We start from the raw sequence: 114,613 nt of genomic DNA on the forward strand, positions 1-114,613 counted from the left end.
CAATGCCAATGCTCGTGACGTGGCGACTGTAAGACGGGAGGTAAGATTCATCAGGGCGTTTGACTCATGAAGACGGGCGCGTGGGACGCCGTGAGCGTCAGCAGATATTGGCTAACAGCGGAAGGAAGATAGAAGGCTAGGGGCGAGCTGTAGGCAGGTTACTGGTTTCGACAGCCGTCGACGGTCATAGATCCATTGCCGCCGCTGAATACCCTTGGTCGCGATGCTTCGTTGGCGGTTGCTGTCCATCCATCGCTTAAGCGTCGTTTGCGCGCTTGCGTGCATGAAGGCTGCGCGTCACTCCTTCAACCCCTGGGCTCTCAAGCGCTTGTAAAGTGTATTCCGGCTCACTCCCAGACTTCGGGCCAGGTGCGAAATATTTCCGCCACAAGCCTCGTACTGGCTCGCCAGGTCATCATCGCTGGCGGTCAATAAGTCCGCCTGCACCGGTTGGCCATGCACCGATTTCCTGGCGTTCTCGTCCAGTAAATCCTCGAAAAAATCATCCGGCAGATGCTCCGGTTGAATCGGCTGGTCGTCGGCCATGGCCAGGGCAATCTGCAGCACGCTGCTCAGTTGGCGCAGGTTGCCCGGCCAGGGGTGACGTTCGAACAGTTCCATCACCTCGGCGCTGGGCCTGGCCCATTGCTGGGGTTCGCGGTGATGTTCCCAGATACGTTGCACCATGGCGGCTTTGTCGGTGCGTTCGCGCAGTGGCGGCAGTTCCAGGTTGAGGCCGCTGATGCGGTAATAGAGATCCTGGCGGAACAGACCGGTGTCGACGTCGTGGCGCAGGGAGCGGTTGGTGGCGGAGATCAGGCGGATATCCACCGGGTAGAGTTCGCTGCTGCCCAGCGGTTGCACGCAGCGTTCCTGCAATACCCGCAGCAAGCGGGCCTGCACGCGCAGCGGCATGTCGCCGATTTCATCGAGAAACAGCGTGCCTTTATCGGCCTTGCGGATCAGGCCGACGCTGCCTTTCTGATTGGCGCCGGTGAAGGCGCCTTTCTCGTAACCGAACAGTTCTGACTCCACCAGCTCGGCAGGAATGGCGGCGCAGTTGACCGCGATCAGCGCCTGATTGGCGCGCGAGCTGGCGTGGTGCAGGGCTTTGACGAACACCTCTTTGCCGACGCCGGTTTCGCCGTGGACCAGGATCGGAATGTCTTTTTCCAGCAGGCGTTCGGCCTGGCGCACGGCTTTATCGACACGCGGGTCGCCGAGGTTGATCGAGGCCAGGGTAAAGCCTTTGTCACTGACTTCGGGCTCGACGGCCTGGCGGAAATCGCGCGCCTGGATCGGTGCTGGCTGCTGCGGGCGTTTGACTTGGGCGTGGAAGCGGAAACGGCCGCCGGCGCGCAGGTTGAAGGGCAGGGCTTCGGGTTGGTTGAGCAAATGCTGCAGGGGCGCATCGAACAGGCTCTCGATATTTACCCGTGCCAGGCCGACGCCGAGCAGGCTGTCGGCGCGGCGGTTGGCCGAGACCACCTGGCCTTGCTCATCGAAGATCAGCAGCCCGGCCCAGGGGCTGTCGAGGTTGTCCAGGCTGGTATTGAAGCTGAGCTGGAAGTAGCGCTGCTGGAACAGGTTGAGGATCAGGCGATTTTCCACCGACTGGCTCATCATCTTGACCATGCCCAGGGTGTGGGCGGGCGGCAGGTAGCTGTCGCTGGAGACGTCCAGCACCGCGATCATCTGCCGCTGCTCGTCGAAGATCGGCGAGGCCGAGCCGGTCATGAAGCGGTTGGCCTTGAGGAAGTGTTCGTCGTGCTGGATATGCACCGGCTGGGCGCAGCTCAGGGCGGTGCCTATGGCGTTGGTACCGGTGTAGCGCTCCAGCCAGCTGGCACCGGCGACGAAGCCGGGCGCGCGACTGGGTTCGATGAAGCGTTGGTCGCCCCAGGACTGCAGCACCTGGCCCTGCTTGTCGGCGAGCATGATCAGGCAATTGGAATTGGCCAGGATGTTGCCGTAGTAGGGCAGCACTTCCTTATGGGTGGTGTGCACCAGGGCGTGCTGGCTTTGCAGCAGGGCAGAGACTTCGCCGGGGCTGGGCTGAGTGAAGATGGGCGTGCTCTGGTGAGTCAGGCCGAAGTCGCGGCAACGCGACCAGGAGTCCTGAATGATGGTCTCGTGGGGTAGGGCACTGGCAGCTTCAGCCATGACGAAGGTCTCATTGTGGGTCTTGTTTTTATCGGCGCCCGGTCTTCGCCGAGGTGCACCCAGTGTCGCCTATGGCTGTTCAAAGTCAACGCTTCGGCTGTTCAGTTGTTCATGGTCAACTGTGCAAAATTGTTCATTTACGAAAATTGCGCGAACTGGGTTTCTTTTAAAATCATAGATAAATCAGTTGATTAGGTTATTTTTTAGGTGATTGGCACGGAACTCGCTTTGTTACTGGGCAGCTAGAACGCAAATAACAAGAAAATAGGACGGCCCATGTCACTTACGCTTGAGCATGTCACGCGTATCGTCGATCAGCAGGTGCACATCGACGACGCCTGCCTGAGTTTCGAACCCGGTTCCTTCAATGTGTTGCTCGGCCGCACCCTGTCCGGCAAGACCAGCCTGATGCGCTTGATGGCTGGCCTGGACAAGCCAAGCAGCGGGCGCATCCTGATGAATGGCGCGGACATGACCAATGTCTCGGTGCGCCAGCGCAACGTCTCCATGGTCTACCAGCAGTTCATCAACTATCCGACCCTGACGGTGTTCGAGAACATCGCTTCGCCACTGCGTCAGGCCGGGGTCAGCAAGGCCGAGATCCTCGAAAAAGTGCATGCCACGGCGAAGATGCTGCGCATCGAGGCCTTGCTCCAGCGTCATCCGCTGGAGCTGTCCGGCGGCCAGCAACAGCGCACGGCCATGGCTCGCGCCCTGGTCAAGGATGCTTCGCTGATTCTGTTCGACGAGCCGCTGGTCAACCTCGACTACAAGCTGCGTGAAGAGCTGCGCCAGGAAATGCGCGAGCTGTTCGAGGCCCGCCATACCATCGCCATCTACGCCACTACCGAGCCGAACGAGGCCTTGGCCCTGGGCGGCACCACCACCATCCTGCACGAGGGGCGCGTGGTGCAGAGCGGCAAGACCGCCGAGGTCTATCACCAGCCGCAGCAGGTGCTGGCCGCCGAGTTGTTCTCCGAACCGGCGATCAACCTGATGCCGGGGCGCATCAGCGCCGCCGAGGTGAGCTTTGCCGACGCCGTGCATTTTCCGCTCAACTCCGATCTGAAAAGCATCGCCGAGGGCGAGTATCGCTTCGGCGTGCGTCCCAGCCATATCGGCCTGGTGCCATCCAACGACGACGACCTGGAGCTGGCGGTGACGGTCGAGTTGGCGGAAATCAGCGGCTCGGAAACCTTCCTGCATGTGCGCAACGAGCAGTTCGTGCTGGTGCTGCACCTGCCAGGCGTGCACGAGTACGACGTTGATACGCCGATCCTCATCTATATCCCGACCCACAAACTGTTCGTCTTTGAGGCCGATGGCCGCTTGATCCAGGCACCGAGCCGCCGTTTAGCGAGGAGCGCCTGATGGCCGAGATACGCTTGCACAACCTGGCCCATAGTTACAGCCGCGCCCCTAATGGTAATGGGGATTACGCGATCCGCGAGATGAACCATGTTTGGGCGCAGGGCGGTGCTTACGCCTTGCTCGGGCCATCCGGCTGCGGCAAGTCGACCCTGCTCAATATCATTTCCGGGTTGCTCAGCCCCTCCCATGGCGAGGTGCAGTTCGACGGCAAGGTGGTCAACCACCTGCACCCTGAACAGCGCAATATTGCCCAGGTTTTCCAGTTTCCGGTGGTCTACGACACCATGACGGTGTTCGATAACCTGGCGTTTCCGCTGCGCAATCAGGGCATGAACGAGGCCAGGATCCTGGCCAAGGTCAACGAGATCGCCGAGGTGCTGGAGCTGCATCCACTGCTGCGCAAACGAGCCAGCAACCTCACCGCCGACGAGAAGCAGAAGGTCTCCATGGGCCGCGGTCTGGTGCGCGACGATGTGTCGGCGATTCTGTTCGACGAGCCGCTGACGGTGATCGACCCGCACCTGAAGTGGAAGCTGCGGCGCAAGCTCAAGCAGATCCACGAGCAGTTCAATATCACCATGGTCTACGTCACCCACGATCAGCTGGAGGCCTCGACCTTCGCCGACAAGATCGCGGTGATGTACGGCGGCCAGATCGTCCAGTTCGGCACCCCGCGCGAGCTGTTCGAACGGCCCAGCCACACCTTCGTCGGCTACTTCATCGGCAGCCCGGGAATGAACCTGATCGAGGTCGAGCGCTGCGAGGGCGGAGTGCGTTTCGCCGATACCGTCCTGCCTCTGTCGGCGGCGCTCAACCAGCGCCTGGACGAGTTGCAGTGGACCAGCCTGAAAGTCGGCATCCGCCCCGAGTTCGTCCACGTCTGGGAAGGCCCCAGCGAGGACGCCCTGTGCGGCGAGGTGGTGCATCTCGAAGACCTGGGTACCTATAAGATCCTCACCCTGCGCCTGGACGGGCAACTGCTCAAGGTGCGCCTGCAGGAGGACCAGCCGGTGCCGCAACAGCAGGTCTACCTGAGTTTCCCGGCGCAGTGGCTGATGCTCTATGCCGACGAATACCTGGTGCAAGTGCTGCCGACGCAAGCTCAGTCGCAGTCATCGGAGGTGCAGCCATGAAGGTGCAGAACAACAAGGCCTGGTGGCTGGTATTGCCGGTGTTTCTGCTGGTGGCGTTCAGCGCCATTGTGCCGATGATGACGGTGGTCAACTACTCGGTGCAGGACATCTTCGACCATTCGACGCGCTATTTTGTCGGGGTCGACTGGTACAAACAGGTGCTGCAGGACCCGCGTTTGCACGATTCGTTGCTGCGCCAGTTCATCTTTTCCGGTTGCGTGCTGTTGATCGAAATTCCCCTGGGCATTGCCATCGCCCTGTGCATGCCGACCAAGGGACGCATGGCCTCGCTGGTGCTGATCGTCATGGCGATTCCCTTGCTGATTCCGTGGAACGTGGTCGGCACCATCTGGCAGATCTTCGGCCGCGCCGACATCGGCCTGATGGGCTGGGCGCTGAACAGTCTGGGTATCAGCTACAACTACGCCTCCAATACGGGAGATGCTTGGGTCACGGTGCTGATCATGGACGTCTGGCACTGGACCTCATTGGTAGCGCTGCTTTGCTACTCCGGGCTGCGCGCGATACCCGATGTGTACTACCAGGCGGCGCGCATCGACCGCGCTTCGGCCTGGGCGGTGTTCCGCCACATTCAGCTGCCCAAGCTGAAAAGCGTGCTGCTGATCGCGGTGATGCTGCGCTTCATGGACAGTTTCATGATCTACACCGAGCCCTTCGTGCTCACCGGCGGCGGGCCGGGCAACGCCACCACCTTCCTCAGCCAGACCCTGACGCAGATGGCCATCGGCCAATTCGACCTGGGCCCGGCGGCGGCGTTCTCCCTGGTGTACTTCCTGATCATTCTGCTGGTGTCCTGGCTGTTCTATACCGCCATGACCCATAACGACAAGACGCGCTGAGGCCGACCATGACCCTACGTAAAAAAGTGGTGCTGGGGCTCTATATCCTGTTCCTGCTGGTGCCCATCTATTGGCTGCTGAACATGTCGTTCAAGAGCAACACCGAGATCCTCGGTGGCCTGAGCATGTGGCCGAGCACCTTCACCCTGGCCAACTACAAGGTGATCTTCACCGACCCGAGCTGGTATGAGGGCTACCTCAACTCGCTGTACTACGTGACCTTGAACACGCTGATTTCCCTGACGGTGGCGCTGCCGGCGGCCTATGCCTTCTCGCGTTATCGCTTCCTCGGCGACAAGCACCTGTTCTTCTGGCTGCTGACCAACCGCATGGCGCCGCCGGCGGTGTTCCTGCTGCCATTCTTCCAGCTGTATTCCTCGATCGGCCTGTTCGATACCCATATCGCCGTGGCCCTGGCGCACTGCCTGTTCAATGTGCCGCTGGCAGTGTGGATTCTCGAGGGCTTCATGTCCGGGGTGCCGAAGGAGATCGACGAAACCGCCTATATCGACGGCTACAGCTTCCCGAAATTCTTCGTGAAGATTTTCATCCCGCTGATCGGCTCGGGCATCGGTGTCACCGCGTTCTTCTGCTTCATGTTCTCCTGGGTCGAGCTGCTGCTGGCGCGCACCCTGACTTCGGTCAACGCCAAACCCATAGCCGCGGTGATGACCCGCACCGTCTCGGCTTCCGGTATCGATTGGGGAGTGCTGGCGGCTGCCGGCGTGTTGACAATCCTGCCGGGCATGCTGGTGATCTGGTTCGTCCGCAACCACGTGGCCAAGGGCTTCGCCCTGGGCCGGGTTTAAGGAGCAAAGATTATGGATTGGATGGCTTGGACTCTGCCTACCGCGCTGTTCTTCGGCGCTATCGCGACGATTCTGGCGGGTATGACCGTTTGGGAACTGCGCTCCCCCTGTATTGAGCGCAAAGGCTTCTTGCCGATCAGCACCACCCGTGGTGATCGGCTGTTTATCGGTCTGCTGGGAAGCGCCTACCTGCATCTGCTGGTGGTGGGCACGACCGATTGGAGTGTCTGGGTAGCCTCGGTGCTGTCCCTGTTCTGGCTGTTTGCAGTGATGCGTTGGGGCTAAGCCGGGTGCTTTTGGCCGCGCCCGCTGGCGGGTTGCAGCCATACCGACTTACCTCGCCTAAAACCCTGAGATGGAGGTCTCTCTATGTTCGACAATAACAACAAAACTCGACATAGCATGGCGCTGGCTGCCTTGCTGACGTTGTCCGGATTGAGCGGCGCGGCCTGGGCCGATGCCTATGAAGAGGCGGCAAAGAAATGGATCGCCGATGAGTTCGCGCCCTCGACCCTGACCGCCGAGCAACAGCTCGCAGAGCTGAAGTGGTTCATCAAGGCGGCGGAGCCGTTCCGCGGCATGGATATCAGTGTCGCATCGGAAACTATCGCCACCCACGAGTACGAGTCCAAGGTGCTGGCCAAGGCCTTCAGCGAAATCACCGGGATCAAGCTCAAGCACGACCTGATGCAAGAAGGCGACGTGGTCGAGAAGCTGCAAACCCAGATGCAGTCGGACAAGAACATCTATGACGGTTATATCAACGACTCGGATCTGATCGGTACCCACTTTCGCTACGGCAAGGTCGTGCCGCTGACCGACATGATGGCCGGCGACGGCAAGGACTACACCTCGCCGACCCTGGACCTGGAAGATTTCATCGGTCTGGACTTCACCACCGGGCCGGATGGCAAGCTGTATCAGCTGCCCGACCAGCAGTTCGCCAACCTCTATTGGTTCCGCGCCGACTGGTTCGAACGTCCGGAACTCAAGGCCAGGTTCAAGGAACTCTACGGCTACGAGCTGGGCGTGCCGGTCAACTGGTCGGCCTATGAGGACATCGCCGAATTCTTCTCGGAGAAGGTCAAGGAAATCGATGGCCAGCGCATCTATGGCCATATGGATTACGGCAAGAAGGATCCGTCCCTGGGATGGCGCTTTACCGATGCCTGGTTCTCCATGGCCGGCGCTGGCGACAAGGGCCTGCCCAACGGTCTGCCGGTGGACGAGTGGGGTATCCGGGTCGAGGGTTGCCAGCCGGTCGGCTCCAGCGTCGCCCGCGGCGGTGCCACCAATGGCCCGGCGGCGGTCTACGCGACCACCAAATATGTCGACTGGATGCGCCAATATGCGCCGCCGGAAGCCCAGGGCATGACCTTCTCAGAGTCCGGCCCGGTGCCGGCGCAAGGCAGCATCGCCCAGCAGATCTTCTGGTACACCGCCTTTACCGCGGATATGACCAAGCCCGGCCTGCCGGTGGTCAACGAGGACGGCACGCCGAAATGGCGCATGGCGCCGTCGCCGAAAGGCCCGTACTGGGAGGAGGGCATGAAGTTGGGTTATCAGGACGCCGGCTCCTGGACCTTCCTCAAGTCCACGCCTGACAAACAGCGCCTGGCGGCCTGGCTGTATGCCCAGTTCGTCACCTCGAAGACGGTGTCGCTAAAGAAGACCCTGGTCGGCCTGACGCCGATCCGCGAGTCGGATATCAACTCGCAGGCGATGACCGATATCGCGCCGAAGCTGGGCGGTCTGGTCGAGTTCTATCGCAGCCCGGCACGGGAGCAGTGGACACCGACCGGCACCAACGTACCGGACTACCCGCGTTTGGCGCAGCTGTGGTGGCAGTTCATTGCCGAAGCCGCCAGTGGCGACAAGTCGCCGCAAGAGGCGCTGGACGGTCTGGCGGCGGCCCAGGACACCATGCTCGGTCGCCTTGAGCGCGCCGGCGTGCTGGGTGAGTGCGGTCCCAAGTTGAACGAGGCGAAAGACCCGCAGTACTGGCTGGATCAGCCGGGCGCACCCAAGCCGAAACTGGCCAACGAAAAGCCCAAGGGCGAAACCATCAATTACAACGAGCTGCTCAAGTCCTGGGAACAGGCGCGTGAATGATCGTTAACCGGTCATAAAAAACGGCACCCTCGGGTGCCGTTTTTTATGACTGTCGAGTACGCTATTTGTGCAGGTGCTCGGCTGCGTGCAGGGTGTTTTCCAGCAGGCAGGCACGGGTCATGGGGCCAACGCCGCCCGGTACCGGAGTGATCCAGCCGGCCCGGGGCAGGGCGGCGTCATACTCCACGTCGCCGATCAGTTTGCCGTCCGCCTGGCGGTTGATCCCAACATCGATGACGATGGCGCCTGGTTTGACCCACTCGCCCTTGACCAGACCCGGTTTGCCGGCGGCGACAACCACTATGTCGGCCTGTGCCACATGGCTGGCCAGGTCCTTGGTGAAACGATGGGTGATGGTGACGGTGCAACCGGCCAGCAGCAGTTCCATGGCCATGGGGCGGCCGACGATGTTGGATGCCCCGACTACCACGGCATGCAAGCCATACAAATCCACCCCGGTGCTGTGCAGCAGGGTCATGATGCCTTTCGGTGTGCAGGGCCGCAGCAGCGGCATGCGCTGGGCCAGGCGGCCGATGTTGTAGGGATGAAAGCCGTCGACATCTTTATCCGGGCGGATGTGCTCAAGCAATAAAGACGCATCCAGGCTTTCCGGCAGCGGCAGCTGCACCAGGATGCCATCAATGCTCGGGTCATCGTTCAATCGTTCGATCAGCGCCAGAAGCTCGTCCTGGCTGGTGCTGGCGGAAAGGTCATAGGCCTGGGAAACGAAGCCGACTTCCTCGCAGTCCTTGCGCTTGTGCGAGACGTAGACCTGAGAGGCAGGATCGCTGCCGACCAGAATCACCGCGAGGCCAGGTGCTCGCAGACCTTGCTGGCGCCTTTCGGCAACCCGCTTGGCGATCTGCTGGCGGAGGCTGGCGGCGATCGCTTTGCCATCGATCAGTTGTGCGGTCATTGCGCTTGGTTAACCATTGGAAAGGATTGAAAAAGGAGGCGCATTCTCGCATGGCGAAACCCCGGGGCAAAGGCGCGCGCAAGGGTTTTCGCGTAACTCCTTTATATAACTGAATTTTTTTAGCGTTGCCTGTTGACGAGCTGTTGGTGCCTCTATAACATTCGCCCCGCTTGTCGAGCACAGCCAGTCGCTGGGTAAGACGGCAAACGCAGGGGCCGCAAGGTTTCTGCTGCAGCCGAAAGCTTTAAATCTGCTCTTGCAGATGGATAGGCGCCCGTAGCTCAGCTGGATAGAGCATCCGCCTTCTAAGCGGATGGTCGCAGGTTCGAGTCCTGCCGGGCGTGCCATTTGGCAGCTTTGGCACAGGTAAATGCAATATGGTGGGCGTAGCTCAGTTGGTAGAGCGCAGGATTGTGACTCCTGTTGTCGTGGGTTCGATCCCCATCGTCCACCCCATATTAAAAGGCGCCAGGTCAAAAGCCTGGCGTTTTTGTTTGAAAGCCTTACCACGCGGACGTGGTGGAATTGGTAGACACACTGGATTTAGGTTCCAGCGCCGCAAGGTGTGAGAGTTCGAGTCTCTCCGTCCGCACCATCTTTTAGCTCCCTCCCGTTTGCCGCTAGCATCTAGGGTGACTTCTGCAAATTGACCCTCTAGAATGTATGCCCTTGATTCGGGGCCGGTAAACGGCCGGCCTATGTCTGTGCAACGAGGAATACCCATGCAAGTTTCTGTTGAAAGCACTTCTGCTCTTGAGCGTCGCATGACCGTCGGCGTTCCCGTCGAGCGCATCGAGACTGAAGTCAACAAGCGTCTGCAGCAGACTGCCCGCAAGGCTAAAGTTGCCGGCTTCCGTCCTGGCAAGGTGCCAATGAGCGTCATTCGCCAGCGCTACGAAGATGCCGCTCGCCAGGAAGCCCTGGGCGACCTGATTCAGTCTACCTTCTACGAAGCCGTGGTCGAGCAGAAGCTCAATCCGGCGGGTTCTCCGGCCGTCGAGCCGAAAACCTTCGAGAAGGGCAAGGACCTGGAGTACGTTGCGACCTTCGAAGTCTTCCCGGAATTCCAGGTGTCTGGTCTCGAGACCATTGCCATCGAGCGCCTTCAGGCCGATGTGGCCGATGCCGATCTGGACAACATGCTGGAAATTCTGCGCAAGCAGAACACCCGCTTCGAAGTGGTCGAGCGGGCCGCCGAAGATGGCGATCAGCTGAATATCGATTTCGCTGGTCAGATCGACGGTGAAGCCTTCGCTGGTGGCTCGGCCACCGGTTCTCAGCTGGTGCTGGGCTCCGGGCGCATGATCCCCGGTTTTGAAGATGCCCTGGTCGGTGCCAAGGCCGGCGATGTGCGGGTCATCAATCCGGTGTTCCCGGAGGACTACCAGAACCTCGATCTGGCCGGCAAAACTGCCGAGTTCACTGTTACCGTGAACAGTGTTTCGGCCCCCCAGCTGCCTGAGCTCAACGATGAGTTCTTCGCCCAGTTCGGTGTCAAGGAAGGCGGCCTGGAAGGCTTCCGCGCTGAAGTGCGCAAGAACATGGAGCGCGAGCTGCGCCAGGCCATCAAGTCCAAGGTGAAGAGCCAGGTGATGGACGGTCTGCTGGCTGCCAATCCGATCGAAGTGCCCAAGTCCCTGGTCGGCAACGAAGTCAATCGTCTGCGTGTGCAGGCTGTGCAGCAGTTCGGTGGCAACATCAAACCCGAGCAACTGCCGGCGGAGTTGTTCGAAGAGCAGGCCAAGCGTCGTGTGGTGCTGGGCCTGATCGTGGCCGAAGTGGTCAAGCAGTTCGAGCTCAAGCCTGACGACACCCGCGTGCGCGAAATGATTCAGGAAATGGCCTCGGCTTACCAAGAGCCTGAGCAGGTTGTGGCCTGGTACTACAAAAACGACCAGCAAATGAACGAAGTCCGTTCGGTTGTGCTGGAAGAACAAGTTGTAGATACTGTTTTGCAGAAGGCTAATGTGACCGATAAATCGGTCTCTTACGAAGAAGCTGTCAAGCCGGTGGAAGCTCCGCAAGCCGCCTGATTTCTTTACCTCGTTCGAGCACACCATAAGCCAGCCACCGTGCTGGCTTATGCGTATTTGATACATGACTGTTTAGGGAGCGAGTGCAAGAAATGTCCCGCAATCCTTTTATGCAACAAATGCCAGACATTCAGGCCGCTGGCGGCTTGGTGCCCATGGTCATCGAACAAACGGCCCGCGGTGAGCGCGCCTACGACATCTACTCGCGCCTGCTCAAGGAGCGTGTGATCTTCCTGATCGGCCCGGTCGAAGACTACATGGCCAATCTGGTAGCCGCGCAGCTGTTGTTCCTTGAAGCAGAGAACCCGGACAAGGACATTCATCTGTATATCAACTCGCCAGGTGGTTCAGTGACCGCTGGCATGTCGATCTACGACACCATGCAGTTCATTCGCCCGGATGTGTCGACTATCTGCATCGGTCAGGCGTGCAGCATGGGCGCCCTGCTGCTGACCGCTGGTGCTGCCGGCAAGCGGTTCTGTCTGCCGCACTCGCGGATGATGATTCATCAGCCGCTGGGTGGCTTCCAGGGGCAGGCGTCGGATATCGAGATTCATGCCCGTGAAATCCTGACCATCCGTGATCGCCTGAACAATGTGCTGGCTGGTCACACCGGTCAGCCGTTGGATGTGATTGCCCGCGATACCGATCGCGACAACTTCATGAGCGGTGAAACGGCAGTTGCCTATGGCCTTATCGACAAGGTTCTTGATAAACGCCTGGCTTCCAGCTAATTGACGCCGATTGTGCGCGGCCGACATGCAGTCGGTCGCATTGCGGGCTTGAAAATGCTCGCATTTGCCTCCATCTTGTTTTTCAAGCCTACCGTATTGGATTGATCGAATGACTGACACCCGCAATGGCGAGGACAACGGCAAGCTGCTTTATTGCTCCTTCTGCGGCAAAAGCCAGCATGAAGTGCGCAAGTTGATTGCCGGCCCCTCGGTCTTTATCTGCGACGAGTGCGTCGACCTGTGCAACGACATCATCCGCGAGGAGGTGCAGGAAGCTCAGGCCGAAAGCAGCGCGCACAAGCTGCCTGCGCCAAAGGAAATCAGCACCATCCTCGATCAGTATGTGATTGGTCAGGAGCGGGCGAAGAAGGTCCTGGCGGTGGCGGTGTACAACCACTACAAGCGTCTTAACCAGCGCGAAAAGAAGGACGATGTCGAGCTGGGCAAGAGCAATATCCTGCTCATCGGTCCAACCGGTTCGGGTAAAACCCTGCTGGCCGAAACCCTGGCGCGTTTGCTTAATGTCCCGTTCACCATCGCTGATGCCACCACACTGACCGAAGCCGGTTATGTGGGGGAAGATGTCGAAAACATTATCCAGAAGCTGCTGCAAAAGTGCGATTACGATGTGGAAAAAGCCCAGATGGGCATTGTCTATATCGACGAAATCGACAAGATATCGCGCAAGTCCGACAACCCTTCCATTACCCGTGACGTGTCGGGTGAGGGTGTGCAGCAGGCGCTGTTGAAATTGATCGAGGGCACAGTGGCCTCGGTTCCTCCGCAGGGAGGGCGCAAGCACCCGCAACAGGAATTTTTGCAGGTCGATACGCGCAATATCCTGTTTATTTGCGGTGGTGCTTTCTCCGGATTGGAAAAAGTTATCCAGGGCCGCTCGACCAAGGGTGGTATCGGCTTCAATGCCGAGGTTCGCAGCAAGGATCTGGGCAAGAAGATTGGTGAGTCGCTGCGTGCAGTCGAGCCGGACGATCTGGTCAAGTTTGGCTTGATTCCGGAATTCGTGGGTCGCTTGCCGGTTATCGCAACCCTCGACGAATTGGATGAAGCTGCGCTTATGCAGATTCTGACCGAGCCGAAGAATGCCCTGACCAAGCAATACGCCAAGCTTTTCGAGATGGAAGGTGTCGATCTTGAGTTCCGTCCTGACGCCCTGCGCTCCGTAGCGCGCAAGGCGTTGGAACGCAAGACCGGAGCTCGTGGTCTGCGCTCGATCCTCGAGGGGATTCTGCTCGACACCATGTACGAGATTCCTTCCCAGACGGAGGTCAGCAAGGTGGTTATCGACGAGAGTGTTGTCGATGGTTCATCCAAGCCCCTGTTGATTTACGAGAACAGCGAGCCGGCTGCCAAGGCTGCTCCTGACGCCTGAGTCCGCCTGTTACATGTTGAAAGCAAGGGGCCTGCGGGCCCCTTTGCTTTTGCAGCCGAAACGCTTGTTTTTTGCTGGGGCTAGCCCCATCTTAGGGTGAAGGGTTATCCCATCTATCTAAGGCCTGACAGGCCGCTGTAGAGCCAAAAATCATGAAGACAACCATCGAATTGCCTCTCCTTCCGCTACGCGATGTCGTGGTCTATCCGCACATGGTCATCCCGTTGTTCGTCGGACGCGAGAAATCCATCGAGGCCCTGGAGGCCGCGATGACCGGTGAGAAGCAGATTCTGCTGCTCGCCCAGAAAAATCCTGCAGACGATGATCCCGGCGAAGACGGGCTCTACCGAGTTGGTACCGTTGCGACGGTATTGCAGTTGCTGAAGCTGCCCGATGGCACTGTCAAGGTGCTGGTCGAGGGCGAGCAACGCGGAGCCGTCGAACGATTTATCGAAGTGGATGGGCATTGCCGCGCCGACGTGCAGTTGATCGACGAGGTCGATGCGCCAGGACGCGAGTCCGAGGTGTTTGTCCGCAGTCTGCTCAGCCAATTCGAACAATACGTGCAGTTGGGCAAGAAGGTTCCGCCGGAGGTGCTGTCCTCGCTCAACGGTATCGATGAACCGAGCCGCCTGGTTGACACCATGGCTGCGCACATGGCGTTGAAAATCGAGCAGAAACAGGAAATCCTGGAAATCACCGATTTGTCGGCGCGGGTCGAGCATGTGCTTGCCTTGCTGGATGCCGAGATTGATCTGTTGCAGGTCGAAAAGCGCATTCGTGGCCGGGTCAAGAAGCAGATGGAGCGCAGTCAGCGCGAGTACTACCTGAACGAACAAATGAAGGCCATTCAGAAAGAACTCGGTGACAGCGAGGAAGGTCTCAATGAGCTGGATGAGCTGAAAAAGCGCATCGAGAATGGTGGGCTGAGCAAAGAGGCCTATGACAAGGCTCAGACCGAGCTGAACAAGCTCAAGCAAATGTCGCCGATGTCGGCAGAAGCCACGGTAGTGCGCTCCTACATCGACTGGCTGGTGAATGTACCGTGGACTGCGCGGAGCAAGGTGCGCCTGGATCTGGCGCGTGCCGAAGCGATCCTGGATGCCGATCACTACGGGCTCGATGAGGTCAAGGATCGTATCCTCGAGTACCTCGCCGTGCAGAAGCGCGTGAAGAAGATCAAGGGGCCGGTGCTCTGCCTGGTCGGACCGCCGGGTGTGGGCAAGACCTCGCTGGCAGAGTCCATCGCTCACGCCACCAACCGCAAGTTCGTGCGCATGGCGCTTGGCGGTGTGCGTGACGAGGCCGAGATCCGTGGCCACCGGCGCACCTACATCGGCTCGATGCCGGGTCGTATGATCCAGAAAATGACCAAGGTCGGTGTACGTAATCCGCTGTTCCTGCTCGATGAAATCGACAAGATGGGCCAGGACATGCGCGGCGATCCGGCTTCCGCGCTGCTCGAGGTGCTCGATCCTGAGCAGAACCACAATTTCAATGACCATTATCTGGAGGTCGACTACGACCTTTCCGATGTGATGTTCCTCTGTACCGCCAACTCGATGAATATTCCGGCAGCGTTGCTTGATCGAATGGAGGTGATCCGTCTGCCCGGCTATACGGAAGACGAGAAGATCAACATCGCCATCAAGTACCTGGCGCCCAAGCAGGTTCAGGCCAATGGCCTGAAAAAGGGCGAGCTTGCTTTCGAGCGAGACGCCATTCGCGACATCATTCGCTACTACACCCGAGAAGCGGGTGTGCGCAGCCTTGAGCGGCAGATTGCCAAGGTTTGCCGCAAGGCGGTGAAAGAGCACAGCCTTGAAAAGCGTTTTGAGGTGCTGGTGACCGCGGACTCGCTGGAGCATTTCCTTGGTGTGCACAAGCATCGTTATGGCTTGGCAGAACTGCAAGATCAGATCGGGCAGGTGACCGGGCTGGCCTGGACTCAGGTGGGTGGCGAGTTGCTGACCATCGAAGCCGCAGTGGTGCCGGGCAAAGGGCAGTTGATCAAGACCGGTTCGTTGGGCGATGTGATGCTCGAATCCATTACCGCGGCACAGACCGTGGTGCGCAGTCGGGCGAAGAGCCTGGGGATCCCTCTGGACTTCTACGAGAAGCGCGACATCCATATCCATATGCCGGAGGGGGCAACCCCGAAAGACGGCCCCAGCGCAGGCGTGGGGATGTGTACGGCGCTGGTCTCGGCCCTGACTCAGATTCCGGTGCGCGCAGATGTGGCAATGACCGGGGAAATCACCCTGCGTGGCCAAGTGTTGGCCATCGGCGGCTTGAAAGAGAAACTTCTGGCTGCGCATCGGGGTGGAATCAAAACCGTGATCATTCCGGAAGAGAATGTGCGCGATTTGAAAGAGATTCCGGAGAACATTAAGCAGGACTTGCAGATTAAACCGGTTAAATGGATTGACGAAGTCCTGCAAATTGCGCTGCAATACGCGCCGGAGCCCTTGCCTGATGCGGCTCCGGAGCTGGTTGCAAAGGATGACAAGCGCGAGACTGATTCCAAGGGGCGAATTAGCACACATTAGCCGAGAGGCTTCCTTGACACAATTTTAGAGCCCTTGTTATAAAGCGGCTCTTATTGTGTCGGAAGACCATCCTGCACTCGTTTTGCTTACACAAAAAATCAAGAAACAAAACTCATCAGAAATTAAGGGGACTTAGAGTGAACAAGTCGGAACTGATCGATGCCATCGCTGCATCTGCTGATATCCCGAAAGCTGTCGCTGGCCGTGCGCTGGATGCAGTGATTGAATCTGTCACTGGCGCTCTGCAGGCTGGTGATTCCGTTGTACTGGTTGGTTTCGGTACTTTTGCTGTCAAAGAGCGCGCTGCGCGTACTGGTCGCAATCCACAAACTGGCAAGCCGATCAGCATTGCTGCTGCCAAGATTCCAGGTTTCAAAGCCGGTAAGGCCCTGAAAGACGCCGTCAACTAAGCGTCTTTCAGGCTTTACCCCAAGTCAGCTTAATCGCTGACCTGGTCGCGGAGCGGTAGTTCAGTCGGTTAGAATACCGGCCTGTCACGCCGGGGGTCGCGGGTTCGAGCCCCGTCCGCTCCGCCAGTTACGAGAAGGCGCATCCTCGGATGCGCCTTTCTTCTATCCGGATTTTACCCACACTGCACGACTGCTTTTTTTGTACAGTCGTTCTGGGGGAAGCATGCTGCAGAATATCAGGGACAATTCACAGGGTTGGATTGCCAAAACCATCATCGGTCTCATCGTGGTACTGCTCGCGCTGACCGGTGTCGAAGCCATTTTCACCGGCACCAGCAATAGCCAGAACGCGGCTGAAGTCAACGGCGAAAAAATCACGATCAACGACCTCGGTCAAGCCGTCGAGATGCAGCGACGTCAGTTGTTGCAGCAGCTTGGGCGTGATTTCGATGCGTCTTTGCTGGACGAGAAGTTGCTGCGCGAAGCGGCACTCAAGGGTCTGATCGAGCGCACTTTATTGCTGCAGGGCGCGACCGATGCCAAATTCGCCTTTTCCCCGCAGGCACTCGATCAGTTGATTCTGCAAACGCCCGAGTTCCTGGTCGATGGCAAATTCGATTCCGCTCGTTTCGATCAGGTCATCCGTCAGCTCGGCTATACGCGCATGCAGTTCCGTCAGATGCTCGAGCAGGAAATGCTGATCGGCCAGTTGCGCGCGGGCCTTTCCGGCAGTGCCTTCGTGACCGATGAGGAAGTAACTGCTTTCGCGCGGCTGGAAAAGCAGACCCGTGATTTCGCGACCCTGACCCTGAAGGCCGATAACGACGCGGTTCAGCTCAGCGATGACGACATCAAGGCCTACTATGATGCACAGGCCAGTCAGTTCATGACGCCTGAGCAGGTCGTGCTGGAATATATCGAACTGAACAAGGATGCCTTCTTCGATCAGGTCGAAGTCAGCGATGAAGACCTGCAAAGCGCTTATGAAAACGAAATTGCCAATCTGGCCGAGCAGCGTCAGGCCGCGCATATCCTGGTCGAGGTAAGCGACTCGCTCAGCGATGAGCAGGCCAAGGCCAAGATTGACGAGGCGCAGAAACGCTTGCAGCAAGGCGAAGATTTTGCCGCGCTGGCCAAGGAGCTTTCCGACGATCCGGGTTCCGCTACCAATGGCGGCGACCTCGGTTACGCCGGGCCGGGCGTCTACGACCCAGCCTTTGAAGAGGCCCTGTATGCCCTTAACGAAGGTCAGGTATCCGCACCGGTACGCAGCGAGTTCGGCTGGCACCTGATCAAGCTGCTGGCTGTTCAGGCGCCCGAGGTGCCGAGTTTTGCCAGCCTGCGAGACAAACTGGTGCGTGATCTGAAAACAGGCAAGCTCGAGCAGCGTTTCGTCGAGGTCAGCAAGCAACTTGAAGATGCCGCGTTCGAAGCCTCTGACCTGGTGCAGCCCGCGCAGGAGCTGGGGCTTGAGATCAAAATAAGCGAAGCCTTCGGTCGTGAAGGTGGTGAGGGGCTGGCCGCTAATCGTCAGGTGATTCAGGCTGCATTCAGCGACGAGGTCCTAGAGGACGGCAGTAACAGCAGCGTCATCGAACTCGACCCGAATACCGCCGTGGTGTTGCGTGTAAAGGAGCACAAGAAGCCTGAGCAGCTGGCTCTCGAGCAGGTTGAAGGGAGTATTCGTGAGCAGTTGACCCGGGTGCGTGCCAGTGAAGCCGCCAAGGCTGAGGGTGAGGCACTTCAGGCCGCCTTGAGCGATGGCAAGACGCCGGTTGAGCAGGCTGAGTCGGGGCAGGTCTGGGAAGTGGTTGAAGCGGCTACACGCAGTCAGGAGGGGATTGAGCCGGCTGTACTGCAGGCGTTGTTCCGCATGCCCAAGCCGGCTGCCGCTGGCCAGTCGACGTTTGCCGGAGTCAGTCTGAGCAATGGTGATTTTGTGGTGGTGCGCCTGAATGGCGTGAGCGAGCCTGAAGCGCCATTGACGGATGAAGAAAAGACCATGTATAGCCGTTTCCTTGCCTCGCGCAGTGGTCAGCAGGACTTCGCGGCATTTCGCAAGCAATTGGAAGCCAGGGCGGATATCGAGCGTTTCTGATAGCTGTCGAGTATAAAAAAGGCCGCTATAAGCGGCCTTTTTTATTATTCACGGGGCGGCGATCAATCTTCCATTGCACCCATGGCGGTGGTGTTGAAACCACCGTCGACGTACATGATTTCGCCGCTGACGCCCGAGGCCAGGTCGGAGCAGAGGAAGGCGCCGGCGTTGCCGACTTCGTCGATGGTCACGTTGCGGCGCAGCGGGGTCTGCTTCTCGTTGGCGGCGAGCATCTTGCGGAAGCTCTTGATCCCTGAGGCCGCGAGAGTGCGGATCGGCCCGGCGGAGATGGCATTGACCCGCGTGCCTTCCGGGCCGAGGCTGCCGGCCAGGTAGCGTACACCAGCCTCCAGGCTGGCCTTGGCCATGCCCATGACGTTGTAGTTGGGCATGGTGCGTTCGGCACCCAGGTAGGAGAGGGTGAGCAGGCTGCCGTTGCGGCCTTTCATCATCTCGCGGCCGGCCTTGGCCAGGGCGACGAAGCTGTAGGCACTGATGTCGTGAGCGATGCGAAAGCCATCACGAGTGGTGACGTCAGTGAAGTCGCCATTGAGTTGATCGCCGGGGGCGAAACCGACCGAGTGAACGATGCAGTCCAGGCCATCCCATTGCTTGCCCAGGGCTTCGAATGCTGCAGCGATTTCTTCATCGCTGGCGACGTCGCAGGGAAAGCACAGCTCGGGACCGGAGCCCCAACCAGCGGCGAACTCTTCGACGCGACCCTTGAGTTTTTCGTTCTGATAGGTGAAGGCCAGTTCGGCACCCTCGCGGTGCATGGCCGCGGCGATGCCCGAGGCGATGGACAGTTTGCTGGCAACGCCAACGATCAGTACGCGCTTACCGCTTAGAAAACCCATGTGTGTTCTTCCTCTTCCTGCTTTAAGGATTTAGTCAGCAGCGCCCGGAGCCAATAAGGCGGCTTCCAGCAACTGCTGGGTATAAATATGCTGTGGCGCGGCAAAAATCGCGGCTGCCGAGCCTTGTTCGACCGCTTGACCCTCCTTGACCACTATCAGGTGGTGGCTGATAGCGCGGACCACCGCCAAATCGTGGCTGATGAACAGGTAAGTCAGGTTGTACTTGGCCTGCAATGAACGCAGCAACTCCACTACTTGGCGCTGAACGGTACGGTCGAGCGCCGAAGTCGGCTCGTCCAACAGTATCAGCGCCGGTTTCAGCACCAGTGCGCGGGCAATGGCAATCCGCTGCCGTTGTCCTCCGGAAAACTCGTGGGGGTAGCGGTGCCGGGTATCCGGATCCAGGTCTACCTCCAAGAGTGCGTCGATGATTGCCTGTTCCTGTTCCGCCTCTGTGCCCATACGATGAATGCGCAGGCCCTCGCCGACAATCATCCCCACTGTCATTCGCGGGCTCAGGCTGCCGAAGGGGTCCTGAAAGACCACTTGCATCTGTCGGCGCAGCGGACGAACCTGTTGCTGGGTCAAGCCATCCAGTGCCTGGCCTTGAAAGCGAATGGCACCCTGACTGCCGATCAGCCGCAGGATTGCCAGACCCAGGGTGGACTTGCCGGAACCGCTTTCGCCAACGATACCCAGGGTTTGGCCCTGAGGCAGGCTGAAATTGATCCCGTCCACCGCTTTCACATAGTCGACGGTACGGCGCAGCAGTCCCTTCTTGATCGGGAACCAGACGCGCAGATCGTCGACTTCCAGCAGCGGCTTGCCGGCAGGGTTGGCCACCGGCTCGCCACTAGGCTCGGCACCGAGCAGCTCCTGGGTATAGGGATGCTGCGGCGCATGGAACAGCTGTTCACACGACGCTTGTTCGACGATCTTTCCCTGCTGCATGACACATACACGATGGGCGATTCGCCTGACCAGGTTGAGATCGTGGCTGATCAGCAGCAGCGCCATGCCCATGCGCGCCTGCAGATCCTTGAGCAGTTCGAGGATTTTCAGCTGCACGGTGACATCCAGCGCGGTGGTCGGCTCGTCGGCGATCAGCAGCTCCGGTTCGTTGGCCAGGGCCATGGCGATCATCACGCGCTGGCGTTGGCCGCCGGAGAGTTCATGGGGGTAGGCCTTGAGGCGCTTGTGCGGCTCGGGGATGCCAACCAGCTCGAGCAGTTCCAGGGTTCGTGCGGTTGCCGCTTTGCCGGTCAGCCCTTTATGCAGGGCCAGTACCTCATTGATCTGCTTTTCGATGTTGTGCAGCGGGTTAAGCGAGGTCATGGGCTCTTGAAACACCATGGCGATACGGTTGCCACGGATTTTGCGCAGTTTGTTCTCGCTGAGCTTGAGCAGGTCTTGTCCTGCATAGTGGATGCTGCCGCTCGGATGCTGGGCCAAAGGGTAGGGCAGCAGGCGCAGGATGGAGTGGGCGGTGACCGATTTGCCTGAGCCACTTTCACCGACCAGGGCCAGGGTCTCGCCGCGGTGGATCGTGAAGTTGACGCCTTCGACCACTCGTTGCCTGGAGTCGCCATTGACGAATTCGACGGCCAGGTCGCGTACTTCGATAAGGGTATCGGAACGGGTCATCTTATTTCCTCGGATCGAAGGCATCGCGTGCCGCTTCGCCGATAAACACCAGGAGGCTGAGCATCAGCGCCAGCACGCTAAAGGCGCTGATACCGAGCCAGGGCGCCTGCAGGTTGGATTTGCCCTGGGCGACCAGTTCGCCCAGTGAAGGCGCGCCCGGCGGCAGGCCGAAGCCGAGGAAGTCCAGCGCGGTCAGGGTGCCGATGGCGCCGGTGAGAATAAAGGGCATGAAGGTCATGGTCGAGACCATGGCGTTGGGCAGGATATGGCGAAACATGATGGCCCCGTTTTCCATGCCCAGGGCGCGGGCGGCGCGCACGTACTCCAGGTTGCGGCCGCGGAGGAACTCGGCGCGCACCACATCGACCAGGCTCATCCAGGAGAACAGCAGCATGATGCCCAGCAGCCACCAGAAATTAGGCTGGACGAAGCTGGCGAGAATGATCAGCAGGTAGAGCACCGGCAGGCCCGACCAGATTTCCAGAAAACGCTGCCCGACCAGGTCGACCCAGCCGCCGTAGAAGCCCTGCAGGGCGCCCGCGAATACCCCGATTATCGAGCTGAGTACGGTCAGGATCAGGGCGAACAGCACCGAAATGCGGAAGCCGTAGATTACCCGGGCCATGACGTCGCGGCCCTGGTCATCGGTACCCAGCCAGTTGTCGCGCGATGGCGGTGCCGGTGCTGGCACTTGCAGCTCGTAATTGATGCTGGAGTAGCCGAAGGGGATCACCGGCCAGAGCATCCAGCCGTCTTTCTGTTCGATCAGCTCCTGGATGTAGGGGCTCTTGTAGTTGGCTTGCAGGGGGAATTCGCCGCCGAAGACGGTTTCCGGATAGCGTTTGAGCACCGGGAAATACCATTCGCCGTCATAGCGCACGGCCAGCGGTTTGTCGTTGGCGATCAGTTCGGCGCCCAGGCTCAGGCCGAACAGGGCGAGGAAGATCCACAGCGACCACCAGCCGCGTTTGTGCGCCTTGAACAGTTCGAAGCGTCGTCGATTGAGGGGGGAGAGCGTCATCTCAACCCTCCCGGCTTTCGAAGTCGATGCGCGGATCGACCAGGGTGTAGGTGATGTCACCGATCAATTTCACGACCAGCCCCAACAAAGTGAAGATAAACAGGGTGCCGAAGACCACCGGATAATCGCGGTTGATCGCCGCCTCGAAACTCATCAGGCCAAGACCGTCGAGGGAGAAAATCACCTCGATCAACAGCGAACCGGTGAAGAACAGGCCGATAAAGGCTGCCGGGAAGCCGGCGATGATGATCAGCATGGCATTGCGGAATACATGGCCATAAAGCACGCCGTTGTTGGTCAGACCCTTGGCCCTGGCGGTGACCACATACTGCTTGTTGATTTCGTCGAGGAAGCTGTTCTTGGTCAGCAGGGTCAGAGTGGCGAAGTTGCCGATCACCAGGGCGGTCACGGGCAGGGCCAGGTGCCAGAAGTAGTCGAGGATCTTGCCGCTGAGGCTGAGTTCGTCGAAGTTGTTCGACGTCAGACCGCGCAGCGGAAACCAATCGAAGTAGCTGCCGCCGGCGAAAACCACGATCAGCAGAATGGCGAAGAGGAACGCGGGGATCGCGTAGCCGACGATGATCGCCGAGCTGGTCCAGACATCGAAGGAGCTGCCATGGCGGGTGGCCTTGGCGATGCCCAGCGGAATCGAGACCAGGTACATGATCAGGGTGCTCCACAGCCCGAGCGAGATCGACACTGGCATCTTTTCGATGATCAGGTCGATCACCTCGGCGTCGCGGAAGAAACTTTGGCCGAAATCGAACCGTGCATAGTTTTTCAGCATGATCCAGAAGCGCTCGGGGGCCGGCTTATCGAAGCCGTACAGTTGTTCGATCTCGGCGATCAGCTCCGGGTCGAGGCCCTGGGCACCGCGATAGTTGGAGCCGGCGACCGCCACTTCGGCGCCGCCGCCCGCGATCCGGCTGGTGGCGCCTTCGAAGCCCTCCAGCTTGGCGATCATCTGTTCCACCGGCCCGCCCGGTGCGGCCTGGATGATGATGAAGTTGATCAGCAGAATGCCGAACAGGGTGGGGATGATCAGCAACAGGCGACGAAAGATATACGCCAGCATCTTATTGCTCCGTGCTCGCGGCTGTGGCGTTGTCCGTGGCGGCGGGTTCCTGTTGCGGGCGAGCCCACCAGGTATTCAGGCCGACGTCGTATTGGGGGGTGACTTTCGGGTGTTCGAAGCGGTTCCAGTAGGCCACGCGCCAGGTCTTGATGTGCCAGTTGGGGATGACGTAATGGCCCCACAACAGCACCCGGTCGAGGGCCCGGGTGTGGGCGACCAGGCTTTGTCGTGAATCGGCGTTGATCAGGCCTTCTACCAGTTGGTCGATGGCCGGGTCTTTCAGGCCGATGAAGTTGCGGCTGCCGGGGTTGTCGGCGCTGCTGGAATGCCAGTATTCGCGCTGCTCGTTGCCCGGCGAGTTGGACTGGCCAAAGCCGCCGACGATCAGGTCGAAATCCCGCGAGCGCAGGCGGTTGATGTACTGCGACACGTCGACCCGGCGAATCACCAGGTCGATGCCGAGATCGGCCATGTTGCGCTTGAGCGGCAGCAGCACGCGCTCGAACTCGGTCTGGGCGAGGAGGAACTCGAAACTGACCGGCGCGCCTTCGGCGTCGAGCATCTGGTCGCCTTCGATGCGCCAGCCGGCTTCCTGCAGCAGTTGATAGGCGCGTCTCTGCTGTTCGCGGATGATGCCGCTGCCGTCGGTGACGGGCACGCGGAATTCATCGGTGAACACCTGTGCCGGGATTTGCTCGCGCAGTGGTTCGAGAATCTTCAGCTCGTCGTCGCTGGGCAAACCGCTGGAGGCCAGCTCGGAGTTGTCGAAGTAGCTGCGGGTGCGGGTGTAGGCACCATTGAACAGCTGACGGTTGGCCCATTCGAAATCGAACAGCAGGCCCAGCGCCTCGCGCACCCGTTTGTCCTGGAACAGTGGCCGGCGGCTGTTGAAGATGAAGCCCTGCATGCCGGTGGGGTTATGGTTGTCGATCTCTTCCTTGATCAGTTGGCCATTGGCCACGGCCGGGGTGTCGTAGGCGGTGGCCCAGTTTTTCGCGCTGCTTTCCAGCCAGTAGTCGAATTGCCCGGCTTTCAGGGCTTCGAGGGCCACGGTGTTGTCGCGGTAGTAGTCGAATCGCATGTTGTCGAAGTTGTAGAAGCCGCGGTTGACCGGCAGATCCTCGCCCCACCAGTCCTTGACCCGCTCATAGCGGATCGAGCGTCCGGCTTTGACCTCGGCAACCTGATAGGGGCCGCTGCCGAGCGGAATCTCCAGATTGCTCTTGCTGAAGTTCCGCTTGGTGGGCAGTACCTGCAGTTGTTTGAGCGCGGGCAGCAGTGCCTCGGCGCTGCCTTTTTTCACCTCGAGGCGCAGGGTTCGCTTGTCTGGCGCGCTATAACCGGTGATCGATGCCAGGGGTTTGAACGCCTCGCTTGGCGAATCGGCTGCCGCTTGCAGGTTGAGTCGCAGCAGTTCGGCGTCGGGTTTCTCGTCGCGGACCAGGCGGGCATCCTCGTGGATGCGCAGGCTGATGCTGGCCTTATCGGGCGCTACGACGATGTCGACAATGCCCTCGTTGCCCAGCAGCGGTTGCTGCGCTGCGTCGCGCTCATCCAGTTCGCTCCACCAGTGCTTGGGTAGTACCGGCAGTTGTCCGAGAATCAGCGGCAGTTCACGGTTGCCCGCATGCTTGAAGATGAAGCGTACCTGGCGGGGACCTTCGACTTCGGCTCGATCGACATCGGCATAGTAGCCGCGGTAAGTAGGCGCGCCATGGGTCATCAGGGCTTCGAAGGTGAACTTGACGTCCTCGGCGGTTACCGCCCGGCCGTCGTTGAAACGGGCCTCGGGGCGCAGGTAGAAGCGCACCCAGCTGTTGTCCGGGGCTTTCTCGATTTTTTCCGCGAGCAGGGCGTACTCGGTAAAGGGTTCATCGAGGCTGTGGCGAGTCAGGGTGTCGTAAATCAGGCCGATATCATCGGCCGCCACACCTTTGTTGATGAAGGGATTGAGGCTGTCGAAACCGCCGAAGCCGGCCTGGCGCAAGGTGCCGCCTTTGGGCGCATCGGGGTTCACGTAGTCGAAATGCTGGAAATTGGCCGGGTATTTAGGCGGTTCGTCATACAGGGTCAGGGCGTGCTTGCCTGCGGCCTGGGCCAAGCCGGCCAGGGCGAGCAGTGCGATGCTGCTGCCATGCAGTAGAAATGAGCGCAGAGACGGCGTCATCGGGCATTCTCCGTGGGTTTCAGCCACCAGGTGCGCAGGCCCAGGGTATAGGGCGGCGTGGTGACGAAGGCAAACCGGTTGCGGTAGGCCAGGCGGTGATAGTTGATGTACCAATTGGGGATGCTGTAGTGCTGCCACAGCAGCACCCGGTCGAGTGCGCGGGTGGCGGCGATCTGTTCATCGCGGGTTTGCGCCGACAATAGTTTGTCGAGCAGGGCATCGACCACCGGATGGTTCACCCCGGCGTAGTTCTTGCCTCCTTTGACCTTTGCCTGGCTGGAGTGGAAGTACAGCCATTGCTCCAGGCCCGGGCTGAGGGTTTGTGGCAGGGTCAGCAGAATCATGTCGAAGTCGAATTGATCCAGGCGTTGTTTGTACTGCGCGCGATCGACGGTACGCAGGTTGGCCTGGATGCCGATGCTGGCCAGGTTTTCGGTGAACGGCTGGAGGATGCGCTCGAGGTTCGGGTTGACCAGCAGAATCTCGAACTGCAGCGGTTGGCCCTTGGCGTTGAGCAGATACTGGCCGGACGGTTTCCAGCCAGCCTCGGCCAATAGACCGAGGGCGCGGCGCAAGGTTTCCCGGGGGATACCGCGACCATCGGTTTGCGGCATTGCAAAGGGTTCACTGAACAAGCGTTTCGGCAGTTGCTTGCGATAGGGCGACAGCATCAGCCATTCGGCGCCTTCGGGTGTGCCGGTGGCGGAGAACTCGCTGTTGGGGTAATAGCTTTTGGCGCGCACATAGGCGCTGTTGAACAGTGCACGGTTGGTCCACTCGAAATCGAACATCAGCCCCAGGGCTTCACGTACCTTGCGCTCGGCGAAAGTCGCCCGCCTGCTGTTGATGAACAAGGCCTGGGTCTGCGTGGGAATCTGGTGCGGGATCTCGGCACGAATCACCTCGCCACGCGCCACCGCCGGGAAGCGATAGCCGTTGGCCCAGTTTTTCGCCTGGTGCTCGATATAGAAGTCGAACTCACCGGCCTTGAACGCTTCGAAGGCCACATGGGTATCGCGGTAGAACTCCACCTCGACCCGATCGAGGTTGTATTTGCCGCGATTGACCGGCAGTTTCTCCCCCCACCAATTCTTCACCCGTTCGAAGGTCAGGCTGCGCCCCGGGCTGACCTCGGTGATGCGGTAGGGGCCGCTGCCCAGCGGCGGCTCGAAGGTGGTGGCCTTGAAGTCGCGGTCTTTCCAGTAATGCTGCGGCAGTACCGGCAATTCGCCCAGGCGCAGGATCAGCAGCGGGTTGCCCGAGCGTTTGAACACAAAGCGGATGCGGTGGCGATTGAGGATGTCGACCCGCTTCACTTCCTGCAGGCTGGTACGGTACTGCGGGTGTCCCTCTTTGAGCAGCAGCCGATAGGAAAACGCCACGTCATAGGCGGTGATCGGCTTGCCGTCATGGAAGCGCGCTTGCGGGCGCAGGTTGAACACCACCCAGCTGCGATCTTCGCTGTACTCGACCGACTTGGCGATGAGGCCGTAGCTGGAGGTCGGCTCATCGCCGGAAGGGTCGTAATAGCCGGTGCCGGCCATCAGCGGTTCGTTGAGTCCGGTGACGCCGTACTGGAGGAAGTTGGCGGTGGAAATCGGGCTGGTGCCCTTGAAGGTGTAGGCATTGAGGGTGTCGAAGGTGCCCATACCCATGAACCGCATCGTACCGCCCTTAGGGGCGTCGGGATTGACCCAGTCGAAATGGGTAAAGTTGGCCGGGTATTTAAGGGCACCAAACTGCGCATAGCCGTGGCTTTCGCTGACGGCCGCCCACACGGGAGAGACGATGACCAAGCTGAGGATTAGCGAGAGGAGGGGACGTATCAAGTGAAAGATCCGATCCGGAGCGGCTTTTGGGCTTCTTGTCCGGTACAGTAACAGCTTGTATCCGCAGGAAAAAGGCCGAGTCTATTGGCAGGGTATGCGGACATTATTACTCTCTTTCGATTAATCACAACGAGGCCTTGAACTTGGATATGCGTAGCCATGGTCTGCAGGCATGGATTGATCGTCTGAACCAGGCCGAATTGCCGGCCCTGGCCGCAGTGGTGCAGGATCTGCAACGCCTGGCGCAACAAGAAGACGCCTCTGTGCAGCAACTGGCGGACGTCCTGCTGCGCGATGCTTCGCTGACGTCCAAGGTGCTGCGTGTCGGCAATAGTGCTTACTACAACCCTTCGCAAGAAACCATCAAGACCATCTCGCGGGCCATCGTCCTGATTGGCTTCGACAATGTACGCCTGATCAGCCTCTCCGTGAGCCTTATCGATGGCTTGCTCACCCGTGCTCCGCGCGAGCAGCTGCAGGAGCTGCTCGCGCGGTCGTTTCATGCTGCCGTGCAGGCACGCAATATTGCCGGCTACGTGCTGTCAAGACATGAGGAGGAGGTCTTCATCGCAGCCTTGCTCCATGACTTGGGTGAACTGGCCTTTTGGGGCTGTGGCGGTGAGCAGGCGGACGAGTTGGCCAGCGCCTTGGCCCAGCCGGGTGTCGATGTCGAGGAAGCGGTGCGTGCGGTGCTTGGTACCAGTTTCCGTCAATTGACCCACGGTTTGGTGAAAGGCTGGAACATCGGCGAGATTGCCAGCTTGGCGCATAACAGCATCAACCATAACGATCCGGCGGTGCGCGCGGTCAGTCTGGGTGCACGGATCAGCGAGGTGGCTCTCGACGGTTGGGACTCGCCGGCGATGGAGGCGTTGGTCAATGAGATGGCGACATTCGTCGGGGTCAGTCCGCAAGAGGCCATGCAGCAAGTGCTTGCCAGTGCCGATGAAGCGGTCAAGGTAGCCGCGACCTTTGGCGCCAGCCAGCTCTGCCGTCTGATTCCCAATACCGATCCCGAACAAATCCGCCTGCAGCAGGAGCAGCGCAAGGCTCGCCTGTTGCAACCCAATCTGCAACTTCTGCAGCAAACCTTGCAGGATCTGGGCTTGATGGCGTCTCGCCGTAGCGATCTCGGCTTGATTCTCGATACCCTGCTCAAAGGCCTGCATCAGGGCGCAGGGCTGGAGCGGGTGATGTTGGTGGTACTGGCCGACGGGCAGCGTTGTTTTCGGGCCAAACGGGTGGTCGGCGAAGGGACCGAGGGGTGGATGAACGATTTCCTGCTGCCGGTCGAGCCGCGCGAGCAGCCGCACATCTTCAGCTATGTGTTGCGCAATAAAGAAGCCTTGTGGATGGGCGTACCTGCCAGCTACAGCCTCAACGAACTGGTGACCCAGCCGATACGGCAGCGCCTGGGGCAGGGCATGTTCTTTATCGCCCCGCTATTGGCCGGCAATCGTGAGATTGGCGTGATCTATGCCGATAACCGGGTATCCGGGCGCGCCTTGAAGCATGAGCAGTTTGTCGCCTTTCAGCGCTTTACCCAGCTCACCCGGCGTTGCCTGGAGGCGCTGAGCCCGCGGGCTTGAGCGCGGTTAACGCGCTAGGCGCAGGGTCAGGGTCTGCCCGGGCTTGATGGCGCTGCCGGCGCGCGGATTCCAGCGTTGCAGGTGCTGCATCTCGACCTTGAAGCGCTTGGCGATGGCATACAGCGAATCACCTTTGCGCACCTTGTAGTAGGTCGTGTCACGTCCGTTAGCGCTTGATGTCGTTGGCGACTGACTGCCGTGCAAGGCCAGGGTCTGGCCGACACGCAGGGTGTTGCCGGTGATCTTGTTCCAGCGTTTTACATCTCGCACCGAGACCTGGTTGGTGCTGGCGATTTGCCAGAGGCTGTCGCCCTTTTTCACCCGATAATTGCGTGAGCCGGTGGCACGAGCGGCAACTGGCTGGAACAGCGGCTCCTTCGGCGTGACGCCCGGTTGTGCGGGTATGCTGAGTACCAGGCCAATGCGCAAATGATTGCCGGACAGCTTGTTGATATCTTTGAGGGTGCCGACCGTCAGGTGGTAACGGTTGGCGATGCCACTGAGACTGTCGCCCGAGCGGACGCTGTATTGCTGCCAGTCCACCAGGTCCTGGGGTTTCATCAGCGCCAGGTTGGCAGCCAGCAGTTCCGCCTTGGCGGTCGGCACCAGCAGATGTTGCGGGCCGTCGAGGGTGATGCGTTGTTTGAAGGCCGGGTTGAGCTGGTACAACTCGTCTTCGTCCAGGTCGGCCATGGCGGCAACCCTGGACAGGTCCATGCGCTGCTTGAGCACGACCGCCTCGAAATAGGGCTCGTTGACGATCGGTTCGAGTGCGACGCCGTAGGCTTCCGGGGACATCACTACCTGTGACAGGGCCAGCAGCTTGGGTACATAGTTCTGCGTCTCCTTGGGCAGTGACAGGTTCCAGTAGTCGGTCGGCAGGCCGAGTTTCTGGTTGCGCTCGATGGCCCGGCTGACGCGCCCTTCGCCCGCATTGTAGGCGGCCAGGGCGAGCAGCCAGTCACCGTTGAACATCTCATGCAGGCGTGACAGGTAGTCCAACGCCGCATTGGTCGACGCAGTGACGTCGCGGCGTCCGTCGTACCAGCTGGTCTGGCGCAGGTTGAAATACCGACCGGTGGAGGGAATGAATTGCCACAGACCGACCGCATTGGCGTGGGAATAGGCGAAGGGGTTGTAGGCGCTTTCTATCATCGGCAGCAGCGCCAGCTCCATCGGCATGTTGCGTTCGGCCAGACGTTCGACGATGTAGTGGATATAGGGGCTGCTGCGCTCGCCGGATTTTTCGATAAAAGCAGGGTTGCTGACGAACCACAGGCGCTGTTGCTCGATGCGCGGGTTGATGCCGATCTCGTCCTGCATTTGATAGCCGTCGCGGACGCGCTGCCATATATCCTCGGGCTCAGCCGGGGCGAGACTGGCGGTCAGCCATTCGGGTTCGCGCTCCAGACCCACGGTCAGGTCTGTGTCGCGGCCGCTATCCTCGGTATTTTTGCCCGTGGTCTGGCAGCCGGCCAGGGTTACACAAAACACCACCACCAGCGCCTGTGCGCCTTGTGCTAATGCCTTTAAATTCAAGGTGTTGCGTGGTGATAAAGGCATTAGCTGGCTGGGGCTTCCCGAGGCAAAGATCGGGCAATTCTAGAAACCGATGCCGGAGTGGTCAAGTTTTAACCACTTTCTTTGCGGTGTTATCGACTTTTTAGAAATTATCCTTCCATGCCCGCAGACGCGCGAAAACCTCGCTGGGCGAGCGTTTCTGCGGGCCGTCATGTTCGTCAATCCTTGTCTTGACCGCTTCTTCGGCGCTACGCAAAAAAGGGTTGGTCGCGCACTCCAGGGCCAGGTTGGAGGGCAGGCTGATGCGCCCTTCGGCGCGCCAGGCACTGACTTCCTTCAGCCGTTGGGCGATCTGCGGGTTGTCTGGCTCGACCGCCTGGGCGAAGCGCAGGTTGCTCAAGGTGTATTCATGGGTGCAGTACACCTGGGTTTGCCCGGGCAGGGCGGCCAGGCGGCTGAGCGAGTCGTGCATTTGTGCGGGACTGCCTTCGAACAGACGGCCGCAGCCGGCGGCGAACAGGGTGTCGCCACAAAACAGCCAGTGCTGCTCGGCCTGGTAATAGGCGATATGCCCCAGGGTATGACCCGGTACTTCGATCACCCGAAAGCGCTGACCGAGCACCTCGACCTCGTCGCTTTCGCGCAATGCCAGATCGCGTGCGGGGATATGTTCGTGCGCCGGGCCGAGTACCCGTGCCCCGGTGGCCACCTTTAACGGCTGGATGCCACCCACATGGTCGGGGTGATGGTGGGTGATCAGGATATCGCTCAATTGCCAGCCGGGATGGCTGTTCAACCAGGCGAGTACCGGCGCCGCATCGCCGGGGTCGACTACCGCGCAACGGCGCTGTTCGAGGTCTTGCAGCAACCAGATATAGTTGTCCGAGAAGGCGGGCAGGGCGTCGATCTTTATCATCAGGCGGGTCGCTAAGCAGGTCATAAAGGTGCATCTTAGGACTCATTGGCGGTGCTGGCTACGCAGGTAATCCTTTATGTCCGATCATCCTTTCGCTCAGGCCGATGCCGATTGGCTCAAACTTATCGGCACGGCACGCCACTGGTTCAACGGGCCCTATGGGCAGTTGCTGCTGGAGGACGAACAGCGCTTGCTCGAGGAAGAGCTGGCACGTTTCTTTGGCGGTTACATGGTGCACTACGGCCCTTCCGCTCAAGCTTCGCCGAATGCCGCACAGATCCAGCGCAGCGTGCGGGTCGGTGCGCCCTTCAGTGGGGTGGAAATTGTCTGCGAAGAACAAGCCTGGCCGCTGACCGAGTATGCCGCCGATGTCGTGTTGCTGCAGCACGGCCTGGACTTCAGTCTGTCGCCCCATGGCCTGTTGCGCGAGGCGGCACACAGCGTGCGCCCGGGCGGCCATCTGCTGGTGGTCGGCATCAATCCGATGAGTGCCTGGGGCGTACGCCATCTGTTCGCCCGCGATGCCCTGCGTCAGGCTCGTTGCATTGCACCCAATCGGGTCAGTGATTGGCTTCACCTGTTGGGCTTCGCGCTGGAGAAACGCCGCTTCGGGTGCTATCGTCCGCCGCTTGCTTCCACTGCCTGGCAGGCTCGTCTGGCTCCGCTGGAAGCCTGGGGCGACGCTTGGCAATCGCCAGGAGGCGGCTTCTATATATTGGTGGCGCGCAAGCTGGTGATCGGCTTGCGCCCGTCACGGCAGACGCAACGAGCGCCCATGGGCAAGCTGGTGCCCATGCCGGTGGCCAAGGTCAGTCGCCGCGAGCCGAAGCCGTAAGTCTTAGGGCCTGCCGAGCGGAATTTATTGAGAGATTGGCTCTGCATGAATGAACAAGTCGAGATTTACACCGATGGTGCCTGCAAGGGCAATCCCGGCATCGGTGGCTGGGGCGCGCTGATGATTTTCAAGGGCGTGGAAAAGGAACTCTGGGGCGGCGAAGCCGAGACCACCAACAACCGCATGGAACTGACTGCGGCGATTCGCGCTTTGGCCGAGTTGAAGCGTGCCTGTGACGTGCGTCTGGTGACCGACTCGCAATACGTCATGCAAGGTATCCAGGACTGGATGCCGAACTGGAAAAAACGCGGCTGGAAAACCGCCGCCAAACAGCCGGTGAAAAATGCCGATCTGTGGCGCGAGTTGGACGAGCAGGTCAACCGGCACAAGGTGACCTGGCAGTGGGTGCGCGGTCATACCGGCCACCCCGGGAACGAACGTGCCGACCAATTGGCCAACCGTGGTGTCGAGGAAGTGAGAGGATTGCAACGTGCGTAGCATAGTTTTGGATACCGAAACCACCGGCATGCCGGTCACCGATGGTCACCGGATTATCGAGATCGGTTGTGTCGAGCTGATGGGCCGGCGCCTGACCGGGCGGCATTTCCACGTCTACCTGCAGCCGGATCGCGAGATCGACGAGGGCGCCATTGCGGTGCACGGCATCACCAACGATTTCGTCCAGGACAAGCCGCGCTTCAAGGAAGTGGCCGACGAGTTCTTCGAGTTCATCAAGGGTGCGCGGCTGATCATCCACAACGCGGCGTTCGACGTTGGCTTCATCAACAACGAATTCGCCCTGATCAAGCAGCAGGATCGCGCCGACATCAGCGAGCATTGCTCGATTCTCGATACCCTGCTGATGGCCCGCGAACGTCATCCGGGGCAGCGCAACAGTCTCGATGCCCTGTGCAAGCGCTATGGCGTCGACAACTCCGGCCGCGACCTGCACGGCGCCTTGCTCGATGCCGAGATCCTCGCCGATGTCTACCTGACCATGACCGGCGGGCAGACCAATCTGTCCCTGGCCGGCGATGGCTCTGAGGGCGATAGCAATGGTCGCCAGCAACCCAGCGCGATTCGCCGCCTGCCTGCCGAGCGTTCGCCCACCCTGGTGGTGCGCGCCACCCAGGCCGAGCTGGAAGCGCATGCTGCACGCCTGGCGGCGATCGAAAAAGCGGCCGGCGGCCCGGCGCTGTGGGCGACGCTGGAGCCTTAGGGCGAACCGACAGATCTTGTTTGGCAAAGCTGTTCGGCAGCGCCCGCCGGCTGGGCCTGTTTGCCGGCGCCGCCGATCATCGAGCCGCAGCAGCTGGGGTTTTTCGAGCGTTGCCTGGGCGCACTACCGCTCGTTCGTGATCAACGCCACAGATGTGCGCGGGTTATGCGGATGTGTCCAGCGGCGGGCGGGGTGAGTCTAGAAAGTTCTAGGTCACCTTTTTCCGCCGCAGAGAGTTGCCATGCACCCGCTACGAGAAAGCCTGCACGATGAGCTGCATGCCCGGCCGTCGATCTACTTCGACGGCCCGGCCCATGTCTACCATTTCGCCTTGCTGGACGACGGTGTTTGCATCGATCCGATCATCGCCCAACTCGAAGGGCTGGCCGATCGGCACAGCCATGGCGCCTCGCGCCATGGCCTGCTGCGGATCGACGGCCACCCGTTCAAGTGGGAGCGCCACAGCGAATTCCTCTCCCTGACCTGGGTGGTGCCGCGCACGCCACAGGCGCCGCTCTGGGCCGAGCTGCCAGAGCCGCTGCGCGGCCTGCTGCAGACCCATCAGGCGTTGATCATCAATGCCCTGGTGGTACTGGTCGAAGACGCGCAGGAGGCGCTGGACGATCCCGCGGCCTATGGCTTCAAGGATCCCGCCGGCTCCCATGTGGGCGGTGGCGATGCCACGGTGTGGAGCGATTTTCGCCTGTCGGAGCAGGGCTTCAACCGCATCCTGCTGATCAACCGGGGCCTGAATGCCTACCGCCTCGGCCGCATGATCCGCCGCCTGCTGGAGATCGAAACCTATCGCATGCTGGCCTCCCTGGCCCTGCCCACCGCGCAGAACATCGGCGTCACCCTGCAGGAGCTGGATCGCAGCCTGATCCGTCTGGCCGAGCGCAATGCCGGGGCGGGCAATAGCGAGGCCAAGGAACTGCTCGACGCCCTCACCGAACTGTCCGCCCGCCTGATGCGCTGTGGCGCCGCCTGCCGGCCACGCTTCAGTGCTGCCGAGGCCTATGCGCAGATCGTCTTCGAGCGCATTGGCGAACTGCGCGAGCGGCATGTCGGCGGCAGTCAGCGTCTCGGCGTGTTCATCGAGCGGCGCTTCAAGCCGACGGTGCGCTATTGCGTCGCCACCGAACGCCGCCTCGACCGTTTGGCCAGCGGCATCGCCAACCTCGGCGACCTGCTGCAGGCCCGGGCCCAGGTGGAGGTGGAAGAGCAGAACAGCAAGATCCTCGAGAGTCTCAACGCGCGCACCAGCACCCAGCTGAAAATCCAGAAGGCGGTCGAGGGCTTCTCCCTGATCGCCATCAGCTACTACCTGGTCGGCCTGCTCAAGCTCACCCTGGAAGGTTTGGCGGCGCTGGGTACGCCGCTCTCCAGCAAGGTGCTGTTCGCCCTGTTGGCGCCACTGTTTCTGCTGACCCTGTTGCTGCTGGCCCGGCGCCTGAAGGTCGCGGCCCGGCATTAGGCGGTCGTCTGGACATGCCGATCTGTCGGGCCTCGCGCGCAGAGCGTGGCGCCGCCAGGATTTGTGCCACCCCATGGCGCACGGTCTGCGGCGAGTTGCAGCCCGCGGGCGGCTAGTCCGGTGCGCCAGCGGCTTCGCGCGCCTGCAACCAGGCAAATAGCCGGTCGGTATCGGCGCGGCGGCACAGTTCGCTGCCGGCGGTCATGATCGCCGCGCTGCCAGCGGCAACGCCGTAGCGTGCCGCCTCGCTCAGGCTGGCGCCCAGGGCCAGCTTGAGGGTGACGGCGCCGACCAGGCTGTCGCCGGCACCCACGGTGCTGAGCTTCCTTACTGTCGGCGCATTGATCCGCTCGGTCAGCTCGCGGGTCGCCAGGAGCGCGCCCTGGGGACCGAGCGAGACCAGCACGGCGGTACATTTGCCGGCCTCGACCAGGCCGCGGGCCACCCCGGCCAGCTGATCCGATTCGTCGATGTCCTCGCCACTCAGGGCGCGCAGCTCGTTGAGGTTGGGCTTGATCAGGTACAGCCCGCCGAAGTCCAGCGCCTGGCGTAATACATCTCCCGAGCTGTCGAGGATGCTGCGGGCGCCGCGTTGCGCGACGGTTTGCAGCAGGCGCGGGATGAAGTCCGCGGCGATCCCGGCGGGCAGGCTGCCGCTGATCACCAGATAGTCCAGTTCGGGCAGGTCGTCCAGCGCCGCCAGCAGCTGCGCCTGCTCGGCCTCGCTCAGGCGGGCGCCGGGCAGAACGAAGCGGTACTGCTGGGCGCTGGCCTGCTCCACCACGTTGAGGCATTCACGGGTCCAGGCGTCGATCGGCAGGGTCTGGCACGGGATGCCTTCTGCGGCCAGCAGGTCGGCCAGGTGCAGGCCGGTGGGGCCGCCGGCCGGGAACAGCGCCAGCGCACTGCCGCCGAGTTGGTGAATGGCCCGAGCGACGTTGATGCCGCCGCCTCCGGGTGCATAGCGGGGTTCGCTGCAGCGCAGCTTGGCGTCCGGACACAGGCGCGCAATGCTGGTGGCGCTGTCGAGTGCCGGGCTGAGGGTCAGGGTAACGATGCTGGTCATGCAAGACTCCCCGGGCCGCTGGATGGCCGTCCTGGCCGCGCTCATTGGCTGGCCTCGAGGATAAAGATAGTGCCTGGGAGGAGGAGTCGGCACTCAGCGGCTGTGAAAAACCTCCCGCTACAGCGGCGTTCGCTTCTTTCGCAAGCTCTGACCGCCGCGGTTGTCACAGGGTTGTCGAAACCGGGCAATCCGCGACTCGATAAGGCCACGGATCCTGCAATGATTCAAAAATGCGACAAAGCATTACCGAGGTCAACGGCCCGGTTTCCTAAAAGGTCATTGCATGGTGTTTACTGAGTGCCGTTGCCCAATCGCTCAGCGGATGCCGGATTGCCCCCATGTATAAAGACCTCAAGTTTCCCGTACTGATCGTGCACCGCGACATCAAGGCCGACACCGTGGCCGGCGATCGGGTGCGTGCCATCGCCCACGAGCTGGAGCAGGACGGTTTCAGCATCCTCTCCACCGCCAGCTCGGCCGAGGGGCGCATCGTCGCCTCGACCCATCACGGCCTCGCCTGCATCCTGGTGACTGCCGAGGGCGCGGGGGAGAACAAGCACCTGCTGCAGGACATGGTCGAGCTGATCCGCATCGCCCGGCGGCGGGCGCCGCAGCTGCCGATCTTCGCCCTCGGCGAACAGGTGACCATCGAGAACGCGCCGGCCGAAGCGATGGCCGACCTCAACCAGTTGCGCGGCATCCTCTACCTGTTCGAGGACACGGTGCCGTTCCTCGCCCGCCAGGTCGCCCGCGCCGCGCGCAACTATCTGGACTGCCTGCTGCCGCCGTTCTTCAAGGCGCTGGTGCAACACACTGCACAATCCAACTACTCCTGGCACACCCCCGGCCATGGCGGCGGGGTGGCCTATCGCAAGAGCCCGGTCGGCCAGGCCTTCCACCAGTTCTTCGGCGAGAACACCCTTCGCTCCGACCTCTCGGTGTCGGTGCCGGAGCTGGGCTCGCTGCTCGATCACACCGGCCCCCTGGCCGAGGCCGAGGCCCGCGCCGCACGCAACTTCGGCGCCGACCACACCTACTTCGTGATCAACGGCACCTCGACCGCCAACAAGATCGTCTGGCACGGCATGGTCGGCCGCGACGATCTGGTGCTGGTCGACCGCAACTGTCACAAGTCGATCCTCCACGCGATCATCATGACCGGCGCGATTCCGCTCTACCTGTGCCCGGAGCGTAACGAACTGGGCATCATCGGGCCGATCCCGCTGTCCGAGTTCAGCCGCGAGTCGATCCAGGCGAAGATCGACGCCAGTCCGCTGGCCCGCGGCCGCGTGCCCAGCAGCAGCGGAGCCATGGTCAAGCTGGTGGTGGTAACCAACTCGACCTACGACGGCCTGTGCTACAACGCCGAACTGATCAAGCAGACCCTGGGCGACAGCGTCGAGGTGCTGCATTTCGACGAGGCCTGGTATGCCTATGCGGCCTTCCACGAGTTCTATGCCGGGCGCTATGGCATGGGCACGACCCGCACGGCCAATGCGCCACTGGTGTTCAGTACCCACTCCACGCACAAGTTGCTGGCGGCGTTCAGCCAGGCCTCGATGATCCATGTGCAGGATGGCGGTGCGCGCCAGTTGGACCGCGACCGCTTCAACGAAGCCTTCATGATGCATATCTCGACCTCGCCGCAGTACGGCATCATCGCGTCGCTGGATGTGGCCTCGGCGATGATGGAAGGCCCGGCCGGGCGTTCGCTGATCCAGGAAACCTTCGACGAGGCGCTGAGCTTCCGCCGGGCCCTGGCCAATCTGCGGCAGAACCTCAGCGTCGACGACTGGTGGTTCAGCATCTGGCAGCCGCCCCAGGCCGAGGGCGTCGACGAGGTGGCGACCGAGAGCTGGCTGCTGCAGCCGCAAGCCGAGTGGCACGGCTTCGGCGAGGTGGCCGAGGACTATGTGCTGCTCGATCCGATCAAGGTCACCCTGGTGACCCCCGGTCTGACCGCGGGTGGCAAGCTCGATCAGTGCGGGATTCCTGCGGCGGTGGTCAGCAAGTTCCTCTGGGAACGGGGCCTGGTGGTCGAGAAGACCGGCCTGTATTCCTTCCTGGTGTTGTTCTCCATGGGCATCACCAAGGGCAAGTGGAGCACCCTGCTCACCGAGTTGCTGGAGTTCAAGCGCAGCTATGACGTCAACCTGCCACTGACGGTCGCCTTGCCCTCGATCGCCAAGGCGGGCGGCGCGCACTACCACGGCATGGGCCTGCGCGACCTGTGCGATGCGCTGCACCGTTGCTACGGCGAGAACGCCACGGCCAAGGCGATGAAGCGTATGTACACGGTGTTGCCGGAAATCGCCCTGAGGCCGGCCGATGCCTACAACCAGCTGGTGCGCGGCGAAGTCGAGGCCGTGCCCATCGACCGGCTCGACGGGCGCATCGCCGCGGTCATGCTGGTGCCCTATCCGCCGGGTATCCCGCTGATCATGCCGGGCGAGCGCTTTACCCCGGCGACCCGCTCGATCATCGATTACCTGGAGTTTGCCCGCACCTTCGACCGCAGCTTCCCCGGCTTCGACGCCGACGTGCACGGCCTGCAACGCAACGAAGGGCCGGACGGCAACGCCTACACGGTGGACTGCATCAAGCTCTGAAGTGCGACTGGCGCGTTGTCGGCTGGACAACGCGTCAGCCGTCACCGGCCCTGCCGGACTATCTCCACTAGATCAAGTGGTTACCGCCAACAGTCAAAACGCTGCTTAAGTCCAATGGCGTGTTCTGCGTCACAGAGGCCGGCATCGACATTTAGGCCGTGCTTGTTATAGTTGCCCGGTTGTAATCACAAGAATGTCTCTGTGCGCGTGCGCGCCGTTTTGCTGCTGAGGATGACTGCCGTGTCCGACTACCAAGCCTTTAGTGTCGAGTTGGCAGATAAGATCGCCCACGTGGTGATCGACCGCCCGGAAAAGATCAACGCCATGAACGCCGAGTTCTGGACGGAGATCATCGAGATCTTTCGCTGGATCGACGCCACGGACGAGGTGCGGGTGGTGGTACTGTCGGGTGCTGGCAAGCATTTTTCCTCCGGTATCGACCTGATGATGCTGGCTCAGCTGGGCAGTCAGATGGGCCCGGATGTCGGTCGCAACGCGGAAAAGCTGCGGCGCAAGATCCTCGAGCTGCAAGCCTCTTTCAATGCCGTCGACCAGTGCCGCAAGCCGGTACTGGCGGCGATCCAGGGCTATTGCCTGGGCGGCGCCATCGACTTGATTGCGGCCTGCGATATGCGCTACTCGACCGTTGACGCCCAATTCTCGATCAAGGAAATCGACATCGGCATGGCCGCCGATGTTGGTACCTTGCAGCGCCTGCCACGGATCATCGGCGACGGCATGATGCGCGAGCTGGCCTTCACCGGGCGCACCATCGGCGGTGAAGAAGCGCGCAGTATCGGTCTGGTCAATCGCACCTTCGCCGACGCCAGCGCGCTGCTCGAGGGGGTGATGGGCATTGCCGGTGAAATCGCCGCGAAATCCCCGGTGGCAGTGCGCGGTACCAAGGAAATGATTCGCTACATGCGCGACCACCGGGTCGACGATGGCCTCGAGTACATCGCCACCTGGAACGCCGCGATGCTGCAATCGGTCGACTTGCGCGTGGCCATGGCCGCGCACATGAGCAAGCAAAAGCCGGAGTTCGCCGACTGATGCGACCACTGTCTTCTCTACCGGCGCGGGAGGCGCACTAGCGCATGGTTTCTGGAGCCACGTCACTCAGTTTGGTGCGTAACGAACTGTTCACCACCATGGAGGAGGCCGAGTCGAGCCTCGAGCATTTCATTGCCGAGCGGCATAACGGCAGCCTGCTGCAACAGGCGGTGGAAAGCCTTCATCAGGTCCGCGGCACGCTCAACCTGGTCGAGTTGACCGGTGCCGAGTTGCTCGCTCAGGAAGTGCTCGAGCAGGCCACCGACATTCCCGCCGGCGCCGGTGAGGAGCGCGATGTGCAGCTCTCGGCGCTGAGCAACGCGCTGCATGTGCTGCGCCGTTATCTGGAAAACATCGAGGTGCACCGCCAGGAAATGCCCGAGTTGCTGCTGCCGGCAATCAATGACCTGCGCCAGGCCGGCGGCCAGTCGGCGCTGCCGGAAAGCTTCTTCTTCAGCGTACGCCTCGACCATGCACGCCCGCGCACCGCGCCGGCCGCCCTGGATGCGGCGGCCAAGGAAATCGAAGGGCGGCGCTTGCGCCAGATGTATCAGGTGGGCCTGCTCGGTTTCATCCGCGAACAGAACCCGCAGGCCAGCCTGAAGCTTATGGGCCGTGCCATGACCCGGCTGGACAGCCTCTACGCCAACGAGCCGCGGGGCCGTCTGTGCTGGATCGGTGCCGCGGCGGTGGAGGCGCAGCTCGAGGGTCAGCTACTGACGCGCAAGTCGCGCAAGCACCTATTCTCGCGGATTGATCGCGAACTCAAGCAAGTACTCGCCAACAGCCTGTACGAGACGCCGCGCAGCCTGCTCAAGGAACTGCTCTATCTGGTGGCCCTGGCCGACAGTCGCGGGCCTGTGGTCACGCCGGTACGCGAGCTGTTTGGCCTGACCTCGCTGCCTTTCACCGATCACCTGCTCGAAGAGGAATACCAGCGCCTGGCCGGCCCTGGACAGGCGGTCATGCGCTCGCTGAGTTCGGCCATTCGTGAAGAGCTGACCAGCGTCAAGGACATGCTCGACCTGATCGAACGGGGCACCGTGCAGGCCGAAAGCCTCGGCAATCTGCATGCGTTGCTCGGCAAGCTGAGCAAGACCCTGGGCATGGTCGGCCTCAGTTCGGCGGGCAATGCGCTGAATGCGCAACTGCAGACGGTTGCCGGCTGGAGCGAGGAGCGCGCCCCGCAACAGCAGGAGCTGCTCAAGCTGGCCGATGCCGTGCTCTATGTCGAGGGCATGGTCGCCAGTCTGGAGCGCGGTGAGCGGCGCGACCACAGTGCAGGGGCGCAGGCGCCGGGCAAGGAGCTCGAATCCTTCGCCTACTACCAGCTCAACGAGGCCCGCATCGTCGTGGTCGACGAGGCCCGCGGCGGCCTGGCGCTGGCCAAGCGCGCGATCACCGCCTACCTGGAAGCCGACGGCGATCGCATGCACCTGTCCAATGTACCGTTCAGCCTGCAGGCGGTGCGCGGCGGGTTGTGGTTTCTCGGCCAGGAACGGGCGGCCTCGCTGGTCGGCGCCTGCGCCGAATACATCCAGAAGCAGATGTTCGAAGCGCCACAGATGCCTTCCGAGCAAATGCTGGAAACCCTTGCCGACGCACTCAGCAGTCTTGAATACTACTTGGAAGCGGGCGCGGTAATGCGCCCGGAAACCCAGCCCAGCGTGCTCGACCTGGCCGCAGACAGCGTGCGTGCCCTGGGCTTACCGGTAGCCGCATAAATGACCCAGCGTTGGCAGCCCGCCTTACTCGACAGCCAGCAGCCCGGTGGCTGGGCCCTGGTACATTGCCGACAGCAGTTTCTGGCGGACAGCAACGGCGTGTTGTTTCCCCGCGAATGGCTGAAAAAGCAGGAGCTGCCAATTCTGGCCGAACATGGCATCGGTCATTTCGACGGTGATGCCATCTACCTACTGGAGCTGCAGCAGCCGGTCGATATGCCCGGTTGCAGTTGGCAAAGCCTGCGTCAGTTCATGCTGCAAGGCGATGCCGATACCTTCAGGATGCTCGGCTATGCGACACAGATCGGCACCTGGGCGCGCCAGCACCGGTTTTGCGGCAGTTGTGGTGAGCCGATGGTGCATTTCGCTGGCGAGCGCGCGATGCATTGCCCGCGTTGCGAGCTGCACCACTATCCACGCCTGTCGCCGAGCATGATCGTGTTGGTCACCCGCGGCGATGAAATCCTCCTGGCCCGATCGCCGCGTTTCGTCCCCGGCGTCTACAGCACCCTGGCCGGTTTCGTCGAGGCCGGCGAATCGGTCGAACAGTGCGTGGCGCGTGAGGTGCACGAAGAGGTCGGGGTCGAGATCAAGAACCTGCAGTACCTGGGGAGCCAGGGCTGGCCGTTCCCGCATTCGCTGATGCTCGGCTTCCATGCCGAATACGCGGCTGGCGAGATCGTCATGCAGGTCGACGAGATCGAGGATGCGCAGTGGTTCAGCGTGCACCAGTTGCCACCCTTGCCGGCGCCACGCTCGATCGCCCGCTACCTGATCGACGTCTACGTGGCGCAGCGGCTAGGGCTGCCGGAGCCGTCGCTGACGGTCTAGTCAGATTTAGGCCAGGCCGAACCAGTGCTGCCAGGCTAACCGCGCGGCGAGCGCCAGGACCATCAGGATGAACACCGGGCGGATGAACTTCGAGCCGCCGCGGATTGCCGAGCGGGCCCCGAGAAAAGCCCCGGCCATCAGGGCGATGCCCATGCTGATGCCGAGTACCCAGGCGACCTGGCCGGCGACGATGAACACCACCAGGGCGCAGGCGTTGCTGACGAAGTTCATGCTGCGGGCCACGCCGCTGGCGCGGACCAGATCGAGCGGGTAGAGCAGCAGGCTGCTGACCGTCCAGAATGCCCCTGTGCCCGGCCCGGCGACGCCATCGTAGAAGCCCAGACCGAGGCTTTGCGGCCACTGCCGGCCCTGGGCAATGGGCGCATCGGCGTTTAGCGGTGCCGCCGGGGTGCGACCGAACAGCAGGTAGAGCCCGCAGGCGAATACCACCACTGGCAACAGTTGATTGAGCCAGGCAGCTGGCAGCCAGTGCACCAGTGTGGCGCCGAGCAGGGCGCCGATCGCGGTACCGATCAGCGCATTGCGCCAGGGCAGGGGGGCGAACAGCTTGCGCCGGTAGAAGGTGTAGCTGGCGGTGGCCGAGCCAAAGGTGGCACAGAGTTTGTTGGTGCCCAGCACCAGATGCGGCGGCAGGCCGGCCATCAGCAGGGCCGGAATGGTCAGCAGGCCGCCGCCGCCGGCAATGGCATCGATGAAGCCGGCGACGAAGGCCACCAGGGCGAGAATGACCAGGATTGCCGGGTCAACGGCAAGCTCGAAAGGCAAGGGCATGGAAAAGACGACCTGTGTCCGATTGTGCAGCGAAGCTGCTGTTCGCTGGCGGGGTTGCTGCGCATAATGCCGGCATTTTCACGGACAAGGAACTGACTCGATGCAATATGACGGTCTGGCATGGGCAACGGCACTGCTGGCATTGCTGGCGGTGCTGGTTGCCGTGCGAATTCTGTTCAATAGCCACTGGTTTCTCGGCTGGCTGCGCGGCACCTGTGGACTGGCCGTTCTGGCCCTGGCCGGTTTCATCGGCCTGGTGGCCTACGACCTCTATAGCTATGCGTCGCTGCCGGAGGGCAAGCCGCTGGTGACCTTGCGCTTCGAGGCCGATGGCCCACGTTATCGGGTCAACCTGCTGGAGGGCGAAAACGAGCGTAGCGTGCTGCTGGAGGGCGACTTGTGGCAATTGGATGCACGTCTGCTGCAATGGCAGGGACTCGCGGCACTGATCGGCCTGCAGCCGGGCTTCCGCCTGGAAAAACTCTCGGGGCGTTTCCTCGCCATCGAGCAGCAGGAGCAGGCTCAGCAGGCCCAGGTCGAGCTGGCCCGCAGCCCCTATGGCATCGACCTGTGGCGCTGGCTGCGCCTGGGTCAGCACGACCTGTTTCTGTTCGATGCCCAGGCACGCCGGGTCACCTACCTGCCGATCGCCGACCAGGCGGTATACAGCGTCAGCCTGACGCCGACCGGCCTGCTGGCACAGCCGATGAACCAGGCAGCCAAGCAGGCACTGCAGGATTGGCAGTAGCGTGCGCTGAGTAGCGCCGGCGGAGATCCGCTTGAGGTCACCCCGGTTGATAGTGGTTGAATGCAAAAAAAGGGACCCGAAGGTCCCTTTTTGTGTGCTGCCGACCTTTATCAGGACAGGAAGCCGCCGTCGACGTTCAGTGACACGCCGGTGGTATAGCTGGAGGCGTCGCTGGCCAGGTACAGCACGGCGCCGGCCATTTCGCTCGGGGCGGCCACGCGCTTGAGTGGGATGCGTTGCAGCGCCAGATTGAGGATGGCGTCGTTCTTGGTCAGGGCGGAGGCGAATTTGGTGTCGGTCAGGCCCGGCAGGAGGGCGTTGCAGCGGATGCCGAACTGCGCGCATTCCTTGGCGAAGACCTTGGTCATGCTGATCACCGCGGCTTTGGTCACCGAGTAGATGCCCTGCATTTCGCCCGGGGATACGCCGTTGATCGAGGCCACGTTGACGATGCTGCCACCGCCGTTTTCCTTCATCAGCTTGCCGCCTTCGATGGACATGAAGTAATAGCCGCGGATATTGACGTCGACGGTCTTCTGGAAGGCCGACAGGTCGGTTTCCAGTACGTTGCCGAACTGCGGGTTGGTGGCCGCGTTGTTGACCAGGATGTCCAGACGACCGAACTGTTCGCGAATCTGCGCGAACACGTTGCTGATCTGCTCCATTTCGCCGATATGGCAGGCAATCGCGGTGGCCTTGCCACCGTCGGCGATGATCGCATCGGCAACACCCTGGCAGCCGTCGATCTTGCGGCTCGAGACGATCACGTGGGCGCCCTGCTGGGCCAGCAGCTTGGCAATGGCCTCACCGATACCGCGGCTGGCGCCGGAGACGAAGGCGATCTTGCCATCGAGGTCGAACAGTGTGGTTTTGGACATGGACGTTTCCTTTCTGGTTAAAGGCCTGTTCGGCCGATTACAACTGCGACTTGGCGATGACCTGCAGGCTCATCTGCTCCAGCAGCTTGTTCATTTGAACGAACTGGGCGAAGCGTTTGTCCTGGGTCTGGCCATGGTAGTAGCGGTAGTAGATCTGCTGCACGATACCGGCCAGGCGGAACAGGCCGTAGGTGTAGTAGAAGTCGATGCTCTTGATCTCGATGCCGGCGCGTTCGGCGTAGTAGTCGGCGAACTCCTGGCGGCTAAGCATGCCCGGTGCATTGCTCGGCTGGCGGCGCATCATTTGCACCGGCGCAGGGTCGTCGGCCTCGATCCAGTAGGCAAGGGTGTTGCCCAGATCCATCAGCGGGTCGCCGATAGTGGTCAGCTCCCAGTCCAGTACGCCAATGATCTGCATCGGGTTGTTCGGGTCGAGAATCACGTTGTCGAAGCGGTAGTCGTTGTGCACGATGGCCGGCTTGGGGTGGTCGGCCGGCATCTTGTCTTTCAGCCAGGCCTTGACCGGTTCCCACAGCGGCGCGTCAGGGGTCAGGGCCTTCTCGTAGCGAGCGCTCCAGCCGCCGATCTGGCGCTCTACATAGCCTTGCGGTTTGCCCAGGTCGCCGAGACCGCAGGCGGCGTAGTCGACGTTGTGCAGCTCGACCATCTTGTCGATGAAGCTCTTGCACAGCTGGCGGGTCTTGTCGGCATCGAGGTTCAACTCGGCCGGCATGTCGGAGCGCAGGATGATGCCGTTGACCCGTTCCATTACATAAAATTCGGCGCCGATCACCGCTTCGTCGGTGCAATGCACATAGGCTTTCGGGCAGTAGGGGAAGGCCTCGTAGAGCTGGTTGAGAATGCGGTACTCGCGGCCCATATCGTGAGCGGATTTGGCCTTGTGGCCAAATGGCGGGCGGCGCAGGACGAATTCCTTCTCGGGGTATTCGATCAGGTAGGTGAGGTTCGATGCACCGCCGGGGAACTGGCTGATCCGTGGCTCGCCAGTCAGGCCGGGAATATGTGCCTTGAGGTACGGATCAATGATCGCAGTGTCGAGCTCTTCACCCTCGCGGATGCGAGTGGACTGGTCAGTAAGCGCCATGCTTATCCCTTCTACTTATAATGGGGGCCCTAGATTATTGGTTAATCTAATACTGCACCCTGGCCGTAACAAGTACTACACGCCGTTATAGGTGGTCGTGTTGCCGCTTGATCAAGCAGCCTGATTGAGTTGCAGGCAAGTCTGCAGGCGAAAAAAAACCGGAGTACGAAACTCCGGTTTTTTGGCCAGACCACTGCAATGAAGCTTAGACCGGGAACAGTTCGCCCAGCTTCATGGCCAGCATCATGTCGCCTTCGGCGCGCAGCTTGCCGCCCATGAAGGCCTGCATGCCATCGGTCTCGCCGCTGGTGATGCCCTTGAGGGTTTCGCTGTCCATGATCAGGGTCACATTGGCGTTGTCGGCATCGCCTTGTTGGACATCGCAGGTGCCGTCCTTGATGACCAGGTAGTGGTTCTCACCGTCTTCGATGTTGAACTGGAACACCAGGTCCAGGCCCGCAGCGGCAGAGGCGTTGAACTTGGACTGCATGGTATTGATGATGTCTGCAACGCTCATGATGTCTTCCTTTATTTTCAGGGTTTTCTCGCGCCCTTATGGGTGCGGTAGGCCGGAACTCAGCGGTAGGTGATGAGTTCCGGCTCCTTCAACAGCTGTAAATGCACATGGCTGTTGAAGGAGGCCAGGCTCACTTGGCTGCCACGAAATTTCAGGCAGCTTAGCGAGGTGTTGACGATTTGCCAGTTCAGTTCGAAGGCCTTGGCGGCGGGCACGCCGGTGATCAACTGAAGCAGTGCGGTAATGGTGCCGCCGGAGGTGAAGATTGCGATGTTCTGTTTGCTATCGGCCTGTTGCAACAGGCGGGTCAGCCCGCCCTGGACCTGTTCGACAAAAGCCGGCCAGCTTTGCAGGCCGGGTTGCTCGTGGTCGCCGGAAATCCAGCGGCCGATCAGCAACGAGAACAGGCGTTGGAACTCGGCGCGGTTCTGCGCCCCGTTGCGTAACACATGCAGGGCTTCGGGTTCTTCGTCGAGCAGGCCGGGAAGCAGGCTGCGGATCACCGCGTCGGCATCGAACTCGTTGAAGGCGGCATCCACCTGCAGATCGGGTATTGCCTGACCGCTGCTGCGCAACTGGCTCATCGCCGCGTTGGCGGTGTGCTGTTGGCGGCGTAAAGCGCCACTCAGGCTGCGATCGATGCGAATACCCAGCTCAGCCAGGTGCGCACCCAGCACTTCGGCCTGACGAATACCGATGGGCGAAAGCACATCGTAGTCATCGGCGCCGAATGAGGCTTGGCCATGTCTGATCAGGTAAATGCTGCCCACGTTGGCCACTGTCCCGGTTCGCTGAAAGTTCGCCGAGCGTATGGGGATCAAGCAGGCCTGTCAACGAAAAAACATACGCTTGTTTGAATTTATGAGCTGTCATTCATGCCAGCGTGCCAGGCAACTGGTCGCCAGCTGGTGGCGCCGGTATGCTTGGTCGCAACGAGCGCTGAGCGACACTGCGCTGAAATGAATAATGAGGGGAAATGCGTGGAGTTTTTCGCAGAATATGCGGCCTTTCTGGCCAAAACGGTAACGCTGGTTGTGGCTATTCTGGTGATTCTGCTGGCAGCCGTTGCAGCGCGGAGCAAGGGCCGGCGCGTTGTTGGGCAGTTGCAGGTGGATAAGCTCAATGACTTCTACAAGCAGCTGCGCCACCGTCTCGAACATGCCGTGCTGGACAAGGACCAGCTCAAGGCTGCTCATAAGGACGAAGCCAAGGCGGCCAAGTTGGCGAAAAAAACTGGCGCGCACAAGCCCCGGGTATTTGTCCTGGACTTCGATGGCGATATCAAGGCATCGGCCACTGACAGCTTGCGCCATGAAATCACCGCCTTGCTGAGTCTGGCCACGCCTGAGGATGAAGTGGTGCTGCGCCTGGAAAGTGGCGGTGGCATGGTGCACAGCTATGGCCTGGCATCCTCGCAGCTGGTGCGCATTCGCCAGGCGGGCATCCCGCTGACCGTATGCATCGATAAGGTCGCGGCCAGCGGCGGCTACATGATGGCCTGCATCGGCGAGAAGATCATTTCCGCACCCTTTGCCATGCTCGGCTCCATCGGTGTGGTTGCCCAGTTGCCCAACGTGCACCGCCTGCTAAAAAAGCACGACATCGACTTCGAGGTGCTTACCGCTGGCGAGTACAAGCGCACCCTGACCATATTTGGTGAAAATACCGAGAAGGGCCGGGAGAAGTTCCAGGAAGACTTGGAGATCATTCACGAGCTGTTCAAGAACTTCGTCGCCCGCTATCGACCGCAACTGGACATCGATGACATCGCCACCGGCGAAGTCTGGCTGGGCCTGGCTGCGCTGGAAAAACAACTGGTCGATGAACTCAAGACCAGCGACGAATACCTGGCCGAGCGGGCCAGGGAGGCCGAGCTGTTTCACCTGCACTACGCCGAGAAGAAAAGCCTGCAGGAACGAGTCGGTCTGGCGGCCAGCGTTGCACTGGACCGTTTCACCTTGAATTGGCTAAGCCGCCTCAATCAGCAGCGTTTCTGGTAATCCAATCTTTTACCCCAGGGGATGATGATGGCTACGTTCACGGCACTGCAAGCCCGCGAAAATGCGGCGGGCGAGTTCGAACAGGCGCTTGTCCAGCGCGACACCAGCGAACTGCCGGCTGGCGAGTTGCTGATTCGGGTCAGCTACTCGTCGCTGAACTACAAGGATGCCCTGTCCGCCAGTGGCAACCGTGGTGTGACCAAACATTTTCCACATACCCCCGGCATCGATGCCGCGGGAGTGGTCGAGCAGTCGAGCGTTGCCGAATTCAGCGTAGGCGATGAAGTGATCGTGACCGGCTATGACCTGGGCATGAATACCGCAGGCGGCTTTGCCCAGTACATTCGTATTCCATCGGCCTGGGCGCTCAAGCGACCGCAGGGTTTGTCCCTGCGTGAGGCCATGGTGCTGGGTACTGCGGGCCTCACCGCCGCGCTCTGCATCGACAAGCTGGAGCAAGCCGGCGTGCTCCCGGACGCCGGGCCTGTTCTGGTGACGGGGGCGACCGGGGGCGTGGGCAGTGTTGCCGTAGCGTTGCTCAACCAGCTTGGCTACAGCGTGGCGGCGTCCACTGGCAAGGCCGAACAGGGCGAGTTCCTCAAGGGGCTGGGCGCCCGGCAGATAGTCCCGCGTAACGAGCTGCAGGAAGGCGCGGAGCGCCCGCTACTCAAGGAGCAATGGGCCGGCGCGGTGGATACTGTCGGCGGCGATATTCTGTTCAATGTGGTCAAGTCGCTGCGCTACGGTGGCAGCGCCGCGTGCTGCGGGCTAACTGCCGGAGTGGCGTTCAAGGGCAGCGTACTGCCGTTCATCCTGCGTGGGGTCAACCTGCTGGGGGTCGACTCGGTCGAACTGCCACTGGTGGCAAAGGCTTCCATGTGGGACAAGCTCTCGTTGCAATGGAAGCTCGACGATCTTGAGCGTCTGGTCACTGAAGTTACTTTGCAAGAGCTGCCCGAGGCCATAGCCCAGATACTCGCTGGCAAGCTGGTTGGCCGGGTATTGGTGCGGGTGGACTGACTCCGCTCGGGCATGTTGGCACCCGTCCGGTTTCAGGCACGGCTGAGGTACCGGGTTATCTTGGCGCGAAACACGCCTTGGTGCGTACTGGCGCTGCCCGACCCTGTCGAGAGCCGACGCCCTGTTGGGCTTTGCACCAACTTACCGCATCGAAACCTGTAGCCCGGATGCAGTCCGGGCTACAAAAAATGCCGCTCACTTGGCTTAAGTGAGCGGCATTTTGCATTGCAGGGCTTCTTGTTGCAGCTGACGATCAGGCGCGGCGACGAAACAGTGGCTGCGGCTGGTCGCTGGAGGCTTGATAAACCTGCGAGAACTCCTCGAAGGCTTTTAGTGCGTCCAGTGGGTCCTTGTCTTCGCGCAGGGCGAAAGCATCGAAGCCGACGCGCTGGTAGGAAAACAACTGGTCACGCAGCACATCGCCGATGGCACGCACTTCGCCTTTGTAGCCATAGCGGGTGCGCAGCAAATAGGCAGTGGAGCAGTGGCGTCCGTCCGTGAAGGCAGGAAAGTTCAGGGCGATCACCTGGAAGTTGTCCAGTTGATCGGCGATCTCTTCGATCTCTTCGCCGGCGTCCAGCCAGACACCCAGGCCACCGTCACGGGCCTTGAGGGCACTTGGGTGTTCGATCCACAGCGCCAGGGGCACGATCAGATCATCACAGTTGCTCAGGCCGTCGAGGGTCGTGTCCTTGGGCAGCAGATGCCAGGTTTCGTCGACCACCTGGCCATTCTTAATGATTCGCTGCATATACGCGCTCCTTGAACGGGGCGACACCGACACGACGGAAGGTGTCGAGGAAACTTTCTTCATCGGTGCGTTGCTCGACGTAGACCTTGATGATCTTGTCGATCACATCGGGCATATCATCCTGGGCAAAGGATGGACCGAGAATCTGCGCCAGGCTGGCCTCGCGGCCGGAGTTGCCGCCGATCGATACCTGGTAGAACTCCTGACCCTTCTTGTCCACGCCGAGAATGCCGATGTGGCCGACGTGGTGGTGGCCGCAGGCGTTCATGCAGCCGGAGATGTTCAGCTCGATGTCGCCGATGTCGAACAGGTAATCCAGATCATCGAACCGACGCTGGATGGCTTCGGCTACCGGGATCGACTTGGCGTTGGCCAGCGAGCAGAAGTCGCCACCCGGGCAGCAGATGATATCGGTCAGCAGGCCCACGTTCGGGGTGGCAAAGCCGTGTTCACGCAGTTCGCCCCAGAGGCTGAACAGTTGGCTCTGCTCGACGTCGGCGAGGATGATGTTCTGGTTATGGCTGTTGCGCACCTCGCCAAAACTGTAGCGATCAGCCAGCTCGGCGATGCTGTCGAGTTGCTTGTCGGTGACATCCCCCGGCGCGACGCCGGTTGGCTTGAGCGACAGGGTGACAGCGACATAGCCGGGTTGCTTGTGGGCGAAGGTGTTGCGCTGCCGCCAGCGGGCGAAGCCCGGGTGCTCGGCGTCCAGTTGCGCCAGCAGCGCGTCCTGGTCGTGCAGGGGCTGATAGGCCGGGTCGACGAAATGCGCAGCGACGCGCGCCACTTCGGCTTCGGTCAAGGTGGTCGGGCCATCCTTCAGGTGGGTCCACTCGGCGTTGACGCGCTCGGCGAACACCTCGGGGGTCAGCGCCTTGACCAGAATCTTGATGCGCGCCTTGTACTTGTTGTCGCGCCGGCCATAGCGGTTATACACACGCAGGATGGCGTCGAGGTAGCTGATCAAATGCTGCCAGGGCAGGAACTCATTGATAAAGCTGCCTACCACCGGGGTACGGCCCAGGCCGCCACCGACGGAAACGCGGAAACCCAGCTCGCCGGTGTCGTTGTTCACTGCCTCGAGGCCGATGTCGTGCACTTCGATAGCCGCACGGTCAGTGGCTGCGCCATTGACGGCAATCTTGAACTTGCGCGGCAGGTGGGTGAACTCGGGGTGAAAGGTCGACCACTGGCGGATGATTTCACACCAGGGCCGTGGATCGATGATCTCGTCCTTGGCCACGCCGGCGAACTGGTCGGTGGTGGTGTTGCGGATGCAGTTGCCGCTGGTCTGGATCGCGTGCATCTGCACGGTGGCCAGTTCGGCAAGGATCTCGGGTACGTCTTCCAGGTCAGGCCAGTTGAACTGAACGTTCTGCCGGGTGCTGATGTGGGCGTAGCCCTTGTCGTAGTCGCGGGCAATCTTGGCCAGCATGCGCACCTGCCTGGAAGAAAGCAGGCCATAGGGCACGGCAATTCGCAACATGGGCGCAAAACGCTGAATGTACAGGCCATTTTGCAGGCGCAGTGGACGGAATTCTTCGCCACTCAGCTCACCAGCCAGGAAACGGCGGGTCTGATCACGGAACTGCTGGACGCGGTCCTCGATGATTTGTTGATCGTACTGGTCGTATACGTACATGAAGGGTCCTGTTTTCAGGCTGCTTGCAGCAATTCTGCGCGCACGGCCGCGCACCCCTAACGGAGCTGCAGGAAGATACCAGCTCAAGGTTATGCGCAAAAGTGAAGTTTTAGTATATGGACAGAACTTTGAGTGCTAAGGATGGACGAGAACATAACCTCAGCGGTTGAGAAATTATCGAACGCCGCTGTGAGGCGGTCTCCAGGCGTTCGCGGCCAGGTACACCACCTCACCTTCCTTCAGGTGTGCCCAGAATCATCAGGCCACTTGATTACTTGACCACAACAGTAATTGGTCGCAGCGCAGGGCGTTTGCAGGCGACCGCAGTGGGCGGGCGTCTGTTCACTGCATTTCAGTGCTTGAGCAAGCGTGCGACCTAGGCTTAACTGCATGAGCGAACCACTCATAAGCACAAAAAAGGGTAGCTAATGACCGACCATACCGAACCCGAAAGCCGAGACAGTGTTGTCGACGCCAGAGCGATCTTTGTCCTGATTCTATTGGCTGTAGTCACAGCGGTATTCTGGGTAAGCCAGCAATAACCCAGGCTGCTTGAAAAGCCGGCTGCAGCGCACTGTCGCCGGCTTTTTCATGCGTTTGCGGATGGGTGGCGGCAAAAAGCCACCGCTGGACGCTTATACTGCGCACGCTTTTTGGGAGGTGTGTGCGTGATCTGGTCAGGCTTGGGTATTGTTTCTCTGTTGTGCCTCTCGATGCTGAGTGGCCTGGCGTCTGCGGCCAGTGTGGCCAAGCGCGCCACGGCCAAGTCGCCCGTGTCCGTGGTATTTATCAATCCCGGTTATGCCGATGAGCCGTTCTGGCTCGGTTATATCGATCACATGCACGATGCTGCGGATGATTTGGGGATGCAGCTGCGTGTGCTCCATGGCGAGCGGGACTCGCTCAAGGTGCTGCGTCATGCACGTGACGTCCTGCACTCCCGGAAACAACCGAGCTATCTGGTCTTCGTCAATGAACACTATGTTGGGCCCGAGATTCTTCGCCTGTTTGCCGACAGCAAGATCAAGCTGTTCGCCCTGCATAGCACCCTGACCTCGGATCAGCAGGCAATGGCCGGGGGCAGTCGGGAGAAATACCGCAACTGGATCGGCAGTCTGGTGCCCAACGATGAAGAAGCCGGCTACCTGATGGCCAAGGCTTTGATCGCCATGGCACCGGCTGGCGCTGGCGAAATGGTCGCGTTCTCGGGCATCAAGCAGACGCCATCTGCCACATTGCGCGAGGCCGGCCTGCACCGTGCGCTGGCCGAGCACCCGCACATGCGTTTAAAGCAGCTGCTATACGGCGAATGGTCGAGCCAGCGAGCCTATGAGCAGGCTCGAGTCCTGCTTGCGCGTTATCCCGATGTCAGTCTGGTGTGGGCGGCGAATGACGAGATGGCGTTTGGTGTCATGCGCGCGGCTGAGGAGCAGGGGCGGCAACTGCGTTATTCGGCATTGAACAATTCAACACGAGTGCTGCAGGCGCGGGTTGACGAGCGTATCAGTGTGCTGGTCAGCGGTCATTTCATTCTTGGCGGCTGCGCCATGGTCATGCTCCACGATCACGCCGCCGGCCTGGACTTCGCCGCGCGCGACGGCAAGGATCAACAGGCTGATTTGTTCCGCATGCTCAACAAGCAGGAGTCGCTACGTCTGCTGCGGCGCATCGACAGGCATGAGGCCAACCTGGATTTTCGCCGTTTCAGTGCCGTGCTCAATCCACGTTTGCAGGGCTATGACTGCTCTATCGAGGCCTTGTTGCGCTAATTCAAACGCCTGCGAAATGCAGCACCAGTTTGACCACGGCAAAGATCACCAGCACGAACAGCAGGGTGAACAGCAGCCCGAGGATGATGAAATGGCTGGGTTTGCCGCGGCTGAAGTCACGGCTGCGCTTCTTGCCGCTCTGTACGCCAATGGCCGCTGCGAGGATACTCTGCAGCATTTCCCATAGCGTCAGCGGCTTGTCGTCTGGATCATCCTGCTTGCTCATATGAACCCCTGAATTGCGGTTGGTCAGGCCTGTCGATCATCCAGCGATAGTCTCTCACAGCTGGATCTGGGTCCAGCCCCGCCGTTGCCACATCACGGCGAAGATCACCGAGGCGAGGCCGCGCTGGAGAATCTGCAGGCTCCAGATAGCGAGCAAACCATAGCCCAATATGGGGCCGAGCAGATAAGCCAGAGGCAGAAAGAACAGCCATTGGTTGCCCAGGCTGACCAGCATCACCGTGCGGCTGGCGCCGGCACCGAGCAGTGCCTGGGTGAGCACCAGGGCGGTGGCATCCAGCACCATGCCCATGCCGGTCAGGCGCAACGGCCAACTGCCCAGTTCGATCAGCGCCGGATCGCTGACGAATAGTCGCAAGATCAGTTCCGGGTAAAGCCAGAAGGGTGTGCCCAGCAGCATCAGGCCGACGGCCGCGACCTTGACCACCTCCCAGCCCCAGCGATGGGCGGCGTCGAAGTCCTTTTCGCCCAAGCTGTGGCTGACCAGAGTGGTGGCGGCCATACCCAGGCCGATGGCCGGCAGGATCAGCAGCAGCGCCAGGTTGATCAGCACATGGGCGACCGCCAACTCGGCGGTGCCGACCTGGCCGATGATCCAGAACAGCGCGGTAATGCCGGTGGCGAAGAAGAATTGCTGGGCCGAGTTGGGCAGCGACAGGCGCAGCATGCTGCGCAGGTCAATGGCGCTGGGCAGGCGGGTCAGAAAACCCTGGCGGCGAGCGCTGTGCCAGGTCTGCCCGGCATAGATCAGTGAGCCCAGGTACAGCGCCAGAGCGGTGCCCAGCCCTGAGCCGGGCGCGCCCATCTGCGGTAAGCCGAAGAGGCCGTGGATCAACGAGTAGCTGATCAGCACATTGGCCAGGTGCATGATCACCAGGGTGCGCATATAGACGCCGGAGCGGTGGCTGCCATTCCAGTAGCCGCGGAAGGAGAAGTTCAGACCGACGGCGAAAATCGCCAGCACCCGCCACTCGAAGTAGGCGGTGCCGATGCCCAGTACTTCGGGGTCGCCCGACAGCAGTCCAATGATCGGCTGGGCGTTCAACCAGCAGAACACCGTCAACGGCAGGGCGAGGCACAGCGCGATCAGCATGCCGACATTCAGCGGCGCCGCCAGTTCGTCCAAGCGTCCTGCTCCGCGGCGCCGCGCGACCTGGGCCTGCACGCCGGCACCAAGACCCATGACCAGGGCGATGGCCATGAAGTTGGCATAGCTGCCGATGCCGACGCCGGCCAGTGCCTTCTCGCCGAGATGGCCGACCATGGCCGCATCCACCAGGTTGAGCAGGCTCTGGCTGAGCATGCCGCCGATAATCGGTAGGCCGAGAGTGAGGATGTGGCGAAGGCGTTGACGCTCGATCATGCAGGGTTCGCTGTGGGCCTGTTAACCCGGCAGGCAGGATGCTAGGCGCCGGAGGTGGTGCGCATCTTAACCCGTGGGCGGACGTCGAGGCATGCGGTGGGACATCGACAATCGCCTATGTCAGCAGCGGCTCGCCGCGTGCCTCGGTCTCACACGCCAGCTGTGCGCTCAACCAGGCGACGGCGGTCGAGCACCTCGACCGCCCGCGCACGCAACTGGCCGCAGCCACCGTCGATATCCTGGCCGGCGGAATTGCGTACCTTGGTCAGCACGCCGCGGCTGTGCAGATAGCGCACGATCTGTACGATGCGCTCGCCGTCCGGGCGCTGGAACTCATCCTCTTGCAGGCTGTTATAGGGGATCAGGTTCATGATCGCGTACTTGCCCCTGAGCAGACGCAGGATGCCGTCCATTTCGGCCTGGCTGTCGTTGATGCCCTTGAGCAGCGTCCACTGGTACTGGATCGGATAATCGATCTGCCGGGCGTAGGTTTCACCCAGCTCGACCAACTCCTCGGGGTCGATACGTGGCGCGCGCGGCAACAGTTGCTGGCGCAGTTCTGCATCGGTGGTATGCAGCGACAGGGCCAGCGCCGGTTTGATGCGCTGTTGCGGCAGACGCTCGAACACCCGCGGATCGCCTACGGTGGAGAACACCAGGTTGCGCTGACCAATGCCGCCATCGGTGCCGAGCAGGTCGATGGCCTGCAGCACGTTGTCGAGGTTGTGCGCCGGCTCGCCCATGCCCATGAACACCACCTTCTTCACCGGGCGGAAACGCCGGGCCAGCGCCACCTGGGCGACGACCTCGGCCGTGCTCAACTGGCGCAGCAGGCCGCTCTTGCCGGTCATGCAGAACACGCAGCCGACCGCGCAGCCGACCTGGCTCGACACGCACAGGCCATCGCGCGGCAGCAGCACGCTTTCCACCATCTGCTTGTCGGCCAGCTCCACCAGTAAACGCGCCGAGCCGTCCGCCGCCGGGTGCTCGGAGCTGAGGCGGGCGAGGGCGTCGAGCGCTTCCGTCAACTGCGGCAGGGCATTGCGCACCGCAAGCGGCAGAAAGTTCTCGGTCTTCTGGTTGCGCGTGCCACTATCCAGCGGTTTGCCTTGCAGCCAGGCACGGCTGATCCGCCCGATATGCATGGGCTTGGCACCGAGGTCGGCGAGGCACTGGTGAAAATCTTCGATCTGCATGGGGCGCGCATGCTATCACCGCGCAGGCGGCAGCGGTATCCGTTGCCTGGCGAGGTTTATTGCATGGCGGCGTGACGAGTGCTTTGCTCAAGCCCGCCCGCACACTCATACTAGCGCCTTGATTGGCCTGACCCAGCAGTGCGGAGCGGTAGATGAAATACATACACCAGCGCGAACACCTCAATGAAGACGACGTCGTCGTGATCGAGTGCTCGCAGACCTGCAATATCCGCCTGATGAGCGACGCGAATTTCCGCAGCTTCAAGAATGGCGGCCGGCACTCCTACCACGGCGGCGCTTTCGATAGCTTCCCGGCGAAAATCACCGTACCGAGCAGCGGCTTCTGGAATATCACCATCGATACCGTTACCCGCAAGGCGATCAGCGTGACGCGCAAGCCGACGCTCAAGCATTCGATCAAGATCATCCGCAAGTCGACTACGCGGCTGAGTTGAGTGGCGGATATCGCTGCACATCAATGCGGCGGTAAATAGGGTGGATGAATAAGCGTCATCCACTCCTGCGGAATTTAAAGCCCCGATGCCTTTTCCACCGATAGCTTCGCCGCCATTCCCAACAGTTGGCTGCCAGCCAGCACTGTCGTGTGCCTGCGCTGGCTTGGCCCCGTGTTGCCTCAGCTTGACTCAAGCCACTGCCGCACCACCTGCAAGGCCTGGGTCTGGCGCTGCTGCCAGTCGCCCTGGATGCACTGCAAAGGCTGCCGATGCAGGCGCAACCAGCGTTCACAGCGCAGATGGAACTGTTGCCGTTGAGTCAGCTCTGGCTGACAGCGCTGGCCATCATCCATCCACGGCACCTGGTCTGGGCTGAGCAGCAGGTGCAGATGGTATTCGCGCTCAAGCAGCGCCTGTTCCATCCAGGCGGGGCAGTCGGCAAACAGTTCCTGGCTCCAGAGCATATTGCTGAGCAGGTGGGTGTCGAGTATCAGCAACTCCGGTCGGGTGGCGCGGGCCTGGTCTTCCCATTGCAGTTGGCCGCGCGCGATCTGCTCGATATCCGCATAACAGGTGTCGCGCTGGGTCTGCTCGATGAAGTAGCGAACGTACTCACCGACCACGACACCGCCAAACTCGCTGTGGAGTTTGCCAGCCAGCCAGCTTTTGCCGCTGGACTCCGGCCCGGTCAAGACCAGCACCTTCATGCCAGGGCCAAGGCGCGGTCACGGCGCCAGGTCAGCCAGCCATTGAGCGCCAGCACGGTGAACAGCGCATACAGCCCTGCGGTCAGGTACAGGCCGTGCTGCAGGAACAGCGCCACGAACAGCACGTCGAGGATGACCCACAGCGGCCAGCACTCCACGCGTTTCTGCGCCATCCAGACTTGCGCAACCAGGCTGAAAGCGCTGAGCGTTGCATCCTGCCAGGGCGCGGCGGCATCGGTGAATGCCACCATCAGGTAACCCAGCAGCAATGCGCCTATAGCCCCGGCAGCCAGGCTCAACAGCACACCGTGCTGGTTCAGCCGATTGACGCGTACGCCCGCCTGGCCATCGCCGCCACGCGTCCACTGCCACCAGCCATAGAGTTGCAGGGCGGCATAAACGCCCTGCAGCAGCATGTTCGAATACAGCGCTGCGTTGTAAAAAATCCAGCCATACATGACCACCATGACCAGGCCGATGGGCCAGCACCACGGGTTTTGCTTTACCGTCAGCCAGACAGCCACAACGCCAATAACCGATGCAATTAATTCCAGGGTCGACATAAGACTCCAGCACGAGGGATATCGAAATACGCGAGGTGGCGATTGTAGCGATTACCCCGATCCATGGCTTGGCTTGGCTTGGCTTGGCCTGGTCATGGTTTGGCCTGGCCTGGCCGGAAACAACCAGGCCCGCATTGGCGGGCCTGGTTATGGGCTAGTTGTCGTAGCCGAGGTTGGGCGCCAGCCAGCGTTCGCTGACATTCAGGGCCTGGTTCTTGCGCGCCGTGTAGCTTTCCACCTGATCCTTGTCGATCTTGCCGACGGCGAAGTACTGCGCCTGCGGGTGGGCGAAGTACCAGCCGCTGACCGAGGCGGCGGGGAACATGGCGTAGTGATCGGTGAGGAACACGCCGCTGCGGCCGGCCTGGCCTTCCTTGGCGGCCGGATCGAGCAGGTCGAACAGGGTGCCTTTCTCGGTGTGATCCGGGCAGGCGGGGTAGCCGGGGGCGGGGCGGATGCCCTTGTAGGCTTCCTTGATCAGCTCGTCGTTGGAGAGCTGTTCGTCCGGCTCGTAGCCCCACCAGGTCTTGCGCACCTGCTGGTGCAGCCATTCGGCGCAGGCTTCGGCCAGGCGGTCGGCCAGGGCCTTGACCATGATCGAGTTGTAGTCGTCGCCGGCCTCCTGATAGGCCTTGGCCACTTCCTCGGCGCCGATGCCGGCGGTGGTGATAAAACCGCCGACATAATCGGTGATGCCGCTGTCCTTGGGGGCGACGAAGTCGGCCAGGGAGAAGTTCGGCTTGCCGTCGGGCTTGATCGTTTGCTGGCGCAGGTGGTGCAGTTTGGCCAGCGGTTGGCCGTCATCGCCGTAGAGTTCCAGGTCGTCGTCCTGCACCTGGTTGGCCGGCCAGAAGCCGAATACGGCGCGGGCGCGGATCAGCTTCTCGTCGATCAGCTTCTTCAGCATCGCCTGGGCGTCTTCGAACAGCGCAGTGGCGGCTTCACCGACCACTTCGTCACCGAGGATGCGCGGGTACTTGCCGGCCAGGTCCCAGGCGATAAAGAACGGTGTCCAGTCGATGTATTCGGCCAGGACGGACAGGTCGATGTCCTCCAGCACCTTGACCCCGGTAAAGCTCGGCACGCTGGGCTGATAAGTCGCCCAGTCGAATTGCGGTTTGTTCTCGATCGACTTGGCGTAGCTCAACCGTTCGGTGCGCGCGCTGCGGTTGGCGGTGCGTTCGCGCACCTGGATGTAATCGAGGCGGGTGCGCTCGACGAAATCGGCCTTCAGCTCCTTGGACAGCAACTGGGTGGCCACGCCGACCGCGCGCGAGGCGTCGGTGACGTAGATCACCGCGTCGTTCTGGTACTTGGGCTCGATCTTCACCGCGGTGTGGGCTTTGGAGGTGGTGGCACCGCCGATCATCAGCGGCAGGTTGAAGCCCTGGCGCTGCATCTCGCGGGCGACATGGACCATCTCGTCGAGCGACGGCGTGATCAGCCCGGACAGGCCGATGATGTCGCACTTCTCAGCGATTGCGGTCTGCAGGATCTTCTCCGCCGGCACCATCACGCCCAGGTCGACGATGTCGTAGCCGTTGCAGCCCAGGACCACGCCGACGATGTTCTTGCCGATGTCGTGCACGTCACCCTTGACCGTGGCCATGAGGATCTTGCCCTTGGCTTCCGGCTTGTCGCCTTTTTCCAGCTCGATAAAGGGAATCAGGTGGGCCACCGCCTGCTTCATCACCCGCGCGGATTTCACCACCTGGGGCAGGAACATCTTGCCCGAGCCGAACAGGTCGCCGACGATGTTCATGCCCGACATCAGCGGGCCTTCGATCACCTCGATCGGGCGGCTGAAGCCTTGCCGCGACTCCTCGGTGTCTTCGACGATGTGGGTGGTGATGCCCTTGACCAGCGCGTGCTCGAGGCGCTTGTTGACGGGCCAGGTGCGCCACTCCTCGGTCTCGACTTCCTTGACGCTGCCATCGCCCTTGTAGTTGTCGGCGATCGCCAGCAAGGCCTCGGTGCCGTTCGGCGTGCGGTTGAGCACCACGTCTTCCACCACATCGCGCAGCTGCTTGGGAATCTGGTCGTAGATTTCCAGCTGGCCGGCGTTGACGATGCCCATGGTCAGGCCGTTCTGGATCGCGTAGTAGAGGAACACCGAGTGAATCGCTTCGCGCACCGGGTTGTTGCCGCGGAACGAGAACGAGACGTTAGACACGCCGCCCGAGGTCAGGGCATGGGGCAGGTGGTCGCGGATGTAGGCGCAGGCCTCGATGAAGTCCACCGCGTAGTTGTTGTGTTCCTCGATGCCGGTGGCGATGGCGAAGATGTTCGGGTCGAAGATGATGTCTTCCGGCGGGAAGCCGACTTCATCGACCAGGATGTCGTAGCTGCGCTTGCAGATCTCGCGCTTGCGCGCGGCGGTGTCGGCCTGGCCGTCTTCGTCGAAGGCCATCACCACCACGGCCGCGCCGTAGCGCTTGCACAGTTTGGCGTGATGCTTGAACTGCTCGACGCCTTCCTTCATCGAGATCGAGTTGACGATGCCCTTGCCCTGGATGCATTTCAGGCCGGCTTCGATCACCTCCCACTTGGAGGAGTCGATCATGATCGGCACGCGGGAGATGTCCGGCTCGCCGGCGATCAGATTCAAGAAGGTGACCATCGCCTTCTGCGAATCGAGCATGCCCTCGTCCATGTTGATGTCGATCACCTGGGCGCCGGCTTCGACCTGCTGCAGGGCGACTTCCAGGGCTTCGGTGTAGTTGTCGTCGCGGATCAGTCGGGCGAACTTGGCGCTACCGGTGATATTGGTGCGCTCGCCGACGTTGATGAACAGCGAGTTGCGGTCGATGGTGAAGGGCTCCAGGCCCGACAGGCGGCAGGCCTTGGGGATCTCCGGAATGGCCCGCGGCGGATACTTGCTCACCGCCTCGGCAATCGCCTGGATATGCGCCGGGGTGGTGCCGCAGCAGCCGCCGACGATATTGAGGAAGCCGCTCTGGGCGAACTCCTCGATCACCGCCGCGGTTTCTGCCGGGGTTTCGTCGTATTCGCCGAAGGCATTCGGCAGGCCGGCGTTGGGGTGGGCGGAGACGAATGTTTCGGCCTTGTTTGCCAGCTCTTCCAGGTAGGGGCGCAAGTCCTTGGCGCCGAGGGCGCAGTTCAGGCCCACGGAAATCGGCTTGGCATGGCGCACCGAGTTCCAGAACGCTTCGGTGGTCTGCCCGGACAGGGTGCGGCCGGAGGCGTCGGTGATGGTGCCGGAGATCATGATCGGAAGCGTAACGCCATCGTCCTCGAACACCTGCTGCACGGCGAAGATCGCCGCCTTGGCGTTGAGGGTGTCGAAAATGGTCTCGATCAGGATCAGGTCCGCGCCGCCTTCGATCAGGCCGCGGGTCGCTTCGCTGTAGTTCTCCACCAGCTCGTCGAAGGTGACGTTGCGGTAGCCGGGGTTGTTGACGTCCGGCGACAGCGAGCAGGTGCGACTGGTCGGGCCGAGGACGCCGGCGACGAAACGCGGTTTGTCCGGTGTTTCCAGGGTCTTGGCATCGGCCACCCGACGCGCCAGGCGTGCGCCTTCGACGTTCAGTTCATAGACCAGCGCTTCCATGCCATAGTCGGCCTGGGATACCTGGGTGGAGTTGAAGGTGTTGGTTTCGAGAATGTCGGCGCCAGCATCCAGGTAGGCCTTCTCGATGGCGCCGATTACATCCGGACGGCTGAGGATCAGCAGGTCGTTATTGCCCTTCACATCGCTGGGCCAGTCGGCGAAGCGCGTACCGCGGTAGTCCTCTTCCTCCAGTTTGTAGCTCTGGATCATGGTGCCCATGCCGCCGTCGAGGATCAGGATGCGCTCCTTCAAGGCTTGCTGAAGGGCGTGGAGGCGGGCACTACGATCGGACAGGGACATGGGAGGATCTACCTGAGCAAAGCTGACACAATGGGATGCGCAATGATAACAAAGCTGCACGCTTTTGCAGTGCCTCGGTCTTTTGCATGAATTGCGCTCATGTTGCGCACTGAGCTATGTGCGCTGCGCGAGAGTCGAACTCACTAGTTTCAACGGCCTGCTAATTACGGTTACCCAAGGAATAGGTACATGCCTTATCGCGCAATGCTCGGCGCTTGCTTGTTGTTTGTCAGTGCGCTGGTGGCGGCAGAGCCGATTTCCTACAGTCGCGATATTCAACCGATTTTTACCCAGTATTGCGTGGCCTGCCATGCCTGCTACGACGCGCCTTGCCAGCTCAATCTGGGCAGCGCCGAGGGCGTCGAGCGGGGGGCGAACACGCTGCCGGTATACGACGGCAAGCGCCTCAAGGCGCAGAACACCACGCGGCTGTTTCTCGATGCGCATGGCAGCGCGGCCTGGCGGCGCAAGGATTTCTTTTCGGTGCTGGAACAGCAGGGCAGCCAGGCGGCGTTGCTGACCCGCATGATCGAGCTGGGCCACAGCAAAACGATCAAGGCCAATGCCAAGTTGCCGGCCGGGCTGGATATCGGCATCAGACGCGACAATCAGTGTCCGCGGCCAGATCAGTTCACTGACTTCGCCAAGGACAACCCACAGGCCGGCATGCCCTTCGCGGTTGCCGGTCTGAGCGAGGTGGATTATCAGACCCTGCAGCGCTGGCTGGAGCAGGGCGCGCCCGTCGATCGGCACGCACTCGAGGCGAGTAAGGCCGAGGCGGCGCAGGTCGAGGCCTGGGAGCGCTTTCTCAATGCGCCGGGTGCGCGTGAGAGCCTGGTCTCGCGCTGGCTGTACGAGCACCTGTTTCTCGCGCACCTGTATTTCAGTGGTGGCGAGTCCGGGCATTTTTTCCAGCTGCTGCGTTCGCGCACCCCAACTGGACAGCCGGTCGACCCTATTGCTACGCGTCGACCCAATGAAGATCCGGGTGGCACATTCTATTATCGTCTGACGCCGGTTCAGGGCGTGATCGTGCACAAGACTCACATGACCTATCCGCTCAGCGCGAACAAGCTGGCGCGCGTCAAACAGCTGTTCTTTGCCGATGATTGGCAGGTGGAGGCGCTGCCCGGCTATGGCGCCCAGCGCCGCGCCAATCCATTCGAGACCTTCGCGGCGATTCCGCCTCAGGCGCGCTACCAGTTCATGCTGGATAACGCCGAATACTTCGTGCGCACCTTTATCCGTGGCCCTGTATGCCGAGGCCAGATTGCCACTGACGTGATCCGTGACAACTTCTGGGTGGTGTTCCAGGACCCGCGGCACGATCTGTATATGGTCGATGCCAACTACCGCGCCGAGGCGACACCGCTGCTGGCCATGCCCGGTCAGTTCGACGATATCGGCAATCTGCTCAGTCTGTGGCGGACTTATCGCAACCGGCGCAATGAGTACGAGGCCTTGCGCATGCGCAGCTACGCCGCTGCCCCGGCACCCAGCTGGGCGCATATCTGGGCCGGCAACGACAATGCGCTGCTGAGTATCTTCCGCCAGCACGACAGCGCCTCGGTGCGCAAGGGCCTGATCGGCGAGATCCCGCAGACCCTCTGGTGGATGGACTATCCGCTGCTGGAGCGCGCCTATTACCAGTTGGTGGTCAACTTCGATGTGTTCGGCAACCTGTCGCATCAGGCGCAGACGCGCTTGTATTTCGATCTGATCCGTAACGGCGCCGAGCAGAACTTCCTGCGCTTGATGCCGGCTGACGCTCGCCAGACGATCCTCAATGACTGGTATCAGTACAGTGGCCAGCTGAAGCTGTGGCTGGACTACCAGCGCATCGATACCGAGACTCGGACTGCCCTGCAGTTGCCTGCAAAAGAGCCCAAGCGTGGCTTTGCCGAGGCGCTCTTGAGCCGCTATGGCAGCCTCAACGCGCGGCCCGACCCGATCAACCGCTGCAGTGGCGTGCACTGCCATCGCGCCGGGCTGCCGGCCGAGCTGCAAGCGGCCGAGCAGGCGCTGAGTCGCCTGACCGGCAAGCCGGCCGGCGGACTCAAGGTCATTCACCAGCTGCCGGAAGCGACCCTGTTGCGCGTCGAACTGGCCGATGGCAAGCGCGAGGTCTATAGCCTGCTGCGCAACCGCGCGCACAGCAACGTGGCCTTCATGTATGGCGAGGAGCTGCGTTATCAGCCGGCGCTGGATACCCTGAGCGTGTACCCGGGGGTGCTGACCAGTTACCCGAACTTCATGTTCAGCCTCGCGGCGCAGGAGGTTCCGGAGTTCGTGCGCAGCCTGGAATCGGCGCGTGATGCCCGGGCCTTCGACAAGCTGGTCGAGCGCTGGGGCATTCGTCGCAGCCATCCCGAGTTCTGGCGCTATTTCCATGACCTGTCGGCGTATATCCGCGAAACCGAACCGGTCGAGGCCGGCGTGCTGGATATGAACCGCTATGAGAATCTGTAAAAGCTGGCGGTCTGGGTACTGAGAGCTTGTGAAATGACGCTCGTCTACTGCGGCCGCACCTTCTGAGGCGAGTGGGCAGGCGCAGAGTGAAAGGCTACCTCGGTAGCGCAGGAGCACCGCCGGTCCATGCCGCTATAAACCGCTTGTGCTTGCGTCAGGCAGCCAGGTGCCGACGGCCTGATAGGGTGCGGGCTGACCTGGCGTGCTCAGCCAGGCGACCAGGGCCTGGCGCTCACCGCGCGGGTCGGCTGGCAGGCGCGCTTGCCAGCGGTGGGGCGCACTGGCATCGATTTGCTGCAGGGTCAGCACCACGAAGTCGTGTTCGAGGGTACGCCCGGCATTCTCACCGCGGGTCACGGCACTGCGCAGCCCAAAGCCGAGTCGCGCGACATGGGCGACCAGCCCCGCAGGTGCCGGCTGACTCTCGCTGAAGGACAGGCGCAGCCTGTCGCCGTCCAGGTGCAGGGTCAGCGTCCCGACGGGCGCGCTGCTCGGCAGCTTCAGTGCTTCGCCGCGGAACCAGCCACGCCACTCTCGCCCGGCCAGGATGAAGCCGGGGGTATACACCGCACGGCTGGCACCGCTGCGCGCGTAAGCCCGCTGACGTGCGCTGTAACCCGGATTGGCAAAGGGATCGGGCCAGCCCAGCCGGTCCCAGTAGTCGACATGGAAGGCAAGCGGAATAAAGCCGCGCCAGAGCTGCGGATGCTCGCTGAGCGCGGACAGCCAGCGTTCGGCGGGCGGGCACGAACTGCAGCCTTGCGAGGTGAACAGTTCCAGCACCGGGGTGGCCATTTCCCCGCTGCGGATAGTCAGACCTCGCTCGGCCTGGGCGAGCGGACTTGCGATCAGCAACGCGGCGCATAGGGCTGGCAGTAGGCGCTTCATATCAGGCGGTTCCGGCGATGGCTATGCAGTGTGGACTCGCAGGTGCGCCTCTTGTTACATCTGTCTTTCTCCGAGTTAAACGCTCGGGCTTTATCGGAGGCCGGAGGTTGGCGTACACTGCGTTCATGTTTGCGAGGAGTTGCCATGAGCACCATTATCATTACCGACGCTGCCCACGATTATCTGGCTGACCTGCTGAGCAAGCAGAACACCACGGGCATCGGCATCCGTGTCTTCATCACCCAGCCGGGCAGCCAGTACGCCGAAACCTGCATCGCCTACTGCAAGCCGGGCGAGGAGAAGCCGGATGACACCGCAATTGCCCTGGCCAGCTTCACTGCCTGGATCGATGCGGTCAGCGAACCCTTCCTGGAAGATGCCGTGGTCGACTACGCGACCGACCGCATGGGCGGCCAGCTGACCATCAAGGCGCCGAATGCCAAGGTGCCGATGGTCAATGAAGACAGCCCGCTCAACGAGCGCATCAGCTATTACCTGCAAACCGAGATCAATCCGGGGCTGGCCAGCCACGGCGGTGAAGTGAGCCTGATCGATGTGGTCGAAGACGGCATCGCGGTATTGAAGTTTGGCGGTGGCTGCCAGGGCTGCGGCCAAGTCGACCTGACCCTCAAGGAAGGCATCGAGAAAACCCTGCTTGAGCGCATCCCGGAACTCAAGGGTGTGCGCGACGTGACCGACCACAGCAACAAGGAAAACGCCTACTACTGAGGCGTCTGTTCAGTCAGTTCTGCAAAAGGTGGCCCAATGGCCACCTTTTTTGTTTGTATCTTTACCATTGACTGGTGTTTTGCCGTAAAACTGCTGTCTACCGCTAAGATGAAGCACCGGCAAACTTGCCTATCGATACTGGATACAGCTGATCTGCCGGGATCCCGGCCGGCAGACAACAATAAAAAGTGATGCGCATGACCGCCAGTACACTGCTTATTTGTGACGACTCCAGCATGGCGCGCAAGCAATTGCTGCGTGCGCTGCCTGCCGACTGGCCGGTCGCCATCGAGCAGGCAGCCAACGGCATCGAGGCCATGGCGATTCTGCGGCGGGGGCAGACCGATGTGATGCTGCTCGACCTGACCATGCCCGAGATGGATGGCTATCAGGTGCTGACTGCCCTGCAGGCCGAAGGTCTGTCCTGCAAGGTCATAGTGGTGTCTGGCGATGTTCAGGAGCAGGCATTGCAGCGGGTCATGGCGCTTGGGGCGCTGGCCTTCGTGCAGAAACCGGCCGATCCGGACCTGCTGCGACAAAACCTCGAGCGCCTGGGGTTGCTCGCTGGTAGCGCGAGAGAGTTGAGCTTGCGCGCGGTCGACGATGAGTCCGCCATCAACTTTTTCGACGCCTTCCGTGAGGTGGTCAACGTCGCCATGGGCCGTGCGGCGGCCTTGCTGGCCAGGCTGCTGGGCGTGTTCGTGCAATTACCGGTGCCTAATGTCAGCCTGTTCGAGGTCGGCGAATTGCACATGGCCCTGGCCGATGCCCAGCGTGGTGACGGGCTTACCGCCGTATGCCAGGGGTTTATCGGCAGTGGCATCGCCGGTGAGGCGCTGCTGATCTTCCACGACTCGGAAGTGGGCGACATGGCCCGGTTGATGAGTGGTTTTTCCTCCGACTATTCCGACATCGAAATGCTCCTGGATTTGTCCACCCTCTTGATTGGCGCCTGCCTGAACGGCATTGCCGGCCAGATCGATGTGCAGTTTTCCCAGAGCCATCCCATAGTGCTGGGCGAGCATGCCTCCATCGAGGAGCTGATCAGGCTCAACCGGCCGCGCTGGAAAACCACCCTGGCGGTGGAAATCAGCTACAGCATCGAAGGTCACCATATCCATTTCGACCTGCTTCTGCTGTTCACTGAAGACTCGGTGCCGTTGCTCTCCAACAAGCTTGCTTACCTGATGAACTGATATGAACGAAAACCCGGATCTCAACGAGTTCCACTGGCTACTGGCCGTGGTGCAGAGCATCGATGTCGGCGTCGTGGTGCTGGATCGCGAATACCGCATACAGGTCTGGAATACCTTCATGGAGAACCGCTCGGGCCTGCAGCCCCATGAAGTTCACCAGCAGTCATTGTTCAGCCTGTTTCCCGAAATCGAGGAGAACTGGTTCCGCCACAAGGTCGAAGGGGTAGTGACGCTGGGCACGCCGGCTTTCACCATCTGGGAACAGCGTCCCTACCTGGTGAAGTTCAAGAACTACCAGCCGATCACCGGGCAGGAAGAGTTCATGTTTCAGAACACTACCATTCTGCCGCTACAGGCCACCAATACCAGTATCGAGCATGTCTGCCTGATCATTTACGACGTGACCAGTGTGGCGACTAACAAGCAGCAATTGCAGGCGGCGAACCTGCAGTTGCAACAACTATCGCGTACCGATCGCTTGACCGGCCTGAACAACCGCGGCTATTGGGAAGAGTGCCTGCAGCACGAATATGCCCGGCACCGGCGCTATCAGAGCAAGGCCGCGCTGGTGATGTTCGATATCGATCATTTCAAGAAGGTCAACGACACCTATGGTCACCCGGCCGGGGACAAGGTGATTCAGGCCGTCGCCGAGGTGATGCGCGAGCAGGTGCGCGATACCGATTATGCCGGGCGCTATGGCGGCGAGGAGTTCGTGGTCCTGCTGCCGGATGTCGACAGCGCCGGTGCCATGCTGTTTGCCGAACGCCTGCGTCGGCGCATCGAATCCCTGCAGGTCACCTATGAGGGGCAGGGTATTCCGTTCACCATCAGCCTGGGGGTGGCGGATCTGAGCGACCCAACTGAGGGATATCAACAGTTGATCGAGCGGGCTGACCAGGCCCTTTATGCATCCAAGGAGGGTGGTCGCAACCAGGTCAAGGTTTACCGCAGCAACCAGATAGCGCTGCCGCCGCAGGCCTGAAGAAAACGCCCAGCGCTGCTGCCTTTATCGGTATTTGTGGGGCGGCCGCTATGGCTGGCGATGTTGTACAGCCGTGCCAGCAGAACCAGCACCAAGGCGCCGAGCGGCAGGCTGATCGACAACAGGTCGCCGGCATTGGCGACGGCGACAATCGCCAGGACCATGGCGACGCGATAAACGATGGTAGAGCGCGTGGCATTCCGCAGCGCACTGGTGCTTGATTGGCCCGGCGCCACCTCAGCAGGCTGAACATCCGTGTTCAATGCGCCGCTGGAACCGTTCAGAGGCCCAGTTCCGAAAGGCCCGGGTGGTCATCGGGGCGACGGCCCAGGGGCCAGTGGAACTTGCGTTCGGATTCCTTGATCGGCATGTCGTTGATGCAGGCAAAGCGGTTGGCCATCAGCCCGTTATCATCGAATTCCCAGTTCTCGTTACCGTAGGAACGAAACCAGTTCCCCGAGTCGTCATGCCACTCGTAGGCGTAACGCACGGCGATGCGGTTGTCGGTGAACGCCCACAGTTCCTTGATCAAGCGGTAGTCGAGTTCCTTGGCCCATTTTCGGGTGAGGAAACCCTTGGCTTCTTGCCGATTGAAGGCGAACTCGGCACGGTTGCGCCATTTGGTATCCAGGGTATAGGCCAGCGATACCCGCTCCGGGTCGCGGCTGTTCCAGCCGTCCTCGGCCAGGCGGACCTTCTCGATGGCGCTTTCCCGTGTGAAAGGCGGCAGGGGTGGGCGAACGGAGGTTTCAGTAGTCACGGTGTTTCTCCTTGGTGAGTCGGGTCGGGTCGCTTCGAATTTTGCTGCCGGACGGACTGGTCGTCTGACCAGTTCACCGCCACAGTTCGGGCAACTACCGTGCAGGCGCTGATCGGCACAGTCGCGGCAGAAGGTGCACTCGAACGAACAGATCAGCGCCTCAGACGAGTCCACGGGCAGATCGCGGTTGCAGTATTCACAGTTGGGGCGCAGTTGCAGCATGCTTGGCTCCTGCTTTGGTTAAGTCTCAGGCGAAGCGCTCGACGTATTCCTGTGGACTCACACCCAGGTGTTTGTGGAAGGTGCGGCGCAGGTTTTCCGGGTGGCCGAAGCCGGTCAGGCGCGCCACCGTGCTGATCGACGCTTGCGCGTCCTGCAGCAGATTGCGCGCGGCTTCCAGACGAATGCATTCGACGTAACGCCCCGGTCCCATGCCCAGTTCCTGGACGAACACCCGCGATAGCGTGCGTGGCGTCATGTGTGCCTGAGCGGCCAGCACCTCCAGCGACAGGTCGCCATCCAGGTGCACAGGGATCCACTCGAGCAGGGCAGCCAGACGTGGCACGCGGCTTGGCTCGGGAGTGAGCAGGGAACTGAACTGGGCTTGCCCGCCCGGGCGGCGCAGGAACATCACCAGCCGTCGCGCCACCGCCAACGCGGTGACACGTCCGAGGTCGGCTTCGATCAGGGCCAGGGCCAGGTCGATGCCCGCCGTGACACCCGCCGAGGTAAAGATATGACCATTGCCGTGCAGGTCCTGCGGGTCATAGGTGTGCAGGCAGTCCGCGAGTACCTCGACGCCTGGATAATCCTGGCGAAGGTTGTCCGCATCGGCCCAATGGGTAGTCGCACGGCGGCCATCGAGCAGGCCGGCGGCGGCGAGGATCAGTGCGCCGGAACAGACCGAGCCCAGGCGGCGCACCTGTGGTTCGGCGGCACGCAGCCAGGCCAACAGTTCCTGATTCTGGCATTGGGCCTGTTCGCCCAGGCCACCAGGAATCAGCAGGGTGTCGATCTGTGCGACGTCGACCTCGTGCCAGCTCTGCTCGGCAACCAGGTGGAACCCGGCCGAAGTGGCGACAGCGCCGACCTGCTGGCCGAGCACGACAAGACGATAGAAGGCCGGCAAGCCCTGACGTTGGCGCTCGACATTGGCCGAGGCGAATACCTGCAACGGGCCGGTCACATCCAGGCTCATCACATTCGGGTAGAGCAGGCAGGCAATGGTTTTCAGCGCATCCATGGGGGCGTCTCGATGAGCAATGGATGCAGTCTGCGCTCAGCGAAAGGATGGCAACAAGGACAATAAGCCCACAGATATTGCCAGTTCGACCTGTTCCAGATCAGATCAGGGGAGGGCACCGCTACCCTGGGTTCACAGTGCCCTTAGCGGCCTGAGGATTACTCCGGCATGCTCCAGGGAGCCAGGTCGTAACCCTGCTGGCTCAATTCGGCGCGCGACTTGTTCAGCACGTTAGCCAGCTGTATCGGGTCGCTGTAGATGCTGCTCGACAACTGGGTGCGACCCAGTAGGCGGGTGCTGGTACGGTCGATGACCGTCAGGCTGAGTTCGCCGGTACCGTCTTGCGGTGCCCAAGCGACGCACTGGAAAGGTTGAAAGGCGCGATCGGCGATCAGCAGTGCTTCGTTAAAACGCAGCGGGGCGTTCATGGGGGCGGTTTCTCCGAGTAATCCCAAAAGTCATAGGGGCCAGCGGCGCGTGGTGCTACGTCGGCCAGTCATACATGTTGATGACAGCAGTCGACCGTAAAGTCACATTTGCAAGTGAATAATGTGCGGCCTGTCATACGCGCTTTCCCTGAGCTGTTTTGCATGGTTGTGCCGAGAAAATCTTTGAACCTTCGATAATACCGTCAAGCACGGCGCTGTCAGGTGCCTCCACGCGTTGCCAGACGTCGTTCTAGGCCATGAAAGCACTGCCGTTTGTCGGCTTCAGCGATCAAAAAATGAACATAATCGGGTTTTTCTGCTCATAAAATAGCCAGACGAGAGCGAGAGCTTTGCCCTCGTTTTCAGCAATCCAGGAGCTTTTCTCAACATGAGCGAATCATGTGTGGGGGGGAGTTTTACCTTTGAAAGAGGAAATCGGATGATGAGATGTTCATTCGCCAGGCTGTTATGCATTTGATGTTTCGCATATGAAACCGAAAACTGCACTGGAGTATTTCTTCACTGCAAACGTAAAAACTAAATGAATCATATGACGCAGATAGTCTGATTCACCTGAATAAAAAAAGAGGCACCCATGGATTTTACAATTATCACTTCGTTTTTTGATCAAAAAACGACCATGGAATTTATGCGTTTAGGGATTGTTTATGCGCACCTGATCGCCTGTTGCGTTGCAATTGGCATGGTATTAACCAGCGACGTCGCAATGATTAAAGAATTATTTAAAGGCAAGCAGAGCCACCTGCAAAACGCTCAACATATGGAAAGTTTGCAGAAAACTGTCTCCGGTGCGCTGGTGATACTCTGGATAACCGGTCTCGCGATTATCTGGGTCGATATTGGTGACAACGGCTTGTCTTATCTGCTCAACCCGAAGTTGCAGGCTAAAATCACCATCGTCATGTTATTGACCTTTAATGGCATGCTGCTGCACAGCCTGGTGCTTCCTGCGCTGCAGAAGGCTGGGTCACTGCTCAAACTAGAGTTCAACATGCGCATGTTCGCACTCTTTGCAGGCGCGCTCTCTGGCGTCTCCTGGTTCTATGCCGCCATGTTGGGGGTCGGTCGTCCGCTGTCCTGGAAATACTCGCTGACCGAAATTCTGGCCGCTTATCCCCTGTTGATCACCGCCGGCTTCATGGTCATGGCACTGCTGACACAGTGGGCGAAAAACCGTGAACAAGGCGAGGGGACTCCTGCTAACGCCTATGCACTGAGGAATCCGGCTCTGGCAGCTTGGTAATAGCTTTAAATCGCATCGGTAATCTGACCGTTAATCGCGCTCCATCCTAGCGCGGCGCAATCGAGGCGCCCCCGAATCCCGACAGTAATTCTGCGACTGTCACGGATTCGGGGGCGTCTTTATTTGGATCGAATCAAGGCGCGGTGGTCGCGCAGGCCGATAGTAGTTGTTCCAGGTAACTCGCTATATAACGCTGAAAGTGCCTATCGTCCCAATACTCCAGGTGGCTTAACGGTGTATGTCGCTGATACCAGCGCCCGACCGGCATGGCGCGGTCTTCCGCGACGACATCTGCATAGCTCGGTAGGGGACGTAGTGGGTAGCCCAAGAGGTCAGCTGGCGCGTAAAGGTTGAGCCAGCGAGCTTGCTCGCGAACCGGATCGTTCAGGCAATGGCCGGGAAAGCGTATCGGCACCACCGGGTCGTAGGCGAAAGTGAACAGAGGGATATTGCAGCCGAAGGTAACCAACCCGGCCAGGGTTTCCAGGGCGAGGAATGGGTCTTGTGGGCAACTGGCGGTCTTGTTGATGCGCTGCTGGTCCCAGACGAAGTTGGAGAAGATATGCCCGCCCAGCGAATGCGCCAGCACCACCAGCGGTGTGTCTGCATCGACCTTGGCGCGCAGGGCATTGAGACCATTGCGCAGGCACTGGTGGACTTCTTCGTAGGTGGTGTCGTAAGCCTGGCTGACCTTGCGGTAGCCACTGGCATCGCCGAGGAACAGCGTGACCAGACGGCGCATCCAGCGCCAGCGAATCGGCTGGTCGTGCAGACGCTCGAGATAGGCCAGCTGACGCTTGTCCAGCACGCTGGCCCAGTACAGACTTTGGAAGGCCACGTCAGCGGTTCGCACGCCCAGGCGTCGGCGCAGACCAGCGATCAGGCCTTGGGCGAAGGCATGCTGGCCCTCGTCATTGCGGCTGTCGGGTTGGGTTCCGATGCCGTGGATGATCGCGACCGCAAGTTTCATGAACGTCCTTCCGTGGTTGAGCGCGAGTTAACCTAACCGTCCGCGATTGCCGATGCAATCGATCGATGAGTCAAAGTGCCAGCATGCGCTCGGCCAAGCGGCCGCTGTCCGCCAGTTCGAGGAACTCGTCACCCAGTCGCTGGCTTTCGTCCATGGCCTTGCGCCAATAGCGTTCGCGGCCGGCGTCATCATCCAGATAACGCTTGAAGTCCTTGCGATCCGGCAGTTTGCCGTGGGGTAAACGGGCCAGGTAGTCACGCGAGGGGGCCAGCAGCAGTACATCCTGCAAGCGTCCGGCATTGCCACGGCGCCAGGGCATGCCTTTGTCGAACCAGCCGGGGATGACTCTGTCGGTGAAGTGCGGATAGAGCACTATATCGTTGCCGCTGTAGGGCAGGTCGAGGTGGTAATCGAGCAGGCCGCCGTCCCGGTAGGTTCCCGGACCTGCGCTGGGGATGTCACGCACGCCTTGCATGATCATCGGGATCGACCCGGAGGCGAGCAGGGCATGGCGCAGGTTGCTGCTGTCCAGCGCCAGGTAGCACGAAGGAAAGTCATTCAACTCAGCCAGCGGCGGGGCCAGGCGTGCGTCGTGCAGGATCAAGCGCTCGAAGTGCCGGGCCAGTCGCGATCGCCCGAGCAGGTTGCTGCCGATCACCGAGGACAGACCCAGGCCCAGCACGCCGCGGTGATCATGTTGGAGCAGGCCATGGCTCTTCACCACGACGATATTCAAGCGGTAGTGCGGGTTGCTCAGCACTTGGGCGTCCTGGCCGGCCAATAGGTCGTCGAGCATCTGCCGGCAACTGCGTGAGACTTCGGCCATGCTCACACCCTTGGCAAAGCGCTGCGCGCTGTAGAGTTCGCCCAGGCGGCGAATACCGGCGACAGCATCCGGCAAACAGGCACTGGCGAAACGCCAGGAGCCAATCGAAGCACCGATCAGCGAGCGCTCACGTGGCGCCCGCGGCAACCAGTCGCCAAACAAGACCAGATCCAGGCCCTGGATACCGAGGGCTTTGGGGCCACCGGCAGCCCCGGGCAGAATGCCCACGTCGGCGGGTTGCAAGCCGCGCTCGCGGATGCGTGTCAAGGCCCGTGAGCCGGCCTTGATCGTCAGGGCCGGATACTTGATTCGAATCGCACTCATGTTCGCCTCCATCACGCAAGATCGCGATTATAGAGCCCCGGATGGGCAGGCCAAGCCACTTGATCCGCTGAATGATGCTGGTACGGTTTGTCGCGGAGTTGGCTGAATTCAGCTTGAGTTAAGTCCTGCACCGTAACCTGACTCCTGCTGCTGCCACCCTATGGAGACTGACCATGAAAGCCTTGCTAGCACTAGTTGCCGCTGCTGCCCTGAGCGTCGCTGCCGGTATCGCCCAGGCGCGTGACCTGGGCCCGGATGAGGCGCTGAAACTGCGGGATGCGGGCACCGTCCAATCGTTCGAAAAACTCAATGCTGCTGCCCTGGCCCAGCATCCCGGTGGCAAGATCGAAGAAACCGAACTGGAGGAAGAATACGGCCGCTATATTTACCAGCTCGAAGTGCGTGACGCGCAAGGCGTGCAATGGGACATCGAACTGGACGCCAGCAACGGCCAGATTCTCAAGAATCAGCAGGACGATTGATGCAGACCGCTCTGCGCAATAGTGCGCTGTGCGGCCTGCTTCTGCTCGCACTGAACGGCGGTGCCAGCGCCCGCGACCTGGACCAGGATGAAGCCTTGCGCATGCGCCAGGCCGGGCACATTCTGCCCCTCGAGCAACTGTTGGATTCGGCCTTGCAACATTACCCCGGCGCCACCTTGCTCGAGGCCGAACTGGAAGAGGAAGACGACATCCTGGTCTATGAAGTCGAGTTACTGACGCCGCAAGGCGTGGTTCGCGAATTGGAGCTGGACGCTCGTGATGGGCGCATCCTGAAGGACGAGGTGGACGACTGAATGCGCCTGTTGTTAGTGGAAGACCATGTGCCCCTGGCCGACGAATTGCTCGCCGGCCTGAGCCGCCATGGCTATGCGGTGGATTGGCTGGCCGATGGCCGCGATGCGCTGTATCAGGGGGCCAGCGAGCCTTACGACCTGATCATTCTCGACCTCGGCTTGCCCGGCACGCCCGGTTTGCAAGTGCTGGAGCACTGGCGTGCGGGTGGCCTGGCAACCCCGGTGTTGATCCTCACCGCACGCGGTTCCTGGGCTGAGCGCATCGAGGGCCTGAAAGCCGGTGCCGACGATTACCTGAGCAAACCGTTTCACCCGGAAGAACTGCAGCTGCGGATTCAGGCGTTACTGCGGCGTGCGCACGGCCTGGCCAATCAGGCGCAATTGCAGGCGGCCGGTTTGCTACTGGACGAAAGCCGTCAGTGCGTCAGGCGCAATGGCGAGGAAATAGACCTGACCTCCGTGGAGTTTCGCCTGCTGCGTTATTTCATGCTGCATGCCGGGCAGATCCTCTCGAAAAGCCACCTGGCCGAGCACCTCTATGACGGTGAGACAGAGCGCGACTCGAATGTCATCGAGGTGCACGTCAATCACCTGCGGCGCAAGATCGGCCGGGAAACCATCGAAACCCGGCGCGGTCAGGGTTATCGGTTCAGTGGAGATGCTGTTTGAAATCGATCCAGCGGCGCTTGAGCCTGGGCTTGATCGGCATATTGCTGGTGATTGGCCTGCTCCTGGTGCAGACCAGCCTATGGCTGTTCGATCTCGGCCTGCGCAGTTACCTGCAAGCCGATTTGCGCGATGAAGCCGAGTCGCTACTGGTTGCCATGGTGCGTGGCCCGCAGGGCATCCAATTGAATGAACAACGCCTCAGCGCGGCTTTCCAGCGGCCATTCTCCGGGCATTATTTCCGCATCGACTTTGCCGACAAGAGCTGGCGCTCGCGCTCGCTGTGGGACAGCGAGATGCAGCCGGCATTGCAGCCTGGGCTGCAGGATGAGCTGGGCGACGGTCCGCAGGGCCAGTTGCTGCTGACCTACCGCGGCGACTATCAGCGCTTCGGCCAGCAGCTGGCGGTCCAGGTGGCCCAGGACTACACGCCGGTGCTGCAGAGCTTTCGCCGTGTACGGCAAATGGGCCTGGGCCTGGGGGTAGCCGCCTTGCTGCTGATCCTGCTGTTGCAGCGCCTGACCGTCAGCCGCGCATTGCGCCCACTGGAACAGGTACGCCAGCAGATCGCCCAACTGCAACAGGGGCAGCGTAGCGAGCTGGACAGCAGCGTGCCCCGCGAGCTGGAGCCATTGGTGGCGCAGATCAACCATCTGCTGGCGCACACCGAAGACACCCTCAAGCGTTCGCGCAATGCCCTGGGCAACCTTGGCCACGCGCTGAAAACGCCACTGGCGGTGCTGGTCAGTCTGGCCGGACGTGACGAGTTGCAAGCCTATCCCGAAGTGCGCGCCAGCCTGCTCGAGAGCCTGCAGCAGATCGAACAGCGCCTGACGCGCGAGCTGGGCCGTGCGCGTCTGGCCGGGGAGGCTTTACCTGGTGCGCACTTCGTCTGTGCCGAGGAGCTGCCAGGGTTGTTCGCCACCCTGGCAATGATCCACAACCGCGGCTTGCGCCTGGATTGGCAGACGGCAGCCGGCTTGCGTCTGCCCTGGGATCGCGAGGATATGCTCGAGCTGCTCGGCAACCTGCTGGATAATGCCTGCAAATGGGCGGCGAGTCAGGTGTGCTTGAGCATCGAGTGCACGGCCGACGGTTACCTGCTCAAGGTGGATGACGACGGCCCAGGTATCGAAGCCGAGCAGCGTGCTGAAGTCCTCAACCGCGGTACTCGCATGGATGAGCAGGTTGCCGGGCACGGTCTGGGCCTGGGCATCGTACGCGACATCGTCGATGCCTGGGGTGGGCAGCTGGAGCTGATGGACAGCCGATTGGGCGGTTTGTGCGTGCATATCCAGTTGCCGCAACCGTCGCTGCGCAAGGCCTGACGAATGCGCCACGACTGAACGTTGTCCTCTCGTGCATAAGCGTTATGCCGGGCGTTGAATACGACCTGCTTGGCGCCTCGTAGCGGCGGCCTTGCCTGCATTTTCAACAAATTGGTCGTCGTTAAAAACTGACCTTGGCTGCATCAGACAGGGCAACGTCTTCGCGTTTCATCCTGCTCATCAGCACTTGCCAGTGAGGCAGTAACTCGGTGTTGCCGGCTACCTGCAAGCTGCTCTGCTCGAAGCGGTACAAGTGAGTGGGGCCAAAGGCGAACTGCATTTGCAGGTCTAGGCGCTCGATGATCGGCAGGATCTGCATGTTCAGATTGTCCAGCAGCAGCGGCGCCGCTCCATCATCGGACCAGAAGCCCAACACCATATGAGCCTGCTTGGTAGAGGCCAGGGTCGTGTAGACGAGGCGCAGGCTTTGCTCGGAGATACCCAGCAGGCGCAGGGTGAAGTACTTGGCCAGGGCGAAGTCTTCACAGTCGCCGGCACCCAACTCGAGGGTTTCCAGCGGCGAGGCCCAGTAGTCGGGTTGCCCCCACAGATCCTGATCTTCGCCATAGCGAATTTGCTCATTGAAGAACGCGTTGACTGCCTTCAGCTTCTCGGTATCGCTCAGATGCATCGACAGGGCGACCAGTGACTGCCAGTCCTGAAACCGCTGCGCCAGCTGTTCATTGCGATGATCTTTCGGTGGTTGCGGCATCGCCTTGGCCGTTCCCATGATCAGTCCGCCACCAAGCAGGAGGCCGGCCAGAATCTGCCGCCGGCGACCGATAAAAACCAATAAGAGGTAGCGCAGTCCGAGCAATCGATTTTCCTATATTCATGTCACAACAAGACCTGCCGGATGATTTTGACAGGCATTTTCACCATAAAGCTGGAGCTTATCCGCGAGCAAGATCCGTTTATCGGCTAGTGATTGCAGCCGACCGGTTGCCTTGTAACAGAACGACTCGGCAGTAATCTGAACAAGGGGGGAAGTGCTTCATTTGGAGGATTAGACTATGACATTGATACTGCATACAACGGCACTGGCCGTATTGATGGCGTGGACAGTGACCTCGGTACAGGCCAACGAAACCGGGCTGTTGCTGGCAGAAAGTGGCAGCGACCGATTGATGGACTATCGCCTGCAGCAAGAGGCTCTTCTGAGCAACAACCGCAGCCAGGACTCCGGCCAACGTTTTGCGCGGATGCTCGAGGAGCAGCCCACTGCTGCAGGTACCGTGCTCGAGCAAAAGGAGCAAAAGGAGCAAAAGGAGCAAAAGGAGCAACAAGTCGGTGCTTCGGAAACCCGTTTTAAGTCGCCTATTCTGAGGGATAGGGCACTTTATGGCAGCCCTCATTGATCGATATCGTTGTTACTCGAAATAGTGGTGGGCCCGGCAGAATCGGGATGAGCCACCCCTTTGGCACAGGGAGGTGCCTCTAGATCGACTAGCCAGCAGCGCCTGGCATCCAGTCCGATTTTTCTGCGCCAGCACGTGCAAGCAGTTGCAGCGCTGGGCTTCCTGCATGACCACTTCGGTCACATGCCGTTGGCAAACGCCGGGTTGCTCATGTCGATGCTTTCACGCACGGGCTGCAGAGCCTTGGCGTATTTGCCCAGAATATCCAGGTCATAGTCGATGCGGCCGCGCAGACGCTGGTCGTCTTCGCTGGCGGGCTCGGGGCTGTTGAGGACTTTTTCGACCTGGCGCACGATCAGGTGCTAGGGGACGTAGCAGAGACGACAGTTCTTGTAGCTGGAGGCGCGCAGTTCGCTGATCGGGTAGGCACCACCGACGCCGGATGAAACGCCGACCAGCAGGCCCGGTTTGTGCGCCAGCTCGGCTTTGCTGGCGTAGATGAAGAAGTTCTTGATCGCCGGGCAGGCCATGCCGTTCCACTCGGGGGCGACGATCACGACGGCATCGGCGTTTTTCAGCTGTTGGCTGTAGAGGTTCCAGGGGCCGGCGTCCTCGGCAGGCCACAGCGGCAGTGGCGCCAGCCCCAGGTCGATCACGCAGCTCAGTTGGTCGGTGGTCTGTTCGAGTTGAATCAGGCGCTGACGCAGGAAGCGGGCGACTTTGCCCGACTGGCTGTTGTTGCGGCCGGAGCCGGCAACCAAGGCGATGTTCAGCATGGTGATATCCCATAGAAATTGATCGCCCAGGCTAGCGGTCGCCGGCCTGGGCGGCAAGTCATGAGGCACCAGCCGTTCAGACGCGGAACTGATCCATCAGGCTCTGCTGCTGGTTGGCCAGGCGGTTGAGGTTCTGGCTGACCTGGGCCGACTCGTCGGCTTGCCCGGCCATGGTCTCGGTGACGTCGCGAATCGAGGCGACGTTGCGGTTGATTTCTTCGGCTACCGAGCTTTGTTCCTCGGCAGCGCTGGCGATTTGCAGGTTCATGTCGGTGATCACGCTCACCGCCTGGCTGATCCGCTGCAGTACGGCCACCGCTTGCTCGACCTGTTCGACACTGCCCTGGGCCTGGCGGTGGCTGCTGTGCATGGTACTGACCACCTCGCGGGTGCCCTTTTGCAGGCCTTCGATGACCTGGCGGATTTCCTCGACCGAATCCTGGGTGCGTTTGGCCAGGTTGCGCACTTCATCGGCGACAACTGCGAAGCCCCGTCCGGCCTCGCCGGCACGGGCCGCTTCGATGGCGGCGTTGAGTGCCAACAGATTGGTCTGCTCGGCAATCGAGCGGATTACTTCGAGCACCGAGCCGATCTGTTCGCTGCTGTTGGCCAGGCCTTCGACTTCCTGCATGGCCACATTCATTTCGTTGGCCAGCAACTCGATGGTCGCGGTGGTCTTGCCGATCACCCCCAGGCCTTCACTGCTGGCCTGGTCGGCGCTGCGCGCGGCATCGGCGGCTTGCGCGGCGTTGTGCGCAACGTCATGGGCAGTGGCGCTCATTTCCTGGAAGGCGGTGGCCACCTGGTCGACCTCGCGGAACTGTTGCTGCATGCCGGCACTGGTCTGGCCGGCAATGGCGGCGGACTGGTCGGCGGTGCCGCGGGCGTCCTGCACGCTGCGTTTGACCTCGGCGATGATCGGCTGCAGCTTGTCGAGGAAACGGTTGAACCAACCGGCCAGTTCGCCCAGTTCGTCCTGTCCGGGGTAGTCGAGGCGACGGGTCAGATCACCTTCGCCGCTGGCGATGTCTTTGAGCATGGCGGCGACACCCAGGATCGGCCGGGTCACCCCGCGGGCGGTCAGCCACATCAGCAGCAGGCCGAGGAGCATGGCCAGCAGGCCGATGGTCAGCGCCACTGCGCTGTCGCCGGTGCGTCGCTGGTCCAGTTGCCGCTCCAGTTGCAGAGCCGGTGCGAGCAGTTCCTGCTCGGGCACTTCGAGCACTACGCTCCAGGGGTTGGCCTCGGGAATCGGCTTGAACGGCTGCAGCACGCGGAGCATCCCGCCGTGCTGCAGTTGGGCGACTTGGCCGCTGCTGATCAAGGGCCGCAACTCGCCGGCATGCTCGCTGTAAGCCTTCTCGACCGCACTGCTGAGCAGGCTGGCATCGCGGCTGTGGCCGGCCAGCAATGCCGCCGGGCTGAAGATGCTGACGTGGCCGGCACCATCATAGAGTTCGCGATTGGCTTGCACGCTCAGCTGTTGCAGGCTGTCCAGGCTGATATCGAGACCGACCACGCCGATCACCTTGCCGTCCAGTTCGAGCGGGAAGGCGATGCTGGTCATCAGCACCTGCTGGCCGCCGACCTCGTCGTAATAGGGCTCCAGCACACAGGTCGTGCCGCTGTCGCGTGGGCAGGTGTACCAGGCGTTGTAAGGGTCGCCACTGGGGCCGGTCTTGGTGTCGTTGAGCATCTCCTCGCTCATCGTTTCAGATTCCAGTTGCCCCGGCTTGGGTTGCGACCAGTACAGCGAGAAGCGCCCCTGGTCGTTGCTGCCGAGTTCGGTTTGTTCGGCGAACAGTTCGTCCTTGCCATCCAGCCCATTGGGCTCGAACACCAGGTACAGACCGAGCAGCGAGGGGTTGGCTTCCAGGCTGCTGCGCACTTGCCGGGTGAGGTCTTCGCGCAGGTCGAAGGCATCGAGAAAACGCTTCTCGGCCTGCTCGCGGAGAAACAGGATTTGCCGGGACAAGCCTTTGCCGTATTGGTAGGTGTCCATGAAATAGCGCTGGATGCGGATCGCCTGTAACTCGCCACGGGCCTGCAAGCGCAACTTGGCACTGTCGGCCAGCATGCTGCTGCTGGCAGTGCGCACCAGTTCGGCGCTGCGGGTGGCTTGATAGAGCGAGGCACCGACCAGCAGCGTCACGATCGCGAACAGGCACAGGCCGGCAAGCAGGGTGATTTTCCACTGGATCGAAAGACGGCTGAACGGCATGGAACGCTCCTGACTTGGTTGTTCTACTGGTCGGCTATCGGCGCGGGTGCGGTTTTCTTGAACGAACCAGTGGCGTCGCGGCGAGATGACTGTGGTTTGTTGGGGCTGTGGGTTGGTGGTCGGGCGGGATTATGCACGGCCCGGTCAATATTCCGCACGCTGTATTTTTGACAGCCCGCAAGGCTTACGGCAGAGTACGCGACTTTTTTCAGGGTGCAGGCGGTTGCCGGTCAGTCTGCTGTTTGGCGGCTGGCGTCGCCGATCAGGGGGCGGTGGCCAGGCATCGTCGACGTGGCCAGGCAGCATCCAATTTCGGGTCTTTCCAGCAAAGTTTCATCAGGAGCGCTTCATGAATGCAGTAATCGCAGCGGTCGGCATCATGCTGATCCTCAGCCTGTGCCGCGTGCACGTGGTGGTCGCGCTGATCGTCGGTGCCCTGGCCGGGGGTGTGCTCGGCGGCTTGGGGCTGGAAGGTTCGCTGTCGGCGTTCAACCGGGGGCTGGGTGGCGGTGCCACGGTGGCGCTGTCCTATGCCTTGCTCGGTGCCTTCGCGGTGGCCATCGCCAAGTCCGGCCTGGCTCACGCGCTGGCCGACAGGGCCCTGGCGCTGGTCGGCAAACAGGATGCGCAGGGGGGTGGGTTACTCAAGTGGCTGTTGATCGCGTTACTGCTGACGGTGGCAATTGCCTCGCAGAACGTGCTGCCGATCCACATCGCCTTCATTCCGCTACTGGTGCCGCCGTTGCTCTATGTGTTGAGCAAGCTGCAACTGGATCGCAGGCTGATCGCCTGCGTGCTGACTTTTGGCCTGATTACGCCCTACATGTTCCTGCCGGTCGGCTTTGGCGGCATCTTCCTCAACGAAATCCTCCTGGCCAATGTGGCCAAGGCCGGGGTGGATGTGACGGGCATCAGCATCACCGAGGCCATGGCGATTCCGGCGCTGGGCATGCTGTTCGGCCTGCTGGTGGCGGTGTTGTTCAGCTACCGCAAGAAGCGCGTCTATGACCTGGCGAAGATCGAGCAGGCCGAGCGCATCGATGTGGCCTACAACCCGTTGAGCCTGCTGGTGGCCGGTGTGGCGATTGCTGCGGCATTCGTCGTGCAGCTCTGGCTGGACTCGATGATCATCGGCGCCCTGGTCGGTTTCGTGATCTTCTCGGTATCCGGGGTGGTGCGCTGGAAAGAGGCCGATGACCTGTTCACCGAAGGCATGAAGATGATGGCGATGATCGGCTTCATCATGATCGCCGCCGCTGGTTTCGCCGAAGTGATGAAGGCCACCGGCGAGGTCAAGACCCTGGTCGACAGCGCGGCCGAGCTGGTCGGGCAGGACAAGGCCATCGGCGCGCTGCTGATGCTGCTGGTCGGCCTGCTGGTGACCATGGGCATCGGTTCGTCGTTCTCCACCGTGCCGATCATCGCGGCGATCTTCGTGCCGCTGGGCGTCCAACTGGGGTTCAGCCCCTTGGCCATTGTCTGCATCGTCGGTACTGCCGGCGCCCTGGGCGATGCCGGATCGCCGGCCTCGGACTCGACCCTCGGGCCGACCTCTGGGCTGAACGTCGACGGCCAGCACAACCATATCTGGGACAGCGTGGTGCCGACCTTCCTGCACTACAACCTGCCGCTGCTGGTGTTCGGCTGGGGCGCGGCGATGCTGTTGTAAGTCAATGCAGGCTGCTCGGGGTTGGCGTCGGGTCGACAAATAACGAGGCCTGTCGGCGCTGGGCTGGCACTTGACGGCTATTCTGCTGACTAACCAGAGATATCCTAATGCCAGTACCCAGCCATGTTGCCGCCCAGCATTGAACAAAAGACCTTCCTGATCCTGTTGGTCGGCGTGACCCTGGCCTTCGGCTGGCTGCTCCTGCCGTACTACGGTGCGCTGTTCTGGGCGGTGGTACTGGCGGTGGTGTTCGGCCCGGTGCAGCGGCGTCTGATGCTGCGCATGGGGGGGCGGGGCAACATGTCGGCGCTGCTCACCCTGGTTATCTGCCTGCTGGTCGCGGTGCTGCCGGTGATCGTGATCACCGGCATGCTGGTCCAGGAAGGGAGTTCCATCTACGAGCGCCTCGAGTCCGGGGAGCTCGACATCGGCATGTCTGTGGCACGGATGAAGGACATGCTGCCACCGTCCCTGCAACGTCTGCTCGACAGTGTCGGCATGGGCAACTTCGATGACCTGCGTGAGCGAATCGCCAGTGCTGCCCTTGCGGCTAGCCAGTTCCTCGCCACCAAGGCCTTCGACATCGGCCAAGGCACCTTTCACTTTGTTGTCGGTTTCTTCGTGATGCTCTACCTGCTGTTCTTCTTCCTGCGCGATGGCCCGGAACTGACGCGCAAGCTGCGCATGGCGATTCCGCTGGGTGCCACGGAAAAGCGTCGTTTGCAGATCAAGTTCACCCGGGTGGTGCGTGCCACGGTGAAGGGCAATATTGTCGTGGCGATTATCCAGGGCGCTGTCGGTGGGCTGATCTTCTTGCTGTTGGGTATCCCCAGCCCATTGCTCTGGGGCGTGCTGATGGCATTTCTGTCCCTGTTGCCGGCTGTGGGTTCGAGCATCGTCTGGGCGCCAATTGCCGCTTACCTGCTGCTTAGTGGCAGCATCTGGCGCGGGCTGGCGCTGGTGCTCTGCGGGATCTTCGTGATTGGCCTGGTGGACAACGTCCTGCGACCGCTATTGATCGGCAAGGACACCAAGATGCCGGATTATCTGGTGCTGATCTCCACCCTCGGCGGGCTGACGGTGTTCGGCCTCAACGGTTTTGTCATCGGCCCCTTGATTGCCGCGCTGTTCATCGCCACCTGGGATCTGTACACCAGTGACAAGGTCACCATCAATCTGCCCTGAACCAGGCGGTTACCGGATGATCCCCGTCAGCCCGGCGTGTTGCACCAGATCCAGCAGCGGTTGCGGGTAGACGCCGAACACGAAGGCCAGCAGGGCGACCAGCAGCAGCATGATCCCGCCAGCCCGCTGGCCCCAGTTGAACGGCGCATCGTGGCGGCGCAGGTTGGGTTCAACCATGAACAAGGTGACCATTACCCGCAGGTAATAGAACACCCCGATCGCGCTACCCAGTACCAGCGCGCCGAGCAGCCACCAGAGTTCGGCCTGCACGCCGACGGTGATGATGTAGAACTTGCCGATGAAGCCCGCGGTCAGCGGAATGCCCGCCAGTGACAGCATCATCACCGTGAGCACCGCGGTCAGGTAGGGCCGCCGCCAGAACAGCCCGCGGTATTCGTACAGCGCGTCGCAGTCGCGGCCGTTGTAGGGCGTGGACATCAGGGTGACCACGCCGAAGGCACCGAGCACGGTCAGCACGTAGGTGGCCAGGTAGACGCCGACCGCTTCGACCGCCAGACCCTCGCTGGCGATCAGGGCGACCAGCAGGTAACCGAAGTGGGCGATCGAGGAGTAGCCGAGCAGGCGCTTGAGGTTGCTTTGCAGCAGGGCCAGCAGGTTGCCGAAGAGGATCGAGGCGACTGCGATCAGCGTCAGCAGGTCGTGCAGCGCCGGACTTGCGGCGGCGGGCGACAGCTGGAACAGGCGCAGCAGCACGGCGAACACCGCCACCTTGCTGGCGGTGGCGAGAAAGGCCGCGACCGGTGCCGGCGCACCCTCGTAGACATCCGGCGTCCACAGATGAAAGGGCACCAGCGACAGCTTGAACGCCAGCGCCACCAGCATCATGGTCATGCCCAACTGCACCAGCGGACCAGGTTGCGCGGCCGGCGCCAGGATGGCGCCGATCCCGGCAAAGCTCAGACTGCCGGCGTCGGCATACAGCAGGGCCATGCCGAACAGCAGGAACGCGCTGCCTGCGGCCGACAACACCATGTACTTGAGGCCAGCCTCCAGTGAGCGCTTGTTGAAGAAGGCATAGGCGACCAGCCCGTAGGTCGGCAGCGAGAGCAGTTCCAGGCCGATGAACAAACCGGCCAGGTGCTGCGCGCTGACCAGTACCAGGCCACCGGCGGCGGCCAGCAGCATCAGCAGGTAGAGTTCTTCGCGGTTGCCCGGGTAACCCTTGGCCTGCTTCTCGCCGAGGTAGGCGTGGGCCAGGGTGATGCAGGCCAGGGTAGCGACCAGGATCAGGGCCATGTAAAAGCAGGCGAAGCGATCGACCATCAACAACGCGGTGACTGGCAGCGGGGTGACCTGTAGCGCCGGGAGCAGGGACAGCAGGGCCAGGTTGAGGCCAATCACCGCGAGCAGAAAACTCTGGGTATGGTTGCGCCGCCAGGCGATCCCGAGCATCACCAGCACGGCGGTGGCGCTGGTGATCAGCAGCGGCAGCAGGGCGATGAAATGATGCAGAGTCAGGTCCATGAGCGCTACCGGGCCGAAAGCAGTTGAGAGAAGGCCGTGGCCAGCCATTGCTGGACGCCGTGCATGCTCGCCGCCGAGGTGTCCAGCACCGGCTGCGGATAGACCCCGAGCAGCAGCAACAAGCCGATCAGGCCGAGCATCATGCTCAACTCGCGGCCATCCAGGCCCTGTAGTGGTCCTTCGGCTTTGGCCGGGCCATAGAACGCGCGCTGGATCATGATCAGCGAATACACCGAGGCGAGTACCAGGCCACCGGTGGCGATCACGGTGATCAGCGGGGCGACCTTGAAGGTGCCGAGCAGGATCAGGAACTCGCCGACGAAGTTGCCGGTGCCGGGCAAGCCCAGCGAGGCGGCAGCGAAGAACAGCATCACCCCCGGCAGGTAATTCAGGCGCCCCCACAGACCGCCCATGAGGCGCAGGTCGCGGGTGTGCAGGCGCTCGTAGAGTTGGCCGCAGAGGATGAACAGCGCCGCGGCGGACAGACCGTGGGCGAGCATCTGGATCACCACGCCTTGCAGTGCGAGCTGAGTGCCGGAATAAATACCGATCAGCACGAAGCCCATGTGCGACACGCTGGTGTAGGCGATCAGGCGCTTGATGTCGGTCTGGGCGAAGGCCAGCAGGGCGCCATAGACGATGCCCAGTACGCCGAGGCCCATGGCGATCGGGGCGAACTCGGCCGAGGCATTGGGGAACAGTGGCACGCCGAAGCGCAGCAGGCCGTAGGCCGCGGTTTTCAGCAGGATCCCGGCCAGGTCCACCGAGCCGGCGGTCGGTGCCTGGGCGTGGGCATCCGGTAGCCAGGAATGCAGCGGCACCACCGGCAGCTTGACGGCGAAGGCGATGAAGAAACCGAGCATCAGGGTGTATTCGACTGCCGGGTCGAGTTTGGCTTGCAGCAGCAGGGCGTAGTCGAAGGTCAGCACGCCGCTGCCGTGGAAGTTGGCGAATACCAGGCCGAGAATCGCCACCAGCATGATCAGGCCGCTGGCCTGGGTGTAGATGAAGAACTTGGTCGCCGCGTTGATCCGCGAAGTCTTGCCGTCTGCCGCGCTGTGGCCCCACAGGGCGATGAGGAAGTACATCGGCACCAGCATCATTTCCCAGAAGAAGAAGAACAGGAACAGGTCCAGGGCCAGGAACACGCCGATCACGCCGCCGAGAATCCACATCAGGTTGAGGTGGAAGAAACCGACCCGTTTCTGGATTTCCTGCCAGGAACAGAGCACCGAGAGTACCCCGAGCAGGCCGGTGAGCAGGATCATCAGCAGCGACAGGCCATCCAGCGCCAGGTGCAGGCTGATGCCGAAGCGTGCGATCCACGGGTACTTGAACTCCAGCTCCCAGGCAGGCTCGCTGCCGCCGCTGGGCGCCAACTGGAAGTCGCCCTGCTGCCACAGCCACAGGCTGATCAGCAGCACCAAGCCCATGGTCAGCAGCGCCAGCCAGCGCGGCAGGGTGCTGCTGTGGCGCTCGGCCAGCCAGCAGAGCAGGCCGCCGATAAAGGGAATCAAGACCAGCCAGGGCAGAATCACGCGGTCACGCTCCTTGGTTCCATGATCAGAGCACCTTCAACAGGCCGAGCAGCAGCACCGTGCCAGCGGCCAGGCTTAGCGCATACCAGCGCAGCTGACCGGTCTGGCTGCGACTGAGCAGCAGGTGCAGAACCCGCGCCAGGCGTGGCAACAGGCCGATGCTGCGGTCGAACGGGTCTCGGCGCAGCACCCGGCAGAGCCACAGGTAGGGTTTGACGAACAACCGGTCGTAGAGCCAGTCGAAGCCCCAGGCGGCGAACCACCAGGCACTGAAGAAGCGCCCCGGCGCACTGGCGGCCAGGCGCCTGACCAGTTCGCGCTGGCCGAGGAACAGGGCCGCGGCAGCAGCGATGCCAAGCACCGCGATGAGGCCGGAGAACAGTTCCAGGCTGTGTTTGCCTGCGCCGCCAGCGTGGCCGACGCTGTCTGGCAGCACCCCGGCCAGGGGCGGCTCGATCAGCGCGCCGACGAAGGTCGAGAGCAGCATCAACAGCGTCAACGGCAGCCAGTAGGCGACGCCCTGGCCCGCGTGGGCCTCGGTCTGCTGCGGGCCGTGGAAGACGATGAAGATCAGACGGAAGCTGTACAGCGAGGTCAGCACCGCACCGACCAGCCCGGCCAGCAACAGCGGCTGGTTACCGCTGGCCAGGGCTTCCCAGAGGATTTCATCCTTGGAGTAGAAACCGGCCGTGACCAGGGGCAGGGCGGCCAGTGCCGAGCCGCCGACCAGGAAGCACAGGTAGGCCAGCGGCAGCGGTTTGCGCAGCCCGCCCATTTTGAAGATGTTCTGCTCGTGGTGGCAGGCGACTATCACCGCACCGGCGGTGAGAAACAGCAGGGCCTTGAAGAAGGCATGGGTCATCAGGTGGAAGATCGCCGCCTGCCAGGCGCCGACGCCGAGGGCAAGGAACATGTAGCCGATCTGGCTCATGGTCGAGTAGGCGAGAATGCGTTTGATGTCGGTCTGCACCAGGGCAGCGCAACCGGCCAGTAGCAGGGTCACGCCGCCGACCATGCCGACCAGGCCCAGGGTCAGGGGCGTCAGGCTGAACAGCGCGTGGCAACGGGCGATCAGGTAGACCCCGGCGGTGACCATGGTCGCCGCGTGGATCAACGCGGAGACCGGGGTCGGGCCGGCCATGGCGTCGGCCAGCCAGGTCTGCAACGGCAGTTGCGCCGACTTGCCCACCGCTCCACCGAGCAGCAGCAGGGTTGCGGTGGTCAGCAGTGGATCGCCGCTGGCGAATTTCTGCGGCGCCAGCGCCAGCATGTCCTGGATATTCAGGGTGCCGAAGGCATGGAACAGCACGAACAGGCCCAGGGCCATGAATACATCGCCGATGCGGGTGACGATAAACGCCTTGAGCGCCGCGCCGCCGTTGGCCGGGTTGCGGTAGTAGAAACCGATCAGCAGGTAGCTGCACAGGCCGACGCCCTCCCATCCGAAATACAGCAACAGCAGGTTATCGCCGAGCACCAGTAGCAGCATGCTGGCGATAAACAGGTTCATGTAGGCGAAGAACCGCGAATAGCCTTCCTCGCCGCGCATGTACCAGGAGGCAAACAGGTGGATCAGAAAGCCCACGCCGGTGACCACTCCGAGCATGGTCAGCGACAGGCCATCCAGGTGCAGGGCGAAACGCGGGGTAAAGCCATCCACCGCCAGCCACTGCCAGAGCACCTGCACATACACACCGTCGACTGGCGTGGCAGTGAGAAACTGCCAGCCGGCAAACAGGCTGAACAGTGCGGCGAGGCCCACCGAGCCGACGCCGATCAGCGCCGTCAGCTGTTCGGTAAAGCGCCCACGGGAGAAGGCCAGCAGGCAGAAACCCAACAAGGGCAGCAGCAGCGTCAGGTAGAGAAGGTTCATCCGTGCATCTCACTGGCAGCGTCGATGTCCAGGGTGTGAAAACGGCGGTACAGCTGCAGCAGTATGGCCAGGCCGACGGCCGCCTCGGCGGCCGCCAGGGTGATCACCAGGATGAACATCACCTGGCCATCGGCCTGGGCCCAGCGACTGCCGGCGACGATGAAGGCCAGGCCGGCGGCGTTCATCATGATTTCCAGGCTCATCAGCACGAAGAGGATGTTGCGCCGCACCATCAGGCCGACCAGGCCCAGGCAGAACAGCACCCCGGCCAGCGCCAGGCCATGTTCCAGCGGGATCGACGCGATCATGATTTCGCCTCATAGCGGCCCAGGTGAAAGGCGACGACCAGCGCCGCCAGCAACAGCAACGAGGCCAGTTCGACCACCAGCAGATAGGGGCCGAACAGGCTGATGCCGACGGCCTTGGCCTCCACGACCCGGGTGCCCAGCACGGCGCCGCTGGACGTGCCGAACAGTACATAAAGCAGCTCACCGAGCAGCAACAGCGTCAGCAGCGCCGGCCCCAGCCAGATCCCCGGGGTCAGCCAGCGGCGCTCCTGTTCGATGGCCGCCGGGCCGAGGTTGAGCATCATCACCACGAAGACGAACAGCACCATGATCGCCCCGGCATAGACGATGACCTCCAGGGCGCCGGCGAAAGGCGCGCCGAGGGCGAAAAAGCACATCGCCACCGCCAGCAGCGAGATGATCAGGTAAAGCAGGGCGTGCATCGGGTTGCGATTGGTGATCACCCGCAGGGTGGCCAGTACCGCGATACCCGATGCGAAATAGAAGGCGAACTCCATCAGCGACTCCTCGACGTCATGGCAGCAACCCCTTGACGTTGACCGGCTTGGCCTCGTTCTGCGCCGCGCCCTTGGGTTTGCCGGCGATGGCCAGGCCGGCGACCCGGTAGAAGTTGTAGTCCGGGTACTTACCGGGGCCTGCGATGAGCAGGTCGTCCTTCTCGTAGACCAGCTGCTGACGATCGAACTCGGCCATCTCGAAGTCGGGGGTCAGCTGGATGGCGTTGGTCGGGCAGGCCTCCTCGCACAGACCGCAGAAGATGCAGCGCGAGAAGTTGATGCGGAAGAACTCGGGATACCAGCGCCCATCGGCGCTTTCGGCCTTCTGCAGGGAGATGCAGGCCACCGGGCAGGCCACCGCGCAGAGGTTGCAGGCCACGCAGCGCTCCTCGCCGTCCGGGTCGCGGGTCAATACGATGCGTCCGCGGTAGCGCGGCGGCAGGTACACCGGCTCCTCGGGATATTGCAGGGTGTCGCGCTTGCGCCAGGCATGGGCAAAGATCATCCCCAGGCTGCGCAACTGGGTGAAGGTGCCATGCAGGATATGTCCGATGTACTTGAACATGGCGTACTCCTCAGGCGGCGGCCAGCACCAGGGCGCCGGTCACCAGCAGGTTGAGCAGGGTCAGCGGCAGGCAGAAGACCCAGCTGAAAGTCATCACCTGGTCATAGCGCGGCCGCGGAATGGAGGCGCGCAGCAGGATGAAGACCATGATGAAGAAGCCGGTCTTCAGGGCGAACCAGATAAACGGCGGCAGCAGCGGGCCGTGCCAGCCGCCGAAGAACAGGGTCACCAGCAGCGCCGAGATCAGCACGATGCCGATGTATTCGCCGACGAAGAACATGCCCCATTTCATCCCGGCGTATTCGATGTGGTAGCCGTCGGCCAGTTCCTGTTCGGCTTCCGGCTGGTCGAACGGGTGGCGGTGGGTGACCGCCACTCCGGCAATGAAGAAGGTACAGAAACCGAGAAATTGCGGAATGATGAACCACAGGTGCTGGTGCTGGTAGTCGACGATGTCGCGCAGGTTGAACGAGCCGGCCTGGGCCACCACGCCCATCAAGGACAGGCCCATGAATACTTCGTAGGACACCGTCTGCGCCGAGGCGCGCAGGCTGCCGAGCAGGGCGAACTTGTTGTTGCTGGCCCAGCCGGCGAACAGCACTGCATACACCGACAGCCCGGCCATGGCGAAGAAGAACAGTAGGCCGATATTGAGGTCGGCCACGCCCCAGGTCGGGGTGATCGGCACCACCACGAAGGCGATCAGCAGCGCGCTCATGGCCATAACCGGCGCCAGGGTGAAGATCAAACGGTCGGCGAACGGCGGCGTCCAGTCTTCCTTGAAGAACATCTTGAGCATGTCCGCGGCGATCTGGAACATGCCGAACGGGCCAACCCGATTGGGCCCGTAGCGATCCTGCCAGAGACCGAGCAGGCGGCGTTCGACCCAGCTGAGCAGGGCACCGAGAATCACCACGCTGAGCAGAATCACCACGGCCTTGAGTACCGCGAGCAGGATCGCCAGCAGGTCGGGGGTCAACCAGTTCATGGCGCCACCTCCTGCAGCGCGGTGACCACGGCGCCGGCGATAACCGCCGGGATCCCGGGCAAGCCGACCGGCAGGCCGATCAGGCCGCTGGCCAGCTCGTCACACACGCGCAACGGCAGACGCAACAGCTGGCCGTCGATGGTCAGCGCCACTGGCGCACCGTCGCCAAGCCCGAGGCGCTCGGCATCGACGCGGCCCAGCGTCACATAGGACGGCGGGATACGCTGTTGCAGCGGCGCGGCGCGGGCGGAGGTTTCTTCGCTGCCGAACAGGTGATGCAAAGGCACGGCCTGCCAGGTGCCAGGTGCCGGCTCGAACGCGGCGGGCACGCCGAACCAGGGCAAGACCGTGCCTTTGCTTTCGATCAGGCGCACGCCCGGATCGCCGGCGCGCAGATGGCCGCCGACTTCGTCCTGGAACTTGTTCCAGGCCTGCGGCGAGTTCCAGCCCGGCGCCCAGGCGAAGGGAATCTGCTGACGCTGTTCCTGGCTGCCGGAATAGCCTTCCATGGAGAAGGCCAGGGCCGAGTCCTGATCCTGCGAGGTGCGCGGCTCGTGCACGCTGATGTTGGCGCGCATGGCGGTGCGCCCACTGTAGCGCAAGGGTTCGCGCGCCAGCTTGAGGCCCTTGATGCGGAACGCGGCATTCGGCGCGGCTTCGCCGATTCGAGCCAATAGAGGATTGCTGGCCGCGCAGGCGGCGGTGACTTCATCCAGTTGGGTCCAGTCGACCGGCTTTCCGAGCAGGGTGCTGTGCAGCGCATGCAGCCAGCGCCAGCTTTCGCGCACCAGGTTGCCGGCGTCGTAGTAGGCGGGGTCGAAGACCTGGAAAAAGCGCTGGGCGCGGCCTTCCTGGCTGACCAGGGTGCCGTCGGCTTCGGCAAAACTGGCCGCGGGCAGCAGCAGATGCGCTTTGCCGCTGGTGGCCGTGTGTTGATGGTCGACGACTATCACCAGCTTGGCGGCCTGCAGCGCGGCGTCGACTCTGGCGCTGTCGGCGCGGCGATAGAGGTCGTTTTCCAGCACCACCACGGCATCGGCCTGAGCGCTGCTCAGGGCCTGCAAGGCTGCGTCCAGCGACTGTTCGCCGAGCCGTTCGCCGAGTAGCAGTGCCAGCCCCATGCTGTTGGCTTCCGCCACTACCGGGCTGATGGAGGCGTTTTTTCCCCGGTTGTGCAAGGCGCTGGCGATGTTCGCGGCCGCCTCGATCAGCGCCGTGCAGCCCAGGGAGGCGCCGCAGACCAGCAGCGGGCGTTCGGCTTCGAGCAGGGCCGCGGCGATACGCTGCGCCAGCTCGGCGGCGTCGCCTGGCAAACCGGGCACTGGCGGCGCGTTCGGGTCGATGGCGTGGGCCACGGCGCAGCCCAGGCGAGCCAGGTCGACCGGGGCGGCATGCACGCACTCGGCGGCGATGTCATCCAGGCGGGTGGCCGCGACGCTGGCGATAAACAGCGGGTTCAGCGCGTGCTGGCCGACGTTGTGCACGGCGGCGTTGTGCCATGGCGCGATGTTCAGCGCGGCGGCCATGGCGGTCGCCTTGCCTTTCACCGCCTGGCGCAGGGCCAGCGCCAGACGGGCGGCGGTCTGGGTCAGGTCTTCGCCGAGGATGAACACGGCATCGTGGCTTTCCGCCTCGCGCAGGGTCGCTACCGGCAGCGGCCCGTTCAGCAGCAGATCGCGGATCAGTGCCAGGTTTTCCAGCTCTGCGGCGGCGATGCCGCAATAGTAGTTGTCGCTGCCGACCAGCTCGCGCAGGGCGAAGTTGCTCTCCAGGCTGGCGCGGGGCGAGCCGATGCCGATCACCTTGCGCGGCCTGAGCAACGCCGCCGCCTGGTCGAGGGCCGAGTCGAGGCCCATCTTCATCTGGCTCAGCATCATCATCGGCTGGCGCGGGCGGTCTGCGCGGTTGACGTGGCCATAGCCGAAGCGCCCGCGATCGCAGAGGAAATACTGGTTCACTGCACCGTTGAAGCGGTTCTCGATGCGCCGGATCTCGCCGTAGCGCTCACCGGGGCTGATGTTGCAGCCGAGCGAACAGCCATGGCAGATGCTCGGGGCGAACTGCATGTCCCACTTGCGGTTGTAGCGCGCCGAGTGGGTCTTGTCGGTGAACACCCCGGTCGGACAGACCTCGGTGAGGTTGCCGGAGAACTCGCTTTCCAGCACACCGTCCTGTATCCGGCCGAAGTACAGATTTTCATGGGCACCATACACGCCAAGGTCGCTGCCGCCGGCGTAATCCTGGTAATAGCGCACGCAGCGGTAGCAGGCGATGCAGCGGTTCATTTCGTGGCCGATGAAGGGGCCCAGGTCCTGGTTCTGGTGGGTGCGTTTGCTGAAGCGGTAACGCCGGCGGTTGTGCCCGCTCATCACCGTCATGTCCTGCAGGTGGCAGTGGCCGCCTTCCTCGCACACCGGGCAGTCATGCGGGTGGTTGGTCATCAGCCACTCGACCACGCTGGCGCGGAACTGCCGGGCTTCCTCGTCGTCAATGGAAATCCAGCTGTTGTCGCTGGCCGGGGTCATGCAGGACATCACCAGGCGTCCGCGCGTGTCGTTCTCGTCGCTGAACTGCTTGACCGCGCATTGCCGGCAGGCGCCCACGCTGCCGAGCGCCGGGTGCCAGCAGAAGTAGGGAATATCCAGGCCCAGCGACAGGCAGGCCTTGAGCAGGTTATCTGCACCATCGACTTCGAACGCCTTGCCGTCTACGTGAATAGTGGCCATGTCTTCAGTCTTCTTATGCCCATGGGAGCGGGCGGGCTAAGGTTCATCATTCATGTCCCACTGGTCTGACTCGCCAGGGGCGTCTGCGTTGGCGGGGCGGCGGGTGTTACCGCGATCCCCGCTTCGAATTCGTTGCGGAAATACTTGAGTGCGCTGGCCAGTGGCTCGACGGCGCCGGGGGCATGGGCGCAAAAGGTCTTGCCCGGGCCGAGGAAGGCGCACAGTTGCTCGAGGATTTCGATATCACCGGGTCGACCCTGGCCGCGTTGCAGTGCGTCGAGCAGCTTGACGCTCCAGGGCAGGCCATCGCGGCAGGGGGTGCAGAAACCGCAGGACTCGCGGGCGAAGAACACCTCCATATTGCGCAGCAGGCCGACCATGTTGACGCTGTCGTCCAGCGCCATGGCCAGACCTGTGCCCAGGCGCGTGCCGACTTTGGCGATACCGGTGCTGCACATCGGCGCATCGAGATGCTCGGGCAGCAAAAAACCGGTGCCGGCGCCGCCCGGCTGCCAGGCTTTCAGCCGATAGCCGTCGCGCATGCCGCCGGCGTAGTCCTCGAACAGCTCGCGGGCCGGGATGCCGAAGGGCAACTCCCACAGCCCGGGGTGCTTCACCTTGCCGGAAAAACCCAGCAGCTTGCTGCCCATGTCTTCACTGCCGGGGCGGGCCAGGGCCTTGTACCAGTCGACGCCGTTGCCGATGATCGCCGGCACGTTGCACAGGGTTTCGACGTTGTTAACGCAGGTCGGCTTGCCCCATACGCCGACGGCGGCGGGGAAGGGCGGTTTGGCCCGCGGGTTGGCCCGGCGCCCTTCCAGTGAGTTGATCAGCGCGGTTTCTTCGCCGCAGATATAGCGACCGGCGCCGCTGTGCACCAGCAGCTCGAAGTCGAAGCCACTGCCGAGGATATTGCGGCCGAGCAGGCCGGCCGCCTCGGCCTCGGCGATGGCGCGCTTGAGGTGCCGGGCGCAGTCGACGTATTCGCCGCGCAGGAAGATATAGCCGCGATAGGCCTTGAGCGCGCGGGCGCTGATCAGCATGCCCTCGATCAGCAGGTGCGGCAGCTGCTCCATCAGCAGGCGGTCCTTGTAGGTGTTGGGCTCCATCTCGTCGGCGTTGCACAGCAGGTAGCGCGTGTTCTGGGTTTCGTCCTGGGGCATCAGCCCCCACTTCACCCCGGTGGGGAAGCCGGCGCCGCCACGGCCCTTGAGGCCGCTGTCCTTGACCTGCTGGGTGATCTGCTCCGGGCTGAACTGGGCGAGGGCCTTGCGTGCGGCGGCATAACCGTCCTGGCGAACGTATTCGTCGAACCAGACCGGTTCGCCGTCGTCGCGCAGGCGCCAGGTCAGCGGATGGTTTTCGGCGCTGCGCGGGCTGAGGTTGGCGGTACTCAAGGAGACGCAACTCATGGGTAGCGCTCCAGTATCCGGACTACATTGTCGGCATCCAGGTGGCTGTAGGTGTCGTCATCGATCATCAGGGTCGGCGCCTTGTCGCAGTTGCCCAGGCAGCACACCGGCAGCAGGGTAAAGCGGCCATCGCTGCTGGTTTCGCCCAGACCGATGCCGAGCCGTTGCTGCAGCGCGGCCTGGATCGACTCATGGCCCTGGAGATAGCAGACCATGCTGTCGCACAGGAGGATGATGTGGCGGCCCACCGGTTGGCGGAAAATCAGGCTGTAGAAGGTGGCCACGCCTTCCACGTCGCTGGCCGGGATGCCGAGAATCTCGCCAATGGCCGGGATCGCGCCGTCCGGCACCCAGCCGCGTTGTTGCTGGACGATTTTCAGCGCCTCGATGGACGCCGCGCGCGGGTCCTCGTAATGCGCGAGTTCGTGCTCGATGGCCATGCGTTCGCTGGCGCTGAGGATGAATCGGTCGGTCTGGATCAAGGAGTCAGTCATATCAGCGGTCCACGTCGGCCATGACGAAGTCGATACTGCCCAGGTAGGCGATCAGGTCGGCGACCATGCTGCCCCTGATCACCGCCGGGATCTGCTGTAGGTGCGGGAAGCTCGGCGTGCGGATGCGGGTGCGGTAACTCATGGTGCCGCCGTCGCTGGTCAGGTAGTAGCTGTTGATGCCCTTGGTCGCCTCGATCATCTGCAGGGATTCATTGGCCGGCATGACCGGGCCCCAGGACACCTGGAGGAAGTGGGTGATCAGGGTTTCGATGTGCTGCAGGGTGCGCTCCTTCGGCGGAGGCGTGGTCAGCGGGTGATCGGCCTTGTACGGCCCGGCCGGCATGTTGCGCAGGCACTGCTCGATGATCCTCAGGCTCTGGCGCATCTCCTCGACGCGGATGGTGCAGCGGTCGTAGGCATCGCCATTGACCGTCAGGGGGATCTCGAATTCGAAGTGCTGATAGCCGGAGTAGGGCCGCGCCTTGCGCAGGTCGAAGTCGAGGCCGGTGGCGCGCAGGCCCGAGCCGGTGACGCCCCATTCCAGCGCCTGCGCGGTGTTGTAGGCGGCCACGCCGATGGTACGGCCGCGCAGGATGCTGTTCTGCAGGGCGGCTTTTTCGTACTCGTCGAGGCGCTTGGGCAGCCAGGTGACGAACTCCTGCACCAGCGTGTCCCAGCCGCGCGGCAGGTCATGGGCGACGCCGCCGATGCGGTACCAGGCCGGGTGCATGCGAAAGCCGGTGATGGCCTCGATCACCCGGTAGGCGCGCTGGCGGTCGGTGAAGGTGAAGAACACCGGGGTCATGGCGCCGACGTCCTGGATATAGGTGCCGAGGAACAGCAGGTGGCTGCTGATGCGGAAGAATTCGGCGAGCATCACGCGGATGAAGTCGACCCGGTCCGGCACGGTGATCCCGGCCAATTTCTCCACCGCCAGCACATAGGGCAGGTTGTTCATCACCCCGCCGAGGTAGTCGATGCGGTCGGTGTAGGGAATGAAGCTGTGCCAGCTCTGGCGCTCGGCCATCTTCTCGGCGCCGCGGTGGTGGTAGCCGATCTCCGGCACGCAATCGACGATTTCCTCGCCGTCCAGTTGCAGGATGATGCGAAAGGCGCCGTGGGCGGAGGGGTGGTTGGGGCCGAGGTTGAGGAACATGAAGTCCTCGTACTCGCTGTGGCGCTGCATGCCCCAGTCTTCCGGCCTGAAGCGCAGGGCTTCCTGCTCCAGGTCCTGCTTGGCGGCGGACAGGCTGTAGGGGTCGAACTCGGTGGCGCGCGCCGGGTAGTCCTTGCGCAGGGGATGGCCCTCCCAGGTCGGCGGCATCATGATCCGGGTCAGGTGCGGGTGGCCGTCGAAGCGGATGCCGAACAGGTCCCAGATTTCCCGCTCGTACCAGTTGGCGTTGGCCCAGATGCGCGTGCAGCTGGGCAGGCTGAGGTCGTTTTCCTGCAGGGCGACCTTGATCATCAGGTCACTGTTGCGCTCGATCGACAGCAGGTGATAGAACACGCTGAAGTCCGCTGCCGGCAGGCCGCGGCGCTGGGTGCGCAGGCGCTCGTCCATGGCGCTGAGGTCGTAGAGCATGACGTAGGGCTTGGGCATATGGCGCAGGTAGTCCAGCACCTGCAGGAGAATGTCGCGCTCGACCCAAAGCACCGGCATGCCGGTGCGGGTGTCTTGCACGATCAGGCTGTCGGCGCTGAAACGCGCCTGCAACTCGACGACCACGTCAGGTGTGGCAGGCGGTTGCGGCGGTGTATGCAGGGCGCTTGATGCAGTCATTCTCTCGCTCGCGTAATGCTCGATTCAAATCTCGTCGGGGCTGCGCAGGTTGGTCACTTGAATGCGTTCGGCGCGTCGTTGCTCGCGTTGCGAGGGCATGTCGGCGCGATAGATGCCCTGGTCGCCAACCACCCACGACAGCGGCCGGCGCTCCTGGCCGATGGACTCCTGCAACAGCATCAGACCTTGCAAGAACGCCTCGGGGCGTGGCGGGCAGCCAGGCACGTAGACGTCCACCGGGAGAAACTTGTCGACCCCCTGGACCACCGAATAGATGTCGTACATGCCGCCGGAGTTGGCGCAGGAGCCCATGGAGATCACCCACTTGGGCTCGAGCATCTGCTCGTAGAGGCGCTGGATGATCGGCGCCATCTTGATGAAGCAGGTGCCGGCAATGACCATGAAATCCGCCTGGCGCGGCGAGGCGCGGATCACTTCGGCGCCGAAACGGGCGATGTCGTGCGGGGCGGTGAAGGCCGTGGTCATCTCCACGTAGCAGCAGGACAGGCCGAAGTTGTAGGGCCACAGCGAGTTCTTGCGGCCCCAGTTGACCGAGTCGTTGAGCACCTCGTGCAACTTGCCCATATAGATGTTGCGGTGCACCTGACCGGCGAGCGGATCAGCGACGGTCTCCCTCTCGCCAATCGGGTACTGGGCATTGGCCGCGTCGGGATCGATTCGTGTGAGTGTGTACTGCATCCCCGTACCTCAAGGTTTGTGCTGGTTGGCGAGGCGTTTACGCCGCGCTTGCGGCGCCCAGTCGAGCGCACCGATGCGCGCCAGGTAAAACAAGCCGATCAGCAGGATCACGATGAACACCAAGGCCTCGATAAATCCGGGCCAGCCGCTTTCGCGCAGCGAAATGGCCCAGGCAAAGAGAAACAGGGCTTCTACATCGAAGATCACGAACAGCATCGCAACCAGATAGAACTTGGCGGAAAAGCGCAGACGCGCGCCGCCGGTAGAAACGATGCCGGACTCGAATGGCTGGTTCTTGCTATGCCCCCAGGCCTTGCTGCCGAGCAGACTGGAAACCCCAAGCATGAAGGCGCACAACCCGGCTACGCCCAACAGAAAAACCGCAAACCCCCAGTTATGGGCCAGGCTCGCTACCACATCAGACATGCCGTACTCCTCGACAAGGATGGGTGTTGCTGACGCATCACTCCCTGTGACTCAGTCACAGCGGTTTACTCAATACTAGGCGGGGTTTGGCGAGTCAGTGGCTTTCTGCTGAAAAAAACTCGATCCATGGCCTTGGTCGGTTTCCAAGCTGGTGCCCAGGGACAGCGCGTCGGGTCTGCCCGTTTGGGCGATTTCAGCCGGTCGTATCGGCCCCTGCCTGCTTGTCTAGGAGACTGTCGGACTTAACACTGTTCTACTGCGGAAAAGCCGGACTTGGTCATTTTTGCTGCTTTCCCTCGTTAAATAGCCAGCTATTCGCCTCGGAAAACCACCAAAACTGCCTCAACCCGGACTTTCCCTCGCTACGAACGGTCAAGTCCGACAGGCTCCTAGGGTGCCGAATTCGACCGGCGTTTTCACGTAGAACAAGGCGAGATCCTCCTGTTGCAAACGCTCGAACAGTCGACTGCATTCCTCTTCGCTGAGCACCAGGGAGACTTCCATCGGCTGATCGGCAAGTTCGAAGAAGTGGTAGGAGTGGAGCTTGCCCGTATGGCCGAAACCCTCGATGCCGGACACCAGGGTGGCGCCGCGCAGATGCATTTCCTTGGCCAGGGCGACCAGCCAGTCCGCCAGCATCTTGCCCTTGTAACGGCGATTCTGTTGGGTGAAGAAGGTCACCTGATAGCCGTGCATGATCGCTCTCCTGCAGTGTGCGCTTTCAGCATAGCGCCACGTCGACGACAGGGAAAATGGCGCTCAATGCCGGCCACTCGACTCTTCGCAGGAGCCAATGGGCTACACGGCTATAACACATGGCATGCGTTCTGCCGGGGCCCGGCGCTTCCACTCATGCACTGGCCACGTAGCGCAACGTCAGTAGCGGGCGCCAGCAGCCGCAGCAGACGAGCGTTTTTTTCACCGGCTCTCAGCTCCAGCCCCAAAACTGCAGCCACCAGCCATAACCGACCCCGGCCGTGCCCAGTGCCAGGCAGCAGAACGCCGCGAGCCGATTCAATCCGCGCGCGCCATGCCGGCCCAGTACCTGCCAGCCCAACCACAGGCTCCAGATCATGGCGGCGACGAGTAGCCCGGCGCGGGCCGGTTGCACCCAGGCAAGAGCCAGACCCTCGTAACGCAACAGCTTGACGGTGGTGGCGCTAAGGCCGAGAAACAGGCCGCTGGTGCCGAGCGGGATCAGGCTCAAGGCCAGGTGCTCGAAGGTATTGCCGGTGCGCGATACCAGCAAGGCCGCGGCGCGCAACAGCAGCCACAGACCGCCACCGAGCAGCAGCGCGCTGGCCGCCAGGTAAAACAGGATCAGCAGGCCATCGAGCCAACTGAACAGGTCGTTGGCCTGCGGGTAGTGGGTCAGCAGCCACCAGGGCGCATCGGCCTGCAGCAGCCAGTAGCTGTCGTGCTCGACCAGCCAGGTCGCCGCCGCCTGCTTCAGGCTGACGAACCAGGGGCTGACGGTCCATTGAAAGGCGCCCATGGCCAGGCCGATCACGCCGAACAGCAACAGGCTGCTGTCCCAATGGCTGGCGTGCCGGGCGCCGACGATCAGTATCTCCGCGTTCGGCGAGCGCGCGCTCAGCTTCACCGCGCCACGTTGCCCGCTGCAGCGCCCGCAGGCGTGGCAGTCGGCGGCGCCCTGCATGCGGCGAATATCCAGCAGGGGCGCGCAGTTGGGCGGCGGCTGGCGCGGCGGCGGATTGTCCAGCCAGCGTTGTTCGTCGACCTTGTAGTGCATCGGGGCCAGGCGGGCGAGCAGGGCGAACACACCGCTGACCGGGCACAGATAGCGGCACCAGATGCGCTTGCCGCGGCCATAGAGAAAGCCCACCAGCATCGCCGCCAGGGTCGAGCCGCCGAGAATCAGCAGGGCCGCCTGGGCATAGTCGTAGACGCTGATTAGCTGGCCATAAACAGTGGTGAGGATAAACGCCAGGGTCGGCCAACCGCCCCAACGAATCCAGCGCGGCGTACCGCGACCCAGGCCGCGCCAACTGATCCACTCGCTGAGCGAGCCTTCGGGGCAGAACAGCCCGCACCAGAGCCGGCCGAACAGCACGATGGACAGCAGCACGAATGGCCACCAGACGCCCCAGAAAATGAACTGGGCGAGCAGCGTCAGGTTGTCGAGAATGCGTGCCTGGCTGGACGGCAACGGCAGCAGCGCCGGCAGCACCAGCAACAGGCCATAGAAGGCCACGACCGCCCATTGCACGCCACGAATCAGCCGGGCATGGCGGCGTAGCGCGTCGCCCAGATCGCCGAGCAGGGCGTTCAGTTGGCGCATGGCGACTCGGCGGGCGAGCTGCGTCGCAGCCAGAAGACGACCAGCAACCAGTAGCCGGCGAGGGCGGCGACAGTGGCCAGGGAGGGCATGGCGCGGTAGCCGGCGAAGTTGGCCAGTACCGACCCCAGGCCCGAGGCGTCATCCAGACCGGCCGAGGTGTCCCAGAGCGCATTGCCGAACCAGGCGTAGACCTGCTCGGGCAGCTCCAGGGCCATCAACTGACCGCTGATACGGTCGAGCCCGGCGATCAGCATGGACGCGCCGAGCAACAGCAGCACTACTTCGCTGAACATAAAGAAATGCCGCCAGGACACCAGCCGGCTGCCGGCCTGCAACGCCACGAACGTCAACAGCGCCAGGGCAAAACCAGCCGCACCGCCGAGGGCGAATTGCCAGAGTGCGGCGCCTTGCTTGTGCACGCCCAGACCATAGAGGAAGACCACGGTTTCGCTGCCTTCGCGGCCCACCGCGAGCATCGCCAGGAGCAGCAGACCGACGCCGCCGTTGCGCTGCAGGTGAACGTCGGCCGCCTGTTGCAGGTCGCGCTTGAAGGTGCGGCCGTGGCGGCGCATCCAGCCGACCATCTGCAGGATCAACACACTGGCCAGCAGCACCAGCGCCGCCTGGAACCACTCGCCGGCCGCCCCCGCCAGCCATTCGCCGGCGAACAGGATGATCAGCGCCAGCGCCGCGGACAACAGCAGGCCCAGCGCCACGCCACCCCAGAGAAAAGCCATGGAGCGGCCGCGCTCCGCCCGCTGGCTGATCCAGGCATGCAGGATGCCGATCACCAGCAACGCCTCGACGCTTTCCCGCCAGACGATAAACAACGACTGATTCATTCAAGGCTCCGGTTGAAACGGCTTCATTTGGCGACTATGCCGCCCTCGGGCAACTCGAGGTGGAACTCGTCGAAGAACGGGTAATGGCCGGGCCGCAGCGGGTGAATCACCACGAACGAGGTGACCCCGGGCGACATCACCTTCTCCACGCGCAAGGGCGTGCTTTCGAATTCCGCCGGGCCCTGCCCCTGGTTATGCAGGACGATCTTGAAGCGTTGGCCCGCCGCGACTTCGAGCAGTGCCGGGGTGAAATGACCATCGCGGATCACCAGCTCATAGGTCGGCAAGCCGGCTGCGAACACAGGCATACCGAGGGTTGCCAGCAGCAGGGCAAATAACGGACGAGGCATAACGAGCTCCAGTGGGACGCGGCCTGCCAGGCCGCGCCAGTTGCGATCAGTAACCGCCTTTCTTGCCGATACCGGCGTAGGTGAATTCGTAGCTGAGGTCGCAGCGCTCGAACCAGGGGGCGACGCCGGTTTCCTTGTCGGTGTGGCGGCCGAACATGCCGTGGCCAGCGCTTGGCGGCAGGACGCTGAAGGTCAGGTGGTACTTGCCCGGGCCGGACAGCTTGAGGTTGTCGCCGTAGTGCGGGCCGTCGTTGGCGACCATGGCGTGGAAATCACCCTTGAGTTCCTCGTCACTGCCGTCCTTGCGCAGCACGAAGGCGATGTTCAGGTAGGGCACGAAGCTGCCTTCCTGGAAGCCGTTGGGGTTGTTTTCCAGTGCGCTGATATCGGCTTCCAGGTGTACATCGGAGTCGGCGGCGGGGCGCATCATGCCCGGCGGGTCCATCTCGATCGGTTGCAGGTACACGGCACCGACTTCCAGGCCGCCGCATTGCTGGGGTTGGCCAATCGGGTATTCCTTGGCCTGGGCACATGTAGCGACCAGCAGCAGGGCGAGTGAAAAGGGCAGTTGTGCGCGCATCGACGGTTTCCTCTGAGCGTTGGCTTGGATCGGCCTAGCTTAAGGACCCACAGCTCAAACAATAATGATTTGCATCAAGATTCTGTTTGGTTGGCGAAATAATTGAGCCAGGTCAGCATTGTGCGCACTACCAATGAAGAGGTATGGCGATTGGCCGGCAGTTGCTGGAACCTGTCAAACCTGTCGTCTCCTCACCGCGGATCCAAGCCTGCGGAGCTGTCAAACCTGGATCACGCATGGATGTCCGCCACAGAAACAGGAACTGGATATGCACCACAAACAACTCACGGCCTCGACCCTGGCTCGCCTGCATCAGAACCAGGTGGCGCTGGGGGAGGCCGTCTGGCAGTTGGCCAAGTGGATCGAGCAGCGTGGCTCGACAGAGGTGGCGCAGGGCGTGCAAGCGCAACTGCAGTTATTGACGATCAACTCGGCGGCGATCAACCAGGCCCTCATCGAGTTGCTCGACAACCACCTCAATACTTGAGACTCGACGGGTTACCACACTGCCAGTGTCTGCTATCGCGCTAACTCCTAATCGAGATCAAAAACACTGCAAAAAATCTGGCGCATGGTTATGACAGGCTTGCATGCTGGAGCATAAGAATGACTCGAGACGATGTGCTGGAAATCCCCATCCGCGACAGAGGTAGCGCAGGCCAGGCGCTGGCGCGGTTGTTGACGGCTTATCGCCGGCGACCTGACGTGATCGTGCTGGCCTTGCCGCGCGGTGGCGTGCCGGTAGCCTACGAGATCGCCAACGCACTGCAGGTGCGTCTCGATCTGATGCTGGTGCGCAAACTCGGCGTACCAGGCCATTCCGAGCTGGCCATGGGTGCCATCGCCAGTGGTGGCGTGCGGGTGTTGAACCACGATGTGCTGGCATCGCTGCATATCGATGGCGCTACCGTCGACGCCGTGGCCGCGCAGGAAAGCCTGGAGCTGCAGCGCCGCGACCGCGCCTACCGCGGCGAGCGGCCGCTACCGGTGCTGGACGGCCAGCAGGTGATCCTGGTCGACGATGGCCTGGCCACTGGCGCCACCATGCAGGCGGCGATCAAGGCAGTACACCAGCAGTCGCCCGCGCGTATCGTGGTTGCCGTACCGGTGGCGCCGCCCGATAGCGTGGCGCTGTTGCGCCGACAGGTCGATGAAGTCATCTGCCCGTTCACGCCCGAGATGTTCATCGCCATCGGCCGTTGGTATGTGGATTTTTCCCAGACCTCGGATCAGCAGGTACAGACGCTGTTGCGCCAGGCCTGGCAGCGTGAGCAAGGCGAACATGAGCGACAACCGTGAGCGATTACGGCTATGAGGAGGCCACATTCATGCGCAGCATAGCGTTGCGAACCCTGCAACTTCCTGTGAGCGATGCCGAACTGACCGCTGATCTGCTGTTGCCGGATGACGCAATCGGCGTGGTGGTGTTTGCCCATGGCAGCGGCAGCAGTCGCCTCAGTCCGCGCAACCTGCAGGTCGCGCGTTATTTCAACGAGCTGGGCCTGGCAACCCTGTTGTTCGACTTGCTTACCGCAGCCGAAGAACGAGTGGATCGCCTCAGCGCCGAGTACCGTTTCGATATCCCGCGGCTCAGTCGGCGTCTGGTCGGAGTGATCGACTGGCTTGCCGGCAACGCCGAACTGGGCGCCTTGCCCATCGGTCTGTTCGGCGCCAGCACCGGCGCAGCGGCGGCGTTGATCGCCGCGGCGCAGCGTCCGCAGGCGGTGCATGTCGTGGTCAGCCGTGGTGGGCGCAGCGATCTGGCTGGTGCAGCATTGGCCCAGGTGACGGCGCCAACCCTGCAAATCGTGGGCGGCGCGGATTCGCAGGTGTTGCGTATGAACCGTGAGGTCAGCCAGCAACTGCACTGCGAGCAGCAATTGGCCGTGGTGCCCGGGGCTACGCATCTGTTCGAGGAGCCGGACGCACTGGAGCAAGTGGCTTTGTTGGCCGGCGACTGGTTCTGCCGCCACCTGCGCGATGGCGGCAGATGAGCCACGCCTGTACGAGCGTGAGAGCTTGTCAAACAACGCTCGACTAACGCCAGCTAGAGCGTTGCGCTAGATTTTCGCAAGCGCTGAGCTCAGACAGTCTGTTGTTGTCGAGCCTCTATTCTGCCGATCTGGTTCAATGCCGCTGGATGCATGAGGCGTAACTCGCGGCCCTTGATTTCCAGCAGACCCTGCTGCCGCATTCGGCTGAATAGCCGGCTGACCGTTTCGGTGGTCAGGCCCAGGTAATTGCCGATTTCGCTGCGGCTCATCGACAGGATGAAACTGGTCGCCGACAGGCTGCGCCGCCCATAGCGCAGCGAGAGGTTGAGCAGGAATACCGCCAGGCGCTGTTCGGCACTTTCGCGGTTGTGACTGTAATGCTGCTGCTCTTCATGCAACTCGCGGCTCAGAGTGGCCAGCAGTTGCTTTCTCAAGCTGGGGATATACCCGGCCAGCTCTTCCAGCTCGGCAAGCGGAATGGTGCACACCAGGGATGTTTCCAGGGCCTCGGCATAGCTGGGGAAATTGCTGCTGCCAAAGGCATCCAGGCCGACCAGCTCGCCGGGCAGGATGAAGCCGGTGATCTGCTGGTTACCATCCTGATCCAGCAGGTAGGTTTTCAATGCGCCCGAGCGCAGCGCATAGATCTGCTGCATGGGTTCGCCGGCACGAAAAAGATGATCGCCTTTGTGCAGCGGACGATTGCGTTTGACGATGTTTTCCAGCAGGTCGACTTCACCATGATGCAAGCAACCTGGCAGGCACAGTCGGCTGAGCGTGCAGTCATGGCAATTCATCTGAATCTTGACCGGCGAGGTAAAGGCGCCGTGAAAGTCATGAGCAGACATGATCTGATATTCCTTTATTATCAAAAATATGATCTAAATCAATTGCTAATGATTTCTAAATGTAAGCTATGGGTTTTTCGTCGATTATCTGACTATCTTATCTTAGAGGAATACACAGGTAATGAAGGCGCTTCTGTTGAAATCGGACCAAAGGTCGCGAGCAGGGTGTAGTCATTGCTGGTTGAGGATCACTCGCGCCGCGGTGGTTCTGAGCACTGCCCGAGCAACAGCGGCTTCAGCGTTGCGAGGGGCTGAGTTACTGAGTGAACGCCGTGAGGATGAGTCATGGATCGAAGCAAGCTGCCGTTGCACCCGGATGACCTCGAGCTGTCAGCCCGCGACGGTTTTCACGCCAGGGACAAGGTTGAAAGCTTGCTGGAACTGGCGGGAATCGTCCTCAATGGCAGCCAGCCCTGGGACATGCAGGTGCTCGACCCGCGTGCCTACCCGCGCATGCTGTCCGAGGGCAGCCTGGGCCTTGGCGAGGCCTATATGGATGGCTGGTGGGAGTGCGAACAGCTCGACGAGTTCATCCATCGGGCGTTACGCGCCAATCTCGAAGCAAAAATACGCGTCAGCTGGTACGAAGCCTGGCAACGATTGCGCGGTCTGCTGGCCAATCTGCAGTCGAAAACGCGCGCCTTTATAGTCGGCGAGCAGCACTACGACCTGGGTAACCAGCTCTACCAGTGCATGCTCGATTCACGCATGACCTATACCTGCGGCTATTGGCGCAACGCCGCCGATCTCGAGCAGGCGCAGGCCAACAAGCTCGATCTGGTCTGCCGCAAGATTGGTCTGCAACCTGGTGACCGGGTGCTGGATATCGGTTGTGGCTGGGGCAGTTTCGCCGAGTTCGCCGCGCGCAACTACGCGGCCGAGGTGGTTGGCATCACCATTTCCCGCGAGCAGGCCGAGTTGGCCCGGGTACGTTGCAGCGGGTTACCCGTGGAGATCCGCCTGCAGGATTACCGCGACCTGCAGGAGAGCTTCGACCACATCGTCTCGCTCGGCATGTTCGAGCACGTCGGCTGGAAGAATTACCGCACTTACATGCAGGTCGTGCATCGCTGTCTGCGCGACAAGGGCCTGTTCCTGCTGCACAGCATCGGCGCCAACCAGAGCGGCCTGCACACCAATAGCTGGATCGACCGGCATATCTTCCCCAATGGCGGCCTGCCGTCGATCGCACAGATCGGCAAGGCCATCGAACCCGACTGGGTGATGGAGGACTGGCATAATTTTGGCGCCGACTACGACCTCACCCTGATGGCCTGGTATGCCAATTTCGAGCGGCACTGGGGCGAACTGGCGGCGCACTATGATCAGCGCTTCTACCGCATGTGGCGCTACTACCTGCTGACCTGCGCGGGCGCCTTCCGCGCGCGCAACATCCAGCTCTGGCAGATCGTGCTGTCCAAGGGCGGCGTGGCGGATGGCTATCGATCGCTGCGCTGATGGATCGCTGCCCGGCAACGGCTGGCTAAAGCTCAAATTCTGAGGGCAATTATATGGCTCATACGAAAATTCTGTTCCGCAGCAGCGCCCGGGAGAAGGTGCTGCGCGGGGCGACCCAGCTGGCGGATGCGATCCGGGTAACCCTGGGGCCGAAATCCAAATCGGTGCTGATCCAGAAAAAGTGGGGCACGCCGCAGGTCTGCAACGATGGCGTGAGCATTGCCAAGCAGGTGAATCTGGAGGATCCCGAAGAGAACCTCGGGGTGCAGATGCTGCGCCAGGCTGCCGAGCGCACCGGCGAGGCGGTGGGCGACGGTACCAGCACCTCGACGGTGCTGGCCCATGCGATCTTCGCCGACGGCGTGCGCAATGTGGTCGCCGGGGCCAGCGCCATCGATATCAAACGTGGCCTGGATCGCGGCCTGCAGGTGGTGATCGACTCGCTACGGGCCCTGTCAAAACCGGTGCGCACGCGCAAGGAGAAGGCCCAGGTGGCGACGATCTCGGCGCATAACGACGGTGCGATTGGCGAACTGGTCGCCGATGCCCTGGAGAAGGTCGGCAGCGAAGGGGTGATCAGCGTCGAAGAATCGAAGACCACCGAGACAGTGGTGGAGGTGGTCGAGGGCATGCGCTTCGACCGCGGCTATGTCTCGCCATACTTCATCACCGATACCGACAAGATGCAGGTGGAGCTGGAGGAGCCCTACCTGCTGCTCTGCGACCAGAAGATCGGCCTGCTCAAGGACCTGATTCCGCTACTCGAGCAGATCGCCAAGAGCGGGCGGCCGCTGGCCTTCATTGCCGAAGATATCGAAGGCGAGGCGCTGGCGACCCTGATCGTCAACCAGATCCGCGGCATTCTCCGCGCCGTGGCGGTCAAGGCGCCGGGGTTCGGCGACCGGCGCAAGGAGATGCTCCAGGACATCGCCGTCCTCACTGGCGGCCTGGTGATTTCCAGCGAACTGGGCATTCGCCTCGAACAGGTCGAACTGAGCCAGCTCGGCCGCGCCCGGCGAGTGGTAGTCGACAAGGAGAGCACCACCCTGATCGGTGGCGCCGGCGAACGCGAGGCGATCGAGCGGCGCATGCAACAGATTCGCAAGCAGATCGAGATGGCCAGCAGCGACTACGACAAGGAGAAACTCCAGGAGCGCCTGGCCAAACTCTCCGGCGGGGTGGCGGTGATCCGCGTCGGCGCGCCCACCGAGGCGGAAATGAAAACCCGCAAGGACGCCCTCGATGACGCCATCTCGGCGACCAAGGCGGCGATTGCCGAGGGCATAGTCCCCGGCGGCGGTCTGGCGTTATTGCGGGCGGTGCCGCTGCTCGCCAACGAGGAAGCGAAATGCGAGGGCGACGAGCGTACCGGCCTGCAGATCCTGCGCCGCGCCCTTGAGGCGCCGGCGCGGATCATCGCCGAAAACTCGGCGGTGGATGCCGGCGTGGTGTTGGCGCGGATGCTCGCGGAAAAGGCCAATGTCGGCTTCGATGCCGCGACCAACAGCTACGTCGACATGTACCAGGCCGGTATCATCGATCCGACCAAGGTGGTGCGGGTAGCCCTGGAAAACGCGGTGTCCGTGGCCAGTGTGCTGCTGTTGACCGAAGCCACCCTGACCGAGATCCCGGAAAAAGAAAGCCCCGCGGAGCCGCCATTTCCGACCTGACCGGCTGGCGGTTTCAGTGTGAAGTGGGCCAGACCAGGGCGAAGCTGCTCTCGCTGGTGGGGCGAACCGTGCAGGCGAATTGCGCCGACTCGCGTTGCAGGGTGTCCTGCAGCCATTGTCGATCCGCGCCTTTGGCTCGGTGGATGCTCAGCTGGCGCTGGCGGGTGGGTAGCAGTTCCAGCGCCGACAGGCGGCCGTCGTAGGTCAGGTCGGCAAAATACAGCAGGCCCAGCTCGCCGCGATAGGCTGCATGTCCATCGATGCCTTCATAGTCATTCAGCAGGTCGCCACAGCCATAGATAATCAGGCGCTGGCGGTAGACTTCCAGGCCCTTGATATGGTGCGAGGAGTGGCCATGTACCAGGTCCACTCCGGCTTCATCGATCAGCCCATGGGCAAAGCGCTGCTGCTCCGGCGCAACGGCAAAGCCCCAGTTACCGCCCCAATGCAGCGAGACAAGTACCCGGTCGCCAGGCTGTTTGAACGTCCGAATGTGCTGGGCGATACGCTGTACGCTGCGCGGAGAAAGGTCGTCGAGGCGCGCGACCCCGGGGCGCTGCTCGCTGGCCGCCCAATCCGGCGGCACCCCGCAGTCGCCAGTGGCATAGGCAAACACCAACAGGCGCCCGTCGTCGACCAGCGGCACAATTGCCGGAGCCTGGGCGCCGGCACGGTCCATACCGGCACCGGCATGCCGCAGACCATGGCCATCGAGGCTGGCCAGGGTCTCGGCCAGGCCCGCTTCGCCCCAGTCCAGCACATGGTTGTTGGCCAGTACGCAGCAGTCGATCCCGGCCACTTCGAGTACCGGTAGATTGGCCGGATTCATCCGGTAGTTGATGCCCTTGGGCAGCGGCCAGCCATCGTGGGTCACTGCAGTTTCCAGGTTGACCAGGCGAACATCCGGGCGGCGTTGCCTGAGCGCCTCCAGCACCACGCCCCAGACATAGGCGAAATCCACCGGCTGGGCGATCGCGCCGTTGCGCCGTTCCGCCAGTCGCACATAGTCGCCGGCATCCTTGACATAGGCTTCATACAGGCGTGGATCGCCGGGGTGGGGCAGGATCTGGTCGATACCCCGGGCGCACATCAGATCACCCGTGAGAAACAGTCGCACAGCAGAAGGATTGCCAGGCATACGGACCTCCGATTCCGATATGTCTTGCACGCTAAAGCCCGGTGCTGTGCCGAGTCTTGATCTGGATCAGGCTGCCGGCATCTGAGTGGATGGCACAGTGCAAATATCCGCCTATTGCAAGGGAGACCGCGTCATGTCGCGCGAACTACCAAGCCTCGCCAACCCGGGGGCACTGCTCACCGACCTCTATCAGCTGACCATGCTGCAGGCCTATTTCGAGCGCGACATGCTCGAGACCGCGGTGTTCGAGTTCTTCGCCCGCAAACTGCCGGCCGGGCGTAACTTCTACCTGGCTGCCGGCCTGGAACAGGCGCTGGATTACCTCGAGCAACTGCGCTTCAGCCAGGCCGAACTGGATTGGCTGGGCGGGCAGGGGCTATTCAAACCGGCCTTCCTCGACTACCTGGCCCTGTTGCGCTTCAGTGGCGATGTGCAGGCCATGGCCGAAGGCACGCCGTTCTTCGCCAATGAGCCGATCCTGCGCATCACCGCGCCGCTGCCCCAGGCGCAGTTGGTGGAGACGCGCCTGATCAACCTGCTGCATTTCCAGTGCCTGATCGCGAGCAAGGCCGCGCGCGTGGTCTTGGCCGCACCGGGCAAGCGCCTGGTGGATTTCGGCCTGCGCCGCTGCCACGGCGCCGAGGCCGGCGTCTATGCGGCCAGGGCCAGTTACCTGGCCGGCTTCGATGCCAGCGCCACGATACTTGCGGGCGCGCAATTCGGCATCCCGCTGGCCGGGACCATGGCCCACTCGTTTATCCAGGCGCACAGCGACGAAGTCGCGGCCTTCGAGCATTTCGCCCACAGCCTGCCGGACACCGTGGTGCTGCTGATCGACACCTACGACACCGAGACCGCGGCGCAGAAGGTGGTCGAGCTGGCGCCACGCCTGGCCGCTGCCGGCATTCGCATCCAGGGCGTGCGCCTCGACAGCGGCGACCTCGGCGCGCATGCGCGCAAGGTGCGCGCCATCCTCGACCGTGGCGGCCTGAGCACCGTCACCATCTTCGCCAGCGGCAATATCGACGAGTACCTGATCCAGCATCTGCGGCAGGAGGGCGCGCCGATCGACGGCTTCGGTGTCGGCACCCACCTGGGCACCTCCAGCGATGTGCCGGCGCTGGACTGTGCCTACAAACTGCAGGAATACGCCGGCACCCCGCGGCGCAAACGCTCCGAGGGCAAGGCCACCTGGCCCGGGCGCAAACAGCTGTACCGGCGTTACGACAGCGAGGGCCGCTGTTGCGGCGACACCCTGACCCTGGCCGACGACGCGGCCGAAGGCTTGCCGCTGATCCAGCCGGTGATGCGCCAGGGCCGACGCCTGCAGCCATCGCCGCCGTTGGCCCAGGTGCGCGCCTACACCCGCCAGCAACTCGAGCGCCTGCCGCTGGCGCTGCGCAGCCTGGAGCCGGCGGCGGACTATCCGGTGGAGGTCGCCCCGGCCCTGCGCGCGCTGGCCGACACCGCCGATCGCCTGAGCGGGATACCTTGAAGACTTAGCTGCCAGTGGTAAGTGTCGTAACCCGGATCTAATCCGGGCTACGAATCTGGAGCAATCCGCAGTCCGTAGGGTGTCACTCGCCGTAGGCAGTGCACCATTGGTTCACCGACGTGGCACAAAAGCTGGCGGGCTGTCGCTGCGCTCGGAACGGAACGCCGCCCGGACCGCCCTACCCGAACTGTTGGCCTACGCTGTCGGGCCACGTTCACGCCGCGTCCGTGCGGATTTCCACACCGGCCGCACGCATCGCCCTCAGCGCCTTGTCCAGCGAACCCTGGGTGTCGAGGCCGCGGCAGGCGTCCAGCAGCACCACGACCTCGAACCCTTCACGGCGACCGTCGAGTGCCGAGTAGTGCACGCAATAGTCGGTCGCCAGGCCGGCGAGGAACAGCCGCCGCAGCCCGCGTTCGTGCAGGTAGCCAGTCAGGCCGGTGGGGGTACGGCGGTCGTTCTCGTAGAACGCCGAGTAGGAGTCGACCTCGGCCCGATAGCCCTTGCGCAGGATCAATTCGGCATGGGCGATGGCCAGTTCGGCGTGCAGCTCGGCGCCGTGACTGCCCTGCACGCAATGGTCGGGCCAGAGGGTCTGGGCGCCGTAGGGCAGTTGGATGGTGTCGAATGGGCGATGGCCCGGATGCTGGCTGGCGAAGCTGCTGTGCCCCGGCGGGTGCCAGTCCTGGGTCAACAGCACATGGGTGAAGGCGGTGGCGAGGTGATTGATCTTGGCCACCACCTCGTCGCCCCTCGGGACGGCCAGGTCGCCACCGGCACAGAAGTCGTTCTGCACATCGACCACCAGCAGCAGATCCTGGGCACCGGGATTGAGTCGGCTTGTCATCGGAGTTCCTCCCTGATTTTCAGGCCATATTGCTCGGCCAGGATGGCCGCCAGCGCCGCACTGCTGTCGATGATCTGCAGCCGGCGGGCCGCCAGTTCGGGCTCCAGGCGAAACGGCGGCACGCTGTCGCAGATGACGATGGCTTCCAGCAGGGGGCTATCCAGCAGGGCGCTGCCGCCAGTGAACAGACCGTGCACCGCGGCGGCGAAGATCCGCCGGGCACCGGCGACCTGACAGGCCTGGGCGGCGCGCAGCAGGGTGCCACCGGTACTGATCAGATCATCGACGATGATCGTGGTCTTGCCGCGTACCTCGCCGACCAGCAGGGCGCCGGTGACCACATCGTTGCTGCGGTATTTCTCCATGTAGGCGCTGCCCACCGGCCGGCCGCTGCGCCTTTGCAGGGCCTGGCGGAATTGCTCGGCGCGCTTGGCTCCGCCGGCGTCGGGGGACACCGCCACCACCTCCTCGTCGGCGCCCAGGCGTTCGGCGAAGTACTCGGCGAACAGTTCGGCGCCCTGCAGGTGCCGGGTGGGGATGCGGAAGGCGTTGTCGAAGGCGGCGTCGTTATGCACCTCCAGGGACAACAAGCGGTCGACGCCACAGGCCTCGAACAGGCTGGCGACGTAGCGGCTGATGATCGGATCCTGGGGCTGGGTGCGGCGCTCCTTGCGCGCATAACAGAGGTAGGGCGCGACCACCTGCACCTGGCGGGCGCCGGCGTCCTTCAACGCGCCGCAGAAGAACAACAGGCGGCAGAGCTTGTCGTTGACGCTGTGCTCGGCATCGCCATAGAGCGAGTGGAACACCACCACCCGACGACCGTCGACCGGTTGCAGGGGCCGGCTCTTGTGCTCGCCATCCTCGAACGGCCGCTCTTCATGAGCCGCCAGCGGGCAACCGAGACGATGGGCCACGCGGGCGGCGTATTCCTGGCTGCCGTGCAGGGCGAACAGCAGGGGAGACTCTCTAGCCATGGCCGTGTGCTCCTCAAGGTCATCTAACTTCAGCATTGCCCCTGTGGGCGGCGCGTCAAGGGTTGACCGTCGCCGCGCAGATAGGCCTTGGCCTGCTGCAGCAGCGCCTGCGCCTGCTCGGCTTTTGCCGCCCGCATTTGCGCCTCGGGCAGGCGTACGGCGCTGCAGGCCAGGGTGAAACAGCGGGTGGCCGCGCGCAGCGAGAGAAACAGCGGCAACGGCCGGCAGTCCTCGACCAGGGCACTGTGCGCCAGGTAGCTGTGCAGCAGCCTGTCGGCATGTCCGGCAAGGCCATGCTGGCGCAGATCCATAAGCACGAACGCGAGGTCGTAGAGCACGTCGATGCAGGCGATCTGCTCGCTGAATTCGATGCCGTCGAAGAGCGTCGGCCGTCCCTCGTACAGGCAGATATTGGCCAGGCGCAGGTCGCCGTGGCAGCGCCGCACCCGGCCTTCGCGCCGACGTTGCTCCAGCAGTCCGGCGAGTTCGTCGAGGGCGGCCCGTGAGGCGTGGTGCAGGGCGTGCACGGCGACCGGGTCGAGCAGCGTCAGGTAGTGGCACAGCTCGCGGTGATTGTCCTCGATGGCCTGGCGGATTCCGGCCGCGCCGCCGAAGGCCTGGGTCAGTTCGGCGCTGGCATGGAAACGGGCGATCTCCGCTCCGAGGCGGTCCATCAAATCCAGGGTCAAGCGCCCGTCCAGCGCCATGCGCTCGAACAGCGCGTCCTGAGCAAAGCGCCGCATCACCACCACCCAGTCGAGCACCTGGCCGCCGCCATTGAAGCTCAGGCTGCCGTCGGCGGCGCGGTTGACCGAACGCACTTCCAGGTAGAGTTCCGGTGCGGTGCGCCGGTTGAGGCGCAATTCGGCCTGACAGGCACGTTCACGGCTGTCCAGGCTGAGAAAGTCGAGGGCGGCGTAGGCGATGGCGCGCTTGAGTTTGTAGGCGCGCTGGCCGTGCAGAAAGATCAGCGAGCCATGGGTCTCGATCAGTTCCACCACATTACCGGGCGCGCCATAGCTCTCGGGGCGAGAGAGAAAAGCGATGACTTCCTGCTGGACGTTCATGGGTGCCTCACCGCTGCCAGTTCGTCCAGCCACACCCGTGCGCTGGCATCGCTGGGTGCACGCCAGTCGGCGCGCGGCGACAGCGAGCCGCCGGAGCCGACCTTGGGCCCGTTGGGCAGGGCCGAGCGCTTGAACTGGCTGCTGGCGAAGAAGCGCCGGAGGAACACTTCCAGCCAGTCGAGGATCTCCTCCGGCGGATAGGCGACGCGCTCGGTGACGGGCAGGGTCGCCGGCCAGTCGCCGCGCTGCGCATCGGCCCAGGCCTGCTCGGCAAGGTAGGCGACCTTGCTCGGCCGGTAACCGAAGCGGCTCAGGTAATAGAGAAAGAAGTCCTGCAGCGGGTAGGGACCCACCGTGTCCTCGGCGCGTTGCAGCCCGTGTTGCGCATCGGCCGGCACCAGCTCCGGGGAGACCGGCGTGGCCAGGATGGTCCGCAGCACCCGGCCGACCGCCTCCGGCTGGTGCGTCAGTTGCCAGTGCAGCAGGTGGCGGATCAGGGTTTTCGGCAACGAGGCGTTCACCGCGTAATGGGCCATCTGGTC

100 protein-coding genes, 4 tRNA genes and 5 pseudogenes (1 of these 109 running past the window's edge) are annotated in these 114,613 nt (G+C 62.1%); 48 read left to right on the forward strand and 61 right to left on the reverse strand.

Features of this window, described 5'->3' with window-relative positions:
* Positions 1-297: 297 nt before the first annotated feature.
* Complete coding sequence (locus tag R3355_RS09345; RefSeq protein WP_318950522.1) at positions 298-2,163, reverse strand: sigma-54-dependent Fis family transcriptional regulator; 1,866 nt, start codon at positions 2,161-2,163, stop codon at positions 298-300.
* A 276-nt stretch (positions 2,164-2,439) separates the two neighbouring features.
* Between R3355_RS09345 and R3355_RS09350 the strand changes: the two genes are divergently transcribed.
* The 6 genes from R3355_RS09350 to R3355_RS09375 all read left to right on the forward strand — a co-directional run bounded on the left by R3355_RS09350 (position 2,440) and on the right by R3355_RS09375 (position 8,448).
* The gene (locus R3355_RS09350) at positions 2,440-3,534 is read left to right on the forward strand and encodes an ABC transporter ATP-binding protein (protein WP_318950520.1); all 1,095 of its coding nucleotides are present in this window, start codon (positions 2,440-2,442) and stop codon (positions 3,532-3,534) included.
* On the forward strand, positions 3,534-4,667 hold the full coding sequence (locus R3355_RS09355; protein ID WP_318960959.1) for an ABC transporter ATP-binding protein: 1,134 nt from the start codon (positions 3,534-3,536) through the stop codon (positions 4,665-4,667). Before R3355_RS09350 ends, R3355_RS09355 begins: the two co-directional genes overlap by 1 nt.
* A complete protein-coding gene (locus tag R3355_RS09360) occupies positions 4,664-5,527 on the forward strand; it encodes a sugar ABC transporter permease (RefSeq protein WP_318950517.1) in 864 nt (287 codons plus the stop codon). Before R3355_RS09355 ends, R3355_RS09360 begins: the two co-directional genes overlap by 4 nt.
* An 8-nt stretch (positions 5,528-5,535) precedes the next feature.
* Positions 5,536-6,336 (forward strand): carbohydrate ABC transporter permease, encoded by an 801-nt coding sequence (locus R3355_RS09365; RefSeq protein WP_318950516.1) that lies wholly within the window; start codon positions 5,536-5,538, stop codon positions 6,334-6,336.
* A 12-nt stretch (positions 6,337-6,348) separates the two neighbouring features.
* On the forward strand, positions 6,349-6,621 hold the full coding sequence (locus R3355_RS09370) for a DUF2160 domain-containing protein (protein WP_318960960.1): 273 nt from the start codon (positions 6,349-6,351) through the stop codon (positions 6,619-6,621).
* An 84-nt stretch (positions 6,622-6,705) separates the two neighbouring features.
* Positions 6,706-8,448: an ABC transporter substrate-binding protein gene (locus R3355_RS09375; protein ID WP_318960961.1), complete on the forward strand. Its 1,743-nt coding sequence runs from the start codon at positions 6,706-6,708 to the stop codon at positions 8,446-8,448.
* Positions 8,449-8,509: 61 nt separating this feature from the next.
* On the opposite strand, the gene folD is transcribed toward R3355_RS09375, so the two are convergent.
* On the reverse strand, positions 8,510-9,364 hold the full coding sequence (gene folD / locus R3355_RS09380) for a bifunctional methylenetetrahydrofolate dehydrogenase/methenyltetrahydrofolate cyclohydrolase FolD (RefSeq protein WP_318950511.1): 855 nt from the start codon (positions 9,362-9,364) through the stop codon (positions 8,510-8,512).
* Between the two features lie 270 nt (positions 9,365-9,634).
* Here folD and R3355_RS09385 point away from each other — a divergent pair.
* From R3355_RS09385 to R3355_RS09430, 10 genes are all read left to right on the forward strand, one after another.
* Positions 9,635-9,711: transfer RNA gene (locus R3355_RS09385), tRNA-Arg, on the forward strand.
* A 33-nt stretch (positions 9,712-9,744) separates the two neighbouring features.
* Positions 9,745-9,820: transfer RNA gene (locus R3355_RS09390), tRNA-His, on the forward strand.
* Between the two features lie 54 nt (positions 9,821-9,874).
* Positions 9,875-9,959 (forward strand) — tRNA-Leu (locus R3355_RS09395).
* A gap of 127 nt (positions 9,960-10,086) precedes the next feature.
* Positions 10,087-11,397 (forward strand): trigger factor, encoded by a 1,311-nt coding sequence (tig, locus tag R3355_RS09400; RefSeq protein ID WP_318960962.1) that lies wholly within the window; start codon positions 10,087-10,089, stop codon positions 11,395-11,397.
* A 92-nt stretch (positions 11,398-11,489) separates the two neighbouring features.
* The gene (gene clpP / locus R3355_RS09405) at positions 11,490-12,131 is read left to right on the forward strand and encodes an ATP-dependent Clp endopeptidase proteolytic subunit ClpP (RefSeq protein WP_079201854.1); all 642 of its coding nucleotides are present in this window, start codon (positions 11,490-11,492) and stop codon (positions 12,129-12,131) included.
* A 109-nt stretch (positions 12,132-12,240) separates the two neighbouring features.
* A complete protein-coding gene (gene clpX / locus R3355_RS09410) occupies positions 12,241-13,521 on the forward strand; it encodes an ATP-dependent Clp protease ATP-binding subunit ClpX (RefSeq protein WP_318948301.1) in 1,281 nt (426 codons plus the stop codon).
* Positions 13,522-13,673: 152 nt separating this feature from the next.
* Positions 13,674-16,070 (forward strand): endopeptidase La, encoded by a 2,397-nt coding sequence (lon, locus tag R3355_RS09415; protein WP_318960963.1) that lies wholly within the window; start codon positions 13,674-13,676, stop codon positions 16,068-16,070.
* A 137-nt stretch (positions 16,071-16,207) separates the two neighbouring features.
* Positions 16,208-16,480 (forward strand): nucleoid-associated protein HU-beta, encoded by a 273-nt coding sequence (hupB, locus tag R3355_RS09420; RefSeq protein WP_025165694.1) that lies wholly within the window; start codon positions 16,208-16,210, stop codon positions 16,478-16,480.
* Between the two features lie 49 nt (positions 16,481-16,529).
* Positions 16,530-16,606, forward strand: a tRNA-Asp gene (locus R3355_RS09425).
* A gap of 97 nt (positions 16,607-16,703) precedes the next feature.
* The gene (locus tag R3355_RS09430) at positions 16,704-18,578 is read left to right on the forward strand and encodes a SurA N-terminal domain-containing protein (RefSeq protein WP_318960964.1); all 1,875 of its coding nucleotides are present in this window, start codon (positions 16,704-16,706) and stop codon (positions 18,576-18,578) included.
* A gap of 62 nt (positions 18,579-18,640) precedes the next feature.
* Here R3355_RS09430 and fabI read toward each other — a convergent pair whose 3' ends face one another.
* The 7 genes and pseudogenes from fabI to R3355_RS09460 form a co-directional block, all read right to left on the reverse strand.
* Positions 18,641-19,435 carry an enoyl-ACP reductase FabI gene (gene fabI, locus R3355_RS09435; RefSeq protein WP_318948295.1) on the reverse strand — a complete coding sequence of 265 codons (795 nt, stop codon included), beginning with the start codon at positions 19,433-19,435 and terminating at the stop codon, positions 18,641-18,643.
* A gap of 30 nt (positions 19,436-19,465) precedes the next feature.
* Entirely contained in the window at positions 19,466-21,079 is a 1,614-nt protein-coding gene (locus R3355_RS09440; protein ID WP_318960965.1) for an ABC transporter ATP-binding protein, read from the reverse strand.
* A 1-nt stretch (position 21,080) separates the two neighbouring features.
* Positions 21,081-22,100: an ABC transporter permease gene (locus R3355_RS09445; RefSeq protein WP_318948291.1), complete on the reverse strand. Its 1,020-nt coding sequence runs from the start codon at positions 22,098-22,100 to the stop codon at positions 21,081-21,083.
* Between the two features lies 1 nt (position 22,101).
* Positions 22,102-23,175: a microcin C ABC transporter permease YejB gene (locus tag R3355_RS09450; protein WP_318948289.1), complete on the reverse strand. Its 1,074-nt coding sequence runs from the start codon at positions 23,173-23,175 to the stop codon at positions 22,102-22,104.
* 1 nt (position 23,176) lies between these two features.
* Positions 23,177-24,412, reverse strand: a pseudogene (locus R3355_RS24315) (extracellular solute-binding protein); the annotation flags it as partial.
* Between the two features lie 321 nt (positions 24,413-24,733).
* Positions 24,734-25,342, reverse strand: a pseudogene (locus tag R3355_RS24320) (ABC transporter substrate-binding protein); the annotation flags it as partial.
* Positions 25,339-27,168 carry an extracellular solute-binding protein gene (locus tag R3355_RS09460; RefSeq protein ID WP_318961067.1) on the reverse strand — a complete coding sequence of 610 codons (1,830 nt, stop codon included), beginning with the start codon at positions 27,166-27,168 and terminating at the stop codon, positions 25,339-25,341. The gene R3355_RS09460 and the pseudogene R3355_RS24320, both read right to left, overlap by 4 nt.
* Before the next feature lie 152 nt (positions 27,169-27,320).
* Here R3355_RS09460 and R3355_RS09465 point away from each other — a divergent pair, with 152 nt between their 5' ends.
* Positions 27,321-28,760, forward strand: coding sequence for an HDOD domain-containing protein (locus R3355_RS09465; protein ID WP_318960966.1), 1,440 nt, complete (start codon positions 27,321-27,323; stop codon positions 28,758-28,760).
* A gap of 6 nt (positions 28,761-28,766) precedes the next feature.
* Here R3355_RS09465 and R3355_RS09470 read toward each other — a convergent pair whose 3' ends face one another.
* Both R3355_RS09470 and gloB read right to left on the reverse strand, forming a co-directional pair.
* Positions 28,767-30,323, reverse strand: coding sequence for a LysM peptidoglycan-binding domain-containing protein (locus R3355_RS09470; protein WP_318960967.1), 1,557 nt, complete (start codon positions 30,321-30,323; stop codon positions 28,767-28,769).
* Between the two features lie 100 nt (positions 30,324-30,423).
* Positions 30,424-31,197 (reverse strand): hydroxyacylglutathione hydrolase, encoded by a 774-nt coding sequence (gene gloB / locus R3355_RS09475; RefSeq protein WP_318948305.1) that lies wholly within the window; start codon positions 31,195-31,197, stop codon positions 30,424-30,426.
* 76 nt (positions 31,198-31,273) lie between these two features.
* Between gloB and R3355_RS09480 the strand changes: the two genes are divergently transcribed.
* The 4 genes from R3355_RS09480 (at position 31,274) to R3355_RS09495 (ending at position 34,725) form a co-directional block, all read left to right on the forward strand.
* Positions 31,274-32,032, forward strand: a complete 759-nt coding sequence (locus R3355_RS09480; RefSeq protein WP_318960968.1) for a methyltransferase domain-containing protein — start codon at positions 31,274-31,276, stop codon at positions 32,030-32,032.
* A 45-nt stretch (positions 32,033-32,077) separates the two neighbouring features.
* Entirely contained in the window at positions 32,078-32,530 is a 453-nt protein-coding gene (rnhA, locus tag R3355_RS09485; RefSeq protein ID WP_318960969.1) for a ribonuclease HI, read from the forward strand.
* The gene (gene dnaQ, locus R3355_RS09490; RefSeq protein WP_318948278.1) at positions 32,523-33,251 is read left to right on the forward strand and encodes a DNA polymerase III subunit epsilon; all 729 of its coding nucleotides are present in this window, start codon (positions 32,523-32,525) and stop codon (positions 33,249-33,251) included. Before rnhA ends, dnaQ begins: the two co-directional genes overlap by 8 nt.
* A 241-nt stretch (positions 33,252-33,492) precedes the next feature.
* Entirely contained in the window at positions 33,493-34,725 is a 1,233-nt protein-coding gene (locus tag R3355_RS09495; protein WP_318960970.1) for a DUF3422 domain-containing protein, read from the forward strand.
* Between the two features lie 112 nt (positions 34,726-34,837).
* Here the strand turns inward: R3355_RS09495 and pfkB are convergent, their stop codons facing one another.
* Positions 34,838-35,791: a 6-phosphofructokinase II gene (gene pfkB, locus R3355_RS09500; protein WP_318960971.1), complete on the reverse strand. Its 954-nt coding sequence runs from the start codon at positions 35,789-35,791 to the stop codon at positions 34,838-34,840.
* Between the two features lie 338 nt (positions 35,792-36,129).
* Between pfkB and R3355_RS09505 the strand changes: the two genes are divergently transcribed.
* The 4 genes from R3355_RS09505 (at position 36,130) to nudC (ending at position 42,008) form a co-directional block, all read left to right on the forward strand.
* A complete protein-coding gene (locus R3355_RS09505; RefSeq protein ID WP_318960972.1) occupies positions 36,130-38,400 on the forward strand; it encodes an Orn/Lys/Arg decarboxylase N-terminal domain-containing protein in 2,271 nt (756 codons plus the stop codon).
* Between the two features lie 240 nt (positions 38,401-38,640).
* The gene (locus R3355_RS09510; RefSeq protein WP_318960973.1) at positions 38,641-39,453 is read left to right on the forward strand and encodes a crotonase/enoyl-CoA hydratase family protein; all 813 of its coding nucleotides are present in this window, start codon (positions 38,641-38,643) and stop codon (positions 39,451-39,453) included.
* A 44-nt stretch (positions 39,454-39,497) separates the two neighbouring features.
* Positions 39,498-41,177 carry a ferrous iron transporter B gene (locus R3355_RS09515; protein ID WP_318960974.1) on the forward strand — a complete coding sequence of 560 codons (1,680 nt, stop codon included), beginning with the start codon at positions 39,498-39,500 and terminating at the stop codon, positions 41,175-41,177.
* Positions 41,178-42,008, forward strand: coding sequence for an NAD(+) diphosphatase (nudC, locus tag R3355_RS09520; protein ID WP_318960975.1), 831 nt, complete (start codon positions 41,178-41,180; stop codon positions 42,006-42,008). It begins immediately after the preceding gene.
* Between the two features lie 6 nt (positions 42,009-42,014).
* Here nudC and R3355_RS09525 read toward each other — a convergent pair whose 3' ends face one another.
* A complete protein-coding gene (locus R3355_RS09525) occupies positions 42,015-42,794 on the reverse strand; it encodes a TSUP family transporter (RefSeq protein WP_318961068.1) in 780 nt (259 codons plus the stop codon).
* Positions 42,795-42,900: 106 nt separating this feature from the next.
* Between R3355_RS09525 and R3355_RS09530 the strand changes: the two genes are divergently transcribed.
* Entirely contained in the window at positions 42,901-43,548 is a 648-nt protein-coding gene (locus R3355_RS09530; RefSeq protein WP_318960976.1) for a hypothetical protein, read from the forward strand.
* 110 nt (positions 43,549-43,658) lie between these two features.
* Here R3355_RS09530 and R3355_RS09535 read toward each other — a convergent pair whose 3' ends face one another.
* The 4 genes from R3355_RS09535 to R3355_RS09550 all read right to left on the reverse strand — a co-directional run bounded on the left by R3355_RS09535 (position 43,659) and on the right by R3355_RS09550 (position 46,818).
* Complete coding sequence (locus R3355_RS09535) at positions 43,659-44,426, reverse strand: SDR family oxidoreductase (protein ID WP_318949498.1); 768 nt, start codon at positions 44,424-44,426, stop codon at positions 43,659-43,661.
* Between the two features lie 37 nt (positions 44,427-44,463).
* On the reverse strand, positions 44,464-45,531 hold the full coding sequence (locus R3355_RS09540; protein ID WP_318960977.1) for a phosphotransferase family protein: 1,068 nt from the start codon (positions 45,529-45,531) through the stop codon (positions 44,464-44,466).
* 205 nt (positions 45,532-45,736) lie between these two features.
* The gene (locus R3355_RS09545; protein ID WP_090500715.1) at positions 45,737-46,051 is read right to left on the reverse strand and encodes an SCP2 sterol-binding domain-containing protein; all 315 of its coding nucleotides are present in this window, start codon (positions 46,049-46,051) and stop codon (positions 45,737-45,739) included.
* Between the two features lie 56 nt (positions 46,052-46,107).
* Complete coding sequence (locus tag R3355_RS09550; RefSeq protein ID WP_318960978.1) at positions 46,108-46,818, reverse strand: histidine phosphatase family protein; 711 nt, start codon at positions 46,816-46,818, stop codon at positions 46,108-46,110.
* A gap of 210 nt (positions 46,819-47,028) precedes the next feature.
* Here R3355_RS09550 and sohB point away from each other — a divergent pair, with 210 nt between their 5' ends.
* Positions 47,029-48,048, forward strand: a complete 1,020-nt coding sequence (sohB, locus tag R3355_RS09555; RefSeq protein WP_318960979.1) for a protease SohB — start codon at positions 47,029-47,031, stop codon at positions 48,046-48,048.
* A 27-nt stretch (positions 48,049-48,075) separates the two neighbouring features.
* Positions 48,076-49,068 carry a YhdH/YhfP family quinone oxidoreductase gene (locus R3355_RS09560; protein WP_318960980.1) on the forward strand — a complete coding sequence of 331 codons (993 nt, stop codon included), beginning with the start codon at positions 48,076-48,078 and terminating at the stop codon, positions 49,066-49,068.
* 253 nt (positions 49,069-49,321) lie between these two features.
* Here R3355_RS09560 and R3355_RS09565 read toward each other — a convergent pair whose 3' ends face one another.
* Positions 49,322-49,819: a DUF934 domain-containing protein gene (locus R3355_RS09565; RefSeq protein ID WP_318960981.1), complete on the reverse strand. Its 498-nt coding sequence runs from the start codon at positions 49,817-49,819 to the stop codon at positions 49,322-49,324.
* On the reverse strand, positions 49,803-51,461 hold the full coding sequence (locus R3355_RS09570) for a nitrite/sulfite reductase (RefSeq protein ID WP_318960982.1): 1,659 nt from the start codon (positions 51,459-51,461) through the stop codon (positions 49,803-49,805). The genes R3355_RS09565 and R3355_RS09570 overlap by 17 nt, the downstream gene beginning before the upstream one ends.
* Positions 51,462-52,129: 668 nt before the next feature.
* Here R3355_RS09570 and R3355_RS09575 point away from each other — a divergent pair.
* Positions 52,130-53,230, forward strand: a complete 1,101-nt coding sequence (locus tag R3355_RS09575) for an ABC transporter substrate-binding protein (RefSeq protein ID WP_318960983.1) — start codon at positions 52,130-52,132, stop codon at positions 53,228-53,230.
* Position 53,231: 1 nt separating this feature from the next.
* Here R3355_RS09575 and R3355_RS09580 read toward each other — a convergent pair whose 3' ends face one another.
* The 3 genes from R3355_RS09580 to R3355_RS09590 all read right to left on the reverse strand — a co-directional run bounded on the left by R3355_RS09580 (position 53,232) and on the right by R3355_RS09590 (position 56,032).
* Complete coding sequence (locus R3355_RS09580) at positions 53,232-53,456, reverse strand: DUF2970 domain-containing protein (protein ID WP_318960984.1); 225 nt, start codon at positions 53,454-53,456, stop codon at positions 53,232-53,234.
* A gap of 54 nt (positions 53,457-53,510) precedes the next feature.
* Positions 53,511-54,836, reverse strand: a complete 1,326-nt coding sequence (locus R3355_RS09585) for an MATE family efflux transporter (RefSeq protein ID WP_318960985.1) — start codon at positions 54,834-54,836, stop codon at positions 53,511-53,513.
* Between the two features lie 149 nt (positions 54,837-54,985).
* Positions 54,986-56,032: an RNA methyltransferase gene (locus R3355_RS09590; protein ID WP_318960986.1), complete on the reverse strand. Its 1,047-nt coding sequence runs from the start codon at positions 56,030-56,032 to the stop codon at positions 54,986-54,988.
* Positions 56,033-56,184: 152 nt separating this feature from the next.
* On the opposite strand from R3355_RS09590, the gene R3355_RS09595 reads away from it, so the two are divergent.
* On the forward strand, positions 56,185-56,487 hold the full coding sequence (locus R3355_RS09595; protein WP_318949509.1) for a DUF1883 domain-containing protein: 303 nt from the start codon (positions 56,185-56,187) through the stop codon (positions 56,485-56,487).
* 179 nt (positions 56,488-56,666) lie between these two features.
* On the opposite strand, the gene R3355_RS09600 is transcribed toward R3355_RS09595, so the two are convergent.
* The 3 genes from R3355_RS09600 to metH all read right to left on the reverse strand — a co-directional run bounded on the left by R3355_RS09600 (position 56,667) and on the right by metH (position 61,628).
* The gene (locus tag R3355_RS09600; RefSeq protein WP_318960987.1) at positions 56,667-57,194 is read right to left on the reverse strand and encodes an AAA family ATPase; all 528 of its coding nucleotides are present in this window, start codon (positions 57,192-57,194) and stop codon (positions 56,667-56,669) included.
* Entirely contained in the window at positions 57,191-57,757 is a 567-nt protein-coding gene (gene pnuC / locus R3355_RS09605) for a nicotinamide riboside transporter PnuC (protein WP_318960988.1), read from the reverse strand. Before pnuC ends, R3355_RS09600 begins: the two co-directional genes overlap by 4 nt.
* Before the next feature lie 154 nt (positions 57,758-57,911).
* On the reverse strand, positions 57,912-61,628 hold the full coding sequence (metH, locus tag R3355_RS09610) for a methionine synthase (RefSeq protein WP_318960989.1): 3,717 nt from the start codon (positions 61,626-61,628) through the stop codon (positions 57,912-57,914).
* A gap of 189 nt (positions 61,629-61,817) precedes the next feature.
* On the opposite strand from metH, the gene R3355_RS09615 reads away from it, so the two are divergent.
* Positions 61,818-64,097 (forward strand): fatty acid cis/trans isomerase, encoded by a 2,280-nt coding sequence (locus tag R3355_RS09615; RefSeq protein WP_318960990.1) that lies wholly within the window; start codon positions 61,818-61,820, stop codon positions 64,095-64,097.
* A 132-nt stretch (positions 64,098-64,229) separates the two neighbouring features.
* Here R3355_RS09615 and R3355_RS09620 read toward each other — a convergent pair whose 3' ends face one another.
* Positions 64,230-64,985: a DUF1223 domain-containing protein gene (locus R3355_RS09620; protein WP_318960991.1), complete on the reverse strand. Its 756-nt coding sequence runs from the start codon at positions 64,983-64,985 to the stop codon at positions 64,230-64,232.
* Positions 64,986-65,129: 144 nt separating this feature from the next.
* Here R3355_RS09620 and nfuA point away from each other — a divergent pair, with 144 nt between their 5' ends.
* The 3 genes from nfuA to R3355_RS09635 all read left to right on the forward strand — a co-directional run bounded on the left by nfuA (position 65,130) and on the right by R3355_RS09635 (position 67,895).
* Positions 65,130-65,714, forward strand: coding sequence for a Fe-S biogenesis protein NfuA (gene nfuA, locus R3355_RS09625; RefSeq protein WP_318960992.1), 585 nt, complete (start codon positions 65,130-65,132; stop codon positions 65,712-65,714).
* Between the two features lie 197 nt (positions 65,715-65,911).
* Positions 65,912-66,910 carry a response regulator gene (locus R3355_RS09630; protein ID WP_318960993.1) on the forward strand — a complete coding sequence of 333 codons (999 nt, stop codon included), beginning with the start codon at positions 65,912-65,914 and terminating at the stop codon, positions 66,908-66,910.
* 1 nt (position 66,911) lies between these two features.
* On the forward strand, positions 66,912-67,895 hold the full coding sequence (locus R3355_RS09635) for a sensor domain-containing diguanylate cyclase (protein ID WP_318960994.1): 984 nt from the start codon (positions 66,912-66,914) through the stop codon (positions 67,893-67,895).
* Here the strand turns inward: R3355_RS09635 and R3355_RS09640 are convergent.
* The 5 genes and pseudogenes from R3355_RS09640 to R3355_RS09660 all read right to left on the reverse strand — a co-directional run bounded on the left by R3355_RS09640 (position 67,856) and on the right by R3355_RS09660 (position 70,326).
* A complete protein-coding gene (locus R3355_RS09640) occupies positions 67,856-68,059 on the reverse strand; it encodes a hypothetical protein (protein ID WP_318960995.1) in 204 nt (67 codons plus the stop codon). The two genes, R3355_RS09635 and R3355_RS09640, sit on opposite strands and share 40 nt — an antisense overlap.
* 116 nt (positions 68,060-68,175) lie before the next feature.
* Complete coding sequence (locus R3355_RS09645; protein ID WP_318961069.1) at positions 68,176-68,655, reverse strand: nuclear transport factor 2 family protein; 480 nt, start codon at positions 68,653-68,655, stop codon at positions 68,176-68,178.
* A 6-nt stretch (positions 68,656-68,661) separates the two neighbouring features.
* Positions 68,662-68,877 (reverse strand): annotated as a pseudogene (locus R3355_RS09650) (DUF1272 domain-containing protein); the annotation flags it as partial.
* A 25-nt stretch (positions 68,878-68,902) separates the two neighbouring features.
* Entirely contained in the window at positions 68,903-69,898 is a 996-nt protein-coding gene (locus R3355_RS09655; protein WP_318960996.1) for a GlxA family transcriptional regulator, read from the reverse strand.
* Positions 69,899-70,056: 158 nt separating this feature from the next.
* Complete coding sequence (locus R3355_RS09660; protein WP_318951165.1) at positions 70,057-70,326, reverse strand: hypothetical protein; 270 nt, start codon at positions 70,324-70,326, stop codon at positions 70,057-70,059.
* A 595-nt stretch (positions 70,327-70,921) separates the two neighbouring features.
* Here R3355_RS09660 and R3355_RS09665 point away from each other — a divergent pair.
* Entirely contained in the window at positions 70,922-71,590 is a 669-nt protein-coding gene (locus R3355_RS09665) for a hypothetical protein (RefSeq protein ID WP_318960997.1), read from the forward strand.
* Between the two features lie 133 nt (positions 71,591-71,723).
* Here R3355_RS09665 and R3355_RS09670 read toward each other — a convergent pair whose 3' ends face one another.
* Positions 71,724-72,560, reverse strand: coding sequence for a hypothetical protein (locus R3355_RS09670; RefSeq protein WP_318960998.1), 837 nt, complete (start codon positions 72,558-72,560; stop codon positions 71,724-71,726).
* 70 nt (positions 72,561-72,630) lie between these two features.
* Positions 72,631-73,710 (reverse strand): patatin-like phospholipase family protein, encoded by a 1,080-nt coding sequence (locus R3355_RS09675; protein WP_318960999.1) that lies wholly within the window; start codon positions 73,708-73,710, stop codon positions 72,631-72,633.
* Between the two features lie 173 nt (positions 73,711-73,883).
* Here R3355_RS09675 and R3355_RS09680 point away from each other — a divergent pair, with 173 nt between their 5' ends.
* The 4 genes from R3355_RS09680 to R3355_RS09695 are packed head-to-tail and all read left to right on the forward strand — an operon-like array spanning position 73,884 to position 76,500.
* Positions 73,884-74,192 carry a PepSY domain-containing protein gene (locus tag R3355_RS09680; protein ID WP_318961000.1) on the forward strand — a complete coding sequence of 103 codons (309 nt, stop codon included), beginning with the start codon at positions 73,884-73,886 and terminating at the stop codon, positions 74,190-74,192.
* Positions 74,192-74,506, forward strand: a complete 315-nt coding sequence (locus R3355_RS09685) for a PepSY domain-containing protein (RefSeq protein ID WP_318961001.1) — start codon at positions 74,192-74,194, stop codon at positions 74,504-74,506. The genes R3355_RS09680 and R3355_RS09685 overlap by 1 nt, the downstream gene beginning before the upstream one ends.
* Entirely contained in the window at positions 74,507-75,175 is a 669-nt protein-coding gene (locus R3355_RS09690) for a response regulator transcription factor (protein WP_318961002.1), read from the forward strand.
* Positions 75,172-76,500, forward strand: a complete 1,329-nt coding sequence (locus R3355_RS09695; protein WP_318961003.1) for a sensor histidine kinase — start codon at positions 75,172-75,174, stop codon at positions 76,498-76,500. The genes R3355_RS09690 and R3355_RS09695 overlap by 4 nt, the downstream gene beginning before the upstream one ends.
* A gap of 121 nt (positions 76,501-76,621) precedes the next feature.
* Here the strand turns inward: R3355_RS09695 and R3355_RS09700 are convergent, their stop codons facing one another.
* Positions 76,622-77,317, reverse strand: a complete 696-nt coding sequence (locus R3355_RS09700) for a transglutaminase-like cysteine peptidase (protein WP_318961004.1) — start codon at positions 77,315-77,317, stop codon at positions 76,622-76,624.
* A gap of 196 nt (positions 77,318-77,513) precedes the next feature.
* Here R3355_RS09700 and R3355_RS09705 point away from each other — a divergent pair, with 196 nt between their 5' ends.
* Positions 77,514-77,858 carry a hypothetical protein gene (locus tag R3355_RS09705; RefSeq protein WP_318961005.1) on the forward strand — a complete coding sequence of 115 codons (345 nt, stop codon included), beginning with the start codon at positions 77,514-77,516 and terminating at the stop codon, positions 77,856-77,858.
* Positions 77,859-78,037: 179 nt separating this feature from the next.
* Here the strand turns inward: R3355_RS09705 and R3355_RS09710 are convergent.
* The 3 genes and pseudogenes from R3355_RS09710 to R3355_RS24330 all read right to left on the reverse strand — a co-directional run.
* Positions 78,038-78,634, reverse strand: a pseudogene (locus R3355_RS09710) (NADPH-dependent FMN reductase).
* Between the two features lie 76 nt (positions 78,635-78,710).
* The gene (locus tag R3355_RS24325; RefSeq protein ID WP_413243497.1) at positions 78,711-79,466 is read right to left on the reverse strand and encodes a methyl-accepting chemotaxis protein; all 756 of its coding nucleotides are present in this window, start codon (positions 79,464-79,466) and stop codon (positions 78,711-78,713) included.
* A gap of 102 nt (positions 79,467-79,568) precedes the next feature.
* Positions 79,569-80,855: pseudogene (locus R3355_RS24330) on the reverse strand (HAMP domain-containing protein); the annotation flags it as partial.
* A gap of 349 nt (positions 80,856-81,204) precedes the next feature.
* Here R3355_RS24330 and R3355_RS09720 point away from each other — a divergent pair.
* Both R3355_RS09720 and R3355_RS09725 read left to right on the forward strand, forming a co-directional pair.
* Positions 81,205-82,524: a Na+/H+ antiporter family protein gene (locus R3355_RS09720; protein ID WP_318949261.1), complete on the forward strand. Its 1,320-nt coding sequence runs from the start codon at positions 81,205-81,207 to the stop codon at positions 82,522-82,524.
* 123 nt (positions 82,525-82,647) lie between these two features.
* On the forward strand, positions 82,648-83,709 hold the full coding sequence (locus R3355_RS09725; protein ID WP_318961007.1) for an AI-2E family transporter: 1,062 nt from the start codon (positions 82,648-82,650) through the stop codon (positions 83,707-83,709).
* Between the two features lie 9 nt (positions 83,710-83,718).
* Here the strand turns inward: R3355_RS09725 and nuoN are convergent, their stop codons facing one another.
* From nuoN to R3355_RS09815, 18 genes are all read right to left on the reverse strand, one after another.
* Positions 83,719-85,194 (reverse strand): NADH-quinone oxidoreductase subunit NuoN, encoded by a 1,476-nt coding sequence (gene nuoN / locus R3355_RS09730; protein WP_318961008.1) that lies wholly within the window; start codon positions 85,192-85,194, stop codon positions 83,719-83,721.
* 5 nt (positions 85,195-85,199) lie between these two features.
* Complete coding sequence (nuoM, locus tag R3355_RS09735; protein WP_318961009.1) at positions 85,200-86,732, reverse strand: NADH-quinone oxidoreductase subunit M; 1,533 nt, start codon at positions 86,730-86,732, stop codon at positions 85,200-85,202.
* Positions 86,733-86,757: 25 nt separating this feature from the next.
* The gene (gene nuoL / locus R3355_RS09740) at positions 86,758-88,605 is read right to left on the reverse strand and encodes an NADH-quinone oxidoreductase subunit L (protein WP_318961010.1); all 1,848 of its coding nucleotides are present in this window, start codon (positions 88,603-88,605) and stop codon (positions 86,758-86,760) included.
* Positions 88,602-88,910, reverse strand: coding sequence for an NADH-quinone oxidoreductase subunit NuoK (gene nuoK / locus R3355_RS09745; RefSeq protein WP_318949267.1), 309 nt, complete (start codon positions 88,908-88,910; stop codon positions 88,602-88,604). The genes nuoL and nuoK overlap by 4 nt, the downstream gene beginning before the upstream one ends.
* Complete coding sequence (gene nuoJ / locus R3355_RS09750; RefSeq protein WP_318961011.1) at positions 88,910-89,410, reverse strand: NADH-quinone oxidoreductase subunit J; 501 nt, start codon at positions 89,408-89,410, stop codon at positions 88,910-88,912. The genes nuoK and nuoJ overlap by 1 nt, the downstream gene beginning before the upstream one ends.
* 16 nt (positions 89,411-89,426) lie before the next feature.
* Positions 89,427-89,975, reverse strand: coding sequence for an NADH-quinone oxidoreductase subunit NuoI (gene nuoI / locus R3355_RS09755; RefSeq protein ID WP_318961012.1), 549 nt, complete (start codon positions 89,973-89,975; stop codon positions 89,427-89,429).
* Between the two features lie 10 nt (positions 89,976-89,985).
* Entirely contained in the window at positions 89,986-90,963 is a 978-nt protein-coding gene (gene nuoH, locus R3355_RS09760; protein ID WP_318961013.1) for an NADH-quinone oxidoreductase subunit NuoH, read from the reverse strand.
* Positions 90,960-93,689 (reverse strand): NADH-quinone oxidoreductase subunit NuoG, encoded by a 2,730-nt coding sequence (nuoG, locus tag R3355_RS09765; protein ID WP_318961014.1) that lies wholly within the window; start codon positions 93,687-93,689, stop codon positions 90,960-90,962. The genes nuoH and nuoG overlap by 4 nt, the downstream gene beginning before the upstream one ends.
* A 50-nt stretch (positions 93,690-93,739) precedes the next feature.
* Positions 93,740-95,101, reverse strand: a complete 1,362-nt coding sequence (gene nuoF / locus R3355_RS09770; protein ID WP_318961015.1) for an NADH-quinone oxidoreductase subunit NuoF — start codon at positions 95,099-95,101, stop codon at positions 93,740-93,742.
* Positions 95,098-95,595: an NADH-quinone oxidoreductase subunit NuoE gene (gene nuoE / locus R3355_RS09775; protein ID WP_318961016.1), complete on the reverse strand. Its 498-nt coding sequence runs from the start codon at positions 95,593-95,595 to the stop codon at positions 95,098-95,100. The genes nuoF and nuoE overlap by 4 nt, the downstream gene beginning before the upstream one ends.
* A gap of 1 nt (position 95,596) precedes the next feature.
* Positions 95,597-97,378 (reverse strand): NADH-quinone oxidoreductase subunit C/D, encoded by a 1,782-nt coding sequence (gene nuoC, locus R3355_RS09780; RefSeq protein WP_318961017.1) that lies wholly within the window; start codon positions 97,376-97,378, stop codon positions 95,597-95,599.
* Positions 97,379-97,402: 24 nt separating this feature from the next.
* Positions 97,403-98,077, reverse strand: a complete 675-nt coding sequence (locus R3355_RS09785; protein ID WP_318961018.1) for an NADH-quinone oxidoreductase subunit B — start codon at positions 98,075-98,077, stop codon at positions 97,403-97,405.
* 9 nt (positions 98,078-98,086) lie between these two features.
* The gene (locus R3355_RS09790; RefSeq protein ID WP_318961019.1) at positions 98,087-98,503 is read right to left on the reverse strand and encodes an NADH-quinone oxidoreductase subunit A; all 417 of its coding nucleotides are present in this window, start codon (positions 98,501-98,503) and stop codon (positions 98,087-98,089) included.
* A 372-nt stretch (positions 98,504-98,875) separates the two neighbouring features.
* Positions 98,876-99,199, reverse strand: coding sequence for a DUF190 domain-containing protein (locus R3355_RS09795; protein WP_318961020.1), 324 nt, complete (start codon positions 99,197-99,199; stop codon positions 98,876-98,878).
* A gap of 232 nt (positions 99,200-99,431) precedes the next feature.
* Positions 99,432-100,805: a 4Fe-4S binding protein gene (locus tag R3355_RS09800; RefSeq protein WP_318961021.1), complete on the reverse strand. Its 1,374-nt coding sequence runs from the start codon at positions 100,803-100,805 to the stop codon at positions 99,432-99,434.
* Positions 100,793-101,647 carry an FTR1 family iron permease gene (locus R3355_RS09805; protein WP_318961022.1) on the reverse strand — a complete coding sequence of 285 codons (855 nt, stop codon included), beginning with the start codon at positions 101,645-101,647 and terminating at the stop codon, positions 100,793-100,795. The genes R3355_RS09800 and R3355_RS09805 overlap by 13 nt, the downstream gene beginning before the upstream one ends.
* Before the next feature lie 23 nt (positions 101,648-101,670).
* Entirely contained in the window at positions 101,671-101,997 is a 327-nt protein-coding gene (locus R3355_RS09810; RefSeq protein ID WP_318961023.1) for a cupredoxin domain-containing protein, read from the reverse strand.
* Between the two features lie 46 nt (positions 101,998-102,043).
* Positions 102,044-102,577 (reverse strand): iron transporter, encoded by a 534-nt coding sequence (locus tag R3355_RS09815; protein ID WP_318961024.1) that lies wholly within the window; start codon positions 102,575-102,577, stop codon positions 102,044-102,046.
* Positions 102,578-102,845: 268 nt separating this feature from the next.
* On the opposite strand from R3355_RS09815, the gene R3355_RS09820 reads away from it, so the two are divergent.
* The 3 genes from R3355_RS09820 (at position 102,846) to R3355_RS09830 (ending at position 104,571) form a co-directional block, all read left to right on the forward strand.
* On the forward strand, positions 102,846-103,064 hold the full coding sequence (locus tag R3355_RS09820) for a hypothetical protein (RefSeq protein WP_318961025.1): 219 nt from the start codon (positions 102,846-102,848) through the stop codon (positions 103,062-103,064).
* 119 nt (positions 103,065-103,183) lie between these two features.
* Positions 103,184-103,876, forward strand: coding sequence for a phosphoribosyltransferase (locus tag R3355_RS09825; RefSeq protein WP_318961026.1), 693 nt, complete (start codon positions 103,184-103,186; stop codon positions 103,874-103,876).
* Between the two features lie 29 nt (positions 103,877-103,905).
* A complete protein-coding gene (locus tag R3355_RS09830; RefSeq protein WP_318961027.1) occupies positions 103,906-104,571 on the forward strand; it encodes a dienelactone hydrolase family protein in 666 nt (221 codons plus the stop codon).
* Positions 104,572-104,660: 89 nt separating this feature from the next.
* Here the strand turns inward: R3355_RS09830 and fnr are convergent, their stop codons facing one another.
* Positions 104,661-105,419, reverse strand: a complete 759-nt coding sequence (gene fnr, locus R3355_RS09835) for a fumarate/nitrate reduction transcriptional regulator Fnr (protein WP_318961028.1) — start codon at positions 105,417-105,419, stop codon at positions 104,661-104,663.
* A gap of 285 nt (positions 105,420-105,704) precedes the next feature.
* Here fnr and cfa point away from each other — a divergent pair, with 285 nt between their 5' ends.
* Complete coding sequence (gene cfa / locus R3355_RS09840) at positions 105,705-106,877, forward strand: cyclopropane fatty acyl phospholipid synthase (RefSeq protein ID WP_318961029.1); 1,173 nt, start codon at positions 105,705-105,707, stop codon at positions 106,875-106,877.
* Between the two features lie 53 nt (positions 106,878-106,930).
* Entirely contained in the window at positions 106,931-108,547 is a 1,617-nt protein-coding gene (gene groL, locus R3355_RS09845; RefSeq protein ID WP_318961030.1) for a chaperonin GroEL, read from the forward strand.
* Between the two features lie 13 nt (positions 108,548-108,560).
* On the opposite strand, the gene R3355_RS09850 is transcribed toward groL, so the two are convergent.
* Positions 108,561-109,685 carry a CapA family protein gene (locus R3355_RS09850; protein ID WP_318961031.1) on the reverse strand — a complete coding sequence of 375 codons (1,125 nt, stop codon included), beginning with the start codon at positions 109,683-109,685 and terminating at the stop codon, positions 108,561-108,563.
* 133 nt (positions 109,686-109,818) lie between these two features.
* Between R3355_RS09850 and R3355_RS09855 the strand changes: the two genes are divergently transcribed.
* Positions 109,819-111,180 carry a nicotinate phosphoribosyltransferase gene (locus tag R3355_RS09855; RefSeq protein WP_318961032.1) on the forward strand — a complete coding sequence of 454 codons (1,362 nt, stop codon included), beginning with the start codon at positions 109,819-109,821 and terminating at the stop codon, positions 111,178-111,180.
* 214 nt (positions 111,181-111,394) lie between these two features.
* Here the strand turns inward: R3355_RS09855 and pncA are convergent, their stop codons facing one another.
* The 4 genes in view from pncA to R3355_RS09875 are tightly spaced (at most 29 nt apart) and all read right to left on the reverse strand, a layout consistent with a single transcriptional unit that may run on beyond the window.
* Positions 111,395-112,027 (reverse strand): bifunctional nicotinamidase/pyrazinamidase, encoded by a 633-nt coding sequence (pncA, locus tag R3355_RS09860; RefSeq protein ID WP_318961033.1) that lies wholly within the window; start codon positions 112,025-112,027, stop codon positions 111,395-111,397.
* On the reverse strand, positions 112,024-113,004 hold the full coding sequence (locus R3355_RS09865) for a ribose-phosphate diphosphokinase (protein ID WP_318961034.1): 981 nt from the start codon (positions 113,002-113,004) through the stop codon (positions 112,024-112,026). The genes pncA and R3355_RS09865 overlap by 4 nt, the downstream gene beginning before the upstream one ends.
* Before the next feature lie 29 nt (positions 113,005-113,033).
* Positions 113,034-114,071 carry a phosphotransferase gene (locus R3355_RS09870; protein ID WP_318961035.1) on the reverse strand — a complete coding sequence of 346 codons (1,038 nt, stop codon included), beginning with the start codon at positions 114,069-114,071 and terminating at the stop codon, positions 113,034-113,036.
* Positions 114,068-114,613, reverse strand: the end of a protein-coding gene (locus tag R3355_RS09875) for an NAD(+) synthase (RefSeq protein WP_318961036.1). 1,494 nt of this gene lie beyond the right edge of the window; only the last 546 of its 2,040 coding nucleotides appear in the window; the start codon falls outside the window, past its right edge; the stop codon is at positions 114,068-114,070. The genes R3355_RS09870 and R3355_RS09875 overlap by 4 nt, the downstream gene beginning before the upstream one ends.

Source organism: Pseudomonas sp. (assembly GCF_033723075.1).
GTDB lineage: Bacteria > Pseudomonadota > Gammaproteobacteria > Pseudomonadales > Pseudomonadaceae > Aquipseudomonas.

Bases quoted from the DNA above. Each gene is read 5' to 3' on its own strand.
- R3355_RS09345 (WP_318950522.1), bottom strand. From the start codon at position 2,163: ATGGCTGAAGCTGCCAGTGCCCTACCCCACGAGACCATCATTCAGGAC.
- R3355_RS09350 (WP_318950520.1), top strand. From the start codon at position 2,440: ATGTCACTTACGCTTGAGCATGTCACGCGTATCGTCGATCAGCAGGTG.
- R3355_RS09355 (WP_318960959.1), top strand. From the start codon at position 3,534: ATGGCCGAGATACGCTTGCACAACCTGGCCCATAGTTACAGCCGCGCC.
- R3355_RS09360 (WP_318950517.1), top strand. From the start codon at position 4,664: ATGAAGGTGCAGAACAACAAGGCCTGGTGGCTGGTATTGCCGGTGTTT.
- R3355_RS09365 (WP_318950516.1), top strand. From the start codon at position 5,536: ATGACCCTACGTAAAAAAGTGGTGCTGGGGCTCTATATCCTGTTCCTG.
- R3355_RS09370 (WP_318960960.1), top strand. From the start codon at position 6,349: ATGGATTGGATGGCTTGGACTCTGCCTACCGCGCTGTTCTTCGGCGCT.
- R3355_RS09375 (WP_318960961.1), top strand. From the start codon at position 6,706: ATGTTCGACAATAACAACAAAACTCGACATAGCATGGCGCTGGCTGCC.
- folD (WP_318950511.1), bottom strand. From the start codon at position 9,364: ATGACCGCACAACTGATCGATGGCAAAGCGATCGCCGCCAGCCTCCGC.
- tig (WP_318960962.1), top strand. From the start codon at position 10,087: ATGCAAGTTTCTGTTGAAAGCACTTCTGCTCTTGAGCGTCGCATGACC.
- clpP (WP_079201854.1), top strand. From the start codon at position 11,490: ATGTCCCGCAATCCTTTTATGCAACAAATGCCAGACATTCAGGCCGCT.
- clpX (WP_318948301.1), top strand. From the start codon at position 12,241: ATGACTGACACCCGCAATGGCGAGGACAACGGCAAGCTGCTTTATTGC.
- lon (WP_318960963.1), top strand. From the start codon at position 13,674: ATGAAGACAACCATCGAATTGCCTCTCCTTCCGCTACGCGATGTCGTG.
- R3355_RS09430 (WP_318960964.1), top strand. From the start codon at position 16,704: ATGCTGCAGAATATCAGGGACAATTCACAGGGTTGGATTGCCAAAACC.
- fabI (WP_318948295.1), bottom strand. From the start codon at position 19,435: ATGGGTTTTCTAAGCGGTAAGCGCGTACTGATCGTTGGCGTTGCCAGC.
- R3355_RS09440 (WP_318960965.1), bottom strand. From the start codon at position 21,079: ATGACCCGTTCCGATACCCTTATCGAAGTACGCGACCTGGCCGTCGAA.
- R3355_RS09445 (WP_318948291.1), bottom strand. From the start codon at position 22,100: ATGACGCTCTCCCCCCTCAATCGACGACGCTTCGAACTGTTCAAGGCG.
- R3355_RS09450 (WP_318948289.1), bottom strand. From the start codon at position 23,175: ATGCTGGCGTATATCTTTCGTCGCCTGTTGCTGATCATCCCCACCCTG.
- R3355_RS09465 (WP_318960966.1), top strand. From the start codon at position 27,321: ATGCGTAGCCATGGTCTGCAGGCATGGATTGATCGTCTGAACCAGGCC.
- R3355_RS09470 (WP_318960967.1), bottom strand. From the start codon at position 30,323: ATGCCTTTATCACCACGCAACACCTTGAATTTAAAGGCATTAGCACAA.
- gloB (WP_318948305.1), bottom strand. From the start codon at position 31,197: ATGATAAAGATCGACGCCCTGCCCGCCTTCTCGGACAACTATATCTGG.
- R3355_RS09480 (WP_318960968.1), top strand. From the start codon at position 31,274: ATGTCCGATCATCCTTTCGCTCAGGCCGATGCCGATTGGCTCAAACTT.
- rnhA (WP_318960969.1), top strand. From the start codon at position 32,078: ATGAATGAACAAGTCGAGATTTACACCGATGGTGCCTGCAAGGGCAAT.
- R3355_RS09495 (WP_318960970.1), top strand. From the start codon at position 33,493: ATGCACCCGCTACGAGAAAGCCTGCACGATGAGCTGCATGCCCGGCCG.
- pfkB (WP_318960971.1), bottom strand. From the start codon at position 35,791: ATGACCAGCATCGTTACCCTGACCCTCAGCCCGGCACTCGACAGCGCC.
- R3355_RS09505 (WP_318960972.1), top strand. From the start codon at position 36,130: ATGTATAAAGACCTCAAGTTTCCCGTACTGATCGTGCACCGCGACATC.
- R3355_RS09515 (WP_318960974.1), top strand. From the start codon at position 39,498: ATGGTTTCTGGAGCCACGTCACTCAGTTTGGTGCGTAACGAACTGTTC.
- nudC (WP_318960975.1), top strand. From the start codon at position 41,178: ATGACCCAGCGTTGGCAGCCCGCCTTACTCGACAGCCAGCAGCCCGGT.
- R3355_RS09530 (WP_318960976.1), top strand. From the start codon at position 42,901: ATGCAATATGACGGTCTGGCATGGGCAACGGCACTGCTGGCATTGCTG.
- R3355_RS09535 (WP_318949498.1), bottom strand. From the start codon at position 44,426: ATGTCCAAAACCACACTGTTCGACCTCGATGGCAAGATCGCCTTCGTC.
- R3355_RS09540 (WP_318960977.1), bottom strand. From the start codon at position 45,531: ATGGCGCTTACTGACCAGTCCACTCGCATCCGCGAGGGTGAAGAGCTC.
- R3355_RS09560 (WP_318960980.1), top strand. From the start codon at position 48,076: ATGGCTACGTTCACGGCACTGCAAGCCCGCGAAAATGCGGCGGGCGAG.
- R3355_RS09565 (WP_318960981.1), bottom strand. From the start codon at position 49,819: ATGCAGCGAATCATTAAGAATGGCCAGGTGGTCGACGAAACCTGGCAT.
- R3355_RS09570 (WP_318960982.1), bottom strand. From the start codon at position 51,461: ATGTACGTATACGACCAGTACGATCAACAAATCATCGAGGACCGCGTC.
- R3355_RS09580 (WP_318960984.1), bottom strand. From the start codon at position 53,456: ATGAGCAAGCAGGATGATCCAGACGACAAGCCGCTGACGCTATGGGAA.
- R3355_RS09585 (WP_318960985.1), bottom strand. From the start codon at position 54,836: ATGATCGAGCGTCAACGCCTTCGCCACATCCTCACTCTCGGCCTACCG.
- R3355_RS09590 (WP_318960986.1), bottom strand. From the start codon at position 56,032: ATGCAGATCGAAGATTTTCACCAGTGCCTCGCCGACCTCGGTGCCAAG.
- R3355_RS09595 (WP_318949509.1), top strand. From the start codon at position 56,185: ATGAAATACATACACCAGCGCGAACACCTCAATGAAGACGACGTCGTC.
- R3355_RS09600 (WP_318960987.1), bottom strand. From the start codon at position 57,194: ATGAAGGTGCTGGTCTTGACCGGGCCGGAGTCCAGCGGCAAAAGCTGG.
- pnuC (WP_318960988.1), bottom strand. From the start codon at position 57,757: ATGTCGACCCTGGAATTAATTGCATCGGTTATTGGCGTTGTGGCTGTC.
- metH (WP_318960989.1), bottom strand. From the start codon at position 61,628: ATGTCCCTGTCCGATCGTAGTGCCCGCCTCCACGCCCTTCAGCAAGCC.
- R3355_RS09615 (WP_318960990.1), top strand. From the start codon at position 61,818: ATGCCTTATCGCGCAATGCTCGGCGCTTGCTTGTTGTTTGTCAGTGCG.
- R3355_RS09620 (WP_318960991.1), bottom strand. From the start codon at position 64,985: ATGAAGCGCCTACTGCCAGCCCTATGCGCCGCGTTGCTGATCGCAAGT.
- nfuA (WP_318960992.1), top strand. From the start codon at position 65,130: ATGAGCACCATTATCATTACCGACGCTGCCCACGATTATCTGGCTGAC.
- R3355_RS09630 (WP_318960993.1), top strand. From the start codon at position 65,912: ATGACCGCCAGTACACTGCTTATTTGTGACGACTCCAGCATGGCGCGC.
- R3355_RS09635 (WP_318960994.1), top strand. From the start codon at position 66,912: ATGAACGAAAACCCGGATCTCAACGAGTTCCACTGGCTACTGGCCGTG.
- R3355_RS09640 (WP_318960995.1), bottom strand. From the start codon at position 68,059: ATGGTCCTGGCGATTGTCGCCGTCGCCAATGCCGGCGACCTGTTGTCG.
- R3355_RS09655 (WP_318960996.1), bottom strand. From the start codon at position 69,898: ATGGATGCGCTGAAAACCATTGCCTGCCTGCTCTACCCGAATGTGATG.
- R3355_RS09660 (WP_318951165.1), bottom strand. From the start codon at position 70,326: ATGAACGCCCCGCTGCGTTTTAACGAAGCACTGCTGATCGCCGATCGC.
- R3355_RS09665 (WP_318960997.1), top strand. From the start codon at position 70,922: ATGGATTTTACAATTATCACTTCGTTTTTTGATCAAAAAACGACCATG.
- R3355_RS09670 (WP_318960998.1), bottom strand. From the start codon at position 72,560: ATGAAACTTGCGGTCGCGATCATCCACGGCATCGGAACCCAACCCGAC.
- R3355_RS09675 (WP_318960999.1), bottom strand. From the start codon at position 73,710: ATGAGTGCGATTCGAATCAAGTATCCGGCCCTGACGATCAAGGCCGGC.
- R3355_RS09680 (WP_318961000.1), top strand. From the start codon at position 73,884: ATGAAAGCCTTGCTAGCACTAGTTGCCGCTGCTGCCCTGAGCGTCGCT.
- R3355_RS09685 (WP_318961001.1), top strand. From the start codon at position 74,192: ATGCAGACCGCTCTGCGCAATAGTGCGCTGTGCGGCCTGCTTCTGCTC.
- R3355_RS09690 (WP_318961002.1), top strand. From the start codon at position 74,507: ATGCGCCTGTTGTTAGTGGAAGACCATGTGCCCCTGGCCGACGAATTG.
- R3355_RS09705 (WP_318961005.1), top strand. From the start codon at position 77,514: ATGACATTGATACTGCATACAACGGCACTGGCCGTATTGATGGCGTGG.
- R3355_RS24325 (WP_413243497.1), bottom strand. From the start codon at position 79,466: ATGCAGCAACAGTTCCGCGAGGTCGACCAGGTGGCCACCGCCTTCCAG.
- R3355_RS09720 (WP_318949261.1), top strand. From the start codon at position 81,205: ATGAATGCAGTAATCGCAGCGGTCGGCATCATGCTGATCCTCAGCCTG.
- R3355_RS09725 (WP_318961007.1), top strand. From the start codon at position 82,648: ATGTTGCCGCCCAGCATTGAACAAAAGACCTTCCTGATCCTGTTGGTC.
- nuoN (WP_318961008.1), bottom strand. From the start codon at position 85,194: ATGGACCTGACTCTGCATCATTTCATCGCCCTGCTGCCGCTGCTGATC.
- nuoL (WP_318961010.1), bottom strand. From the start codon at position 88,605: ATGAACCTTCTCTACCTGACGCTGCTGCTGCCCTTGTTGGGTTTCTGC.
- nuoJ (WP_318961011.1), bottom strand. From the start codon at position 89,410: ATGGAGTTCGCCTTCTATTTCGCATCGGGTATCGCGGTACTGGCCACC.
- nuoI (WP_318961012.1), bottom strand. From the start codon at position 89,975: ATGTTCAAGTACATCGGACATATCCTGCATGGCACCTTCACCCAGTTG.
- nuoH (WP_318961013.1), bottom strand. From the start codon at position 90,963: ATGAACTGGTTGACCCCCGACCTGCTGGCGATCCTGCTCGCGGTACTC.
- nuoG (WP_318961014.1), bottom strand. From the start codon at position 93,689: ATGGCCACTATTCACGTAGACGGCAAGGCGTTCGAAGTCGATGGTGCA.
- nuoF (WP_318961015.1), bottom strand. From the start codon at position 95,101: ATGAGTTGCGTCTCCTTGAGTACCGCCAACCTCAGCCCGCGCAGCGCC.
- nuoE (WP_318961016.1), bottom strand. From the start codon at position 95,595: ATGACTGACTCCTTGATCCAGACCGACCGATTCATCCTCAGCGCCAGC.
- nuoC (WP_318961017.1), bottom strand. From the start codon at position 97,378: ATGACTGCATCAAGCGCCCTGCATACACCGCCGCAACCGCCTGCCACA.
- R3355_RS09785 (WP_318961018.1), bottom strand. From the start codon at position 98,077: ATGCAGTACACACTCACACGAATCGATCCCGACGCGGCCAATGCCCAG.
- R3355_RS09790 (WP_318961019.1), bottom strand. From the start codon at position 98,503: ATGTCTGATGTGGTAGCGAGCCTGGCCCATAACTGGGGGTTTGCGGTT.
- R3355_RS09795 (WP_318961020.1), bottom strand. From the start codon at position 99,199: ATGCACGGCTATCAGGTGACCTTCTTCACCCAACAGAATCGCCGTTAC.
- R3355_RS09800 (WP_318961021.1), bottom strand. From the start codon at position 100,805: ATGCGCCAACTGAACGCCCTGCTCGGCGATCTGGGCGACGCGCTACGC.
- R3355_RS09805 (WP_318961022.1), bottom strand. From the start codon at position 101,647: ATGAATCAGTCGTTGTTTATCGTCTGGCGGGAAAGCGTCGAGGCGTTG.
- R3355_RS09810 (WP_318961023.1), bottom strand. From the start codon at position 101,997: ATGCCTCGTCCGTTATTTGCCCTGCTGCTGGCAACCCTCGGTATGCCT.
- R3355_RS09815 (WP_318961024.1), bottom strand. From the start codon at position 102,577: ATGCGCGCACAACTGCCCTTTTCACTCGCCCTGCTGCTGGTCGCTACA.
- R3355_RS09820 (WP_318961025.1), top strand. From the start codon at position 102,846: ATGCACCACAAACAACTCACGGCCTCGACCCTGGCTCGCCTGCATCAG.
- R3355_RS09825 (WP_318961026.1), top strand. From the start codon at position 103,184: ATGACTCGAGACGATGTGCTGGAAATCCCCATCCGCGACAGAGGTAGC.
- R3355_RS09830 (WP_318961027.1), top strand. From the start codon at position 103,906: ATGCGCAGCATAGCGTTGCGAACCCTGCAACTTCCTGTGAGCGATGCC.
- fnr (WP_318961028.1), bottom strand. From the start codon at position 105,419: ATGTCTGCTCATGACTTTCACGGCGCCTTTACCTCGCCGGTCAAGATT.
- cfa (WP_318961029.1), top strand. From the start codon at position 105,705: ATGGATCGAAGCAAGCTGCCGTTGCACCCGGATGACCTCGAGCTGTCA.
- groL (WP_318961030.1), top strand. From the start codon at position 106,931: ATGGCTCATACGAAAATTCTGTTCCGCAGCAGCGCCCGGGAGAAGGTG.
- R3355_RS09850 (WP_318961031.1), bottom strand. From the start codon at position 109,685: ATGCCTGGCAATCCTTCTGCTGTGCGACTGTTTCTCACGGGTGATCTG.
- R3355_RS09855 (WP_318961032.1), top strand. From the start codon at position 109,819: ATGTCGCGCGAACTACCAAGCCTCGCCAACCCGGGGGCACTGCTCACC.
- pncA (WP_318961033.1), bottom strand. From the start codon at position 112,027: ATGACAAGCCGACTCAATCCCGGTGCCCAGGATCTGCTGCTGGTGGTC.
- R3355_RS09865 (WP_318961034.1), bottom strand. From the start codon at position 113,004: ATGGCTAGAGAGTCTCCCCTGCTGTTCGCCCTGCACGGCAGCCAGGAA.
- R3355_RS09870 (WP_318961035.1), bottom strand. From the start codon at position 114,071: ATGAACGTCCAGCAGGAAGTCATCGCTTTTCTCTCTCGCCCCGAGAGC.